Origin of the sequence: Exiguobacterium sp. s89, assembly GCF_018617735.1 — a bacterium.
In the GTDB taxonomy this organism is placed as follows: domain Bacteria; phylum Bacillota; class Bacilli; order Exiguobacteriales; family Exiguobacteriaceae; genus Exiguobacterium; species Exiguobacterium marinum.
Map to the genome: position 1 here is coordinate 1 of NZ_JACSKS010000002.1, position 111,149 is coordinate 111,149.

Annotated in this window: 126 protein-coding genes, 8 tRNA genes, 3 pseudogenes and 2 riboswitches (1 of these 139 running past the window's edge); of the genes and pseudogenes, 98 read left to right on the plus strand and 39 right to left on the minus strand. The window is 47.6% G+C overall.

The window, feature by feature from the left end:
• Positions 1-14: 14 nt before the first annotated feature.
• The 25 genes and pseudogenes from KNO96_RS05895 to KNO96_RS06015 all read left to right on the plus strand — a co-directional run bounded on the left by KNO96_RS05895 (position 15) and on the right by KNO96_RS06015 (position 16,864).
• Positions 15-89, plus strand: a tRNA-Asn gene (locus KNO96_RS05895).
• Between the two features lie 5 nt (positions 90-94).
• Positions 95-169: transfer RNA gene (locus KNO96_RS05900), tRNA-Glu, on the plus strand.
• 4 nt (positions 170-173) lie between these two features.
• Positions 174-249 (plus strand) — tRNA-Val (locus KNO96_RS05905).
• Positions 250-280: 31 nt separating this feature from the next.
• Positions 281-353: transfer RNA gene (locus KNO96_RS05910), tRNA-Thr, on the plus strand.
• Positions 354-359: 6 nt separating this feature from the next.
• A tRNA-Tyr gene (locus KNO96_RS05915) sits at positions 360-443 on the plus strand.
• A gap of 5 nt (positions 444-448) precedes the next feature.
• A tRNA-Lys gene (locus KNO96_RS05920) sits at positions 449-524 on the plus strand.
• Between the two features lie 6 nt (positions 525-530).
• Positions 531-605 (plus strand) — tRNA-Gly (locus KNO96_RS05925).
• A 17-nt stretch (positions 606-622) separates the two neighbouring features.
• A tRNA-Ala gene (locus KNO96_RS05930) sits at positions 623-698 on the plus strand.
• A 281-nt stretch (positions 699-979) separates the two neighbouring features.
• Positions 980-1,231, plus strand: a pseudogene (locus tag KNO96_RS05935) (zinc ribbon domain-containing protein); the annotation flags it as partial.
• 153 nt (positions 1,232-1,384) lie between these two features.
• Positions 1,385-2,287, plus strand: a complete 903-nt coding sequence (gene rocF / locus KNO96_RS05940; RefSeq protein ID WP_214702893.1) for an arginase — start codon at positions 1,385-1,387, stop codon at positions 2,285-2,287.
• Positions 2,288-2,417: 130 nt separating this feature from the next.
• Complete coding sequence (gene sigW / locus KNO96_RS05945) at positions 2,418-2,993, plus strand: RNA polymerase sigma factor SigW (RefSeq protein WP_012727640.1); 576 nt, start codon at positions 2,418-2,420, stop codon at positions 2,991-2,993.
• On the plus strand, positions 2,990-3,625 hold the full coding sequence (locus tag KNO96_RS05950) for a hypothetical protein (RefSeq protein ID WP_214702896.1): 636 nt from the start codon (positions 2,990-2,992) through the stop codon (positions 3,623-3,625). Before sigW ends, KNO96_RS05950 begins: the two co-directional genes overlap by 4 nt.
• Positions 3,626-3,751: 126 nt before the next feature.
• The gene (gene cdaA, locus KNO96_RS05955; protein WP_026824856.1) at positions 3,752-4,612 is read left to right on the plus strand and encodes a diadenylate cyclase CdaA; all 861 of its coding nucleotides are present in this window, start codon (positions 3,752-3,754) and stop codon (positions 4,610-4,612) included.
• Positions 4,613-5,893, plus strand: coding sequence for a CdaR family protein (locus KNO96_RS05960; protein ID WP_214702904.1), 1,281 nt, complete (start codon positions 4,613-4,615; stop codon positions 5,891-5,893).
• A 36-nt stretch (positions 5,894-5,929) separates the two neighbouring features.
• Positions 5,930-7,288, plus strand: coding sequence for a phosphoglucosamine mutase (glmM, locus tag KNO96_RS05965; RefSeq protein WP_214700454.1), 1,359 nt, complete (start codon positions 5,930-5,932; stop codon positions 7,286-7,288).
• A 359-nt stretch (positions 7,289-7,647) separates the two neighbouring features.
• Positions 7,648-9,444 carry a glutamine--fructose-6-phosphate transaminase (isomerizing) gene (gene glmS / locus KNO96_RS05970; RefSeq protein ID WP_214702906.1) on the plus strand — a complete coding sequence of 599 codons (1,797 nt, stop codon included), beginning with the start codon at positions 7,648-7,650 and terminating at the stop codon, positions 9,442-9,444.
• Positions 9,445-9,583: 139 nt separating this feature from the next.
• Complete coding sequence (locus tag KNO96_RS05975) at positions 9,584-10,147, plus strand: YdhK family protein (protein WP_214702908.1); 564 nt, start codon at positions 9,584-9,586, stop codon at positions 10,145-10,147.
• Positions 10,148-10,262: 115 nt separating this feature from the next.
• Complete coding sequence (locus tag KNO96_RS05980) at positions 10,263-10,742, plus strand: DUF2975 domain-containing protein (RefSeq protein ID WP_214702911.1); 480 nt, start codon at positions 10,263-10,265, stop codon at positions 10,740-10,742.
• Between the two features lie 10 nt (positions 10,743-10,752).
• Positions 10,753-10,971, plus strand: coding sequence for a helix-turn-helix domain-containing protein (locus KNO96_RS05985; RefSeq protein ID WP_214702913.1), 219 nt, complete (start codon positions 10,753-10,755; stop codon positions 10,969-10,971).
• A 245-nt stretch (positions 10,972-11,216) separates the two neighbouring features.
• The gene (locus tag KNO96_RS05990; protein WP_353047594.1) at positions 11,217-11,738 is read left to right on the plus strand and encodes a DUF975 family protein; all 522 of its coding nucleotides are present in this window, start codon (positions 11,217-11,219) and stop codon (positions 11,736-11,738) included.
• Positions 11,739-11,807: 69 nt separating this feature from the next.
• Complete coding sequence (locus KNO96_RS05995) at positions 11,808-12,764, plus strand: NAD(P)/FAD-dependent oxidoreductase (protein ID WP_214702920.1); 957 nt, start codon at positions 11,808-11,810, stop codon at positions 12,762-12,764.
• Positions 12,765-12,783: 19 nt separating this feature from the next.
• Positions 12,784-13,290 carry a GNAT family N-acetyltransferase gene (locus KNO96_RS06000; RefSeq protein WP_214702922.1) on the plus strand — a complete coding sequence of 169 codons (507 nt, stop codon included), beginning with the start codon at positions 12,784-12,786 and terminating at the stop codon, positions 13,288-13,290.
• Positions 13,291-13,374: 84 nt separating this feature from the next.
• Positions 13,375-13,818, plus strand: a complete 444-nt coding sequence (locus KNO96_RS06005; RefSeq protein ID WP_078147853.1) for a MarR family winged helix-turn-helix transcriptional regulator — start codon at positions 13,375-13,377, stop codon at positions 13,816-13,818.
• A 3-nt stretch (positions 13,819-13,821) separates the two neighbouring features.
• Positions 13,822-16,476 carry an MMPL family transporter gene (locus KNO96_RS06010; protein ID WP_214702924.1) on the plus strand — a complete coding sequence of 885 codons (2,655 nt, stop codon included), beginning with the start codon at positions 13,822-13,824 and terminating at the stop codon, positions 16,474-16,476.
• A 103-nt stretch (positions 16,477-16,579) separates the two neighbouring features.
• The gene (locus KNO96_RS06015; RefSeq protein WP_214702926.1) at positions 16,580-16,864 is read left to right on the plus strand and encodes a putative quinol monooxygenase; all 285 of its coding nucleotides are present in this window, start codon (positions 16,580-16,582) and stop codon (positions 16,862-16,864) included.
• 104 nt (positions 16,865-16,968) lie between these two features.
• Here the strand turns inward: KNO96_RS06015 and KNO96_RS06020 are convergent, their stop codons facing one another.
• Together KNO96_RS06020 and KNO96_RS06025 are read right to left on the minus strand one after the other, a co-directional pair.
• Positions 16,969-18,786 (minus strand): LTA synthase family protein, encoded by a 1,818-nt coding sequence (locus KNO96_RS06020; RefSeq protein ID WP_214702927.1) that lies wholly within the window; start codon positions 18,784-18,786, stop codon positions 16,969-16,971.
• An 88-nt stretch (positions 18,787-18,874) separates the two neighbouring features.
• Positions 18,875-19,273: a VOC family protein gene (locus tag KNO96_RS06025; RefSeq protein ID WP_214702929.1), complete on the minus strand. Its 399-nt coding sequence runs from the start codon at positions 19,271-19,273 to the stop codon at positions 18,875-18,877.
• Between the two features lie 210 nt (positions 19,274-19,483).
• Here KNO96_RS06025 and KNO96_RS06030 point away from each other — a divergent pair, with 210 nt between their 5' ends.
• Complete coding sequence (locus tag KNO96_RS06030) at positions 19,484-19,960, plus strand: GNAT family N-acetyltransferase (protein ID WP_214702931.1); 477 nt, start codon at positions 19,484-19,486, stop codon at positions 19,958-19,960.
• Here KNO96_RS06030 and KNO96_RS06035 read toward each other — a convergent pair.
• From KNO96_RS06035 to KNO96_RS06050, 4 genes are all read right to left on the minus strand, one after another.
• Positions 19,955-20,218 (minus strand): hypothetical protein, encoded by a 264-nt coding sequence (locus KNO96_RS06035; protein WP_214700446.1) that lies wholly within the window; start codon positions 20,216-20,218, stop codon positions 19,955-19,957. The genes KNO96_RS06030 and KNO96_RS06035 overlap by 6 nt on opposite strands.
• A gap of 60 nt (positions 20,219-20,278) precedes the next feature.
• The gene (gene thiW, locus KNO96_RS06040; protein WP_214702938.1) at positions 20,279-20,764 is read right to left on the minus strand and encodes an energy coupling factor transporter S component ThiW; all 486 of its coding nucleotides are present in this window, start codon (positions 20,762-20,764) and stop codon (positions 20,279-20,281) included.
• Between the two features lie 66 nt (positions 20,765-20,830).
• A riboswitch (TPP riboswitch) is annotated at positions 20,831-20,930 on the minus strand.
• A gap of 45 nt (positions 20,931-20,975) precedes the next feature.
• Positions 20,976-21,716 (minus strand): hypothetical protein, encoded by a 741-nt coding sequence (locus KNO96_RS06045; protein WP_214702940.1) that lies wholly within the window; start codon positions 21,714-21,716, stop codon positions 20,976-20,978.
• A gap of 73 nt (positions 21,717-21,789) precedes the next feature.
• Complete coding sequence (locus KNO96_RS06050; protein WP_214702942.1) at positions 21,790-22,482, minus strand: hypothetical protein; 693 nt, start codon at positions 22,480-22,482, stop codon at positions 21,790-21,792.
• Positions 22,483-22,575: 93 nt separating this feature from the next.
• Between KNO96_RS06050 and KNO96_RS06055 the strand changes: the two genes are divergently transcribed.
• From KNO96_RS06055 to KNO96_RS06110, 12 genes are all read left to right on the plus strand, one after another.
• Positions 22,576-23,496 (plus strand): AAA family ATPase, encoded by a 921-nt coding sequence (locus tag KNO96_RS06055; protein WP_214702944.1) that lies wholly within the window; start codon positions 22,576-22,578, stop codon positions 23,494-23,496.
• Between the two features lie 2 nt (positions 23,497-23,498).
• Positions 23,499-24,551: a DUF58 domain-containing protein gene (locus KNO96_RS06060; protein WP_214702946.1), complete on the plus strand. Its 1,053-nt coding sequence runs from the start codon at positions 23,499-23,501 to the stop codon at positions 24,549-24,551.
• A 64-nt stretch (positions 24,552-24,615) separates the two neighbouring features.
• Positions 24,616-25,155, plus strand: a complete 540-nt coding sequence (locus tag KNO96_RS06065; RefSeq protein WP_214702948.1) for a ribonuclease FAU-1 family protein — start codon at positions 24,616-24,618, stop codon at positions 25,153-25,155.
• Between the two features lie 49 nt (positions 25,156-25,204).
• The gene (locus KNO96_RS06070) at positions 25,205-26,335 is read left to right on the plus strand and encodes a tetratricopeptide repeat protein (RefSeq protein WP_214702950.1); all 1,131 of its coding nucleotides are present in this window, start codon (positions 25,205-25,207) and stop codon (positions 26,333-26,335) included.
• 11 nt (positions 26,336-26,346) lie between these two features.
• Positions 26,347-26,778, plus strand: coding sequence for a GNAT family N-acetyltransferase (locus KNO96_RS06075; RefSeq protein ID WP_214702952.1), 432 nt, complete (start codon positions 26,347-26,349; stop codon positions 26,776-26,778).
• Between the two features lie 131 nt (positions 26,779-26,909).
• Positions 26,910-27,353 carry a MarR family winged helix-turn-helix transcriptional regulator gene (locus KNO96_RS06080; RefSeq protein WP_031421914.1) on the plus strand — a complete coding sequence of 148 codons (444 nt, stop codon included), beginning with the start codon at positions 26,910-26,912 and terminating at the stop codon, positions 27,351-27,353.
• Between the two features lie 27 nt (positions 27,354-27,380).
• Entirely contained in the window at positions 27,381-28,373 is a 993-nt protein-coding gene (locus KNO96_RS06085; protein ID WP_214702954.1) for a ring-cleaving dioxygenase, read from the plus strand.
• Positions 28,370-28,999, plus strand: a complete 630-nt coding sequence (locus tag KNO96_RS06090; protein ID WP_371742775.1) for an NADPH-dependent FMN reductase — start codon at positions 28,370-28,372, stop codon at positions 28,997-28,999. Before KNO96_RS06085 ends, KNO96_RS06090 begins: the two co-directional genes overlap by 4 nt.
• A 90-nt stretch (positions 29,000-29,089) precedes the next feature.
• On the plus strand, positions 29,090-29,569 hold the full coding sequence (locus KNO96_RS06095) for a hypothetical protein (RefSeq protein WP_034770800.1): 480 nt from the start codon (positions 29,090-29,092) through the stop codon (positions 29,567-29,569).
• Positions 29,570-29,609: 40 nt separating this feature from the next.
• Positions 29,610-30,677, plus strand: coding sequence for a saccharopine dehydrogenase family protein (locus KNO96_RS06100; RefSeq protein WP_214702956.1), 1,068 nt, complete (start codon positions 29,610-29,612; stop codon positions 30,675-30,677).
• Complete coding sequence (locus KNO96_RS06105) at positions 30,674-31,171, plus strand: NUDIX hydrolase (RefSeq protein ID WP_026824879.1); 498 nt, start codon at positions 30,674-30,676, stop codon at positions 31,169-31,171. The genes KNO96_RS06100 and KNO96_RS06105 overlap by 4 nt, the downstream gene beginning before the upstream one ends.
• A 41-nt stretch (positions 31,172-31,212) precedes the next feature.
• A complete protein-coding gene (locus KNO96_RS06110) occupies positions 31,213-32,007 on the plus strand; it encodes a GNAT family N-acetyltransferase (RefSeq protein WP_214700426.1) in 795 nt (264 codons plus the stop codon).
• Between the two features lie 35 nt (positions 32,008-32,042).
• Here the strand turns inward: KNO96_RS06110 and KNO96_RS06115 are convergent, their stop codons facing one another.
• Both KNO96_RS06115 and KNO96_RS06120 read right to left on the minus strand, forming a co-directional pair.
• Entirely contained in the window at positions 32,043-32,828 is a 786-nt protein-coding gene (locus KNO96_RS06115) for an SDR family oxidoreductase (protein ID WP_026824881.1), read from the minus strand.
• Positions 32,829-32,900: 72 nt separating this feature from the next.
• The gene (locus KNO96_RS06120) at positions 32,901-33,212 is read right to left on the minus strand and encodes a hypothetical protein (RefSeq protein ID WP_026824882.1); all 312 of its coding nucleotides are present in this window, start codon (positions 33,210-33,212) and stop codon (positions 32,901-32,903) included.
• A 141-nt stretch (positions 33,213-33,353) separates the two neighbouring features.
• Here KNO96_RS06120 and KNO96_RS06125 point away from each other — a divergent pair, with 141 nt between their 5' ends.
• The 3 genes and pseudogenes from KNO96_RS06125 to KNO96_RS14460 all read left to right on the plus strand — a co-directional run.
• Positions 33,354-33,662 (plus strand): hypothetical protein, encoded by a 309-nt coding sequence (locus KNO96_RS06125; RefSeq protein ID WP_026824883.1) that lies wholly within the window; start codon positions 33,354-33,356, stop codon positions 33,660-33,662.
• A 67-nt stretch (positions 33,663-33,729) separates the two neighbouring features.
• Positions 33,730-34,734 carry a S66 family peptidase gene (locus tag KNO96_RS06130; RefSeq protein WP_214702958.1) on the plus strand — a complete coding sequence of 335 codons (1,005 nt, stop codon included), beginning with the start codon at positions 33,730-33,732 and terminating at the stop codon, positions 34,732-34,734.
• A 122-nt stretch (positions 34,735-34,856) separates the two neighbouring features.
• Positions 34,857-35,156: pseudogene (locus tag KNO96_RS14460) on the plus strand (NUDIX hydrolase); the annotation flags it as partial.
• A gap of 76 nt (positions 35,157-35,232) precedes the next feature.
• Here KNO96_RS14460 and KNO96_RS06135 read toward each other — a convergent pair.
• Together KNO96_RS06135 and KNO96_RS06140 are read right to left on the minus strand one after the other, a co-directional pair.
• A complete protein-coding gene (locus KNO96_RS06135) occupies positions 35,233-35,454 on the minus strand; it encodes a helix-turn-helix domain-containing protein (RefSeq protein ID WP_251126695.1) in 222 nt (73 codons plus the stop codon).
• An 88-nt stretch (positions 35,455-35,542) separates the two neighbouring features.
• The gene (locus KNO96_RS06140; protein ID WP_214702968.1) at positions 35,543-36,007 is read right to left on the minus strand and encodes a GNAT family N-acetyltransferase; all 465 of its coding nucleotides are present in this window, start codon (positions 36,005-36,007) and stop codon (positions 35,543-35,545) included.
• A gap of 50 nt (positions 36,008-36,057) precedes the next feature.
• Between KNO96_RS06140 and KNO96_RS06145 the strand changes: the two genes are divergently transcribed.
• The 3 genes from KNO96_RS06145 to KNO96_RS06155 all read left to right on the plus strand — a co-directional run bounded on the left by KNO96_RS06145 (position 36,058) and on the right by KNO96_RS06155 (position 38,179).
• Positions 36,058-36,849 carry a GNAT family N-acetyltransferase gene (locus KNO96_RS06145; RefSeq protein ID WP_214702970.1) on the plus strand — a complete coding sequence of 264 codons (792 nt, stop codon included), beginning with the start codon at positions 36,058-36,060 and terminating at the stop codon, positions 36,847-36,849.
• Positions 36,846-37,031, plus strand: a complete 186-nt coding sequence (locus KNO96_RS06150) for a hypothetical protein (RefSeq protein WP_152538865.1) — start codon at positions 36,846-36,848, stop codon at positions 37,029-37,031. The genes KNO96_RS06145 and KNO96_RS06150 overlap by 4 nt, the downstream gene beginning before the upstream one ends.
• A 164-nt stretch (positions 37,032-37,195) precedes the next feature.
• On the plus strand, positions 37,196-38,179 hold the full coding sequence (locus KNO96_RS06155) for a M23 family metallopeptidase (protein WP_214702972.1): 984 nt from the start codon (positions 37,196-37,198) through the stop codon (positions 38,177-38,179).
• A 44-nt stretch (positions 38,180-38,223) separates the two neighbouring features.
• Here KNO96_RS06155 and KNO96_RS06160 read toward each other — a convergent pair whose 3' ends face one another.
• A complete protein-coding gene (locus tag KNO96_RS06160) occupies positions 38,224-38,769 on the minus strand; it encodes a TraR/DksA C4-type zinc finger protein (protein ID WP_026824887.1) in 546 nt (181 codons plus the stop codon).
• A gap of 154 nt (positions 38,770-38,923) precedes the next feature.
• Here KNO96_RS06160 and KNO96_RS06165 point away from each other — a divergent pair, with 154 nt between their 5' ends.
• From KNO96_RS06165 to KNO96_RS06180, 4 genes are read left to right on the plus strand one after another with little or no spacing between them, the layout of a single operon-like run.
• Complete coding sequence (locus KNO96_RS06165) at positions 38,924-39,448, plus strand: GrpB family protein (RefSeq protein WP_214702978.1); 525 nt, start codon at positions 38,924-38,926, stop codon at positions 39,446-39,448.
• A gap of 57 nt (positions 39,449-39,505) precedes the next feature.
• A complete protein-coding gene (locus KNO96_RS06170) occupies positions 39,506-39,805 on the plus strand; it encodes a hypothetical protein (protein WP_026824889.1) in 300 nt (99 codons plus the stop codon).
• Positions 39,805-40,278: a GNAT family N-acetyltransferase gene (locus KNO96_RS06175; protein ID WP_214702980.1), complete on the plus strand. Its 474-nt coding sequence runs from the start codon at positions 39,805-39,807 to the stop codon at positions 40,276-40,278. Before KNO96_RS06170 ends, KNO96_RS06175 begins: the two co-directional genes overlap by 1 nt.
• A gap of 4 nt (positions 40,279-40,282) precedes the next feature.
• Positions 40,283-40,585 (plus strand): hypothetical protein, encoded by a 303-nt coding sequence (locus tag KNO96_RS06180; RefSeq protein ID WP_214702982.1) that lies wholly within the window; start codon positions 40,283-40,285, stop codon positions 40,583-40,585.
• 39 nt (positions 40,586-40,624) lie between these two features.
• Here the strand turns inward: KNO96_RS06180 and KNO96_RS06185 are convergent, their stop codons facing one another.
• The 3 genes from KNO96_RS06185 to KNO96_RS06195 form a co-directional block, all read right to left on the minus strand.
• Positions 40,625-41,482 (minus strand): pirin family protein, encoded by an 858-nt coding sequence (locus KNO96_RS06185; protein WP_214702984.1) that lies wholly within the window; start codon positions 41,480-41,482, stop codon positions 40,625-40,627.
• Between the two features lie 105 nt (positions 41,483-41,587).
• Positions 41,588-42,853 carry a hypothetical protein gene (locus tag KNO96_RS06190; RefSeq protein ID WP_214702986.1) on the minus strand — a complete coding sequence of 422 codons (1,266 nt, stop codon included), beginning with the start codon at positions 42,851-42,853 and terminating at the stop codon, positions 41,588-41,590.
• Positions 42,854-43,139: 286 nt separating this feature from the next.
• Positions 43,140-44,036 carry an aldo/keto reductase gene (locus tag KNO96_RS06195; protein ID WP_026824893.1) on the minus strand — a complete coding sequence of 299 codons (897 nt, stop codon included), beginning with the start codon at positions 44,034-44,036 and terminating at the stop codon, positions 43,140-43,142.
• A gap of 146 nt (positions 44,037-44,182) precedes the next feature.
• On the opposite strand from KNO96_RS06195, the gene KNO96_RS06200 reads away from it, so the two are divergent.
• The 6 genes from KNO96_RS06200 (at position 44,183) to KNO96_RS06225 (ending at position 46,991) form a co-directional block, all read left to right on the plus strand.
• Complete coding sequence (locus KNO96_RS06200) at positions 44,183-44,794, plus strand: protein kinase family protein (RefSeq protein WP_214702988.1); 612 nt, start codon at positions 44,183-44,185, stop codon at positions 44,792-44,794.
• Positions 44,795-44,875: 81 nt separating this feature from the next.
• Positions 44,876-45,205 carry a four-helix bundle copper-binding protein gene (locus KNO96_RS06205; RefSeq protein ID WP_026824895.1) on the plus strand — a complete coding sequence of 110 codons (330 nt, stop codon included), beginning with the start codon at positions 44,876-44,878 and terminating at the stop codon, positions 45,203-45,205.
• Between the two features lie 92 nt (positions 45,206-45,297).
• A complete protein-coding gene (locus KNO96_RS06210) occupies positions 45,298-45,810 on the plus strand; it encodes a GNAT family N-acetyltransferase (protein ID WP_026824896.1) in 513 nt (170 codons plus the stop codon).
• Between the two features lie 66 nt (positions 45,811-45,876).
• On the plus strand, positions 45,877-46,215 hold the full coding sequence (locus KNO96_RS06215; RefSeq protein WP_214702989.1) for a zinc ribbon domain-containing protein YjdM: 339 nt from the start codon (positions 45,877-45,879) through the stop codon (positions 46,213-46,215).
• A gap of 285 nt (positions 46,216-46,500) precedes the next feature.
• Positions 46,501-46,719 carry a hypothetical protein gene (locus KNO96_RS06220; protein WP_214702990.1) on the plus strand — a complete coding sequence of 73 codons (219 nt, stop codon included), beginning with the start codon at positions 46,501-46,503 and terminating at the stop codon, positions 46,717-46,719.
• 89 nt (positions 46,720-46,808) lie between these two features.
• Positions 46,809-46,991 carry a DUF6440 family protein gene (locus KNO96_RS06225; RefSeq protein WP_026824899.1) on the plus strand — a complete coding sequence of 61 codons (183 nt, stop codon included), beginning with the start codon at positions 46,809-46,811 and terminating at the stop codon, positions 46,989-46,991.
• Positions 46,992-47,057: 66 nt separating this feature from the next.
• Here KNO96_RS06225 and KNO96_RS06230 read toward each other — a convergent pair whose 3' ends face one another.
• Positions 47,058-48,515, minus strand: coding sequence for an aldehyde dehydrogenase family protein (locus KNO96_RS06230; protein ID WP_214702991.1), 1,458 nt, complete (start codon positions 48,513-48,515; stop codon positions 47,058-47,060).
• 168 nt (positions 48,516-48,683) lie between these two features.
• Here KNO96_RS06230 and KNO96_RS06235 point away from each other — a divergent pair, with 168 nt between their 5' ends.
• From KNO96_RS06235 to KNO96_RS06245, 3 genes are all read left to right on the plus strand, one after another.
• Positions 48,684-49,037 (plus strand): PadR family transcriptional regulator, encoded by a 354-nt coding sequence (locus KNO96_RS06235; RefSeq protein WP_026824901.1) that lies wholly within the window; start codon positions 48,684-48,686, stop codon positions 49,035-49,037.
• Positions 49,012-49,767, plus strand: coding sequence for a DUF1129 family protein (locus KNO96_RS06240; protein WP_214702992.1), 756 nt, complete (start codon positions 49,012-49,014; stop codon positions 49,765-49,767). The genes KNO96_RS06235 and KNO96_RS06240 overlap by 26 nt, the downstream gene beginning before the upstream one ends.
• Positions 49,768-49,888: 121 nt before the next feature.
• Entirely contained in the window at positions 49,889-50,566 is a 678-nt protein-coding gene (locus KNO96_RS06245; RefSeq protein ID WP_214702994.1) for a YjjG family noncanonical pyrimidine nucleotidase, read from the plus strand.
• A gap of 2 nt (positions 50,567-50,568) precedes the next feature.
• Here the strand turns inward: KNO96_RS06245 and KNO96_RS06250 are convergent, their stop codons facing one another.
• Positions 50,569-51,018, minus strand: a complete 450-nt coding sequence (locus tag KNO96_RS06250) for an NUDIX hydrolase (RefSeq protein WP_214702996.1) — start codon at positions 51,016-51,018, stop codon at positions 50,569-50,571.
• Positions 51,019-51,073: 55 nt separating this feature from the next.
• Here KNO96_RS06250 and KNO96_RS06255 point away from each other — a divergent pair, with 55 nt between their 5' ends.
• From KNO96_RS06255 to KNO96_RS06265, 3 genes are read left to right on the plus strand one after another with little or no spacing between them, the layout of a single operon-like run.
• Positions 51,074-51,676: a pentapeptide repeat-containing protein gene (locus KNO96_RS06255; RefSeq protein WP_214702998.1), complete on the plus strand. Its 603-nt coding sequence runs from the start codon at positions 51,074-51,076 to the stop codon at positions 51,674-51,676.
• A complete protein-coding gene (locus KNO96_RS06260) occupies positions 51,673-52,500 on the plus strand; it encodes an aminoglycoside 6-adenylyltransferase (protein ID WP_214702999.1) in 828 nt (275 codons plus the stop codon). Before KNO96_RS06255 ends, KNO96_RS06260 begins: the two co-directional genes overlap by 4 nt.
• Before the next feature lie 50 nt (positions 52,501-52,550).
• Complete coding sequence (locus KNO96_RS06265; protein WP_012727577.1) at positions 52,551-52,703, plus strand: hypothetical protein; 153 nt, start codon at positions 52,551-52,553, stop codon at positions 52,701-52,703.
• A gap of 7 nt (positions 52,704-52,710) precedes the next feature.
• On the opposite strand, the gene KNO96_RS06270 is transcribed toward KNO96_RS06265, so the two are convergent.
• Positions 52,711-53,106 (minus strand): ion channel, encoded by a 396-nt coding sequence (locus KNO96_RS06270; RefSeq protein WP_214703001.1) that lies wholly within the window; start codon positions 53,104-53,106, stop codon positions 52,711-52,713.
• A gap of 136 nt (positions 53,107-53,242) precedes the next feature.
• Positions 53,243-53,347, plus strand: a riboswitch (TPP riboswitch).
• Between the two features lie 87 nt (positions 53,348-53,434).
• Between KNO96_RS06270 and tenA the strand changes: the two genes are divergently transcribed.
• The 8 genes and pseudogenes from tenA to KNO96_RS14465 form a co-directional block, all read left to right on the plus strand.
• Positions 53,435-54,109: a thiaminase II gene (tenA, locus tag KNO96_RS06275; RefSeq protein WP_026824908.1), complete on the plus strand. Its 675-nt coding sequence runs from the start codon at positions 53,435-53,437 to the stop codon at positions 54,107-54,109.
• The gene (gene thiM, locus KNO96_RS06280) at positions 54,106-54,894 is read left to right on the plus strand and encodes a hydroxyethylthiazole kinase (RefSeq protein WP_214703003.1); all 789 of its coding nucleotides are present in this window, start codon (positions 54,106-54,108) and stop codon (positions 54,892-54,894) included. Before tenA ends, thiM begins: the two co-directional genes overlap by 4 nt.
• Positions 54,894-55,733 (plus strand): bifunctional hydroxymethylpyrimidine kinase/phosphomethylpyrimidine kinase, encoded by an 840-nt coding sequence (thiD, locus tag KNO96_RS06285; RefSeq protein WP_214703005.1) that lies wholly within the window; start codon positions 54,894-54,896, stop codon positions 55,731-55,733. Before thiM ends, thiD begins: the two co-directional genes overlap by 1 nt.
• Positions 55,702-56,343: a thiamine phosphate synthase gene (thiE, locus tag KNO96_RS06290; protein WP_214703007.1), complete on the plus strand. Its 642-nt coding sequence runs from the start codon at positions 55,702-55,704 to the stop codon at positions 56,341-56,343. Before thiD ends, thiE begins: the two co-directional genes overlap by 32 nt.
• A 25-nt stretch (positions 56,344-56,368) precedes the next feature.
• Complete coding sequence (locus KNO96_RS06295) at positions 56,369-57,007, plus strand: SDR family oxidoreductase (RefSeq protein WP_214703009.1); 639 nt, start codon at positions 56,369-56,371, stop codon at positions 57,005-57,007.
• Positions 57,008-57,118: 111 nt separating this feature from the next.
• On the plus strand, positions 57,119-58,684 hold the full coding sequence (locus tag KNO96_RS06300) for a diguanylate cyclase domain-containing protein (RefSeq protein ID WP_214703019.1): 1,566 nt from the start codon (positions 57,119-57,121) through the stop codon (positions 58,682-58,684).
• A gap of 42 nt (positions 58,685-58,726) precedes the next feature.
• Complete coding sequence (locus KNO96_RS06305) at positions 58,727-59,176, plus strand: OsmC family protein (RefSeq protein WP_026824913.1); 450 nt, start codon at positions 58,727-58,729, stop codon at positions 59,174-59,176.
• A gap of 196 nt (positions 59,177-59,372) precedes the next feature.
• Positions 59,373-59,438: pseudogene (locus KNO96_RS14465) on the plus strand (RNA-guided endonuclease TnpB family protein); the annotation flags it as partial.
• Positions 59,439-59,445: 7 nt separating this feature from the next.
• On the opposite strand, the gene KNO96_RS06310 reads toward KNO96_RS14465, so the two are convergent.
• On the minus strand, positions 59,446-59,892 hold the full coding sequence (locus tag KNO96_RS06310) for a DUF4385 domain-containing protein (RefSeq protein ID WP_214703021.1): 447 nt from the start codon (positions 59,890-59,892) through the stop codon (positions 59,446-59,448).
• A 74-nt stretch (positions 59,893-59,966) separates the two neighbouring features.
• Between KNO96_RS06310 and KNO96_RS06315 the strand changes: the two genes are divergently transcribed.
• The 8 genes from KNO96_RS06315 to tnpB all read left to right on the plus strand — a co-directional run bounded on the left by KNO96_RS06315 (position 59,967) and on the right by tnpB (position 67,665).
• The gene (locus KNO96_RS06315) at positions 59,967-60,509 is read left to right on the plus strand and encodes a GNAT family N-acetyltransferase (RefSeq protein ID WP_214703028.1); all 543 of its coding nucleotides are present in this window, start codon (positions 59,967-59,969) and stop codon (positions 60,507-60,509) included.
• A gap of 107 nt (positions 60,510-60,616) precedes the next feature.
• Positions 60,617-61,594 carry a LacI family DNA-binding transcriptional regulator gene (locus tag KNO96_RS06320; RefSeq protein ID WP_214703030.1) on the plus strand — a complete coding sequence of 326 codons (978 nt, stop codon included), beginning with the start codon at positions 60,617-60,619 and terminating at the stop codon, positions 61,592-61,594.
• Between the two features lie 3 nt (positions 61,595-61,597).
• A complete protein-coding gene (rbsK, locus tag KNO96_RS06325) occupies positions 61,598-62,482 on the plus strand; it encodes a ribokinase (protein ID WP_214703041.1) in 885 nt (294 codons plus the stop codon).
• Positions 62,482-62,871: a D-ribose pyranase gene (gene rbsD, locus KNO96_RS06330; RefSeq protein ID WP_026824919.1), complete on the plus strand. Its 390-nt coding sequence runs from the start codon at positions 62,482-62,484 to the stop codon at positions 62,869-62,871. The genes rbsK and rbsD overlap by 1 nt, the downstream gene beginning before the upstream one ends.
• Positions 62,872-62,882: 11 nt before the next feature.
• Positions 62,883-64,361 carry a sugar ABC transporter ATP-binding protein gene (locus KNO96_RS06335; protein WP_214703043.1) on the plus strand — a complete coding sequence of 493 codons (1,479 nt, stop codon included), beginning with the start codon at positions 62,883-62,885 and terminating at the stop codon, positions 64,359-64,361.
• 1 nt (position 64,362) lies between these two features.
• Positions 64,363-65,328, plus strand: coding sequence for an ABC transporter permease subunit (locus KNO96_RS06340; protein ID WP_084483555.1), 966 nt, complete (start codon positions 64,363-64,365; stop codon positions 65,326-65,328).
• Between the two features lie 22 nt (positions 65,329-65,350).
• Complete coding sequence (gene rbsB, locus KNO96_RS06345) at positions 65,351-66,262, plus strand: ribose ABC transporter substrate-binding protein RbsB (RefSeq protein ID WP_214703050.1); 912 nt, start codon at positions 65,351-65,353, stop codon at positions 66,260-66,262.
• Between the two features lie 314 nt (positions 66,263-66,576).
• Positions 66,577-67,665 (plus strand): IS200/IS605 family element RNA-guided endonuclease TnpB, encoded by a 1,089-nt coding sequence (gene tnpB / locus KNO96_RS06350; protein ID WP_214703052.1) that lies wholly within the window; start codon positions 66,577-66,579, stop codon positions 67,663-67,665.
• 513 nt (positions 67,666-68,178) lie between these two features.
• Here the strand turns inward: tnpB and kynB are convergent.
• The 4 genes from kynB to KNO96_RS06375 form a co-directional block, all read right to left on the minus strand.
• The gene (kynB, locus tag KNO96_RS06360; protein WP_214703055.1) at positions 68,179-68,802 is read right to left on the minus strand and encodes an arylformamidase; all 624 of its coding nucleotides are present in this window, start codon (positions 68,800-68,802) and stop codon (positions 68,179-68,181) included.
• Between the two features lie 15 nt (positions 68,803-68,817).
• A complete protein-coding gene (gene kynA / locus KNO96_RS06365) occupies positions 68,818-69,657 on the minus strand; it encodes a tryptophan 2,3-dioxygenase (RefSeq protein ID WP_214703058.1) in 840 nt (279 codons plus the stop codon).
• A gap of 12 nt (positions 69,658-69,669) precedes the next feature.
• On the minus strand, positions 69,670-70,944 hold the full coding sequence (kynU, locus tag KNO96_RS06370; RefSeq protein ID WP_214703059.1) for a kynureninase: 1,275 nt from the start codon (positions 70,942-70,944) through the stop codon (positions 69,670-69,672).
• A gap of 138 nt (positions 70,945-71,082) precedes the next feature.
• A complete protein-coding gene (locus tag KNO96_RS06375) occupies positions 71,083-72,597 on the minus strand; it encodes a BCCT family transporter (RefSeq protein ID WP_214703061.1) in 1,515 nt (504 codons plus the stop codon).
• A 134-nt stretch (positions 72,598-72,731) separates the two neighbouring features.
• Between KNO96_RS06375 and KNO96_RS06380 the strand changes: the two genes are divergently transcribed.
• Together KNO96_RS06380 and KNO96_RS06385 are read left to right on the plus strand one after the other, a co-directional pair.
• Positions 72,732-73,580 (plus strand): Cof-type HAD-IIB family hydrolase, encoded by an 849-nt coding sequence (locus KNO96_RS06380; RefSeq protein WP_214703063.1) that lies wholly within the window; start codon positions 72,732-72,734, stop codon positions 73,578-73,580.
• 567 nt (positions 73,581-74,147) lie between these two features.
• Positions 74,148-74,312: a hypothetical protein gene (locus tag KNO96_RS06385; RefSeq protein ID WP_026824932.1), complete on the plus strand. Its 165-nt coding sequence runs from the start codon at positions 74,148-74,150 to the stop codon at positions 74,310-74,312.
• A gap of 17 nt (positions 74,313-74,329) precedes the next feature.
• Here the strand turns inward: KNO96_RS06385 and abc-f are convergent, their stop codons facing one another.
• A complete protein-coding gene (abc-f, locus tag KNO96_RS06390; protein WP_214703073.1) occupies positions 74,330-76,174 on the minus strand; it encodes a ribosomal protection-like ABC-F family protein in 1,845 nt (614 codons plus the stop codon).
• A 338-nt stretch (positions 76,175-76,512) separates the two neighbouring features.
• On the opposite strand from abc-f, the gene KNO96_RS06395 reads away from it, so the two are divergent.
• A complete protein-coding gene (locus KNO96_RS06395) occupies positions 76,513-76,839 on the plus strand; it encodes a DMT family transporter (RefSeq protein ID WP_251125113.1) in 327 nt (108 codons plus the stop codon).
• Positions 76,840-76,950: 111 nt separating this feature from the next.
• On the opposite strand, the gene KNO96_RS06400 is transcribed toward KNO96_RS06395, so the two are convergent.
• The 4 genes from KNO96_RS06400 to KNO96_RS06415 all read right to left on the minus strand — a co-directional run bounded on the left by KNO96_RS06400 (position 76,951) and on the right by KNO96_RS06415 (position 79,405).
• Complete coding sequence (locus KNO96_RS06400; protein ID WP_214703074.1) at positions 76,951-77,142, minus strand: hypothetical protein; 192 nt, start codon at positions 77,140-77,142, stop codon at positions 76,951-76,953.
• Positions 77,143-77,157: 15 nt separating this feature from the next.
• On the minus strand, positions 77,158-78,063 hold the full coding sequence (locus tag KNO96_RS06405) for a Gfo/Idh/MocA family protein (protein WP_214703075.1): 906 nt from the start codon (positions 78,061-78,063) through the stop codon (positions 77,158-77,160).
• Between the two features lie 62 nt (positions 78,064-78,125).
• A complete protein-coding gene (locus tag KNO96_RS06410; RefSeq protein ID WP_214703076.1) occupies positions 78,126-78,848 on the minus strand; it encodes an anti-sigma factor in 723 nt (240 codons plus the stop codon).
• A complete protein-coding gene (locus KNO96_RS06415) occupies positions 78,845-79,405 on the minus strand; it encodes an RNA polymerase sigma factor (RefSeq protein ID WP_214703077.1) in 561 nt (186 codons plus the stop codon). The genes KNO96_RS06410 and KNO96_RS06415 overlap by 4 nt, the downstream gene beginning before the upstream one ends.
• Positions 79,406-79,803: 398 nt before the next feature.
• Here KNO96_RS06415 and KNO96_RS06420 point away from each other — a divergent pair, with 398 nt between their 5' ends.
• Entirely contained in the window at positions 79,804-80,604 is an 801-nt protein-coding gene (locus KNO96_RS06420; protein WP_214703078.1) for an HAD family hydrolase, read from the plus strand.
• Here the strand turns inward: KNO96_RS06420 and KNO96_RS06425 are convergent.
• On the minus strand, positions 80,550-80,855 hold the full coding sequence (locus KNO96_RS06425) for an RNA polymerase sigma factor (protein WP_214703079.1): 306 nt from the start codon (positions 80,853-80,855) through the stop codon (positions 80,550-80,552). The two genes, KNO96_RS06420 and KNO96_RS06425, sit on opposite strands and share 55 nt — an antisense overlap.
• 146 nt (positions 80,856-81,001) lie before the next feature.
• Entirely contained in the window at positions 81,002-81,217 is a 216-nt protein-coding gene (locus KNO96_RS06430; protein ID WP_084483559.1) for a zinc ribbon domain-containing protein, read from the minus strand.
• A gap of 247 nt (positions 81,218-81,464) precedes the next feature.
• On the opposite strand from KNO96_RS06430, the gene KNO96_RS06435 reads away from it, so the two are divergent.
• Together KNO96_RS06435 and KNO96_RS06440 are read left to right on the plus strand one after the other, a co-directional pair.
• Positions 81,465-82,922 (plus strand): UDP-N-acetylmuramoyl-L-alanyl-D-glutamate--2,6-diaminopimelate ligase, encoded by a 1,458-nt coding sequence (locus KNO96_RS06435; RefSeq protein ID WP_214703080.1) that lies wholly within the window; start codon positions 81,465-81,467, stop codon positions 82,920-82,922.
• Positions 82,923-83,018: 96 nt separating this feature from the next.
• Positions 83,019-83,363, plus strand: coding sequence for a YflT domain-containing protein (locus KNO96_RS06440; RefSeq protein WP_214700369.1), 345 nt, complete (start codon positions 83,019-83,021; stop codon positions 83,361-83,363).
• Between the two features lie 72 nt (positions 83,364-83,435).
• Here KNO96_RS06440 and KNO96_RS06445 read toward each other — a convergent pair whose 3' ends face one another.
• Positions 83,436-84,428, minus strand: coding sequence for an MDR family oxidoreductase (locus KNO96_RS06445; RefSeq protein WP_214703081.1), 993 nt, complete (start codon positions 84,426-84,428; stop codon positions 83,436-83,438).
• Positions 84,429-84,571: 143 nt separating this feature from the next.
• Between KNO96_RS06445 and KNO96_RS06450 the strand changes: the two genes are divergently transcribed.
• Positions 84,572-84,994: a hypothetical protein gene (locus tag KNO96_RS06450; RefSeq protein ID WP_051545936.1), complete on the plus strand. Its 423-nt coding sequence runs from the start codon at positions 84,572-84,574 to the stop codon at positions 84,992-84,994.
• 18 nt (positions 84,995-85,012) lie between these two features.
• Here KNO96_RS06450 and KNO96_RS06455 read toward each other — a convergent pair whose 3' ends face one another.
• The 4 genes from KNO96_RS06455 to KNO96_RS06470 all read right to left on the minus strand — a co-directional run bounded on the left by KNO96_RS06455 (position 85,013) and on the right by KNO96_RS06470 (position 87,417).
• Complete coding sequence (locus KNO96_RS06455; RefSeq protein ID WP_026824943.1) at positions 85,013-85,222, minus strand: hypothetical protein; 210 nt, start codon at positions 85,220-85,222, stop codon at positions 85,013-85,015.
• Positions 85,223-85,304: 82 nt separating this feature from the next.
• Positions 85,305-86,012: an SDR family NAD(P)-dependent oxidoreductase gene (locus tag KNO96_RS06460; protein WP_026824944.1), complete on the minus strand. Its 708-nt coding sequence runs from the start codon at positions 86,010-86,012 to the stop codon at positions 85,305-85,307.
• 11 nt (positions 86,013-86,023) lie between these two features.
• On the minus strand, positions 86,024-86,404 hold the full coding sequence (locus KNO96_RS06465) for a GNAT family N-acetyltransferase (RefSeq protein ID WP_214703082.1): 381 nt from the start codon (positions 86,402-86,404) through the stop codon (positions 86,024-86,026).
• Positions 86,401-87,417: a serine hydrolase domain-containing protein gene (locus KNO96_RS06470; RefSeq protein WP_214703083.1), complete on the minus strand. Its 1,017-nt coding sequence runs from the start codon at positions 87,415-87,417 to the stop codon at positions 86,401-86,403. The genes KNO96_RS06465 and KNO96_RS06470 overlap by 4 nt, the downstream gene beginning before the upstream one ends.
• 173 nt (positions 87,418-87,590) lie before the next feature.
• On the opposite strand from KNO96_RS06470, the gene KNO96_RS06475 reads away from it, so the two are divergent.
• Positions 87,591-88,490, plus strand: coding sequence for a GGDEF domain-containing protein (locus KNO96_RS06475; RefSeq protein ID WP_214703084.1), 900 nt, complete (start codon positions 87,591-87,593; stop codon positions 88,488-88,490).
• An 18-nt stretch (positions 88,491-88,508) separates the two neighbouring features.
• Here KNO96_RS06475 and KNO96_RS06480 read toward each other — a convergent pair whose 3' ends face one another.
• Together KNO96_RS06480 and mgtE are read right to left on the minus strand one after the other, a co-directional pair.
• Complete coding sequence (locus tag KNO96_RS06480) at positions 88,509-90,287, minus strand: solute:sodium symporter family transporter (protein ID WP_214700361.1); 1,779 nt, start codon at positions 90,285-90,287, stop codon at positions 88,509-88,511.
• A 115-nt stretch (positions 90,288-90,402) separates the two neighbouring features.
• Positions 90,403-91,761, minus strand: coding sequence for a magnesium transporter (gene mgtE / locus KNO96_RS06485; RefSeq protein ID WP_214703085.1), 1,359 nt, complete (start codon positions 91,759-91,761; stop codon positions 90,403-90,405).
• Between the two features lie 320 nt (positions 91,762-92,081).
• Here mgtE and arcA point away from each other — a divergent pair, with 320 nt between their 5' ends.
• The 8 genes from arcA to cydC all read left to right on the plus strand — a co-directional run bounded on the left by arcA (position 92,082) and on the right by cydC (position 103,739).
• A complete protein-coding gene (arcA, locus tag KNO96_RS06490) occupies positions 92,082-93,311 on the plus strand; it encodes an arginine deiminase (protein WP_214703503.1) in 1,230 nt (409 codons plus the stop codon).
• 21 nt (positions 93,312-93,332) lie between these two features.
• Positions 93,333-94,361: an ornithine carbamoyltransferase gene (gene argF, locus KNO96_RS06495; protein WP_026824950.1), complete on the plus strand. Its 1,029-nt coding sequence runs from the start codon at positions 93,333-93,335 to the stop codon at positions 94,359-94,361.
• A 57-nt stretch (positions 94,362-94,418) separates the two neighbouring features.
• A complete protein-coding gene (arcD, locus tag KNO96_RS06500; protein WP_034770817.1) occupies positions 94,419-95,894 on the plus strand; it encodes an arginine-ornithine antiporter in 1,476 nt (491 codons plus the stop codon).
• 15 nt (positions 95,895-95,909) lie between these two features.
• Positions 95,910-96,872, plus strand: a complete 963-nt coding sequence (arcC, locus tag KNO96_RS06505; RefSeq protein WP_214703086.1) for a carbamate kinase — start codon at positions 95,910-95,912, stop codon at positions 96,870-96,872.
• 161 nt (positions 96,873-97,033) lie between these two features.
• The gene (locus tag KNO96_RS06510) at positions 97,034-99,376 is read left to right on the plus strand and encodes a glycoside hydrolase family 31 protein (protein WP_214703087.1); all 2,343 of its coding nucleotides are present in this window, start codon (positions 97,034-97,036) and stop codon (positions 99,374-99,376) included.
• A 115-nt stretch (positions 99,377-99,491) separates the two neighbouring features.
• Positions 99,492-100,181 carry a Crp/Fnr family transcriptional regulator gene (locus KNO96_RS06515; protein WP_026824954.1) on the plus strand — a complete coding sequence of 230 codons (690 nt, stop codon included), beginning with the start codon at positions 99,492-99,494 and terminating at the stop codon, positions 100,179-100,181.
• Positions 100,182-100,302: 121 nt separating this feature from the next.
• Entirely contained in the window at positions 100,303-102,027 is a 1,725-nt protein-coding gene (cydD, locus tag KNO96_RS06520) for a thiol reductant ABC exporter subunit CydD (RefSeq protein ID WP_214703088.1), read from the plus strand.
• Positions 102,024-103,739 (plus strand): thiol reductant ABC exporter subunit CydC, encoded by a 1,716-nt coding sequence (gene cydC, locus KNO96_RS06525; RefSeq protein ID WP_214703089.1) that lies wholly within the window; start codon positions 102,024-102,026, stop codon positions 103,737-103,739. Before cydD ends, cydC begins: the two co-directional genes overlap by 4 nt.
• Before the next feature lie 262 nt (positions 103,740-104,001).
• On the opposite strand, the gene KNO96_RS06530 is transcribed toward cydC, so the two are convergent.
• Positions 104,002-104,526, minus strand: a complete 525-nt coding sequence (locus KNO96_RS06530) for a hypothetical protein (RefSeq protein ID WP_214703090.1) — start codon at positions 104,524-104,526, stop codon at positions 104,002-104,004.
• Positions 104,527-104,654: 128 nt separating this feature from the next.
• Positions 104,655-105,731, minus strand: coding sequence for a diguanylate cyclase (locus KNO96_RS06535; RefSeq protein WP_214703091.1), 1,077 nt, complete (start codon positions 105,729-105,731; stop codon positions 104,655-104,657).
• Between the two features lie 224 nt (positions 105,732-105,955).
• Between KNO96_RS06535 and KNO96_RS06540 the strand changes: the two genes are divergently transcribed.
• From KNO96_RS06540 to KNO96_RS06565, 6 genes are all read left to right on the plus strand, one after another.
• Positions 105,956-106,138, plus strand: a complete 183-nt coding sequence (locus KNO96_RS06540; protein ID WP_026824959.1) for a hypothetical protein — start codon at positions 105,956-105,958, stop codon at positions 106,136-106,138.
• An 82-nt stretch (positions 106,139-106,220) separates the two neighbouring features.
• Positions 106,221-107,171 (plus strand): peptide-methionine (S)-S-oxide reductase MsrA, encoded by a 951-nt coding sequence (msrA, locus tag KNO96_RS06545; protein ID WP_214703092.1) that lies wholly within the window; start codon positions 106,221-106,223, stop codon positions 107,169-107,171.
• A gap of 13 nt (positions 107,172-107,184) precedes the next feature.
• Positions 107,185-108,471 (plus strand): DUF2252 domain-containing protein, encoded by a 1,287-nt coding sequence (locus KNO96_RS06550; protein WP_026824961.1) that lies wholly within the window; start codon positions 107,185-107,187, stop codon positions 108,469-108,471.
• A 62-nt stretch (positions 108,472-108,533) separates the two neighbouring features.
• A complete protein-coding gene (locus KNO96_RS06555) occupies positions 108,534-108,812 on the plus strand; it encodes a DUF5327 family protein (RefSeq protein WP_026824962.1) in 279 nt (92 codons plus the stop codon).
• A gap of 106 nt (positions 108,813-108,918) precedes the next feature.
• Positions 108,919-109,284, plus strand: a complete 366-nt coding sequence (locus tag KNO96_RS06560) for a rhodanese-like domain-containing protein (RefSeq protein WP_034770819.1) — start codon at positions 108,919-108,921, stop codon at positions 109,282-109,284.
• 113 nt (positions 109,285-109,397) lie between these two features.
• Positions 109,398-110,030 (plus strand): HAD family hydrolase, encoded by a 633-nt coding sequence (locus tag KNO96_RS06565; protein ID WP_214703093.1) that lies wholly within the window; start codon positions 109,398-109,400, stop codon positions 110,028-110,030.
• 45 nt (positions 110,031-110,075) lie between these two features.
• Here the strand turns inward: KNO96_RS06565 and KNO96_RS06570 are convergent, their stop codons facing one another.
• Positions 110,076-111,149 carry the 3' portion of an NAD-dependent succinate-semialdehyde dehydrogenase gene (locus KNO96_RS06570; RefSeq protein ID WP_214703094.1) on the minus strand. Its footprint extends 339 nt past the window's final position, so 1,074 of the gene's 1,413 nt are visible here — the last part of the coding sequence; its start codon lies beyond the right edge, outside the window; its stop codon occupies positions 110,076-110,078.

The following is a 111,149-nucleotide window of genomic DNA, read 5'->3' on the forward strand; positions in this document are numbered from 1 at the left end:
CCAGGCAAGATCGTTCCGCAATAGCTCAGTGGTAGAGCAACCGGCTGTTAACCGGTAGGTCGTAGGTTCAAATCCTACTTGCGGAGCCAATTTAGGCCCGTTGGTCAAGCGGTTAAGACACCGCCCTTTCACGGCGGTAACACGGGTTCGAATCCCGTACGGGTCACCAATATGGAGGATTAGCTCAGCTGGGAGAGCACCTGCCTTACAAGCAGGGGGTCGGCGGTTCGATCCCGTCATCCTCCACCATCTTTATTTATTAATTCAAACCTATATATATGCCGGTGTAGCTCAGTTGGTAGAGCATCTGACTTGTAATCAGAGGGTCGAGGGTTCGAATCCTTTCGCCGGCACTCCTCGGGGGGGTAGCGAAGTGGCTAAACGCGGCGGACTGTAAATCCGCTCCTTCGGGTTCGGCGGTTCGAATCCGCCCCCCCCCACCAGGTTTGAGCCATTAGCTCAGTTGGTAGAGCATCTGACTTTTAATCAGAGGGTCGCAGGTTCGAGCCCTGCATGGCTCACCATTTTTTGCGGAAGTAGTTCAGTGGTAGAATACGACCTTGCCAAGGTCGGGGTCGCGGGTTCGAATCCCGTCTTCCGCTCCATATTCTTACCCATTCATGGGGCCTTAGCTCAGCTGGGAGAGCGCCTGCCTTGCACGCAGGAGGTCAGCGGTTCGATCCCGCTAGGCTCCACCATATGTTTTTTTCTTAAGTTATTGATGACTTAAGTTTTTTTTTGCTTAAAACCATGAACCATTCACTTGAGAGTACAGAGAAAGGCAGCCTGCCACCATTCAGGCTGCCTTTTTGCATGTTTATTCATAATAGTGCCGAGTTGAACCAAATGAATGATAGCGTTTACAATTTAACTAAACCAGGCGAGAATTCTCCCTCCTCTAAGCGTCTTCGGGCGTAGCCCAGTGTAGGTGCGGGATGAATCGCCCGGTCCAAAAGTCTTCTCTCCCTATGACAGATTTAAGGTAGCGAAGTCCATCGGGGACGTCAGCTGGTATGAGTTCGTCCGGCAGTTGGAATACAAATATACCTTCTACGGACGGACGCTCATCAAGGCGGATCAATGGTACGCATCGACGCAGATCTGTTCTTCTTGTGGCGTCAAAGGCGAGAAGAAGACGATGGATGTTCGTGAATGGACGTGTACTCATTGTGGTGTTCATCATGATCGAGACATCAACGCAAGCATCAATCTGTTGATGTTGGCAAACTAAAACGAATTCCTTCAGGGTGGGAACCACCCGACGAGCTTGGTAAATAATCGTGGCTAATAAAAGTACGATCTTCCCAAGAAGCTCCCACTTCAATTTGCGAAGTAAATAAGTGGCGAGTAGTTCACCTATCAAGCGTATAAAGGGGGAATGGCGATGCAATGGTCATATATTCATGTACCACTTCGTTATGGTCAGGGGAAACTCGGGGTCGATCAAGGACCGATGAAGTTGAACGAACTAGGGATGGAAAAACTTCTTCCTAAAGGGGCGGTGAACCAAACGATTCGTGTGTTACCGGAATCTGAAATTCGTGAAAATGAAGAACATTTGAAGCGGGTAGATGGTGTATTGCACACTGTTACGGAATTGGCAGAAGTGATAGATAGCGAAATTAGAGCGAATCGATTCCCATTGATCGTTGGGGGCGATCATAGTATGGCAATCGGCACACTCGCAGGACTAGCAAAAACGGGACCATTTGGTGTCATTTGGGTAGATGCCCACGCTGACTTGAATACGGGGGATACCTCACCATCTGGTAATATTCATGGAATGCCACTTGCTGCAGCTATGGGGATGGGGGATATACGTCTGACAGAAGTAGGTGGGCGTGATTCGAAGTTATCGCCAAATCATTTGGTGTATATTGCCCTTCGTGATATCGATGAAGGAGAAATAAACGAAATCAATCGACTCGGTATAAAAGTCATTACCGTAGAAGAAGTTCGTACGCGTGGGGTCGATGTGATCATGCAAGAGGCGCTCAGCTATCTTCGTGAACGAGTAGACCGTTTTTATATCAGTTTTGATATGGACAGTCTCGATGCGTCACTCGTTCCGGGTACAGGAACACCGGTTGATGGTGGTCTAACAGAAGTCGAGGCCAAAGCGATTTTAAAAGAAGCGATGCAGGCAGAAGATTTGATTGCCGTAGAGCTCGTCGAATTGAATCCGGCATTAGACCGGGACGACATGACGGCTCAATTGGCCTACCGTCTGTGTGAAACGATTATAAAATCTAAAGAAAACCTGTTATTGGAAGGCGAAACCGTCTGATTTCCTTACAGTTTCCAAACCCGTTTGCTACAATGGGGGTGGAAACTTTTTTTACTTTAATGAAACTAATTCAACTGGTGAGACGTATATAGAAATGACCGCATGTGTTGCGGAGAGGGGAAGTGGATTGATGGAACGGCTGACCACCCGTTTGGTTGACGAATTGAGGGCGGGGAATCACGATTCGTTTGCCGAGCTGGTAGAACTATACAAGGATGGCGTCTTTGCAATCGCCTATAAAATTTTGTATGATCGTGGCGAAGCGGAAGACGCTGCCCAAGAAGCATTCATACGTGCATATACACGAATTGATACGTATGATGCGCAATACAAGTTCAAAACATGGCTCTATCGAATTACGACGAACGTTGCCATCGATCGATTGAGGAAACGGAAACCGGAGTATTCAATGGATGCAGAAATTGCGGGTACAGACGGTTTGACTTATCAAGACCACTTAGCTGATGAAGCACCTCAACCCGATGCCCAAGTGGTTCATCGCGAAATTCGAAGTGAGATGCATGAAGCCATCAAACAACTTCCGGACAAATACCGCATTCCCTTATTATTAAAATATGTGGATGATTTGTCGCTAAAAGAAATTAGTGTGATGATTGACATGCCGGTCGCAACAGTTAAAACAAGGATCTTCCGGGGAAGAGAAATGTTAAAAACAATCTTTCAAAATAGGGAGGGGTTCAATTGACTCCTGAAGAAAAAGTACAACAATATTTGGAAGATGGCGTTTTGCCCGAAGAATCTGACGAATTGCGTCAATTGTTAGAAGACGATGAATTATATGAGTCTTATCTACAATATGAACGAATCGACGCAGAACTGAAAGCATTGCCTCGTCCAAAGTTATCAGCGGATTTTACGACCCGTGTGATGGCCGCTATACCTGAAACACCGGTGCAAAAAGGGCCTGACACGGTTGTGTCGTTATCCAAACCTGTGCGCAAAGAGCGTAAGCCACATTCAAAACAAATGATTTGGTTACAGCGCCACCCAGGTTTGATTGCCGCAGTCCTATTCTTTAGTTTGATGTCTAGTGCGACACTTGGATTATGGAGTAGTGCTTCGGAGACGATGACGTATACAAAAGTACCAGGTGTCGTCGTATCAGAGAATGAAGTGATTGTGCCAGCGGGTGTTACTGTCGAGAAAGACATTACCGTCCAAGGTGGCGATTTACGGATTGAAGGTACCGTCCAAGGTGACGCGACAGCTGTCAATGGTCGTGCGTATTTAGCAAGTGCCGGGCAAGTGACAGGTGAACTTGAACAAATCGATCAGATGTTCGAGTGGATCTGGTATTCGATGAAACAACTTTTCTAAAGACGCTTCCGGCGTCTTTTTTCGTTTCAATCTCGTTTCGTTTTGGTGTGACGCAATGCGTATATACAAAAATGATGATATAATGGAATTTGCACGATTTAGCTAGGTAGTTGAGGAGGGGAGCATTTGCCGCTACTTGAACAAGTATCATATTTCTCATTTTTAAATCTTTCAGAAAACGTACATTGGTACGATTATTTGAACGATGTTTTAGATATCGTCGTCGTCACGTATGTCATTTATAAGTTAATGATGATTGTACGTGGGACAAAAGCAGTCCAGTTAATTAAAGGGATCTCCATCATTCTAGTCAGTTGGTTCTTGAGTGGTTTCTTCGGGTTGAAGACGCTCCAGTTCTTGCTAAATCAGGTGATCACATACGGTCTTCTCGGAATTATCATCATCTTCCAGCCTGAATTGAGACGTGGTCTTGAGCACCTCGGTCGGACGAGCAACTTATTCGGGCGTACAGGAACAAGTGATGAAGAGCAACAACGCCAAATGATTGAAGCCATCGTCAGTTCTGCGCAATATATGTCAAAGCGGCGGATTGGTGCGTTGATTGCGATTGAACGAGATACGGGATTAAACGAGTATGTGGAGACGGGCATTCGTATGGATTCGCATATTACTTCCCAATTAATTATTAACTTATTCATTCCAAACACACCACTCCATGATGGTGCGATGATTATTCAAGATGGAAAGATTGCGGCAGCAGCCTGCTATTTGCCGCTCTCGGAAAGTCCACACATCGATAAGGCCCTCGGGACACGACATCGGGCAGCCATTGGGGTCAGTGAAGTGACAGATAGCGTCACTCTCACCGTGTCAGAAGAAACAGGAGCTGTCTCTCTCGCGATCGCAGGACGCTTATATCGAGAGTTAGATGAAGAAGCGCTTCGTAATAAATTAATTCAAGAACTCGTCATCGAAGAAAAAGAGGCGACCCTCTCGTTCTTCGGCAAAAAAGGAGGGGATAAGTAAGTGATTGATCAGTGGTTACAACATAAGTGGTTTCTCCGCTTCATCGCACTTGCTTTAGCCGTCCTTTTATACTTAATGGTCGCTGAGACCAGTTCCTCGAACAACGCTTCTAGCGCTTTGCCGATTGTTGGACAAAGTTCCATGACGCTCGATGTACCGGTCGAAGTATTTTTTGATGAGGTGCAGTATGTCGCATACAACGTGCCTGAGGAGATGGGTGTTGAGCTTCAAGGTCCCTCAAGTAGTTTAACGATGACCAAACTGGTGAAAGATTATCAAGTGTTTGTCGATTTGACCAACCTTGGAACCGGATTTCATCGCGTCCCAGTCGAGGCACGAGGTTTCGGTGGAGACGTCAATGTCAAATTGGATCGAGAGACAGTTGAAATTTACATTGATCGGAAGCAAACGATTGAAGTTCCGGTGTCTGTGAACCTGTTGAATAAAGATCAATTACCGGAAGGGAAAGTGGCTGGCGATGTTGAAATCGAACCGTCGACTATCAAAGTCACAGGCGGTGCGAGTCGCATTCAAAATGTCAAAGAAATCACGTTAAATGTGGATGTCTCGAATCAAAATCAGACATTCACTCGTGAGATTCCACCGACAATTTTAGATGCGAACGGGAATCCGTTGAATGTGTCGGTCGACCCGAATATCATCAATGTGACTGTCCCGATTTACAATGAGAGTGTGATGATTCCGATTGAGGTCGTCACGAGCGGAGAAGTGTCGGACGACTTCAGGTTAGTAGATACATTACTAGGTGAAACAGAAGTTCGTGTCTTTGGATCAAAAGAGGTGCTCGATAAACTCGATCGAGTCGAGACAGAGCCGATTGAACTGGATGATTTGAAGAAGTCTGAGAAAGTAAATGTTACTCTCCGTCTCCCTGAAGGGGCCACGTCACTCGACAAAAGAGAAGTAGAAGTTCAAGTGCTGATTCGTCCGAGTGATGAGACGAAAGATGACACGAGCGAATTGACAGAGCGGATTCGGATGACTGTTCCAGTGAACGTACGGGGGTACGACCGAACCAATTATACGATTCAAACGCAAGATGTGGTCAGTGTCACTCTGTCCGGAAAGCGGTCCCTTCTCGAGACCATTTCATCGAACAGTGTTAACGTGACATTGGATTTGACAGGATTACCAGGTGGGACACACGCGGTAGATGTCGATTACGAAGTACCAAAAGGCGTGACGGTTGTCTCGCCGAAGACGATTGATGTTCAACTGACGAGCGTCGATGAAGAAACAGAAACATCTTCCATTCAATAAAGATGTTCAATCATACAAAAGTGAGGATTTAATCTAATGGGTAAATATTTTGGAACAGACGGAGTTCGCGGTGTCGCGAACTCTGAGTTAACTGCGGAATTAGCATATCGTTTAGGCCGTGCTGGTGGCTATGTGTTGTCGAAACATTTGCCAGAAGGCGAACAACCAAAAGTATTGATTGGTCGTGACACACGCATCTCAGGACATATGCTTGAAGGTGCATTGATTGCCGGACTTCTCTCAATCGGTGCAGAAGTGATGCGTCTTGGTGTCATCTCAACACCTGGAGTTGCGTACTTAACAAAATCGCTAGATGCGACAGCCGGTGTCATGATTTCGGCATCGCACAACCCGGTAGCCGACAACGGAATCAAATTCTTCGGTAGCGATGGTTTTAAATTAGATGATGCGACTGAGCAAGAAATCGAAGATATTTTAGACGCTACGGAAGATACGCTCCCACGACCGACTGGGAAAGATCTCGGTTTCGTGTCGGACTATTATGAAGGGGCACAAAAATACCTTCAAATGTTGAAACAAACCGTTGAAGAAGACTTCGATGGCCTTCACATTGCGCTCGACTGTGCACATGGGGCAACGAGTGGGCTCGCAGCACGTCTCTTCGCTGACCTTGAAGCGAACGTATCCACAATCGGAAACTCGCCGAACGGTCTAAACATCAATGAAGGTGTCGGCTCGACACATCCTGAGCACTTGGCTGAGTTCGTCCGTGAAAAAGGAGCGGACATGGGCCTTGCCTTTGATGGTGACGGGGACCGTTTGATTGCGATTGACGAGAACGGTGAAATCGTCGATGGAGACAAAATTATGTATATTTGCGGGAAATACTTGAGTGAAAAAGGGCGTCTCAAAGACAACACGATTGTCGCGACGGTCATGAGTAACCTCGGGTTCCATAAAGCTGTTGAAGAAGCGGGCATGACAGCGCTCCAGACAGCAGTCGGTGACCGTTATGTCGTTGAAGAGATGAAAAAACACCAGTACACACTCGGTGGCGAACAATCGGGTCACTTGATTTTCCTCGATCACTCGACAACAGGTGACGGGATGTTATCGGGCGTCCAGTTGGCAGAAATCGTGAAATCGACGGGCCGCAAACTCTCTGAATTGGCGGCTGAGATGCCTGTTTATCCGCAAAAACTCGTAAATATTCGTGTGACGAATAAAAACGATGCGATGAACGGAGAGCGTGTCTTGGCAACGATTCAAGAAGCGGAAGCAGAAATGGGCGGAAACGGTCGAATTCTCGTCCGTGCATCGGGAACAGAGCCTCTCGTTCGTGTGATGGCGGAAGCACCGACAGCGGAAGAATGCGACCGTTACGTTGAACGAATCGCGCAAGTTGTTCGCGAAGATTACGGTTTAGAAGGATAAAATTCTCAAAAGCGGGAATAACACAAGGGAATCCAACATTGGATTCCCTTTTTGTTTCCGTTTTGTCATCGAGAAAACAGCGGATTTTCTTGACGAATGGGGGTGTGATTTGTACTATTAAGAGCGTGACCTTGGAAACGGAAGGACACAAGAGTACGAACAAGCGCCAGAACTCTGCGGAGTTGACGAGGTTGGAGGTTATCGAGATTTCGGCGGATGCCTCCTCGTCGCCTGTCACGACGAGAAGCATACTTTTAAAACGCCCGGGTGACCGGACGGACAAAGAAGTGTGTGTTGACAGCTCTTAGAAAAAGCCCGTTTCCTTTTTCGAGAAATCGAAGAATAGAGGAGATTTATTTATGTGTGGAATTGTAGGAATGATTGGGAATACCGGAGCGAAGGAAGTCCTTCTCAAAGGTCTTGAAAAACTCGAGTACCGTGGTTATGACTCGGCAGGTCTAGCGTTGATGCATGATAATGTCAACGTTCACAAAGAAGTCGGTCGCATTGCTGCGCTACGCGAAATCATCCCAGCAGAAGTAGACGGCACGATTGGAATCGGCCACACACGTTGGGCGACACACGGGGTACCGAGTGTACCGAACGCCCACCCGCACCAGAGCACGACAGGACGCTTCACGCTCGTGCATAACGGCGTAATCGAGAATGACGAGCTCATCAAGAAGACGCTTGATGTCCCGTTCCTCTCAGAAACAGACACGGAAGTCATCGTCTTGCTCATGGAGAAACACTTCGTCGAGCTCGGCGATGTCGAGGCGGCGTTCCGCAAGACGCTCTCGAACCTCCACGGCTCATACGCGATCGCGATGATCGACTCAGAGGACAAAGAGCGCCTCTATATCGGGAAGAACAAGTCACCACTTCTCGTCGGACTCGGTGACGGCACATTCAACGTCGTCGCATCGGACGCGATGGCGATGCTCCAGGTGACAGACCAGTACCTCGAGCTCCACGACGGCGAGATTGTCATCCTCACACGCTCGACGGCGACGATCAAGACGCTCGACGGCGACGTGCTCGAACGCAAACCATATACGGCCGAAATCGATGCGTCAGACATCGAGAAGGGCACGTACGCGCACTACATGTTGAAGGAGATGGACGAGCAACCGGCCGTCATCCGTAATATCATCCAGCATTACCAGAACGAGAACGGTGACATCGAACTCACGGAAGGCGTGCGCGAGCTCGTCTCGGAAGCAGACCGTGTCTATATCGTCGCGTGCGGTACGAGTTACCACGCTGGTCTTGTCGGGAAGCAATTGATCGAGCGCGTTGCAGGTGTACCGACTGAAGTACACGTCGCCTCAGAATTCGGTTACAACATGCCACTTTTGACAGAAAAGCCACTCTTCCTCTTCATCTCACAATCAGGTGAGACAGCGGACAGCCGTGCCGTCCTCGTCGAAGTGAAAAAGCTTGGCCATAAAGCGCTCACGTTGACAAACGTAGCAGGATCGACACTCTCGCGTGAAGCGAACGAGACGATGCTCCTCCATGCAGGACCAGAAATCGCGGTCGCGTCGACGAAAGCATACACGGCTCAGATTGCCGTCCTCGCGATTCTCGCATACGACATCGCTCGTGCGAACGGGAAGAAACTTCCGTTTGATCTCATGCAGGAACTCGCACTCGTTGCAACGACAATGGACTCGATCATGGCACAAAAAGAAATCTTTGAAGAGCTTGCAGATAAGTTCTTGAAAGAGTCACGTAACGCGTTCTTCCTCGGACGTGGATTGGATTCATATGTCGGTCTCGAAGGCGCATTGAAGCTGAAAGAGATCTCATATATCCAAGCAGAAGGATACCCAGGTGGGGAACTGAAGCACGGTCCGATCGCCTTGATTGAAGACGGGACACCGGTCATCACGCTCGTGTCTCAACCGAACACACACCTCAACATCCGTGGAAACATCAAGGAAGTTGTGGCGCGTGGTGCGATCGCATGTACGATTTCAATGGAAGGAATGGAGCATGAGAACGACGCATTCGTTCTTCCACGTGTTGAACCGCTTCTCACGCCACTCGTGACGGTTCTTCCGCTTCAACTCATCTCGTACTATGCGGCACTTGCCCGCGACTGTGATGTCGACAAGCCACGTAACTTGGCGAAGTCTGTAACAGTTGAATAATGTTCAAGACCAAAATTTTTCGGGATTTTGGTCTTTTTTGTTGCAATGCGTTAACAAATCATCGTAATACTCTCAAAAACGTCTGTCCATTCTTAGGAATGGGTACACTCAACGTGAGTATGAATAAAGGAGAGATTCGATGAAACAGAAAAAATGGATGATGGGCTTAGGTACCATCGTACTCGCTACATCATTAGCCGCTTGTGGGGATACGACAGATGATCCCTCGATGGAGATGTCAGAAGAACAAAGCATGGACCATTCGGGGATGGATCACTCGGGGTCTGGAGAAGTTCCAGACGGGCTGATGGAAGCCAGTGATCCGACGTATCCAGTCGGATCAACCGCGATGATGACAGCGGATCACATGCCAGGGATGGAAGGCGTGGAGGCGACGATTGTCGGTGCATATGATACGACGGTCTACGCCGTCAGCTATACACCGACTACAGGTGGTGACCCGGTAGAAGATCATAAATGGGTGATTCACGAAGAACTGGATAATCCGGACGAGGCGCCTTTGTCTGAAGGGGATGAGGTCGTATTGGCTGCCGACCATATGGAAGGAATGGACGGCGCAGAAGCGACTATCGATACAGTGGAAGAGACGACCGTTTACATGGTTGATTACACGACTGAAGACGGAGAAGAGGTCACAAATCATAAATGGGTGACCGAAAGTGAATTAGAAGCAATGAAATGAATGCAGTAGACCTCGAGTACATCTCGTGGTCTATTTTTTTCGATAAATATTTATTGATAAACGATAAATCATAGCATATGATATAGAAAATAAAACTAAATGAGGTGTTTGGCAGATGAAACGGGAAACCATCTTTTTGAAACTAGCAGTGATTGTCTTGTCGCTCCCGATTCTTGCGGCCTGTATCTTTTTACTGCCGTTTCTTTGGCGAGACGCAATCGAGAGCGGGGGATGGATTGCGAATTCGATGCGTCCGATTGTCATCGGGATGTATGTGGCGGCAGTTCCCTATTTTATGGCTTTGTTCCAGACGTTTATCTTACTAGGATTGATTGACCGGAACGAGGCATTCTCCTATGAAGCGGTGAAGGTACTTCGGGTAATCAAGTATTGTGCATTGACCATCACGGTTATCTATACGGCGTTGCTTCCCTTCTTCTATTGGTTCGCTGAGCGTGACGACTCGCCAGGATTTTTAGTCATCGGATTCGTCTTCGTCTTCGCCGCATTTGTCATTGCGGTTTTCGCTGAGTTGTTACAGAAACTATTGAAGCGCGCCATCGACATGAAACAAGAAATCGATTTGACGATATGAGGTGAGAGAAATGGCGATGATTGTGAATCTGGATGTGATGTTGGCGAAACGGAAAATGAGTGTGACGGAACTGTCGGAACGAGTCGGGATCACGATGGCGAACTTATCGATATTGAAAAACGGAAAGGCCAAAGCGATTCGTTTCTCGACACTTGAAGCGATTTGCGAAGCACTCGACTGTCAGCCGGGAGACATATTGGAATATCGAGCGGTCGAACGAGCAGAGTGAATCTCTGCTTTTTATATGAATTTGAAACGTGTGCTTACTATGCTCCGTATATAAAAGTATCAGTCAGGGGGAGATGTAGAATGATTCAAACATGGACAGAACGGACACATGAGGCCTTGTAAGGAAAAACGGGGAAACTCATCGGTTGGTCTTTTGCAATGGCGATTTTAGTAGAAGTGTGGCTTATGATAGATCCGACGTATTACGGAATCTAACACAGTTCTACTATTCTTATGATGATCGGTGTGGTTGGACTCATCCTATATGTGATGTCTCTTCCAATGTATATCGGATACAGCTGGATCATTTTAGATACGGTGCGAAATAAGAAATTGCATTTTCAAGATGTATTTAAACCGTTTCGGAAGAATTACCGCTTAAATTTGGCCACATTCCTACTCATGGTTCTCTTCCAACTATTGTGGGGGCTGCTTCTAATCGTTCCAGGAATCATAAAGTACTTTTCTTACGCATTCACTTTCTTTATATTGCGAGATGAGCCTCATTTGTCCCCAACAGAAGCAATTACAAAATCTCGTGGGATGATGCGTGGACAGAAATGGGAAGCATTTAAATTGATCCTGCCAATGATTCCGGTCTTTTTGACGGGTTTCACGTTGAGTATTGTTTTCAAATTACCGATTTTGTCATCCTGGTCGCTGTTAGTTGCGACTTCCCTTGTTCGTCCGTTAGTAGTTGCACGCTTCGCTGTCATGTATGAAGATACGCGTCGGGTGTACGACGAACAATGGAACAAGCCAGCCTGAAGCATATCGAACAGAGGGGGAATTGAATGAACGTGCTACAATCTTCATGAAGAGAAAGGGGAATGCGGAATGAAGATTGGGATCATCGGGGCCGGTCTGAGCGGAATCATCGCAGCGCGTGAACTCGTGCGTCAAGGTCATGTCGTCGAACTGATTGAAAAGAGTCGAAGCGTCGGGGGACGCTTGGCGACACGTCGAATCGGTGATGGACGAGCCGACCATGGAGCGGTATATTTCACGGTGCGTGGAGAAGAGCTCGAACGAGAGGTACAGTCGTGGATGAATGCAAACTGGGTGCGGGTCTGGTATGCCGACCCTTATCCACGTTATGTCGCGATTAATGGGATGAATGCCCTCGCTAAGCATTTAGCTGAAGATTTGACCGTACAGTTGAATGAACGAGTGGAGAACGTTCAAGTGGAAGAAGACGGAACCGTCACAGTCAAGACAGACGTGACGACGCGTTCATATGATCGAGTCGTGATGACGGCACCGCTTCCACAGTCATTCGAACTACTAGGGAGTTTGGTCGTCCAGATCAAGCCCGCGCTACTTCGTCTCGTATATTCGCCGACGTTCGTGGGTCTTTTTGAATGTGCCGGTGATGTACAGATTGGAGCAGACGGTATTCTCGATCAAGAACTGGTACCTGGTGTATTAAAAATCGTCGATAATCGCCAAAAAGGAATCTCTGCGACACCACTCGTAAGTGTCTATATGGAAGAGGCGTGGAGTGAGGCGTGGTATGAGCGACCGGAAGCAGAGACACTTGCTGAAATAGAGCGGTTAGTGCGTGAAGAAGTCGGAGACCTCGGTATCCAATCACGGCAGTTAAAACGTTGGCGTTACGCGCAAGCGAAAGATGTATGGCATGAGCCGTTTTATCAAGTAAGCCATCATCCCATCTATTTAGCAGGGGACGTCTTCCTTGAAGCTGATGATCCATCCGGACGAACGCGATTCGAAAGTGCCTATCTGTCTGGGTTACGTGTGGCAGAAGCGGTGCAAGAATCAATAGAAGGTTGAAAATCAAGGAGACTTCGATATGAACTCGATTAAGTTAAAATCGTTAAGTATTGACGATCAATCAGCTCTTCACTTATTTGAATGTGAAAACCGTTCCTACTTCGAACGCTCTGTCCCTAGTCGAGGAGATACATACTACGAACCGCAGGGATTCCGTCATGCGTTAGACCGTCTTTTAACCGAGCAAATTGAAGGTACAGGGCGCTATTATGTGATTTGGCATAATGACACGATCATAGGGCGTATGAATGTGCATTCGATTAGAGATGGAGTCGGTGAGGTGGGTTATCGAATTGGGGAAGATTATAGTGGTCGTGGATACGCTACTTCTGCACTCCAACAACTGCTCGCATGCCATCTCCCGGAATATGTCGAACTGATTGCCGAGACGCTAATCGATCACCACGCATCACAATGTGTATTGATGCGCGCTGGTTTTACACGTAACAATCAAGTACGACAGGTTGAATGGGAAGGGCAGACTTTATCATTTTATACGTTTGTATATAGATTTATGAACCGATAGGGCACTCCTTATCGGTCTTTTTATTTGACGCCATTTAGTTTAGGGCATAAACTATAACCATCTAGTTTAGGGGGTAAACTAAAAATGAAAGCATTGATGCGCGAAGCGGTGCAGTTGTTTGAAGAAGTGATGTTCCATGGGACGGAACATGTCATCGAAGCGATGGAGGGAGACGTATGGCGCGAGTATTCGCGTGAACAGCTCCAACTGTTGAAGTTACTCGATCAGTTTGGACCAACTCCGGCTGGGCAATTGGCGCAAAAACAAGGTGTCCATAAAAGTGCGGTCTCGAATCGTCTGAAAAAGTTGGTCGAAAAAGGACTCGTCACGAGTCGACGAGGACAAGATCAACGGGAACGATTGATTGAATTGACCCCAGAAGGGAAACGGCTCGTCGAAGAAGTGGACGGTGCCGTCTATCGATATGTGGAATCCCTCATCGATGGAGAAGTAGACGAAATTGAAATCGAGCAGTTTGTTCGGACGTTCCGAAAAATAAAGCAATTGCTCCGAATCGGGGAGGAATAACACATGCATAAAATCATTCAATGGCGCTGGGGAATTTTCATTTCCCTCATCGTATTGACGACAGCATTATTTGTCGCAGCACCGAACTTAACGAAACAAGCAGAAGAGGCAGGGAGCTTCCAACTTGCGGACGACATGGACTCACAACGCGCACAAGCGATTTTAGATGAAGCCGGGAAGAGTGACAAGACCATTTCCCTCGTCTATGAGTTCGAATCAATCGGTGAGACGGAGCGAACAGATGTCGCGCGTGTCATCGAAGAACTTAAACAAAATGAAACGGTCGTGACAGATGTTCTCGATCCGTTCGAAAACGAGGAGACAGAGGCACAGCTTGTCTCAGAAGACGGACGCATCGTTCTCGTCCCAATCACGGTAGAAGGTACGACGGAAGAAATCAATGCGTTTGCTGATGATGTCCGTGAAAACGTGCTCCCGCAAGAGGAGACAGTATATATCACCGGGGAAGAAATCATTAACAATGATGTGAACTTAAGTGCACAGGAAGGATTGAAAAAGACAGAAATCATCACGGTCGTGTTGATTTTTGGATTACTTCTTCTCGTCTTCCGTTCCATCGTGACCCCGTTTATCCCGCTTATCGCGGTCGGCTTCACGTACCTATTAAGTCAATCCTTTGTCGCGTTCTTTGTGGATTGGTTTGGGTTCCCGGTATCCAACTACACACAAATCTTCCTTGTCGCCATCTTGTTCGGGATTGGGACAGACTATTGTATTCTACTTCTTAGCCGTTACAAAGAGGAGCTGAGTGAGGGGCGTGCCATCGAAGACGCCATCGTCAATACGTACAAGACGGCAGGACGGACGGTCTTGATTAGTGGGCTCGCGGTATTCGTCGGTTTCGCTGCCATCGGATTTGCTGATTTTCCAATCTTCAAATCAGCGGTCGCCGTCGCAGTTGGGATTGCGGTGTTGCTGCTGATTCTCTTCACGGTCGTCCCGTTCTTTATGGCGACGCTCAAACAGCGACTGTTTTGGCCATCGAAAAAGGCAGGCGAACATCACGACAGCAAGCTCTGGGCTATCTTGAGTCGATTGTCAGTCAATCGCCCGTTCGTATCGATTTTGGTCGTCGGGTTGATTACAGTACCTGTCTTATTCACATATGACGATGCCCGTTCGTTCAATACCGTCGATGAGATTGGAGACGGGTACGATTCGGTTCGTGGACTGAATTTGATTTCTGAAGGGTTTGGTCAAGGGGAATCTCTTCCGGTACAAGTCATTTTGAAACAAGATCAAGCCATTACAGAATCAGAAGTCCCATACATTGAAATGTTCGCAAGCGAACTTGAAAAAGTTGATGGGGTGAGCGGTGTCCGTGCGCTCACACGTCCGACTGGTGAAGTCATCGACGATTTTTATGTCGACACACAACTCGGTGAAGTCAGCGATGGCTTGTCCGAAGCGCAGACGGGTCTCGGTGATGTCCAAACTGGATTAGATGAGATTGAGCAAGGATTGAACGCGATCGTCGAGCAATTGCCAAGTGGTTCAACCAATGCTGGAGCACCGCTTGCGGAAGCGGCAGCGGGGCTGAATCAGTTGAATGGTCAACTTGGTCTCATTGGACAAGGATTGACAGCGACTCAAAACATCCCGGCCGCAGTCGGGCAGCTCGGTCAAGTGTCAGCAGGGCTCACACAAATCGAGTCAGGAATCAACGAAGCAGCGTCTGCATTGAATGCACAAGGTTCTCAGGTTGGTGAACTCAGCACCGGATTGGGACAACTTGCCACAGGCGTTGGCGAAGCGAACGACGGGCTAGGGCAAATTGAGTCTGGTCTCGGCGAAGCCGTTTCGTTCTTACAACAGTTGAGTGAAGCAGATGCGCTTCGGGAGACAGGCGTATATCTTCCGGAAGGGACACTCACATCGGATGAATTCTCACCTGCCGTCGAACGCTATGTCTTCGATGAAGGAATGGCGACTCAACTCGAGGTCGTCTTGGAGATGGACCCGTATTCGCCAGAAGCGATTGATACCGTCGAGACAATCAAAGAGACGATGAATCGTGCCGTGACGGGAACACCGTATGCGGATGCGACCATCGGATATGCCGGTATCTCGAGCATCAATAGCGATTTAAATGAAACATCGACGAATGATTTCAATCGAACGGTAGCGATCATGCTGGTGACATTGTTCATCGTCTTGACAGCACTGTTCCGCTCGATGATCATGCCACTCTATATGATTGCTTCGCTTCTCTTGACGTACTATACGTCGGCGGCGATCACAGAGCTGATCTTTGTAGAAGGACTCGGCTATGACGGGATCAGCTGGGCCGTTCCGTTCTTTGGCTTCGTCATGTTGATTGCCCTTGGGATTGACTACTCCATCTTCCTGTTAGATCGATTCCGGGAAGAGACGATCAATGGGAAGGCGGTCCGTGAGGCGCTCATCTATTCGATGACGAAGATGGGTACCGTCATTATGACTGCCGCGGTCATCCTCGCCGGGACGTTCGGTGCGATGATTCCGTCAGGTGTGCTCAGTCTCGTCCAGATTGCAACGATTGTCATCACCGGGTTATTACTATACGGCTTGATTGTGTTACCACTTTTAATTCCAGCCATTACGATTTCGTTTGGCGATGGTGTCTGGTGGCCATTCCGGTCAAAGAAAAAGTCATAAGCAGAAACGGATGTCTCGTATGATGAGATATCCGTTTTTTGGGATAGATTGCGGTAGATTCGGGAACAGAAAGTCAGGTCCATTATCTAAGGAGGAGTACTGTATGGAAATCGTCATTACCGCAATCTTGAAAGCCCATCCCGGAAAAGAAGAGGCGTTACGTGATGCGTTGTACCGTGTGATTCCACCGTCACGAGCGGAAGAAGGGTGTCTCGCGTACGTTCTTCACGAGGCAATTGATGCGCCAGGTACGTTTGTCTTCTATGAAAAGTACGAGGATGAAAATGCACTCAATCACCATATCCATTCGTCGCACTATCAGGCGTATCGTGATGAAGCCGGAGAGCTTCTCGCTGTACGTGAGGTCTATCGGCTACATGAAGTCTGATTCTGATTGTGTGTGGAATTGAACTGGTCGTACAAGCGTGTCTATCAAGTTGCGTAGCACTTAGGAAAGAAGCCTCTCGAGACATATCTCGGGAGGCTTTTCGATTACGGATTGATTTGTGAGAGGGCATCTTTCTCGATGATGGTATCCGAGAGACGGAGCTGGTTGGTCGCGCGGTCGATATATGGGCTGCATCGATCAAAGACGACCGGTTCTTCTGTCTCGACGGAATAGCACGTGCCATTCCCTGCTCGTTCGGTCAAGTCTGGTTCGTAATAAATATCTTCGTATCGGAAGGCACCCGTCCGAAAGACGGTCAGATTCGGCGTATCATTCAATAAGGAGTCGCCGAGCATATACGCTGGGGAGAGTCCAAGCAAATCGAGAATCGTCGGCGCGATATCAATTTGTCCACCGCTCGCCTCCATGACTTCTCCTGTCGTCAATCCGGGTGGTTTGATGAAGAGAGGGACAGCACGGTCGAGTTGAAACGCGTCAACCGCCGAGTCCACTTCTTCGATGGTAGCCATTTCTTCTCCAGGTGCCGTCAGACCGCTATCGTGGTCACCATATATGACGAGAAGCGTCTCATCCCACAGCCCATCTTGTTTCAATCGTTCGATGAACTGACCGACTGCGGCATCGACGAAATGAACGGTATGATAGTAGTTTTCGAGAAGGGGGTCATCGATATCAGATAGGTCCAACCGCTTCTCGTCTTCCGGGATATCGTACGGTGTATGACTCGTTAAAGCGACTAAAAATGCGTAAAATGGTTCATCCAACTCTTCCATAAATCCAACCGACGTATTTAAGAATTCCTGGTCGTTGAGTGCCATCCCGATGATTCCTTGATCGGGATAGTCTTTGTCGCTAAAGAAATGATTGAACCCGATGTTGTCGTAAAAATCATCCCGATTCCAAAAGTCTTTACGGAATGAGTGCATGGCTGCTGTATCATAGCCCGCCTCGTTCAATGATTGAGAGAGTGCGCTGAACTTATTTCCCGGGAAACGCGTGTAGACGGAACCAGATTTGACAGGATAGAGTGACGTGTTGACGATGAACTCTGCATCGGACGTCCGTCCCTCATGTGTCTGATGATACACGTTCGGGAAGTAAAGCAGGTCACGTCGCAATCGGTTCAAATTCGGGGTCAGTTCCTGTCCATCGATCTGTTGATCGATGACGGATGTTTGGAATGATTCGAGTTGTAAGACGATGACGTTCGTATCCTGACTCGGGGCACTTAATTCCTGATAAGAAAGTGCTCGGATTTGAGAACGCTCCTCGTCTGTCAAGGCTTCGTTCCAGCCCATGGCACGTTCGACGCCTCGAGCGACATCCATCGCGTGATAGCCCCAAAATCCAAGATGGTAGTATTCACGCATATTCGAGATCGGGTCGTCTGCAATCCATTTTTCCCCACGCTGATAACTGAGCGTGAGCGGGATCGTGAAAAGAAGAAATCCAAGTGTGAAGCCGGCAATCGCTAACCGTCTTCCGTTCCACTTCACTTCACGGACAGGATGACGTTTCATATAACGCAAAATCAAACCGTAGATGATGAGGTCGATAAAGAAGAACGCATCGATTGGGCGGATGAGCGTCAAAAAGCCACCCCCGACATCTCCCATCTGCCCGATATCGGATAGTAAAGCGACGGATAATAAGTCTTCAAAATAGCGATAGTACCAGACGTCTGAGACGAGCAGGGTACTATGCAGGAACAGAGAAACGTATAAAATCCATCGGCGGATCGGATAAGACACGGCAAGTGCCCAACTCGTCAGGAGCAAAATCGTCGCCAAGTTGATGAGAAAGAACGAAAAGTCGAACGCCGTCGCGGTCAACCAGCTAAAAAAGAAGAGCTTTGCCAGGGAGAGTGACAAGTAGCTCCAATAATCGAGATATTTGATCATGAACAACACATCCTTTTCATATCCATTCCCGATGAAACGAGTGCGGGAAACGTGAAGATGTGTCCAACAAACAAGAGGCACGTCGACCTCAGTTGATCAGAAACGTATCGCGCAGTTCAATGATGGTTCCTTCTGGTGCTTTCAGTTTACTTAAATGACCGTCGACGACGAAATAGATGTTGCCACCGTGCTTCGGTAAAAACGTGACGCCGAGTTGTTCGAGTCGTGCGACTTCCGCTTTGAGGTCATCCACATAGATCGCAAAATGGACGGGACCGGCCATATGTTTCGAATAATCTTGTAACGTTTCATTCGTTTTAGCAGTCTGGAGCTCGATATAAAAATCACCGAGCTTGAGCCAACTGTTGAAGTCACGCGTATGGAAGTTTCGCGACTCTTGGACGAGTTCAAAACCGAGTGCTTCGTAAAATGTCTTGGACGCAAGATAGTCAGGCGTTTGGATACAGATATGATGGATTTGTTTCATTAGGATGATTCCTCTCATTCAATTTTGATGAAGTGTACGATATGGCCTAGTCAAATACTAAGCGGATGAAGCTATGATGTGAAAAAGACGACAACTTCCCATTTATTTTAGTGTACCGAACGCGTGCTTTTGAAGATACGGGGTAAGAAACTTTTTACGGAAGAAATCGTATGGAAGAGAGAAAAGGATAGAAACCAATGAGGTGAAAGCATGAAAGGAAATGAAATCACGATTCAACCGATTGATGCAGTCAATCGAGATGCGGTCATCGCTCTGACAGTGGACGAGAAACAATCCCGATTCATCGAGACAAATGCCGAGTCGCTTCAAGAGATGGCTGAGGATACGAAATATAATTGGCAGAGCTATGCATTTTATGACGGTGAGCGACCGGTTGGCTTCATGATGGTCGGAGCAGAAAACCAGACAGAACGGTATGTGTGGCTCGATCGTTTCATGATGGATCAAAACGAACAGGGGAAAGGTGTTGGAACGAAGTGCCTACGCATGGCGGTGGACTGGATTCAGACAAAATATGATGTCGATGATATCATCCTGAGCCTCCATCAAGAGAATGAAGCTGCGAAACGATTTTATGCGAAGAACGGCTTTGTCGACAGCGGCTTAATTGATGAATGGAATGGTGAAGCGATTTGGGTCTATCATACAAAAAACCGACCGTCATGAGTCGGTCGGATTCTCGGCTGGACTTGTTGTTTTTGTAGCATTCATGCCCATCGAAAAGAGAACGATAGCTGCAAAGAAGAATAGGGTAACGAACCAGTTTTGGAGAAACGGATCGACAAACGTCGGTTTTTCCAACCAACTCCCGGTTGAGATTTCGGCGTACCAACGTATGTAGAGTGCGATGCGTTCGAGTGTGTATAAGAGTCCGGACAAAAACAACAACATACCACCCGCTACAAGTTGATTGAAACGAGACATAAAACCCCTCCTCTATAGATGTTGTCTATAGTTTACCATTTCCATCCAATTGAGGGGCTTTTATTTGAGTATACTCGGTCGCAACTGTTTGACGCGTGACAAGACGAGCCAACCGAGAAGCGCGCCGGTCAAACTAGAGGCCAGGAACGCCGGGACGAAGAAGAAAGCACCGAACGTCGAGCCCATTAACAGTTTCGCGTACGGGACGGCAATCAACGAAGCGATAACCCCAGTCCCGATGATTTCTCCGAGAGCGGCAGCATAGAAGCGGTTCGTGCGAACGAAGAAAATGCCGGCAAGAAACGCGCCAATCATGCCACCGGGGAACGCGAGCAGTGACCCTGTGCCGGTCATGACGCGAATGAGTCCGGTCACGAATGCGACGAGGACGGCTCCGATTGGGCCGATGGTGACTGCGGCAATCACGTTCACCATATGCTGAATCGGATAAGCGCGGGCGACACCTGTGGGAATCGAGATGAACATCGAGCCGACGACGGCGATGGCGACGAGCATCGCCATCCAAGTGAGTTGTTGAATACGCATGAATAATCTCCTTTCAAAATAAAAACGCCACGTTTCCAGACGGAAAAATGGCGTGGATATACAGAGACGTATCCCAAGCCACTTCCCTACGCTGGTATGAGCCAGATCAGGTTCAAAGGGTCCGGCACAATGCCGTCTCAGCCCGAAGGCTCCCCTAGTGGTCGTTTATTGATTTGAGTATAGCATAGCTAAAATCGGAAAATGGGCGAAATTATCCCTCATTCTTGGCTAACAGATCCTCATAGTCCTTCTCGTTCCAAAAGAGCGGTGAGATGGATTCGGGACCTTTTAATATTTCTCCATCCTGGTCGTATACGATGGCATATCCGCTCGCGACATCGAATACGAACAAGTCGGCAGTGACTTCGGTCACGCCGTTCCCGGCGATGATCACGTCATCGATTGGGTCCCGGGCCAGTTCGACGCCCGCTTCATCGAGTTCGACGAGGAGGGCTGACGTGTAGGCATGGCGGTCATAGACCGTTTGGAATTCATCCTGCGTGAGGACGACATCGGTAGGTGGAGCACTTGTACCGAATTTACGATTTTCAATCTCTTCGACGTATTGAAGGAAGGATTCCTCCTGCCAGAATAGCGGAGCGACCGACTCAGATCCATTGATCACCGTTCCGTCCTGATTATCGAAAATGGTAGCATACGTCCCGTCATCGAGCTTGAATGGGTAAATATCCGCATACGTATGCTCGAGGCCGTTTCCGGCGATGATGACGCGTTCGAACGTCTCGCGAAACGGTTTGATTCCTTGTTGTTCAAGGGCAGTAAGGAGCGGTTTCGTTTGTTCATATTGGTCATAGACGTCTTTAAAGTCCTCACGTGTCCATTCTGTGATGGGTTCATCCGGTGATTCGATTGGAATCGGATTGTCTGCCACTGTATCCGTACAACCTGTGAGTAAAAGTGCACTTAATCCGAACATCGCCCATCGTCTCATGATTTCATCCCCTCAACTTACATTTTCCACCATTTTATCATTCATGACGAAAAAGCAGAACCTGTGCACATTCTCACTCGGGGTGAGGACGTGTCGCATAGTGATCGAGTGTGTTCTTGAAGTGAAGTATATCGTCTTCAGAAATCGTCACACCTGAGGAGGTGCCGTAGCGAACCGCATGATAAACAGATGGGTTCATCGGTAAATCGATGCGTTGGAACCACTCTTGCAATGTCTCATGAGCACGCAATCGTTTGACTGGTACGAGAGATTGGTTGAATGTGATCAATACATCGCGAATCGGGACGTTCGTGAACGCTGTGAGCGTCGAAATGGACGAAGCGTTCTGGTTCTGCACATCTTGTGGGTACAAGTCTGTGCTTGAATCAGCATGATCTCGTGCGCGCGACAAACGTTGCTTCCGTTTTCGATAGATATAAAAGGACAGACAACCGAGCGCAATCAAAGCAACGAAAAACCCGAGATTTCGTCGTGTTGATTCTCCAGAGCCCGTGATTCTCTCAAAAAAGTTATGTTTCCCTTTTTGAGGATCCAATTCAAATGGGTAATCTGCTTTGGATTCACCAATTAAAATTCCATCGTCCTCATCCGATAGGAGATCAGTCGGAAGACTATGACTTTCCTCGACCGGTATCGTTTCCGGGTTATAGAGCCACTCGAATACACTCGTCGTGATCACCATTATCGTGAACGTCCCGAGGAGTGTGGTGGCAATCATGAGAAGAAATTTGTTCGTCCAGCGCAAGAGGGTACCTCCTTTTGAATTTTCAGACTATTTGTTGTTTATCTTACCATAAAAAGGTAAAGTTTGATTAAGACAAAAAATGGAGGTCGTCATATGGGCATGGAGCAGGTTATCAAACAGTTGAACGAGGTGTATTTAGGAAAAGAGGATGTCGTACGGCTCTGTTGTACGGCGTTACTCGCGGAAGGACACATTTTGTTAGTGGATGTACCCGGTACGGGAAAAACGTTACTTGCCAAGACGATTGCAGCTAGCTTCGACGGAGCGTTTTCTCGGATTCAGTTCACGGCCGACTTGTTACCGTCTGACGTGATTGGCGCAGATTACTTCAACATGCAGACGCAGACGTTCGACCATCGACAAGGACCGATCTTTGCGAATATCATCTTGATCGATGAAATCAACCGAGCGGTTCCACGGACGCAGTCCGCCTTGCTCGAGGCGATGGAAGAACGACAAGTCTCCATCGGGGGAGAGACGTATCCGATGCCGAAACCGTTTTTCGTCATCGCGACGCAAAACCCAATCGAATCGGCCGGGACGTTCCCGTTACCGGATGCCCAGCTCGACCGCTTCTTGATTTCGATTCCGGTCGGTTACCCTGATGTCGCCGAAGAGCGGGAGCTCCTCTTACAAGTCATGCGGCAAACACGGAAAACCGTGGAGGCAGTCGCGACGTTAGACGAGTTGCGCCGAGCGCAAGATGAAGTGAAGCAAGTATCGATTCAAGATGATGTCCTCGATTATTTGCTCGGACTCGTCCATGCGACACGGGAACACCCATCCGTCGAGGTCGGTGTCAGTCCACGCGGAGCCATCGCGCTCATGCGAGCGTCTCAAAGTTATGCCTATCTGAACGATCGATTGTACGTCATTCCGGAAGATGTAAAAGCCGTGGCACCTTATGTCTTGGCCCATCGCCTGACGTTGACGCTTGAAGGAGGCATCAAATCGACGAAACAGGACATCATCCGCTACATCTTAGATACCGTTTCTGTGCCGGTCGAGGGTTGATGATGACATTCTCGACACATAACGCCCTACAGAAACAATGGATTCCGGTCTATGGATTCGCTGGGGTGATTCTCGTATTCGTCCCGTACATGGAAATTGTCGGATATGCCCTTTGTTTACTTGCGGGCATCGTCTGGTTCTTCGAACGGACGCGGAAACAGTTAGAGCGAGCCCTTCGTCTTCATATACATACACACGAGTCTCTTCTCTTCGTTGGGGATGAGACGGAAGTGCAACTGATTTTAGATGGAAGTGAAACCCTCGAACGACTCGGGCTTCCGGTTCATGTTCGACTGAAATCCAATACAGCGCTCAGCTTCCCAGCCCACGACCGGTCCCCCAATAGTTTGGATATGACGTTACGGACAGATCAGGCTCGTCACATGCTTCACATTCAAGCCGAATTCCGAGGTCCTGCTTACATCGAGGAGTGCGTACTTGCTGTGACGCTCCCGTTTCATCTCGGGACGTATCTTCTTGAGTGCCCTATTGAGAAGAGTTGGACGGTATTACCGTCACTCACGCTACACCCACCCGTCGGCACGAAGCGCTTGGCGCTCGGTGACCGACCTTTGACCGCATCACCCCTTCGAAATCCACTTCAGGTTCTAGGGTCGAAGCCGTATGAAGGGGAACCTGTCAAAGAGATTGACTGGGTTGCGACGGCGAAACTAGGACGTGTCCAGTCGAAAGTTTTTCAAAAGACGTCGCTCGACACGTTCACATTCGCAGTGGACTTGAGTGGTCCGTCTGGCTACACGTTGCATCACGACTTCGAGTCGATTATCAGCCAAGTCGCATATGTGACGACCCGACTCTTAAAAGAAGAGTGTAAAGTCGAACTGTTCATCAATCGCTTCAATGGTGAAGGGAAGATGGAGCATGTCCTCCTGCAGGAAGGGGGACGTGGATCACGCCTCATCCTCATGATGCTGGCCGACCTTCATCCCGGGAATCGTTTCATCTCGACAGATGCGTTCGTTCGTATGGTCGAGCGGAAACGCTTGAAGCAAAGTCATCTCGTCTGGTTCAATCAGCATAACCTGTATGACTAACAAGGGATTTCCCTTCTTCTGGCGAACTGTATCATACAGAGATGACGGAAAGGGAGAGATTCATATGCCAAAACGAAAGTATGCGAATCGACGAGACTGGGAACGGATTTTAAAGAACCGTTACGCACAAGTTCGAGTTCAGACGGAACAATTTTCCGGAGTGGTCGCCTTGTTCCAAATCGATGAGGTCCGAGCACCTCAATATAAAATGCATAAAGGCGAAGAATTCATTGTGGCGGATGCCGGGTTTAGTTGGCTCCAATATTTCCCGGACAATGAACCGTTCGGTGTGACAGCTATGATCAATCCGGAAGGCGAGATCGTGCAATGGTATATCGACCTCGTCGACGGAATCGGTGAAGAAAATGGGATTCCATACATGGACGATTTATTGCTCGATATTCTTGTGTTTCCGAACGGAGACATCGTCAAAAAAGATGAGGATGAGTTCGAAGCGGCGACTGAGAGTGGCGAGCTGACGCCTGAACAAGTCGAGCGGGGATGGCGTGAGTTCGAAGCGACGCTCGAACGGATCGAACGCGGAGACTTCGTCTACTTTGATTTAGCAAAAGACCATTATACACAGTTGAAACAAAAACTATGAGCGAATTCACTCTCTCTGCTACAGTAAGAGCGTAGGAGGGGGAGTTTTTATGAGAAAAATTGAAATCGAGACGTGGGCACGACGTAAGCACTTCGAGTTTTTCAAAGCGTTTGATGCGCCACATTTCAACGTGACGGCGAACGTGGATGTGACAAATCTCTATACATATGCCAAGGCGAGCGATCAATCGTTCTTCAAACTCTTTTTATACGGTGCGGTGAGAGCGGCGAACGCGATTCCGGAATTACGCTATCGGATCCGTGGTGAAGAGGTTGTCGAACACGAGGTGGTCCACCCCTCGTTCACGGTCATGTTAGACGAGGATGTCTTCAACTTTTGTGCGGCCACGTTCAATGAGGATTTACCGACATTCTTACAGGAAGTGACGACGCGGATGGAGCAAGCTGGTGATGAAGTCGTGGTCGGGGACGAAGAGCCCGACGACTTACTGTATATCACGAGCGTCCCGTGGGTCACGTTCACGAGCATCATGCACCCGACGCATCAGCAACAACATGACAGCGTGCCGCGCATCGCTTGGGGCAAGTTCGAACGCCAAGGCGAGCGTCTGGTCATGCCGTTATCCGTCCAAGCCCATCACGCACTCGTCGATGGGGTACATATCGGTAAGTATTATGAAATGTTACAAGCGTGGTTAGACGAAGATTTCGCACAGGAGGTGACCGACGTGACAGAAGAAGATGAGTTTGATCGAGCCGTCCGTCTCCGTGAGGAGGGACAACTTGAGCAGGCGAAGCAACTGTTCCTGTCGCTCTTACGGAAAGATGAGAAAAATCCGAGACTACATGCATACTGCGCGTGGTGCTATGACTCGCTCGGGGAAGAGCGTCAAGCGGTCCCGCATTATGAACGAGCCATCCGACTCGGGTTGACGGGGGAAGAGTTGGCGGAATCATATCTCGGACTCGGCAGTACGTATCGGGCACTCGGACGATACACGGAAGCGGAACAGTTATTTGAGGAGGCAATTGAGCAATTCCCGAATTACGGGGCGCTCAAGGTATTTCAAGCGATGACCCATTACAACGTCGGTCGCCATGAAGAAGCGACGGGAACATTACTTGAGCTGCTTGCAAGTCCGAAAGCGGACGAGAGCATCGCGCGGTACCGCCGTGCCATCGCATTTTATGCAAGAAACTTAAATGAGACATATGACTAAAGGAGAATGACATGATTTCACTACGTCCGATCGATGCACAAAATTGGTATACATGCTGTCAATTGGCATTAAGTGAACAACAACAGTCGTATATGGAGCCGAATGCGATTTCGTTACTTCAAGCGATGTACGAACCGACGCTACGCCCGCGCGCAATTTATGAGGACGAGACGATGGTCGGTTTCCTCATGTACAATACAGAGCTTGAAGAGTTGGATGCATGGTGGATTTACCGAATCATGATCGACCATGCTCATCAAGGCAAAGGGATTGGTCGACAGGCGACAGAGCTGATGCTTGAAGAAATCGGCGAGGGGAAACCGATTGTCGTCGGCTATCACCCCGAGAACGAGGCAGCGCATCACTTATATGAAAGCCTAGGATTCGTTGATGAGGGCCATCGATTCGGTCGTGAAATGGCTGTAATTCGGCGAGGGGAATGAGACGGGAACAACCCGTCTCATTTTTTTGAATCAAATCGATTGACGGGAAAATCTTCGCATGATATATTTATCTCGAATTAAAGATATTTGAATTTAAGTTAATGGCTCTCTTGGACAAAGGAGGGAGACAGATGGAACCATCTGATGCATTAAAAACAATTACTGTGCTGTTACGTGCCTCTCAGTCGTTACAAGACCTGGTGAAGCAGGAAGTGGCGTCTTACGGATTGAACGCGACCGAGTTCGCCGTACTCGAGTTTTTATATCATAAAGGAGATCAACCGATTCAAGTCATCGGGAAGAAAATTCTCCTCTCGAGCGGAAGTATGACGTACGTCGTGGACCGGTTAGAAGAAAAAGGGTATCTCATTCGTAAGGCTTGTCCGAGCGATCGTCGCATCACATACGCGGCGCTGACGGATGACGGAGAGCGCTTGATGCAAGATATTTTCCCTAAGCATACGGAGCATATGAACGCCGTGTTTGAAGGGATGCAATTAAACGAAACGATTGAACAGTTGAAACAAATAGGAAAGCGGGCAGAAGCCGCAAAAAATTTTAATCATGTATCTTGAAATCAAGATATAAAAGGAGAGAGAATGATGAATCATGTTAAAGGAATTCACCACGTCACAGCAATCACGAGTAGTGCCGAAAAAAACTACGATTTCTTCACTCACGTGTTAGGCATGCGTTTAGTGAAAAAAACGGTCAACCAAGACGACATTCAAACGTATCACTTATTTTTTGCAGACGATAAAGGGAATGCCGGGACAGACATGACCTTCTTCGACTTCCCAGGTATCCCGAAAGGCAAGCATGGGACAAATGAGATCGCGAAGACATCATTCCGCGTGCCGAATGATGAAGCGTTGACGTATTGGCTCCGTCGCTTCGACCGTCTCGGTGTCGAGCACGAGGGGATTCAGGAACAGTTCGGGAAAAAGACGCTCTCGTTTATCGACTTTGATGAGCAGGCGTATCAACTCATCTCAGATGAGTTCAACGAAGGTATCGCGTCGGGCGAGCCGTGGCAAAACGGTCCGATTCCGCTTGAATACGCCATCACGGGACTCGGTCCCATCTTTATTCGGATCGCCGACATCACGTATTTCAAACAAGTGATGGAGCAAGTGATGCTGTTCAAAGAGATTGGACGAGAAGACGATGTCTATCTCTTTGAAGGAGGTGAAGGTGGAAACGGAGCGCAAGTGATTGTCATTCATGACGACACATCTCCGCAAGCACGTCAAGGATTCGGTACCGTGCACCACGTCGCATTCCGTGTCGAGAATCGTAGCGTCCTCGATGAATGGACAGCACGTCTCCAACAGTTCGGTTTGCCGACTTCTGGCTATGTCGACCGCTTCTTCTTTGAATCGTCTTATGCGCGTGTCGCGCCGCAAATTTTGTTTGAATGGGCGACAGACGGACCAGGATTTATGGGGGATGAGCCGTATGAGACAGTTGGTGAGAAATTGTCACTCCCGCCATTCCTCGAAGCGAAACGTTCGCAAATCGAGGCGATGGTACGACCAATCGATACGGTCAGAAGCACGAAAACATTTGAGAAAGAATATGAGGGCATGAAATGAGTTTCTTAAATCGCTTGTTTGGAAAATCAGATGCATCACAACATAACCAAGGAGGAACTACTATGTTAAACATCGGAATCGTACTCGGATCAACTCGTGAAGGTCGCGTCAGTCCACAAGTCGGGGAATGGGTGAAAGAACTCGCCGACAAACGTGGCGATGCCAACTATGAAGTCATCGACATCGCAGATTATAACTTACCGCTCCTCGGTGAAGCGGGTCAAGACGCATCAGGCGCAGCGACCTGGTCGGAGAAAATTGCGCAAATGGACGGATTCATCTTCATCGTCCAAGAATACAACCATTCCATCTCAGCATCTCTTAAAAACGCACTCGACTACTTACGCGTCGAATGGAACAACAAAGCAGCCGGAATCGTCTCATACGGTTCTGTCGGTGGAGCGCGGGCAACAGAACATCTACGGGGTGTTTTGAGTGAATTGTCAATCGCTCACGTCCGTGTCCATCCTGCCCTCTCACTCTTCACAGACTTCGAGAACGGCACGCATTTCGCTCCGAAAGACGTTCAAGCACAATCGGTCAACGATATGATCGACCAACTCCTTCCATGGACGGAAGCGATGCAATCGGTCCGTACGAAAGCGGGAGAAGTTGCAAACAATTAACAAATCGCGAAGCCAGCCTAAATTTAGGCTGGTTTTTGTGCGTTTTCAGAACAGGTCGTGTAAAGTTGGAAGGGATTAGGGGGAACGTAGATGTGGAATCGAAAAATCATCGTTGCATCGATCACCTCGCCCATCTATGCGATTCTGTTAGCGTGCGGGGTCACCATGACGGGTGTACGAGAAAATGGAGGAATGAGTGATGTACTGAGTGGCTTCCTTCTGATGACGGTTGCCTATGTAGCGGTCAGTTTTCCAATCATGTTGACCTATGGTGTCGTGACCTCATGGTGCAGTGACTGGTTGGCGAATCGATTCGGTTCGAAACGATCAAGGTGGTTCACCTCGTTCGCTTTACATATACTATTCGGACTCGTCTTGTCATGGCTCAGTCTTCTCGCGACTATTCTGTTTTTCCTCATCGATCGTCGACTGATTAATCGGATGGACGTGATGAAACGAGCTGCAGTGAAAAGTCTGCTCATCCCAATCGGATATTTGCTTATTGTAACGGGAAGTGTGTATATCATCGATGTCATCCAAGATTTTTTCGTTCGATTCAACTTATTTTAGGGAAACGAACAAGGACAAACTTACATAAGGAGGAGTAAAAATGAGATGGATGATTTATGGGGCGAATGGATATACGGGTGAGCTGGTTGCCCGACAAGCCGTTCGTGACGGAATGCGTCCGGTTCTTGCCGGTCGGAATGGGCGTTCGATTCATCGACTCGGAGACGAACTCGGTTGCGAGACATCGATTTTTGCATTAAGTCGTGAAGCCGCAATCGAGGCGCTTCACGATGTAGATTTAGTCCTTCATTGTGCAGGTCCTTTCACGGATACGAGTCAAGTCATGATTGAAGCATGTTTGGAGACGGGCACGCATTACTTGGATATTACCGGGGAAATTGACGTGTTTGAATACGTCCATTCTAAACAACGGGCGGCTCAGGCGAAGGAAAGTGGCATCATTTTATGTTCGGGCGTTGGATTTGATGTCATTCCGACTGACTGTGTGGCGCGAAAGTTAAAGGAACTATTGCCGGATGCGACATCACTCGCTCTCGGCTTTTCGGCGGCAGGTGGCATTTCACCAGGAACGATGAAAACAGCCGTCCGTGGGCTTGGGTCGAGCAGTATGGAGCGTGTGAACGGAAAGTTATCACCATTTCCGATTGGGGCAAAGCGCAGAACGATTGATTTCGGACGTGGAAGCCGCACCGCGATTGCGATTCCTTGGGGAGACGTTTCGACCGCCTACTATACGACGGACATCCCGAATATTACGACGTGGGTGCCGGTGCCGACAGCGGCTGCCTATGTTGCGCGTACTTTGTCATGGTTCAGCCCGATTCTTGGAAAAGACGCCGTCCAAAAGCGATTGCTCCGATATGTCGACGAGAACGTATCTGGACCGGACGAGGCTGAACGTGAAAAATCATCGACCTACGTATGGGGCGAAGCGACAAATGCAGAAGGACGAAAGATTGTCGTCCGAATTCAAACGGCGAGTACGTATGCTTTCACCGTGTATGGGGCGCTCGCCGTCGTCAAACGATTACTCGGTCCCGGTCGAATGCTTGCCGGGAGTTTTACACCGGCCATGTTGTTCGGCTCTCAATTCCTCGAAGAAATTCAAGGATCGTCATCGTTTGTGGTTGATGAGATTCGTCCATGAGCCGGGAAACGTGGGATTTACTAGACGAAAATCGGCAACCGCTCGGACGAACCCATTTTCGAGGTGACGACTTGGAACCGAACACGTTCCATACGGTCATCGAGGTGTTCACATTTGATCCGGATGGCAAACTGTTACTCTCTAGGCGTCATCCTGATAAGAAATATCCTCTTCTTTGGGAAGGGACAGGCGGTTCGATTTTAGCGGGAGAGATGAGTCGCGAAGGGGCGGTCCGTGAACTTCAAGAAGAATTGGGACTATGTGTCTTGCCTGAACAGCTTCGTTTCGTGACGACGATCAAGCGCGAGACGTACTTCTTAGATTTGTATGTATACACGAGCGAGCGGTCGATTGATTTGAGACAACTCTCTTTACAAATCGATGAAGTGGTCGATGTGAGATTAGAGGAGTGGGACACCGTGCTCGATTCTGTTGAACTCGTACCTACTGTCAAAGAACGATTGATCCGGTTCGGTCACTTGATTCGAACGTGATATGCTACACTCAACATGGAAGAAACAAGGGAGGGAACAGAGTGAAACGTTTAGAATTGGCACGACGCATCGAAGGTATAAAAGCGGAGGGGACGTCTGCTTATATTCGACACCGCAAACAAACCCCTCCCTATGAAGGTGCGGAACTGCACGTTGAAGGTAAAGGGCACGTATTCAAAATGGGGAATATGAGCTTTGCAGTCGGATTCGGACTCAACCGACCGACAAGCTTCTATGACCTGCATCAGATGGAAAAGTGGGTGCGCGGGAAAAATGTGTCTCGCCTACATATCGAAGTTTGTCCATTAGCGGATGATTCCTTACTGCGCTTACTGCAAGAACGCAATTATACGCTCGATCACTTTTTAGACGTCTGGACGTTAGATGTAACGAAATATGACGGACCATCTTCTTCGAATCAAGTCGAAAAGGTACAGGATGAGACGCTCAATGAATGGGCAACCGCGATTGCGGCCGGATTTGCAGAATCTGGAACGATTCTTCAAGAGACAGTCGATACGGCCAAAGGGTTTTATGCGTTACCGAGTAACCACGCCTATCTCGTCCGAGAAGAGGACACTGTCGTAGCGGGTGGGATCCTAGCGACGCAAGACGGAATCGGAGAACTGTTTCTGACGAGCACCGTACCGACTTACCGACAAAAAGGATACCAGACGCAACTCATTTTGGAACGAATCGCCGAGGCGAAAGCGATTGGATGTGACGTCCTGACCGTAACGACGAAAGTCGATTCGGCCTCCGGACGTAATATGGAACGGCTCGGATTTCAGCCATTCTACCAAAAAGCGGTCATGAAAAGTCCAATCCTCAAATAATCAGCTCACCTCATGCGAGGTGAGCTGATTTTGAGTTACAAGAGGGATTCTGCACCGTCGACATACACTTCAGAACCGGTGACATGGCTCGACATGTTGCTCGCGAAAAACAAGACAACGTCAGCGACCTGTTTCGCGGAACCGGATTTTCCGGCAAGGGGTTGATTCCCAAGTGGATACTCGATGGGGATCACGACTTCTTCAAGCAACGCATCGTCCCGATTAGTCGAATCGTCGATATTCGTATCGATCGCCCCTGGACAAATCGAATTCACGCGAATTCCGAATTGTGCGAGCTCGGCAGCTGCCATTTTCGCAAAGCCGGTCTGTCCTGCTTTCGTTGTCGCATAGCCGCTGAAACCAAAATTTTTAAAGTAGCGATTGCCGTTAATCGAAGAGGTGATAATGATACTCCCCCCATTCTCTTTCAAATGAGGAATCGCATGTTTGACGGTCAAAAACGTTCCCGTCAGGTTCGTCTCTACAACACCGTTCCAATCTTCTATAGATAGATGTTCAATCGGTGTGATGGTCCCGTTTCGTCCGGCGTTCGCGAAGACGATGTCGATTCGACCAAATCGCTCAATCGTCCGTTCATACGCTTCTTTCATTGCTGCTTCATCCGAAACATCCGCGCTAATGCCGATGGCCCGTTCTTCTCCGACGAGACTAGCGAGACGCATCGTATCTTCTTCATTCAGGTCAAGAATGGCGACTTTTGCACCCGCTTGAATGAAACGGATGACAGCGGCACGTCCAATTCCAGAGGCCGCTCCGGTGACAAGCGCTACTTTTCCAGATAGTAATTTATTTGAAATCAACCTAATCACTCCTTTTTATGACTCCTTCTCATATTCCACAGTTCTAGAAAAGTTACGCTTCATTTCAGAAAATCATGGCGACGTGACTTCAATCGTACGCGCGATGTTCAAGTCGGACTCAGTGGGAATGACTTCGATCGTGACGAGCTGACCGCTTTGTAAGTCTTGTACGCTATTGACGATACCCGTCACTTCTGTTTGGTCATTGATCAAAATCACACGCAAGCTGATTTCTTCTGAGGACTCAGATTCAATCAATAGCTGAGGAATATCGACTCGCTCAATCTGTCCTTCGACAACATTGTCATTCCACGTACTCATCCAATAAACGACGATTAAAAAAAGGCCGAGAAAGACTAGGGCAAAGGTTAATCGTGAACTCATATCAACCCACTCCTTCATTGTCCCGTTTCGCATCTTGTCTAATTTACCTTTACCCGGAAATTCTCTCATTACTTGAAAAAATAGTAGGAATCATAAGAAAAATAGGGAATAGAAAGAAAAACGAAAGGCGAGGTGCGGCGAATGTGGATGACGGTTGCGGCGCTAGGATTGGTTGCTTGTGTATGGATTACGTTTGGTTGGTTTACAATCGGTAATGCAAAGCGACGAGTATGGGGAGGTCTTCTTTCACTCAGTATGACTTGTCTGTTCGCGCCGATTTTACTGGTGAAAATGGGAGAACAGTATGGGTTCGTTGGCGTTCAAGTGGGATTGACCACACTATTTGGCTTATTCGCAGGTGCATTTTTCTTTGTGGCGCTCGGGTGGACTGGACGACCAGCGAAAGTTCGAAAAGTGAGAACGTTATCGGAAGACCCTGATTTATTTTGAATCGTAATCTACCACTCCTGCGGTATAATACGTCATAACGATGTTACAAGGGATTGGAGTGGGGATCATGATTACACCGCAAATGTTGCAATTCGGGGATACGATAGGAATCATTACGCCTTCTTTTCCGGCACCTGTTCAATTTGAGGAGCGCTATCAACGTGGCGTCGAACAGCTCAAGCGGATGGGATTCAAGGTGAAAGAGGGCACGTGTACATATAGAACAGAAGGATATCGGTCATCGTCCATTCGGAGTCGCGCGGACGAACTGAATGCATTGTTACATGACCCTGAAGTGAAGGCGATTATCAGTACGATTGGAGGAACGAATTCAAACTCATTGCTACCGTATATCGATTATGAGCAATTGCGACGTCAACCTAAAATCATCATGGGCTATAGTGATGTGACGGCAATCTTGATGGCGTGTTATGCCCAAACGGAAGTCGTCACATTCTACGGTCCGGCAATCGTCCCTTCTTTCGGTGAATACGGTGGGATGTTCGAGGCGGGGGAGCAATATGTCAAAGATATTCTCTGCTTAGAACGAAACGCTCCGTTTCAGTTACATATCCCTGATAAATGGACCGAAGAGATGCTCGATTGGTCGACGCAACAACGCGTCAAGACGTTCCAACCGAATGAAGGATGGATATCACTTAGGGATGGGAAGGCACAGGGGACGTTGATTGGCGGGAATTTGAACACGATGTCCGGGTTCTTCAAATCGGATTACTTTCCTGATTTGAAAGGAGCGATTCTATTCCTAGAAGACTCGTTCAAGACCATGGCTGAAGAAGAACGTTCGCTCAGCATGCTAAAGCTGGCTGGCGTATTTGATGAAATTTCGGGATTGATCATCGGGAAGCATGAGCATTTTCAAGATCAATCAGCCCCCTTCTCATTCAACGACTTGTTGCTTGAAGTCATCGGAGAAAAAGATTTTCCGATTCTGACGAATGTTGATATCGGACACACGTTTCCGTCTCACGTTTTCCCAATCGGCATTCAGGCCGAGTTGGATGCGACGAATGGAACGATTCGATTTTTAGAAGATGGGGTGTCTGAATGAAGGAGCACCTCACCATTTTTGACGAGAATCACCGGAAAATAGGGGAGAAGGAGCGAGGACAGGTTCATCTTGATGGGGATTGGCATGAGACGTTCCACTGTTGGTTTTAGAAACAAGACCTCATCTACCTTCAGCGAAGAAGCATGGAGAAACAGGATTTTCCCGGGAAATATGATATCACTGCGGCGGGACATCTCACTGCAGACGAGACGATTGTAGATGGCGTTCGTGAAATTGAAGAAGAGCTTGGACTGTCGTTGACGTTTGAACAGCTTGCTTTTATGGGAGTTTTTGAAGACACGATTGAACTAGACGGGTTTGTCGATCGCGAATTTACACATACGTATTGCTATCTCTATCAAGGTGAGCCGATTCATTTTGACGACGGGGAAGTGATGGATATCGTAGCTGTACACAGGAACGAGCTTTTGGCGCTTACAGAAGGAAGATTGCGAACGATTGAAGGGAACTCCCTAATGACAAATCATCTTGTTCAAATCACGCAAACCGATTTAGCCCCGCCTCGATGCGGATCGTGCCATGCTGGTTGTTCGTCGCCGGTTTCCGTCTCGTTCTGGTCCCCGCTTTCGCCTCCTCGCGGATGGCGATGCGGTCCTCGAGCAGCTTGTTGTAGATGAACCGGGCGCAACCAATCGTCCGGACCAGGAACTCGGCCTGTGCAGGCGTCGGGTGGAGCCTGTATGTGTAGCCTTTCAGCATGTCCGTCCCTCCTCCCTCCAGCAGATCGTGATGTGTCCTCCTCATCCGATACCCGCGGAGGGGGAGGGAGAATTCTCGCCTACTTTTGTTAAATCGTTAAGGAAAGAATACGTTGTTCGCCGATCGGCCCACCGATTCGACGTCCGGTATCAATCCATCCGTTTGTCGTATAGAGTGAAAAAGCGGCCTCGTTTTTCAAGTTGACCGACAAGACGACTTCACGAACATGTGGGAAGTGTTGTTGCACGAATGTCGGGAGTTCTCGGAGCGCCGCTTTAGCGTAACCTTTGCCTTGCTCCTCATAATTGATGGAAAAAGCGGAGAACAGTAAGGCGTTTAGTTCGTTCGTGTAGGAAGCGACGCGTTCATTGTCATGTAATAAAAACATACCGATCGGCTTCGCCTCGACGACGATAATTGGATGAACGCCATCAGGTAATGAATGATCCATGTCTTTTGGAAGAGTCGTGTACTTCTCTTGGTCCGTTGGTAAATCAAATGTATCAAGGATTGATTGGTGCGACTCATTTCGGTGTTCGAGTGTGATTTTCATGAGAAGTCTCCTTCGGTCGTTATTCATTTCTTTCAGAAAAGAGGAGTTATATGTCTACACAATTTACATATCGCCAAAATCCGCCACTGCAAGATATATATCGCGCGTTTATGACTGGTTTTTCTGATTATATCATTCCGTTCCAATTCGACGAGCAGACGTTTGAAGACGTCTTTCTCGTAAGAGACCAAAATCAGCCGTCTCGTTCAATCGTCGCTTATGACGGAGAAGAGCCGATTGGCGTCGTATTGAGTGGGATTGCACATCTTGATTCAGGATGGCAGACGCGTTGTGGCGGTCTTGCGATCGCCCCACACGTCCGGAAATTAGGAGTTGCGACCGAGTTGATGCAACGATTTGAAGAGAACGCAAAAGGCACTCGGTTGCTCGAAGTGATTCAAGGGAACGATGCGGCGTTGTCGCTTTATCATCAACTTGGATACAAGACGACACGTGAAATTTATTACTTTCAAGCGGTACCACTTGTAACGACCGCTCAGATGACTTCGGAACCGATTCAAACGCTGTTCGACCGACTATATCCGACAGCTCAGCATGTTCCGATTTGGCAATGCGATGTGCGTGTGACCCAACAGGAGGCGGAACTTGTGAAAGTGGTAGAAGATCAACAAGAAGGTTTTTTGTTATACCGCAATCATGTATTGCTCGATGTTTTTGGTCACGCCGAGGATGCGGAATGGTTGTTGCGGGCGGCTGCGAGCCGATCGCCACTTCATATCACCTTGACGTCGGACCGTCCTGAATGGATTGAAGCAGCACAACGATTAGGATTTGTTCAAGACGAGATAGCACAATTTGAAATGGTGAAGAATGCCTTATGAAGCGACTAATAGTGATTTGCATCATTGGGTTGATCGGTGGGAACACGTTAACTTTAATTGCGTTGACCACGAACATCCCCAAACATATGTCACAGCTCTTCATGTTGGGTGGCATGGGTGTCACCGTTCTTTCAATCGTTGGGGTCGTCCTTACAAAATATTATACGAGGAAACGTGGGTGAAACGATTGTGAAGCGGTCGTTATGGTTTTCACATCATTCTGTTATCTATGAAACGAAAATGAAAAACTTCATATATTGAAATGTTTAACCTCCTAGTGGTATATTCGCACATGTAGCTTTTTTAAAATTTATGAATGTATCAATTTGGAGGGTTTATTATATATATGTGGAAACAACTCATCATGACGGCAGGTGCCGGTGTTCTCTTATTCCAAGGACAAACCGTATCCGCTAACGACATATCCCCGCAAGACCTTGTTCATACGGAAGAATCCTTGCAACAAACGAAACAGCAAGTAAAAGATACGAAACAATCCATTCAAGCCATTCAAACAAAATTGAAGCAAGTCGACCATAAAGCGGAAGCGTTGCGAGACGAGATTGAAGGCACTTCTATAGAGTTAGAAAAAGTGGAAGAAGACCTTGTTCCGACAAAACGATCACTCTTTTCAAAAGTCGTCTCTTCTGTCCTACCGAGTGCGAAAGCGGAAGCCGCCGATGCAGAGGAAGCGCATCATGTACTCGTTAAAAAGAAAGAGCAAGTAAACGAAACGTTGAAACAGTTAAAAGAAGAACAACTACAGATTGAAGCGACCCGTCAAGATGTGAAGACATCATATGACGAGAAGTCAAAACAATATAAGCAGCAAACGAATCAGTTAAGCAATTTGAAGAAGCAGTACGAAGCGATGGCTCCTGATCGGTTCTTAATGCCGGCAGAAGGACGCCTCTCTCAAGGATTCGGTGCGGCGAGCGGACAGTTCGGATACACATTCCACAACGGTCTCGATATTGCCGCTAAAACAGGCACACCGATTTACGCCGCAGAAGCTGGAACAGTCACAAAAGTTAGCTCAAGTGGACCTTATGGAAACCATATTCAAATTGAGCATAACGTAGACGGTCAAAAATGGACGACGGTCTATGCCCATATGCACAAAGTCGATGTGAAAAAGGGGCAGACGGTGCGCCAAGGTGAACCGATTGGTCAACTCGGAAACACGGGCAACTCGTCAGGTTCACACTTACATTTTGAAATTCATAAAGGGGACTACAATTTCTCGGCCACTTCAGCTGGAAATGCCGTCAATCCGATGAAAGTGGCAGAACGCCTCGGTGGTGCCTCTCCAGTGAAAGCAACGTTTTAAGCAGACAGATGCCCTGAACCTCTCGATTGAGGTCAGGGCATCTTTTATTGTTCGCGTGTCGGATCGTGATTGCCTTCACTATCGGCAATCGTATCCGAGCTTCCATAATCTTCAACTTGTGAGAAGGCATCCGTTTTTTGACCGGGTTCATCCGTTCCGTCTAGTTCCTTACGACGGGCCGTCTCATTCGGGTTCAACACGTCTTCTTCGACTGGTCGATCAAGTTCATGTTCGTGCTCTTCTTCTTCCTGTGCACGAGCGTGCTCGATACATAGCGTAGCTTCCGGGATGACTTCAAGACGGTCTAGTTCAATGTCTTTCCCGCATACTTCACATTTTCCATACGTTCCATTTTGAATGGCGAGTAAAGCCTTGTCGACATCGCTTAAGAACTCCTCATCAAGTTCGTTGAGTGCTTGGTCGCGTTCACGCAAAAAGAGTTCTTCGCCCGAGTCAGCAGGATGATTATCGTAATGGGAGAGCTCTCCTTCATCATATGTCTCTTCCCGGTTATCCATATATCCTTCTGTCTTTGCTTTTTCTTTCAACAGTCGTTTTTTAAACGTTTCGATTTGTTCTTCGGTCAACATATCCATTCACTCTCCAGTTCTCAAGTCATTAATATAGGGTTTCCCATTTTATTTGTGTACAAACCTTTTGAAGTGGAATCCGTCGTGTCGAGCGATGTTTAGAAAGGGTATGATGACAATAGAGAGTATTTATTTTAGTGAGGAGGAACGAATCATGAGAAAAGTCGAAGTGGTGAAGTACAGTCCGGAATGGAAGCGGAAATTTGAAGAAGAGGCGGGAAAGTTGCGTCGACTATTCGAAGAGGAACTCGTTTCGATTCATCATATCGGAAGCACATCGGTCGAAGGGTTAGCAGCGAAACCAATCATTGACATGATGCCGGTCGTACGGGACATTGAACGAGTCGATGCGTATATGGAGCGGATGGAAGCGCTCGGTTATCGAGGACTCGGTGAATACGGTATTCCGAAGCGGCGTTATTTCCGTAAAGGGGAAGAAGAGAGAACGGTTCACGTGCATGTGTTTGAAGAGGGGAATCCGGATGTCATCAGACACCTCGCCTTTCGAGATTACTTACGTACCTTTCCTGACGTGCGAGATGACTATGGTGCATTGAAACTTCAACTCGCAGCGCAGCACCCAGAAGATATGGAGGGGTACATTCAAGGGAAGCATAATTGGATTATCGAGACGGAACGGCTAGCGACACAGTGGTATAAAGAAAATCATGGGGTTTGAAACCTTTTTATGGGAATGGTCGTATAATACATCAAACCTTAAAGGGGGAGATGTCGTATGAAAAGATTTCTCGGGAAATGTGTGGAATACTCTTTGGCTGCACTTATATTCACAGGGCTGTTCATTCTTCTCCGCATGATTGCCGGAGATACAGACAAAGGGTATATGATGACGCTACTCGGTACATTTTTTATCGTGTTACCTATTTCGCTCCTCGTGGGTTACTTTTTGGCACGTCCGCTTCAACGTCGCCTAGGAGGGAAAGGGACTCAAGCTTCGAATGACCATACGTTGCGAGGAATTGAAAAACCGCACGGTGTGAACGAAGATCGAAATTCTTCAAACTATACCGGATGATGGAGATCACATTTATCCCTACGACCGATGCACGTCTCATCGCACGGTTGAATCGTTCCATTCATGAGCATCATTTCCGGATGAACCCAGAATTCTTTGCGGAGTATGAGGAAGAGAAGATGTATGAAGCCTTTTTAACACTGATTGGAAGACACGGCCATCACTATATGGTGATGCAGCTTGAAGCAACTCCAATCGGTTACATATGGTTCGAGGAGAAAGTGAGTGAAGCGAATGCTTTTCGTCAAGCTGTCCGAACCGTGTATGTTCATCACATCAGTATCGACACAACGTATCAACGGAATGGTTATGGTCGACGTGTGATGGAATGGATGGAGCAATGGGCGCTTGACCACCGATTCAAATCGATTGAACTAGACTACTGGATGAGCAATACGGATGCTGCTTCGTTTTATGGCGAAATCGGGTTTATCCCGAAACGTCAGATTGTCATGAAAAAATTGGAGGAATAACATGATGGAGCTACTTACAATTGGATTAGGAATTCTCGGAGTACTGTCGTTAGGTTGGTTCTTTTATAGTTACTGGCTCGGATATAAAGGTGGCAATATCGTCATGACCCTTGATGAACACTATACAAAGCTAGAAGAGTACGTACCTGCTATCTTGTCGAAACTATACGAAGATGGAAAGGCCGCTCACTATCTTGGCGACCGTAAGTTTGAGGTGGAAGGCAAGCGTTACGTTCTCGTCGAGCGTACTGTACCAATCGGAAATGTTCCGACACAACAGACGGTGTTACAACCGGATCGATCATAACCAGTAAAGGGAGCTCTCATGTCGAGAAGCTCCCTTTGTTTATTTCACTGCTGGGGGACCGAATGCTCCGCTATGATAATCACGGAAGGCTTGACGGATTTCTTCTTCCGTATTCATCACGAATGGACCGTGCGCAATATAATCTTCCCGAATCGGTTTTCCGGAATAGACGAGCACCCGTGTGCGTGTCGTGGCCTTCAGTCGAAATGTGCTCTTCGCTTCAGATGTTTCATCAAACGTCAGTGTCGCCACATCAGTTTTATGGAGCGGGGTTCTAGAAGATCCAACTTCAATCGAACCAGCGAGTACGTACATAAAGCTGTTATGGTTCGCAGGCAGGATGTGTTCGTATTCGCTGCCTTCTTTCAACAATATTTCGGTCATCGTAATTGGAACGAGACTGTCCATCGGTCCCTTTACTCCCGCGATTTCACCAGAATAGACACGTAGCTGTCCACCGTCGAAGGAAACAACGGGTGCGTCTTCGACGTATACGTTCTGATAGGAAGTCGTTGTCGTTTTTAACGACTTCGGCAAATTTAACCAAAGCTGCAACGTATGGATCAAATCATCTTCGACCGCTTCTTCAGCGTGTCTAGCAGCCCACCCGGCGTTCATATATTGAACATCACCGGCGTCTAAAATCGAATGTCCGCCATGATTATCAATATGTTCTAGGCGACCATCGATGACATATGTGATTGTCTGAAATCCGCGATGGGGGTGGTCAGAAAACGTTCCACGTTTGAACCAGTCCTCTGCCATCAAAATAAATGGATCGAATGCCTCTTTTTGTTCAGGTGGTAATACCCATCCTTGTTGCACATGGGGATATCCGTTTTGTCGATAGGAGACACGCCAATGACGGTTCACGTCACGTATAAATGGATTTGTCACAAAGATTCACTCCTTTCCCTTTCTATCTTCCCAAAAAATGTGTCTCATTGTACTATATTTGCCTCATGAATATGCAAAAAGACAGACGTATTCGTAACTGTCGGATTAAGTGTTTTGTTCAAACAGGTTATACCACTTGATGGCATCCTCACGTAGTAGCTTAAAATGGGCGCCTGTCTCTGAATTGGTCACGTACACATCTGCACCATCATAGCTAACATCAAACGTTTGGGCGCATATCCCTTGAAATAGGGTCACATAAGGTGTGGAAGCGGTCTTGCCTGCATAGGCGGTCGCGTTGGCTCGTTTGATGGCGCGGAAAATAAATTTCATTTCATCTTGACCGACATGCTGGAGGAATGGGGCGTCTTTTGATTCAGTTCCGATAAGTGCCAAATCATGGAAAATGACATGACGTTGACTACTTAATTTATTATGAATCTTTTCGTCCAATTCTTTTCCATATAGTAATTTAGGTTCATGATACGTAAGTGAAACGTTTTGGCGCTGAGCTGTTCCTTCATTCATAAATGTAAAGCTATAGAGTGGATAGCGGTGGCCGGGTACAAGAACTGTGGGAAGTTGTGAGGCCATCTTCGCACCAAACATCTGTGACATATGAGCTTGTTTCGGTCGTAATACTTCCTGATAGTCATTTTGGTCATGACTTGTATAAATCGCATATTGTAACGTATCGTCAGATTTTTCGGTCCCGAGTCCGAATGACAAATAAGGTTGACGTGATGATTGAATTGGAATTGTCAGGTGTTCTTCGCCATCTGAAGATTCAAACGTCAGTTCGAACTCACCATTGAATGGCATGGTGAGGTGGAAAAGGGTGTGTTCGATGCCTTTTCGCTCTGGATAGGGCTCATTACCTATCGGATTTTTCATCTCTTGTGCAAAATGCGCATATTCGTGAGGTTCGGCAAACCGAATTTTAGCAACATCAGGATAAGCATCAGCTGCATATTGAACATCATTTAAACTCTCAGGCATCTTATCAATTTTTGTAACATACGTGAGGGCGTCTAATTGACATTGAACATATGATTTATTTTCGACAGTGAAAAAAGTAGCTGTCGGAAAAGCGGATAAGGAAGTGACATCAGTCAATGGTTGGGTTAATGTGACCGTCCCGAGCCAATGTCTTTTGCCACTTGGAATCGTTGGCGTCGCGTTGTCTGGTTGACACAATTCGATAATGGTTGCGCGATCGGATTCTGGAATTTCGATTTGTTGTCCATTTGGTAACAAGGCACGTCCTTGATAATATTCAGGAGCGGGTTGGAGACGGAGTGCGCGTTCTTCCTCGCATCCGAATAAAAAAATCAGGATAACGAGGGTACTGAAAATCAGGTACTTTTTCACATCGGTACTCTCCTTCAATGAATCACTTTCACCATTCTAGCACCATTTTTTTGTGACTTTAGTCTTAGGAAAATTAAAGTGTTATTTCGAAAAAAAAACAAAAAACCCGTCCAACTTGAACTGGACGGGGGATAAAACCAATTATGTCTTAATTTTACTTTTTCACTTTTTTCTCATGTCGGTTTTTGACGAAAAAACGTTGATATCATGAGATATTGAAAAAAGTCGATATTTCATCTAAATGATCACTTTCTAATTGTATGGAATTTATTTGATGAAGTTTCCTTCAATCAACATCTCGACCGCGTGCCGCCTTCAAAATTTCAAACCATTCTTCACGTGTGAGGTCGATTTGAAGAGCATCGACACCTGTCTGAACACGCTCGATTTTTCCTGATCCGATGATCGGCATGATGTTCGCCGGATGTTTGATAAGCCATGCATACACGATTGAGTCAATCCCGCTCGCGTTATGACGTGAACGAATGTCTTCAAGTTTTTCACGAAGTGGCGCATACTGTTCATCTTTGAAGAGCTGACCTCCGGCTAGTGGACTCCAGGCCATGAGTGGCATCCGTTTTTCATGACAAAGGTCAACGGATCCATCCTCGAAGTGCTTCAATTGCATCGGAGACAGTTCAAGTTGATTTGTCACGAGTTGGAACGGCAAACGTGATTGGAGCAAGTTCTGTGTGGCTGGTACATGGTTGGATACACCAAACTCGCGTACTTTACCGCTATCGCGTAACGTGATGAACGCCTCAGCGACTTCATCCGGATTCATCAACGGGTCTGGACGGTGGATGAGTAGCGTATCGATATAATCAATGGCGAGTTCTTTCAACGACCGTTCCGCTTGCGCGATGATATGTTCTTTAGTCGTATCGTAATAGTTGAGCGTTTGACCCGGATTGAATGATCCTGTCAATTTGATGCCCGTTTTTGTAACAATCTCCATTTGGTCACGGAGTTCAGGTTTGAGTTTTAACGCTTCCCCAAACAACCCTTCGCATGTATAACCCCCATAAATGTCAGCATGGTCAAAAGTTGTGATGCCGAGTTCGATACATTGTTCGATGAATGTAAGGCGTTCCTGCGGGGTCATATCCCAATCAGCGAGACGCCACATTCCGTGAACGACACGTGAAAATGATAGTTCCTCTGTTAAAGCGATGCGTTGCATAATAACTCCTCCTTAGTTTTCACTCGCCATTCATTATACGTCTTTAGAGAAAGAACGTCACTTGGCGATCATTCAAGCGGATTTTAGAGTCAAATGAGCTTGAATAAGCTATGATAATAATGAGAAACAGAAAAGAGGCGTGACAGATGAGTAACTATGAACAATATGCGGACGTCACCTTCGATCGGATAGGCGACTCGTTTCAGGTGATGGCGATGCACCCAGAGCTTCATTTACATGGGATTGGAAGAAGTGCGGCCGTGCTTCGTTTAAAGGAAAAGGATCGTGTCATTAAAGTGTTCTTCCCAGGTTACGAACAAATCGCAACCGAAGAAGCGGCCATCTATGAAAAACTAAAGGGACTTCCTTACTTTCCGAAGTGCTATGAGTCCGGTGCGTCATATATAGTGATGGATTACATCGAAGGAAAGACGCTATTTGAGTGTCTGACGGAGGGGATTTGGATTGATTCGACTTACATCAGTGCAGTGGACGAATCACTTCGTCAAGCGAGGCTACTCGGATTGACCCCATCGGACGTTCATTTGAGAAATATTATTTTGACCCCGAACGGACAAATTTTTTTAATCGATTTGGCACGATTCAGACAAGGCCAGCAAATCGATCATCAGTGGGAAGATTTGAAACGGATGTATCGTCTTTATCGCTTTCGTTTCATGCCGAAACAATATGATGCGACGTTTCTCAATCGAATTGCGTGCTTATATCGCAAGTTCGTGAACGATCCGGATTCTTGAAGCGGGTCGTTTTTCTTTTGTCGATTAGGGAAGAAGAGTAACGTGTCAAGAGCTTAAGGAGAAGAGAAAGGGGAATGATGTATGGCTCATCGAATTTATGCGAATGAACTCGAAATGCTCCATGAATGTGTGGAGACATGCAACTATTGTCTAGAATCTTGTTTAGAGGAAAAAGATGTACAGATGATGGTCGATTGTATTCGACTCGACCGAGAATGTGCTGCTGCCTGTTCCTTTCTTGCTGAGGCGATGACGCGTGATTCGGCATTTGTTCCGGAACTTGCTCGAGCTTGTGCAATCATCTGTAAAGCATGTGCACAAGAGTGCGAGAAACATAAGCATGCACATTGTCAGGAATGCGCGCGAGTCTGTACAGAATGTGCCTCGATGTGTGACCGCTTGGCCGCATGACCGAAGTGACCGGTTTGATTAACCGGTCACTTTTTTCGTGTCTTTTGAAGATGAGATTCGTATAATGAAAAAAACGAAGAGGTGGTGTGGGGATGATTCGCAACTGTCGCCGAGATGATCTTCAAATGATTTTACATATTTATAATGACGCAATTGTGAACAGTACAGCCGTCTATCATTATGAACCGGTGACGCTCGAGAATCGAGTGGCCTGGTATGAGGAAAAGAAAGTGCAAGACTGTCCGGTCATCGTATGGGTAGAGGATGATGTCGTCATGGGATTTGCGACGTTTGGACCGTTCCGTCCATGGCCGGCATACCATTACACGGTCGAACATTCCGTGTATGTGCATCCCGGTTATCGCGGGAAAGGAATCGGTAACAAGCTCTTAAAAGAAATCATCCGTATCGCCGAAACGAGAGGGATGAAGACGGTCATTGGGGGAATTGACGCGTCGAACGTGACGAGTATTCGTGCTCATGAAAAAGTTGGATTTGTTCATTCCGGTACGATTCGAAAGGCCGGATATAAGTTCGGAAAATGGCTTGATTTATCGTTTTATCAACTTGATTTAGAAGGCCCTGCATCGCCTACAGAAGAATGAACGGTCTAGAAAGACTGAACCACCATACGATATACTGGAACGAGTGAATCGAATGGAGGAAACATTATGACTGAGTACCCAAGTTGCCCAAAATGCCAATCATCTTATGTATACGAGGATGGTCCATTGCTCGTATGCCCGGAATGTGCCTATGAATGGTCACCGAGCGAGGCGGTAGAAGCAGAAGCGGCGTCCCAAATCAAAGATGCGAACGGAAACCCGCTTCAAGACGGAGACACCGTCACCGTGATCAAGGATTTGAAAGTGAAAGGGACCTCGCTTGTCGTCAAACAAGGGACGAGAGTGAAGGGGATTCGACTCGTAGAAGGTGACCATGATATCGACTGTAAAATCGAGGGACTGGGCGCGATGAAACTGAAGTCGGAGTTCGTGAAGAAAATCTAACTTAAAGATTTAGACTGTCGACGAATTGGGGCGTGAAATGCGACCTGGTTCGTCTTTTTTGTAAAGTATGGCCTATGATAATATGTAAGCGTATTTAAAATATGGAGGAGGGAGAACATGTCTTTGAAGAAAATGATTACCTTCTTCAGTGTGATCCCGTTATTTATTTTAATGGGATGTGGTCAACAAGATCGGGAGCTAGTTGTTGGAAATTATACTGATGAATAAACGATTGTGTACTCTGAAAATAGGATGACGGATGACGATGAAATTGAGGAATTTAAAATGTTTATTGAAACGAGTTCAATCACAAATGAACGTCCAGAAGGGCTTCCTCAATATGTAGTGACCATCAATAATCCGGCTGAATCGACAATGGAATTGATGGTGAACTTTTGGATAACTGACAGCGACGAGTTCGTTTTTTCAAAAGGTATGGAAAGTAGTGAGTATTTCAAAGTTGATGAAGAACACATCAAGGATGTAAATGAGCTCTTAGAATGATTCAAATGGTTAAAAATGGTATATGTTCCGTGTGGATATGAGATGATTGTGAAGGCATTCTAAATTGAAAAAGAGGAAGAAGGTATGTCGTGGGACAACGATTTGTATTGAAGTCGAAACAGCATATGAGTGGTGGGATCATTAAGATTGTCATGGATCGCTATACGGGCGTTCATTACATAATGACTAGTGGATTAGGATTGAGTGGGATGACACCTCTCCTAGATGAACATGGAAAAGTCGTGATTGAAAAGCCCCAATCGACTTCGTGAGATCATTGAATGAAGAATCAACACAAAAACCAGGCCGACAAGCCTGGTTTTTTCGTATTGACTGTATTAAGAAAAGAACGGTTTATACTCGCGACGTTCATGCATGATGGACACCCATTGAAGCGTCGTGAACTCTTCGAGTACCCATTCGCCGTTGAAGCGTCCGAGACCAGAGTTTTTCTCGCCCCCGAACGGCATGTGCGGTTCATCGTTGACCGACTGGTCGTTGACGTGAATCATACCGGTTTCGACTTTTCGTGCAAAATTGGTCGCACGGTAAACCGAGCCGTGGACGGCACCGCTCAATCCATATGGTAATTCGTTCGAGAGACGTAACGCCTCTTCGTCATCTTTAAACGAAAGGATGACCGCGACCGGACCGAAGATTTCATTTTTCGCGAGCGGCATGTCATTCGTTACACCACTGAGGACGGTCGGTTCGAGGACGTTGCCGTCCGCTGTCCCGCCAGTATGGACGTTCGCACCGGCATCGACCGTTTTTTCAATCTGTTCTAAAATGCGATCGATTTGGTCATGATCGATGAGCGGACCGACTTGCGTGTCTTTTTCGTTCGGGTCACCCGCTTTCAACTGTTTAACGCGCTCAACGTAACGATCCACGAACTCATCGTGAATCGATTCAGCGACGAGGATTCGGTTCGTCGACATACAGATTTGTCCTTGGTGGAAGAACTTGCTGTAGACGGCTGATTCGACGGCACGGTCGAGGTCGGCATCATCGAGCACGACGAACACGTTATTTCCACCGAGCTCAAGTGCTGTTTTCTTCAGCAGACGACCTGCCTTCTCCGCAATTCCTTGCCCGACCTCGGTCGAACCTGTGAACGAGATGAGACGTGGGATCGGATGTTCGACAATCGCATCGCCGATTTCAGATCCTCGTCCGACGACGACATTGAGCACACCTTTCGGGAGACCGGCTTCTTCGAAGAGGGATGCGAATAGGAGACCACCTGTGACCGGTGTCGCTGTAGCCGGTTTGACGACGACCGTATTTCCGGTCGCAAGAGCCGTCACAATCGAGCGGACAGCCAAATGGAGCGGGAAGTTCCACGGGCTGATGATGCCGATGACCCCGAGTGGTTTACGATATACTCGGTTTTCTTTATTCGGGACGATTGAAGGTTTGATGAGCCCGTCCATACGGAATGGGAACGTCGCGGCTTCTTTGATGATGGCCATCGATGCGGCGAATTCACTTTCCGCTTTGATACGTGTACTCCCAGACTCTTTCACGAGCCAGTCAACGATTAGGTCTTTATTGTCCATCGTCAGCTGGGCAAACTTCTCAATCAACTCACGGCGTGCCTGGGGAACCATGTCAGCCCAGTCCGTTTGAGACGCTTTCGCTGCTTCATAAGCACGATTCAAGTCATCTTCATCCGCTGAACGAATCGAGAAGAGAGTCTCGTTCGAGAATGGGTTGACGTTGTCGATCGACTTTTCACTTGATCCGCTTACCCACTCACCATTGATGTACATGTTCGTAAAATCTGTATGCATATTTGAACACTCCTTTATTTTTTCTTCACCATAAGAAGTATTCACTTGTTTTAGAAAAATAAACATCCAAAAGTGTAACTAACTTGTTTTACAAAGTAGTTGTAAATGGGGTTAGTTTCCATTACTATTATGTATAACAAGATAGTTGATTGAAAGTGAGGTTACGCCATGGCAATGAGTCAAATGTTAAAAGGTCTGCTTGAAGGGTGTCTATTAGCCATTATTGGTAAAGGTGAGACATACGGTTACGAGATGTCTGAAAAGTTACAGGCGTATGGATTTACAATGGTGAGCGAAGGAAGTATTTACCCCGTTCTGCTACGGATGAAAAAAGAAGGATGGGTCGAGACGGTTCAAAAAGAACTTCCATCCGGAGGCCCAAAGCGGAAGTACTACATTTTAACGGAAGTGGGTCAACAAGAATTACTAGCCTTTAAACAACGTTGGATAGAAGTTTCAAGCGGTGTCGACCGCGTACTCAGGGAGGAGAATAAAGATGGAACTTTCAAAGAAAAGTCGTGATTTTTTAGATGATTTATCGGTATACCTCATGTCGAGCGGGAAGTCCGAGACTGAGGTGAAAGATATTGTCTTTGAGTTAAAGGATCACTTGTTAGAAGCGGAGCAAGCAGGGAAGGATGTGGACGATGTCATTGGACAAAGTCCGAAATCCTACATGCAGTATATTGGTCATGAGATGGCATTCGACATGAATGAATTTATCAAAGTCATTGTGATGATGATTTCAAACCTGTTCGCATACATTATTATTGGCAATTTCATTGAAGGTGAGATGACGTTCTCAACAATCCAAATGATTGGTTTCCCACTTGTAGCAATCCTTTTCTTATTAGCTGCTTCACAAGCTTTCCGTACTATGGCGGTTCGCTCGAAGGAAAGCAAATTCAAAAACGGTGTAACCTATGTCGTGCTTGCTGCGATTCCAATGTTATCATTTCTTGGTTTGATGGTGCTTGATATCTTCATTGAAACTCCGACGGTTGTTTTCGGTCCGGTCGGTCAACTTGTATTGTTCGGAATTGGTGTAATTACATTACTCATCGTCTCTGTATGGACAAAAACATGGATTAATCTAATCATTCCGATTCTTTTATTTGGACCGCAATATGCGTTTGCTCGCACGAGTTTACCACTTGAGCAACAATTGATTTTTTCGATGTTGATTTTTTTCATCGGAATGGCAATTTTCTTTCTTGTCTGGGCCAAGAAAAATAAAGAGAATCAAGTCTGATGTTTTAGCCATCCGGTTCATCGTCAAGAAAAGATAAAGGGGGATTACGTTTATCCCCCTTTTTTTGATGTTCGTTTCTACTTCCTGTACAGTTAGACGAAGAGAGGGGTTAGAAAGAACCATGAAACGTTATGAAGCCATTTTATTTGATATTGATGACACGCTATTAGACTTTAAACAAAGTGAGCACGTCGCCTTGGAGCAATTGCTCGCATCCTACAATGTCCGGATGACGGATGAGGTGAAGTCGCGCTATGTCGACATCAACACGGCCCTGTGGCGCGCATTTGAACGTGGGGAAGTAGACCGCGAGGAAGTACTCGTCGGTCGTCACACGAAACTATTCGATTCGCTCGGTCTTACGGTTGATGGACCATATGTCGAACAGCAGTATCGTGACTATTTACATGCAGGCGTACACATGATCGATGGTGCGTTAGAAATTGTACAAACGCTGAGCGTTGACTATCCGCTCTATATCGTCACAAACGGCGTGACGGTGACTCAATTCAAACGGTTAGAGTCATCGGGACTATTGCCGTACTTCCAAGACGTCTTCGTATCGGATGCGACCGGCTCGCAAAAACCGATGAAGCCGTTCTTTGACTATGTCTTCGACCGAATTCCAAATGTAACGCCAGAGAAAGGCTTAATCATCGGCGACTCGGTCACGGCAGATATCGCCGGTGGGCGGATGTATGGTCTAGATACGTGCTGGTTCAATCCGAAAGAAGTGGCCGCGACGATGGAGTCGACGTATGAGATTCGACATTTACATGAGTTGAAATCGCTTCTCTAAGTTCAAGACGGGTTTAGTGAATGAACTGGCAAACGGTTCGGGAGTTGACCCAATACTTCTGGATAGAGCGTGACGTCTTGGAGACGGTCAAGCTTTTGCCAACGATAAATCAGGTGATCTCTTTCAGGTCCGTAAAAATCGCCGTCTTGGAGCGGGAGGTCACCATCTACATAAAAGTACAGTCCAATCTCATGAAACGGTTGGTCGTTGTACGTAAATAAATTCTCGTGCACGAAAGCGAACGAGGTATCGGTCACATGCATGTTCAACTCTTCATGAAGCTCGCGTGCGAGCGCGGTTGCGGCTTCTTCACCGAGCGTCACGCGACCTCCGGGTAATGCCCAAAAGTCATCCCGGACGTTTCGGTGAATCAATAAATGGTCGTCTTTTACAAAAATACCGGCAACGCGGTAATTGAAGACGCCGTGTTCAGTCGGAAATACGATGTCCATCTATATCACTTCCAATCTTTGTAATCTGTTCTAGTATACCTGAAGGAGAGATCATATGTTTCAACCACATACGCAATATCGAGACGAAGATTTCCGTGACGTGACACTCCGAGACGAAGAACTGTCACACGTCACGTTCGAGAACTGTCGCTTCACATACGTCGATGCAACAGAACTACAAACGGAGCGCTGTCAGTTCATCAATTGTGACTTCACGGATTCGAAATGGAACGCGTCCCGTCATGTCAGCAGTTCATTTTTGAACTGTCAGTTTCATGGTGCCAACTTGTTCACGAGTGAGTTTGAACAATGTAAAATGACCGGGTCATCTTTTGAAGAAAGTCAGTTTGAAGGCGTTCTTGTAAAAGAGGGGGACTGGTCGTTCGTCAATCTTCGTCACGTGTCGCTCAAAAAGATGGATTGGTCCCATGTACGTTTAATTGAGGCGGACCTGTACGGAACTGACTTGACCGAGACGGTTTGGTATCAGGCGGACTTGTCCCGGGCGACACTTCAACATGCGGTGTGTCGTGGTGCCGACTTCAGAGGAGCACTCGTCGATGGGGTTGATTTTTCGAACGTGACGTTACAGCAAACAAAATTAGACGCGATGCAGGCGATCCAAGTCGCGCGCTCATTGGGGGCGATTGTAGAATGAAGCCGGAACAAATCATTGAACAGCTGGTTGCGTTCGCAACAGAACGTGAATACATCCGAACGGTCGTCTTGAACGGCTCGCTCGTCAATCCGAACATCCGACCAGACCCGTATCAGGATGTCGATCTTGCCTTTTACGTAGAAGATGTAAGAGCGGTTGCGGCCGATCGCTCATGGATCGACATGTTTGGAGAGGTCTTGATTATGCAGACACCTGAGACGTCTGATCCCGAACGACATGTAACGTTTTTAGTGCAATATGTAGACGGACACCGTATTGATTTGACGATTCGGTGTGTTGATCAACTTGAAGCGATGCTCGAAGCCGACTCGCTCAGTCAAATCATCTTTGACCGAGATGATCATCCAGATGTGACGCCGTCAGACACATCGTATCGTGTGAAACATCCGTCTGCTGACGAGTATGCGGCTTGTTGGAATGAGTTTTGGTGGGTGTCGCTCTATGTCGTCAAAGGAATCAAGCGGCATCAAGTGCTATATGCGCTCGACCACCTCGACATCATGCGGAATATGCTCCGTCAGATGATGGAATGGAACATCGGTTATGCGACAGATTTCTCGGTGAATCTTGGGAAGTCAGGGGACGGGATGCGCGACCATTTACCGGAAGAGTTATGGGAGATGCTCGGGGCGACGTATGCCTCGGCTGAACTGAGCGCCATTGAGGACACGCATGACCGATTACAATCACTCTTTTTCTTTTGCGCGCAACGCGTCGCCGAACAAGGCCATTTCGTATTTCAGGAGGAAGAAGCGAGACGCGTCCGTGCTGCATGTGCAACACTTCGACATTCGAACGATTAATGACGGCGAGAGCCGGGAAACGCTCCTTATAGAGAAAGGAGCGTTTTTTCATGAATCCATATACGACATTTATTGCCCTTTTAGTCGGAAGTCTCGTCCTCTTTGTCGGCATTCGTTTAAAGAAATGGCCAATCATTTTGGTTGCGATGCTTCCTCTTGGTCTCGTCGCGTTCAATATGTTTTTGCTCATCACCGGACGCTAGAAAATCTTCACTCGTCTTTCTGATACATCGATTTGATGAAGAAGGCACTCGGTAATAAAATACCGATTGCGCCTTCGATGATAGCGAATAATCGGGTCAATCCGATTGGCAACAAATCACCAAAGCCAATCGATAGTAGGGTGACCCCGCTGAAGTACAGGAGGTTTTCCCAAGTCGGTTCAACAGCATTCATGGATTCGAGGGAGGTCACAAGAATGACTGAATCGCGAGATAGCGCATAATAAATCAACGTGAACCCTAACATGACACCAAATAGGCTGACGAATAACTGAGCGAACAACCTCCCATCAAATCCTGTCTGTTTATACGTTTGACGTTTGAAAAACCAAAACACGTTCAAGCTGATGAAGAGTAATGCAATCGTCAATAAAATCGTATTCATTCTGTCCACATCCTTTTCTTATCAATGTGCTTCCTTACCCATTCCCGAAGCGAAGAATGAAAAACGGGATCGGAAAAGGTTTGCAATTGATGAAAAAATTGATAGAATGTGGTCGAAGACGACTGAATTTCATAATGTTTGCCACTAGGGGAGTCGCGTTACGCGGCTGAGATGGACATGGTCCAGACCCTTTGAACCTGATCTAGTTCACGCTAGCGTAGGGAAGTGGGCGAAACGACTCATATGGCTTCACCTAGATATGACTGTTCGAGACGCCGCTTCCGTTATGGGAGGCGGCGTCTTTTATCTGTTATAAGGGGGAGTTCATATGAAATTTACAGATCACTTACGTCAGGAAGCAGATGGATTGTTTGAAGCAAGCTTTCATCACCCGTTTGTCCGTTCACTCGGAGAAGGAACGCTCGATGAGAAGAAGTTCAGACATTACGTCATGCAAGACTCTTATTATTTGAATCAGTTTTCGAAAGTGCAGGCGAAGGGGGCGACGCTCGCACCGACGATGGAACTATCAAGCCGTTTTTTAACACATGCCTTACACACGATTGAGGCGGAACTCTCACTTCATCGAGAGTTCTTTACGATGCTCGACGTAACGGATGTCGAATTGGCGACATTCGAGCCGGCTCCGACCGCTTATGCGTATGCGCTCCATATGCAACAGGCAGGACCGACACTCGGGGACGTGCTCGCGTCGATCCTTCCGTGCTACTGGGTGTATTACGAGATTGGCGAACGTCTTAAAGACAAGCGTCCTGATCATCCGATTTATTCGGCCTGGATTGCGACGTATGGCTCAGAGTGGTTCCGCGAATTGGTGGAAGAACAAATCGATCGATTAGATGAGCTCGCAGGACAAGCGACAGAAGAAGAGCGTGTGCGTTATACGAAACTGTTCTTGAAGAGTTGCTATTACGAAGTCGCTTTTTGGGAAATGGCTTGGACACTTGAGTCGTGGACATTGTCACAGGAGGTCAACCAATGAGACATGAGATTTGGAGTGAGATTCGGAAGCAGGCACCGCTCATTCACAACATCACGAACACAGTCGTGGCGAATTTTTCGGCGAATGGACTGCTCGCCATCGGTGCCTCTCCCGTCATGGCGGATGCAATCGAAGAAGTGGCAGAGATGACATTTATAAGTGATGCGCTCGTGTTAAATATCGGGACACTTAGTACGATGACCGAAGCCACGATGATTCGTGCAGGGCAGGCGGCGAACGAGGCAGGATGCCCCATTGTACTCGACCCGGTCGGAGTCGGGGCGACGTCATTCCGACGAGATGTGGTCGAACGTATTTTGCGTCACGTGCGTGTCACGGCCATTCGAGGAAATGCAGGAGAAATCGCGACGTTGATTGGTGTCGATTGGGCAGCTCGTGGTGTCGATGTTGGAGACGGTGCATGCGAACCGCGACAATTGGCGCTTGAAGCAGCGAAACGATACGGATGTGTCGTGGCCGTGACTGGAAAAGAAGATATGGTCAGCGACGGGAACGTCGTCATGGAAATACACGGCGGGACGAAACGCATGACTGAGACGACCGGTACGGGATGTTTACTCAGTGCAGTGGTCGGAGCTTGTCTAGCAGTCGAAAAGAACGCCCTTAAAGCGACGGTGACCGCCATGTCAGGCTATACTTATTCCGGTGAGCTAGCGAGTGAGCGAGCAGAAGGACCGGGAGACTTTCCGATTCACTTTTTAAATGCCCTCCATCAATTGACGCAACATACAATTCCGACGAATCGAATCGAGGTGTCGACATGATGAAACCTCAAGTTTTGACAATTGCAGGATCTGATTCAGGCGGAGGAGCCGGCATTCAAGCCGATCTCAAAACGTTTCAAGAGCTCGGCGTATTCGGGACGAGCGTGCTGACTGCAATCACAGCCCAGAACACACTAGGGGTACATGGAATTGAGGCTATTTCCACGGAAATGATTACCCGACAAATCGATGCGGTAGCTGATGATTTTAGCATCACCGCTTGTAAAACCGGAATGTTGGTGGACGCTGAACGAATTGAAGCGGTGGCGAAGGCGCTCGAACGATATCGTTTCGAACATGTTGTCGTCGATCCTGTCATGGTAGCGAAAGGGGGCGCCTCTTTGTTGCAAGTTAGTGCGGTCGAAGCACTTCGCACGAAGCTGTTGCCACAGGCGACCATCGTGACCCCGAATATTCCAGAGGCAGAAGTGTTGGCGGGGATGGAGATTCGGACCGAGGCAGACCGGATGAAGGCAGCGCAGGTGATTCGAGCCATTGGCGTCGATATCGTGATTATCAAAGGCGGACATTCGAATGATGTAGAAGCCGTTGACTTAATCGTGACCGAGTCTGAAGCGTTCCGCGTAAAAGCACCTCGAATCCAAACGAAAGATACGCACGGGACGGGATGTACGTTCTCTGCCGCATTGACAGCTGAACTAGCGTATGGGAAGACACTACGTCAAGCGGTCGTTGACGCAAAACGATTCATTCATCAGGCGATTGCACATGGATTATTGATTGGGAACGGGCATGGACCGACCAATCATTGGGGACATCGTTTAGCGAAAGAAGAGGTGATTACCGTTGACGTTCTGTACGAAACAAGCGCTCGCTAAGCAGCTTCGCCTTTACTTTGTGTGTGGAACGACGGACGCATCCGATTTGGTGACGACCGTCAAAACGGCACTTCGATGTGGTGTGACATGTTTTCAATTTCGCGAAAAAGGTAAAGATGCATTGTATGGAGATGAAAAAGAAGCGATGGCAAGGACGCTCCAACATGAATGTCGAGAAGCAAAGGTCCCGTTCATCATCAACGACGATGTTGAATTGGCGCTCGCGATTGACGCGGATGGCATCCACGTCGGACAAGATGACTTACCTGCCAAACAAGTTCGAGAACGGCTAGGACCTGATAAATGGTTAGGGGTGTCGGTCCATACGATGGAGGAAGTCAGTGCAGCTCTTCCGTTCGCAGATTATGTCGGCATCGGTCCGATTCATGAGACGCGAAGTAAACTGGATGCAGGGATTGTGCGTGGCACGGAACTGATTCAACAAGTTCGTCGACACTATCCACTGCTGCCGATTGTGGGGATTGGGGGCATTCGTCCCGATCATGTCCCTGCTATTATTGATGACGGGGCAGACGGTGTTGCCGTCATCTCCGCCATCGCTTCTGCACCGGATGTAGCAGAAGCTACCCGGCGTTTCGCTTGTCTCTGAATTCAATTTTTGAGGAGGAAGACAGATGAACGTATTTGTTATCGGTGCAAACGGCCAGATTGGCCATCAATTGGTAGAAAAGTTACACAATGAAGGGAAGCATCACGTCACAGCGATGGTTCGTAAAGAAGAGCAGCTCGATGACTTCAAGTCAAAAGGATACAACGCTGTACTTGGCGACCTCGAAGGTTCAGTAGCGGACTTGGAAAAGGCAATCGACGGGATGGACGTCATCGTGTTCGCGGCTGGTTCTGGTGGAAGCACTGGAGCAGACAAAACCCTTTTAATTGACCTAGATGGTGCAGCGAAGAGTATCGAAGCAGCACAAGCGAACGGGAACATCAAACACTTCGTCATGCTCAGTGCCTTAAAAGCAGAGGATCGCTCAGCTTGGCCAGATTCGATGAAGCCGTACTACGTAGCGAAGCATCATGCCGATCGCTTACTCGAACAGAGTGGACTCACATACACGATTGTTCGTCCGGGCGCATTGACAGATGATGCGGGAACGGGAAAAGTGAACACGCAATTCGAGGGAAGTGGAGAGATTCCACGCGAAGACGTGGCATCATTCTTGGTGCATGTCCTCCATAACCATGCAAATGCGCAGAACAAAGCGATTGATTTGATTAAAGGGGATACCCCAATCGAAGAAACGTTATAATGTGTCGAATGAAGAACGGGATGTGGCTCATCCCGTTTTTTGTCGCGTTAAAGAGGGAAAAGTCAGCAGAATAGCGAAATGAAGAATTATGAATAGGTGAGGAGGTTCCGCATGACCGAGATGTTCATTTATCTGGCGGTCTATTTGTTGCCGTCATTTTTACTCGGCTTTTTAGCACTCGATGTCTTTCAACGAAATCCGAATAAAGTCGAGCATCGTTTGCTGAGCCTGTTTGTGTTTGGCTATTCGATGCTTTTCTTAGCGGAATTCGTTCGCCATCTTTCTCCGATTGAATATAGTCCGGCACTCATTGCCTATTGGTTTGGGAATGCCGGCATCTTGATCTTTATCTTCTCCATTCATTTCATATTGAACATTACGGGTATCGGTGCGAAGGCGCCACGTTGGCTGTATCCATGGGTTGTCTACTTGCCATTGATTCCAATCGTGTTGACGTACGTGCAGAGAGAAAATATTACGAACAGTCAACGGTTCGAACAGGTCGGAATTTGGATTTATCCTGAGTTCAATTCATCCTATTTGGTTACCTTAACTGTCGGGAATATTTTTCACACCCTGATTATCTTTCTTATTTTTTATGCGTTACGACGAACAGAACGTAGGGAACATCAGCGGGTATTACGGATGTTATTTTGGACGGCATTAGTCATATTGGTGTGGGACATCGTGTTCGGTTATTTTCAATTCCGTGGATTTATTCCACCGTACTCTTATATGTATGGAGGGCTCGTTTGGGCGGTGGCGCTCGTCATCGCGATGAATCGTTTAGACTTCTTAACCTCTTATGTTAAACGATATGGGACACTCTATAATTTAAATCCATCCGCTATCTTGTTGATTGACCCGGATGGTAGGGTGGAAAGTGCGAATCCGGCTGCGCGAACATTGTTTCATACGGTCCGCGTCGTGAATGAACGGTTTGTCGATTTGTTGCCAGAAAAGAAAAAAGCAGAGTGGATGGAACACTACACCAAACACTTTCGGACACGTAAAAAGTTTATAGAGTTCGAAACGAAAATTATGACGAAGTCTGGACAAGAACGGTACGTCGTTATCGATGGGGACTTTGTCGATATCGATCGAACGATTCATGGGATGATCATCATTCGGGACGTCCATTCGTTCAAAGAGGCCGAGCAGACGATCCGCTTTTTCGCCTACCATGATCCACTTACGAAATTGGCTAATCGCCGTGCGTTTTATGAACAAGCAGACCATGCGCTCCTGAGTGCCTCGCGACTATCTTTGCTGGTCATCGATTTGGACGGTTTCAAAGCGGTCAACGATACGTATGGCCATCAAATCGGTGATCATTTCTTAACACATTTAGGTGGACTGTTGGAAGCTTCGGCACGAGACGTCGGCTTGGCATCCCGTGTCGGAGGAGATGAGTTCTATATTTATTTAGTCGATTTAACAGATTCTGAAGTGCTTGCATTTATTCACGAACTTCAGCTGACGTTAAATCAGAACCCGTACCAAACGTCGGATGTGACGATTCCAATCCGGGCGAGTATCGGAGTCAGTCATGCCCCGGACCAAGGAATTGATTTAGATACATTGATTCATAAAGCAGACCAGGCGATGTACCAAATCAAACAAGACGGCAAAAATGATTATGCGGTTTATGATGAGGCGTTACATGGTCCAACATAACGGGAACATAGAAATGGTTAATCATTGAGAGGAGGATGGAACATGTCAGAAAGACCGTTAGTGACGATGCGCGCCGAAGGAGAGGCTGGAGGCGTCAAGACGACTGTGCGTGTAGGAGAACACACCCCTTTTATCGTAGATGAGCCGGAGCGACTCGGTGGAACGAATATGGGGCCGAACCCACTCGAATATCTTCTCGGAGCATTATCGTCTTGTACGACCGTCATGATTGCTTATGTCGCCCAGGACATGAGCTTTGAGTATGAAGGGGTCGAGTTCGTGACGGAAGGGACACTCGATCCACGAGGGTTCCAAGGGATGGAAGGTGTGCGCACTTACTTCGAGTCGGTTCATATGAAAATCGTACTCGACACGACCGAATCGGATGAGCGGATTGCGGAATTACGGAAAGGCGTCGAAGCACGATGTCCAATCCACAATCTCATGCATACGGCTGATGTCGCGATGACGGCAGAATGGGTTCGAAAATAAAGATGGGGGAAACCTCATCTTTTTTTACATAGTAAACCGAGCAAAAGAGCACGGAGGGGAGACGAATGCATCACCAAGCAATGACACGTGAATGGGCAAGTCGAATTCAAGAATGGACCTACGTAGCTCCTTATGACTTTTATAATCAAACTCCCTCTGAAGAAGGAATTGAGGAGATGATGACGTATCAGGCGATTATGGACGGACACTCATCAAGGCAGATCAATGGTACGCATCAACGCAAATTTGTTCCGCTTGTGGCGAGTAGTTCACCCGTACTGTTTTTGATGTGCCTTTTTACGTCGTAAATAATCGTCATCGGCACGGAGCTGATCCCAATACGTTTTGAAGATACGAGCGGACTCTGCCTTCTCCTCATCGATTTGACGCTCATGAATGTCACCGTCTTCTTTATATTTACGACCGCCTTTATAATTGGCATAGCGCCGGGCCCGTGTATAGCCCATTTGGATGAACTTTCGGGCCATATCCATCCCGACGAAATCATCGTTTGCGCGATACGCTTCAAACAATTCCATGATTTCTTCAGCGGATTGCTTGGCGATCTTTGGCGTCTTGAATCGCCAATGGGGCAAAATCTCACTTTTATACGGTTCGACGAGTAGTACCCCTTGTTCACCACGACCGACTCGGTACAGTTCGGGTTGTTGTCGGAAGTCGATTTCATCAAAGTTTAAATCATAATCAAATGGCATCGTTATACCTCCTCGCCTAACGTTTCCCATTAGGTCGGTGGAGGAAACAACTCAAAGTAAAAGGACGGGTTGATATGATCACTCTAGAGACAGAACGATTGATGTTACGAGCGTTCACGTTAGAAGACGCAGAAGATATGTATCATTACGCAAAAGATGAGCGTGTCGGACCGATGGCGGGTTGGGCACCCCATGAATCGATTGACGAAACGAGGGACGTTATTCAACTGTTTATCGAGGAAGCCGATGTATGGGCCATCGTCTTGAAAGAGACCGGGCAAGTGATCGGCAGCATCGGACTACATGATCGAAGACCGGATCCGTCGATTCAACATGATGCACAACGTGAGATCGGCTATGTGCTCAGTCCAGATCATTGGGGGAATAGTTACGTGCCGGAAGCCGTTCAGGCGATGATTCGATTCGGATTCGAAGAGTTAAAGCTAGAGCGGATTTGGTGCGGCTATTTCAGCTTCAATGATCAATCGCGACGCGTCGTTGAGAAATGTGGGTTCACTTATGCGTTCACGAAAACGCAAGAATTGACCCGACTCGATGGGCGAACGGTAGATTGCCTCGTCTATGTACAACTAAACCCTGTTTCAATCACACACTGAGAATGAGTTCAGTGTGTTTTTTCATGAAATCATAAAAAAACCCTTGATATGTAACCGGTTACACATTAAGATGGTTTTGTAAGCGTTTCCAGAACGGAGGATGTCAAATGGCGACCATCAAGCAAGTGGCAAAACACGCAAACGTCTCGGTGGCGACAGTGTCACGCGTCATGAACAAAAGCGGATATGTGAGCGAAGAGGCGAAAGAAGCGGTTGAAAAGGCGATTGCGGAATTGAACTACGCACCAAATCGAGTCGCGCGTTCACTCTATAAAAAATCGTCTAATTTGATTGGGCTCATCATGCCAGACATCACGAACCCGTTCTTTCCACAGTTGGCTCGGGCGATTGAGGACGTTGCAAATCAGCACGGGTATCAAGTCGTCTTATGTAACACGGACGAACAACTTGAAAAAGAACAGACGTATTTGATTGCCCTGCAGACGATGCACGTCGATGGCTTGATTATCACGACGAACCATTCACACAATCCGAATTACGAAACGTTAGATTTACCCATGGTCGCACTTGACCGAATCGTGAAAGCGGGCATCGATGCGGTTATATCTGACGGATATGAGGGTGGGAAGTTGGCGGCCGACACGTTGCTAGAACGTGGTGCGACAAGACTGGCACATATTGCCGGTCCGGATCATTTAAAGACAGTCAAACGTCGGACGGAAGGATTCGTCGAAGCGGCAGGAGACAGGCTTGTCGGAATGACCGAATCGACTTTCACGTTTAAAGATGCTTTGAAAGCATCCCAACAACTATTCGACCATTCCTGGCCGTTCGATGGGATCTTCGCAGCGAACGATGTGATTGCGGCCGCTGTGTTGCAGGAAGCCGTCCGTCGGAACATTCGTGTCCCGGAAGAACTGCAGGTCATCGGGTATGACGGAATCGAGCTAGGTGAGATGACGTCTCCACCACTGACGACCATCGTGCAACCCATCTATGAGATGGGACGAGTCGCGACCGAACGATTACTGGACTTGATTGAGAAGAAAGACACGCGACCGAAAGAGATGCTATTACCGGTCACGTTACTTGAAAGACAAACGACAAAGCGGAAGGAGAGATAAAGAATGAAACGCATTGTTGTCATTGGCAGTATATCGATGGACCTCGTCGTCACGTCCGACAAACGTCCAAGAGCAGGGGAAACGGTCATCGGTGAGTCGTTCCGTACCGTTCCAGGGGGGAAAGGTGCGAACCAGGCAGTCGCTGCCTCCAAGTTAGGCGGCGCTGTAAAGATGGTCGGCTGTGTCGGAAGTGACCCATTCGGACAACAGGTTGTGGAAAACTTCAAACAGCACAACGTCGATGTCACGCACGTTCGCATTATACCAGATGAAGTGACCGGTACAGCTCACATCGTATTGGCAGAAGAGGATAATTCGATTGTCGTCGTCCAATCGGCGAACAAGAAGGTCGTCTTCACGGAGGATGAACTGAATCAACTTCTCGATGAGCAGTCGTTCGTACTCTTACAGCTCGAGATTCCGATTGAAACGGTCAAACAAGTGACGTCTTATTGTCAGTCAAAAGGGATTCCAGTGTTACTCAATCCGGCACCGTCTCAACCGCTTCCGCCAGAAGTGGTTGAACAAGTCACTTATCTGACACCGAACGAACATGAGTGCCGTGACTTATTTAACGGAATGTCCGTGGATGACGTTCTCGAACGCTATCCGAACAAGCTACTTGTCACGGAAGGCGTCCATGGCGTTCGATTCCACGATGGGAAACAGGTGCGACACGTACCCGCCATTCGAGCGAACGTCGTCGATACGACAGGAGCCGGGGATACGTTCAACGGGGCACTTGCTGTCGCACTTGGTGAACAGGGTGAACTAGAGGCAGCTGTTCGATTTGCTGTGGTCGCGTCAGGAATGAGTGTCGAAGGTTTTGGTGCACAAGGCGGTATGCCGACACGGCAAGATGTACAACAACGATTGGAGCGCGTGTGATGAAAAAACAAGGAATTTTGAATAGTCATTTAGCTAAAATCTTTGCTGACCTCGGACATACGGATCGAGTCGTCATCGCGGATTGCGGGTTGCCGATTCCGGACGGTGTGAAGCGTGTCGATCTCAGTCTTCGCATCGGGGAACCTTCTTTTTTAGACGTACTAGATGCCGTTGACTCTGATATGGTCGTGGAGCGCATTACAATTGCCGAGGAAATTCTCACACACAACCCGACGATTGCGGATTCACTGAAAGAACGGTACACGAGCATCGACATGTGTTCGCATGAAGACTTTAAACGAGAAGTCGCAAAAGCAAAAGTCGTCATTCGAACTGGGGAAGCGACACCTTACGCCAACGTTATCTTACACGCCGGGGTCATTTTTTAAGGGGGGATTCGATGCATATTCAGTTGAAAGGCATCCATAAGTCGTTCGGGCCAGTCTCCGTCTTAAAAGGAGTCGATTTTGAACTGTTACCTGGAGAGATTCATGCGCTCATGGGTGAGAACGGTGCCGGGAAATCGACGTTGATGAAAGTGATGACCGGTCTTCACGCTCAAGATGAAGGAGAGATCCTGATCGATGAGAAGAGACGGCAATTCAAGCACCCAAAAGAAGCGGAGCAAGAAGGCATCGCCTTCATTCATCAAGAACTCAATATCTTACCTGAGATGACGGTGACGGAGAACCTGTTTCTCGGTCGAGAACTGACGGGGCCGTTTGGGACAATCAAACAGCAAGAGATGGCGAGGCGGGCTCGGGAGTATTTAGCAGAATTGAATGTCTTCATGGACGTCAATGAAGTGGCACGCAATTTATCTGTCGGTCAGCAACAGATGATTGAGATTGCGAAGGCGCTCATGACGGACGCGAAAGTCATCGTCATGGATGAACCGACAGCTGCCTTGACGGACCGCGAAATTCAGGCACTCTTCGCCGTATCACGGGCATTACGGGACCAGGGAGTATCCATCACCTACATCTCCCACCGGATGGAAGAAATTTTTGACTTGTGTGACCGTATTACCGTACTTCGGGACGGACAGTCCATCTCAACACGTATGATTCAAGACACTTCCTTTGAGGAAACCGTACGCGACATGGTCGGACGTGAAATCGGTGAACGGTATCCGACGCGCACTGCGACGCTCGGGGACATCGTGCTCGAAGTAAATGATTTAATAGGTAACCGGTTCCACAATGTATCGTTCAACGTTCGCGCAGGAGAAATCATCGGATTCTCAGGGTTGATGGGAGCGGGACGGACCGAGGTGATGCGTGCCCTATTCGGGGCAGACACTCATAAAGGGGGAGTCATTAAACTGAACGGGAAGCCGATTCGCATCAAAACTCCGGCAGACGCCATCAAACATGGCATCGCCTTTTTAACGGAAGACCGAAAAGGCGAAGGCTTGCTTCTCGACTTCTCGCTCCGAGAAAATCTGTCACTCCCGACACTCGACAAGCGGACGAAAGGGTCCGTCATCTCGAAACATCAAGAAGCGACGTTCGCGGAGACGTACTTGCAAAAACTGCGGGTCAAGCACCATTCGATGGAACAAAAAGTGAAATCGTTATCTGGAGGAAATCAACAAAAAATCGTGCTCGGCAAATGGTTGGGCGTAGAGCCGGATGTCTTGATTTTGGATGAACCAACCCGTGGCGTCGATGTCGGCGCCAAGAAAGAAATTTATAACATCATGAGCGATCTCGCGGAATCAGGTGTTGCCATCATCATGGTCTCTTCTGATTTACCGGAAGTGCTCGGGATGAGTGACCGCATCGTCGTCATGAGGGAAGGTGTTATCACTGGTACGCTCACGAAACAAGAGGCGACGCAAGAAAAAGTTATGACGTATGCGACAGGAGGGCAATGATATGGAATTGAAAGCAACGACCGCACTGAAGCGCCCGGGTCGACTCGGATGGGGACAAAAGTTAGGTCCATTGTTTGGTCTACTCGTCATCGTCGTCGTAGTGACGGCGCTCGAACCAGGATTTTTATCATTAAATAACATCTTTAACGTACTTCGACAAGTGTCCATCAATGCCTTGATTGCCTTCGGGATGACGTTTGTCATCTTGACAGGTGGAATTGACTTATCGGTCGGATCGATTTTAGCTCTCTCGTCCGCATTGGTAGCGGGTATGATGGTGGATGGTCAACATGCCGTTATGGCCGTTGCGCTCGGTTTGATTGCAGGTGCTCTTCTCGGTGCCTTTAACGGTACGGTCATCACGTACGGGAAAGTGGCGCCGTTTATCGCGACATTAGCCACGATGACGATTTACCGTGGATTGACGCTCGTCTATACGGACGGTCGACCAATCACGGGTCTCGGAGATTCCGGTTGGTTCGAGATGCTCGGGCGCGGCTATTTCTGGATTATTCCAGTGCCGGCATTGACGATGCTCCTCGCATTTGGTGTCCTTTATTTTATCTTGAAAAAAACGACATTCGGTCGTCATACGTATGCGATTGGTGGAAATGAAGAAGCAGCTAAATTGATGGGAATTGGCGTCAATAAAGTCAAAATCATGATTTACTCGCTATCCGGGATGCTTGCAGCACTCGCCGGTATCATTTTGACATCGCGCCTCAACTCCGCACAACCGACGGCTGGGACGTCGTATGAACTCGATGCCATCGCGGCTGTCGTTCTCGGGGGAACGAGTCTTGCGGGTGGGCGAGGCTGGATTGTCGGAACGTTGATTGGGGCACTCATCATCGGAACGTTAAACAACGGATTGAACCTTCTCGGCGTGTCATCTTTCTTCCAACTCGTCGTAAAAGGTGCAGTTATATTGTTTGCAGTATTACTTGATCGTCGACAAAACGCGTAACACGCGAAAGGGGAAACGGAACATGAAAAAATGGACAGCTTGGCTACTCGCACTGACAATGGTACTAATGGCAGCTTGCTCGACTGAACAACCAGGATCAAACTCTGAGACGGAAACGAAAGATGGGGATTATGAAATCGGCTTATCCATCTCGACATTGAACAACCCGTTCTTCGTCGCATTGAAAGAAGGGGCAGAAGAGCAGGCAAAAGAGATGGATGCGACTTTGACTGTAGCGGACGCACAAAACGATGCTGCGAAGCAAGTGAATGACGTTGAAGACATGATTCAAAAGGGAATGGACTTGATCCTCATCAACCCGACGGATTCAGAAGCGGTCGGTGCGGCAGTACAGGCAGCGAACGATGCAGGCATTCCCGTCATCACGGTAGACCGTAACGCTGAAACAGGTGACGTCGTCGCACACGTGGCATCAGATAACGTTGCAGGCGGCCAATTGGCAGGTGACTACATGGTTGAACTCGTAGGTGAAGGTCAAAAAGTCGTCGAGCTCGAAGGGATTCCTGGGGCATCTGCGACACGTGACCGTGGTCAAGGGTTCAACGAAGCAATCGATGGGAAACTCGAGGTAGTCGCGAAACAATCTGCGAACTTTGACCGTGCGGAAGGATTGACGGTCATGGAGAATATTTTACAAGACAACAAAGATATCGTCGCTGTATTCGCACATAACGACGAGATGGCACTCGGTGCCGTACAAGCGCTTGATGCGGCTGGTATGAGTGATGTCAAAGTCATCGGATTCGATGCGACAGACGATGCAGTCAATGCAGTCGAAGAGGGAACAATGGCAGCGACCGTCGCGCAAAAACCGACTGAGATTGGAAAGTTGGGCGTAGAAGCTGCAATCAATCATCTGAAAGGTGAAACAGTGGAGGAAAACATTCCGGTCGAACTCGAATTAATCAAATAAGTAAGAAGAAACCTCACGATGCCTTGATTTCGGGTAGAGCTCGTGAGGTCATTTTTATTTATATGGGGAAATGAGAAATTGTGTATCGTTGTTCATAGGTTTTAACTAAATCAGGCGAGAATTCTCCCTCCTCTAAGCGTCTCGGGGCGAAGTCCGGCGTAGGTGGGAGATGAATCGCCCGGTCCAAACGTCTTTCCCCCCTGTGACAGATATGACGAACAAAAGTTCGTTATTCCGTCAGATTCTCCCTCCCCTTCCACGGGTATCGGACGAGGAGGATATATCATAATCTTCTGTAGGGAGGAGGGACAGACATGCTGAAAGGCTACAAATATAGGCTCCACCCGACGCCTGCACAGGCCAAGTTTCTCATCAAGACGATCGGCTGCGCCCGGTTCATCTACAACAAGCTACTTGAGGACCGCATCGCCATCCGCGAGGAGGCGAAAGCGGGAAGCGGAATGAGACGGAAACCGGCGACACCCGCCTCCTACAAGCCCCTCTTCCCGTTCCTCGCCGAGGCGGACAGCCTCGCGCTCGCGAACGCGAAGCTGAACCTCGACACCGCGTTCGCGAAGTTCTTCGCCGGGACGGGCGGCTTCCCGGTGTTCAAATCGAGACGGCGGTCGCGCGCCTCCTACACGACGAACAACCAGCACGGCACGATCCGCATCGAGAACGGCAAGGTGAGACTTCCTAAAATCGGCTTCGTGAAGTTCGAACAACATCGTCCGTTCGAGGGCGTCATCCGGTCGGCGACGGTCTCGATGACGAGGACGGGCAAGTTCTTCATCTCCATCCTCGTCAATCAAGATGAGGAAAAGTGGATCCCAGCCAAGAACAAGGTCGGGATTGATCTTGGCCTGGAGCACTTCGCCGTCATGACGAACGACGCGATGGTCTCGGAGAAGATTGACAACCCCCGACTCCTCCGGAAGTCCGAAGCGAAGGTCAAGAAGGCGCAACGGGCGCTGTCGCGAAAGAAGATCGGAAGCAAGAATCGTGAAAAAGCCAAGTTACTTTTGGCTAAGAAACACGAAAAGATTGCCAACCAACGCAAGGACTTCCTTCACAAGCTGTCGAGACGGATCGTTGACGAGAACCAAGTCATCGTCGTGGAGACATTGACATCGAAGGACATGATGAAGAACCACAAGGTCGCCAAATCGATTGCAGATGTCAGTTGGTACGAGTTCGTCCGGCAACTCGAATACAAATCAAACTTCTGTGGACGGACGCTTATCAAGGCAGATCAATGGTTCGCATCGACCCAGATTTGTTCCATTTGCGGAGCAAAAGGCGAGAAGAAGACGATGGATGTCCGTGAATGGACGTGTGCCTGTGGCGCGCACCATGACCGTGACATCAATGCGAGCCTCAACCTATTGATGTTGGCCGACTGACAACCATTCAGGGCAGGGACTGCCCGACGAGCTTGGTAAACAACCGTGGCTGGTAAGAGCACGGTCTTCCCAAGAAGCTCCCACTTCAAGTTGTGAAGCAAATAAGTGGCGAGTAGTTCACATAGCTTGCCCCGAGAACGATAGTGGGAAATGTATCACGACGAGTTGGTTCGGAAATGATATTAGTATCTGTACCAACTTGATGAATGACACAGTCCTTTTGCTGAACATTTGTGATAATGAAAGTGTAGTGTCTAAATCTTGTATTTTTAGTTGACTGTAAACTCTTTCAAGCATTGATTGTTTCATTCCATTTCTGTTAGGAAATAAACGAATGAATTGCTTGGCATTCGAATTGTTCGGAAGTGGCCATAGTCTTTTTCCATCACCGCCAGATAATAATAGAATCTTCATCGAATGTCCTCTCTTCAAATAGAGTTTCTCATCTATTTCGCCAAACGTCGGACTATCCCTGTCTAATCAAAAAAGAGACAGCCGGTTCCGGCTATCTCTTTACAATATAGGGCGAAGCAATGCGCGAACGGGGCTTCCATCCCCTTCGACGATTGGGAGAGGGACGGCATTCAAATCGTAATCTCCCGGTAAGATATTGTCTAAAACGAGTCCTTCTAGGATATGCACACCATTTCGTGCTAACGCGTGATGGCCGCTCATCTCTTTACTGTCAATCGCATCAACGGACGGTAAGTCGAGTCCGATCAAGAAGATTCCGAGTTCTCCGAGACGATCGGCAAGAGAGGGTGTCAGTTCAGGGATTGTCTCGGGAAAGACGTGCTTATCGGGCCAACCATCCGTTTTTAAGATGAGGCGTTCGACCCCAGTCAAATCGTGACCATCCAAATCAGATGCTTCAATCTTTGCCTTATGCGGTAGATGAATCACACGGGCTGGACCGATATATACGGACGGATCGAGGTCAATCACGCGCTTCCCGTGGTCGTCAAAGTGGAACGGTGCATCGATGTGGGTCCCGAGATGTAAACTCAATGTCATCTTCCCGACATTGACGGAACCACTCTCTGCCATTGGCCACGCGATTTCATATGAAAATTTTGTATCTCCCGGCCATGTCGTAACATCGGCATGAAGTGGCTGTGATACATCAATCCAAGTCATTTCGTTCAGCTCCTCTTATAGTGATGTCCGGACCGTCCAAAGCTCTGGGAAGAAACGGTGGTCGAGCACGCGACGCAAGTAGTTCACGCCAGACGAGCCGCCTGTCCCCATCTTCTGTCCGATGATGCGTTCCACGGTACTCATGTGGTTAAAGCGCCACATCTGTTGCTGACTCCCGATATCGAGTAGCTTTTCACCGAGCTCATATAAGTCCCAATACGTATCGACGTCTCGATAGACTTCGACCCATGCCTTCTCGACACTTTCATTCCATTCCCAATCCTGGGTGACATCACGTTCGAGCACGCTCGCATCAATCGATAGACCCCGACGATGCATTTCGCGGACCGTCACATCATAAATGCTAGGAGCCTGTAGCGAGCCTTCGAGCAATGGATACAATTTTTTATCGTGTGCGTAAACACTGAGCGTCCGTGCGTTTTTGAAGCCGAGTGCGAATTCGATCTGTCGGTTTTGGTAAGACTGAAAACCAGAGGACGAGCCGAGTTGATCTCGGAACTCTAAATACTCGGCCGGTGTCAACGTCGCGAGGACGCCCCATGACTGGATGAGTTGCTGCTGAATCTTCGAGACGCGGGCGAGCATCTTGAACGAACGCTCGAGCTCGCCGTTCGTGATGGCCGTCGTGGCTGCTGTCAATTCATGCAAGATGAGCTTCATCCACAACTCGCTCGTCTGGTGGATGATGATGAACAGCATCTCATCGTGATGGTCGGAAAGGCGATGCTGACTCGATAAAATCGGGTCGAGCAGGAGATAGTCCCCGTACGACATGTCTTTTGAAAAGTCCGTTTGAATCGATTTTTCCACTTTATGTTCCGTGCGTTCACTCATGACAGTTCCCCCTTATGCGACCACTTCACGGACGTTCTCAAACGCCTCATATTCTTTGTCATCCATGATTTTTTTCAATGTCACAATCACGTCATACACATCGGTGAACGTGTTGTACAGTGCGACGGGTGCGAGACGAATGATGTTCGGTGCCCGGAAATCTGGGATGATGCGATGCTCTTTCAACGCTTTACAGATGCGTGCCGCCTCTGGGTGTTCGAGGCTCAAATGGGCACCGCGTTGACGTGTGTCCGTTGGGCTGCCGATGAAGAATCCGTGTGGTGCGAGCATCTCTTCGATCAAATCCATCATATACGTCGTGAGCGCGAGTGATTTTTGGCGAATCGCTTCCATTCCGACCTCATTAAACATCTCGAGGGCGCCAAGTTGTGGAGCGAGACTCATGACGTGTGGCGTCCCGATTTGGAATGCACCCGCATGTTCGGCCGGTGTCATCGTGTGATCCATATCGAACTGTTTATCTTTGCGCGAACCGAACCATCCGGCCAGTCCCGGTGTCGTGCCGAAGTGACGTTCATGAACGAACAAGCCACCGACCGTTCCCGGACCTCCGTTCAAATGCTTATAGTTGCACCAGTAAGCGAAGTCGACACCCCAGTCGTGGAAGTCATGAGGGATGGCGCCGACGGAGTGACAGGCATCGAAGCCGATCAAAATTCCACGCTCGTGTGCCGCTTTCGTTAGACGAGGCATATCTAAAATTTGACCACTCCGATACAGGACGGTCGGTAACACGATGAGCGCAATCTCGTCGGTCATCGCAGCAATCAAATCGTCTTCGACTAAGAATCGCCCGTCCGGACTGTCGACTTGAACGAGGTGCTCCACAGGATCGAGCCCGCGCAATTCGAGCTGACTCTTCAGAGCGTAAATATCAGACGGGAACGTGAGGGCGTCTGCTAAAATCTTTGTTCGTTTGCCTTCTGGTTTGAAGAAAGAAGCGACGAGTTGATGCAAGTTCACCGTCGTCGAACCGGTCACCATCACTTCTTCCGCCTTTCCACCGATGAGCGGCGCGTTCAGTGCGGCCAACTCTTCGGACAAGTTGAACCAAGGATGACGACCAGACATCCAACCGTCAATCCCGAGTTCTTTCCAATCCGCAAGCGACTCAAGAAGTGTTCGCTCGGCTCGTTTCGATAAGAGACCGAGTGAATTTCCATCCATATAAATCCCGTCTTCCGGTAAATAAAATTCTTCCCGGTACGATGCGAGCGGGTCTTGTTTGTCTAGTTGTTGTGCGTAAGCACGTGTGAAATCGTTCATCTCCCCATATTCCCCCTTTAAAGCTTGTACGTTGTCAAAATCGTAGCAATCGGACATAAGGAAGTCAACAAACAACAAGGTGTCGGCGAGTCAAACTAAAAACGCTCAAGCGTGATCTTGAGCGTTTAGGAGTGTAGCTTATTTTATTTTTCGTACATTCTCTTGTCGGAGTAGCTTGAATAGTGTGAAGGCCATCAATAACAGGATGATGGTGAAGGGCAAGGCGGAAATCAACGACGCAGTTTGAAGTCCTTCTAAGCCACTCGCAATCAATAAGACGGCAGCGATTCCTCCTAACAGAATCCCCCAGGCGATTCGAACGGGAAGGGGTGGATTCAAACTTCCGTTCGTCGTCATACTGCTAATGATATATGTGGCAGAGTCTGCCGACGTGATTAAAAAAGTCAAAATTAGCAGGATGGATAACACCGACAGGATGAGGCTGAACGGGAGCTCGGCAAACGTCACAAACAATGCGCTCGTCACATCCGCATCGACGGCTTGCGCGATTGAAGTACCTTCAAACAAATCTAGATGTAAAGCGGTACCCCCAAACACGGCAATCCAAAGGAGCGCGATGAAAGGCGGAACGATTAGGACACCGACCACGAATTCGCGAATCGTCCGTCCCCGAGAAACACGTGCCACGAACGCCCCGACAAATGGTGACCAAGCGATGGCCCATGCCCAGTAAAAGATGGTCCAATCTCGGACCCACGTTCCTTGCTGATACGGTTGCAGACGAAGGCTATAGCGAATGAAGTTTTGTAAGTAATCACCTAGACCGAGCGTAAGTGTCTCTAGAATGAAGATGGTCGGACCGGCAAAAAAGACGAAGACCATCAACACAAGCGCTGTACCTAAGTTAATGTTACTCAGCCATTTGATGCCACGATCGAGTCCGGTCGTCGTCGAGGTTAAAAAGAGGGCGGTCAAGACGACGATGATTGCGACTTGCATCCAAGCGGTATTTGGGAGTCCGAACACACTGTTCAGTCCACCATTGATTTGAAGAACACCTAAACCAAGTGATGTTGCGACTCCCATGACGGTAGCGATGACCGCTAAAATATCGATGGTCTGATTTAAAGGTTGTTTATACGGACGCTCTTTAATAAGGGGAGAGAGGCTGGTGGAGATGAGTCCATCTGCATTTCGTCGGAACTGGAAATAAGCGATAATCAGCCCGACAATTGCGAACACAGACCATTGGCTGACACCCCAATGGAAAAACGAATACGCCATCGCGAGGCGGGCGCCTTCAACAGTCAATGCCTCTGTATCCGCGTACGGCGGCGTGAAAAAGTGACTCATCGGTTCGGCAACACCCCAAAAGACGAGACCAACTCCAAATCCGGCAGAAAATAGCATGCCAATCCAGGTGAAGAAAGGATATTGAGGGCGGTCGTCATCTTTACCGAGACGGATTTTTCCGTATTTACTAAAGGCCAAAAAGATTAAAAAGAGCACAAACAAGAAAACAGCAAGTAAGTAGAACCAACCGAACGAGCGAGTCGTAAAGTTGAAAATAGATCCTGCAATCGAGGAAAATACGGTTGGCGCAATGGCTCCGAATAAAACGAGTAAGGCGATTAAACTTGCTGAAATATAAAACACCCGGTTCAAACGTGGTTTTTGTGTAGAATCCTTCATGTTGTCTCCTTTCGGTATAATTATTATTTAGGACTAGTAATCGATTCCCTATTCTCTACATTGCAAACAGGATATATAATCCATCGTGTTTTGAATACTTGATTCGGGAAAAGAAATAAAGAGGAGGGGATATGATGAAATTGATTGCGATTGACTTAGATGGAACGTTGCTATCGCGTACGGGTGTGATAACAAATGCAAACCGGGACACGATTCGTCGTCGACAAGAGGACGGTGACATCGTAGCGATTTGTTCAGGGCGCTCGATTCATGATATCGAAGAGTTATTGAAGCGTAGTGATCTCGTCTGTCCAATTCTGTCTGGAAACGGAGCAATCGGCTTTTATGAGGACAAGCGAATTTATTATCACGCCATGGACCAATTCGTCGTTAACGGACTGTGGGAGATTGCCAAGGAGCATGACGCGTACGTCGAATTTTATACGAATGCAGGTGTAAAAGTCCTTCAGTCAGGCAGTGACTTGTTAAAACGAGAACTTGATGAAGTATTACCTCACGATCAATCGTTCACGCGCGAATGGGCGGAGCGTGAGATTGAAATCCAAAATGAGCAATTCGGTCTGACGTATATGGATTCGATGGAAGACATCGACTTTGCGCAAGATGAAGTGTATAAGGTGTTTGTCTATTCGTTCGATCGCCAAAAGTTACATCGCTTGCGTAAAATCTATGAGCCACGGGATGATATTTTGATTACGACAGCAGGATGGACGAAGATTGAGATTGGTCATCCTCATGCGAGTAAGGGTGAGGCGCTAAAACAATTAGCTGATCATTATCAGGTTTCGATGCGTGATGTCGTCGCTATCGGAGACAATTTGAACGATGTATCGATGTTTGAAGTAGCCGAAACAAGAATTGCGATGGGAAATGCGGTAGACCCGTTAAAAGATTTGAGTACGCATATCACAAAGGACGTGGAAGAAGATGGGGTCGCCTACGCGCTGACACATTATGTATAAAATGATTATGGAGAAATCGTGAACGAGGATTGAAGGATGCTAAAAACGGATATTGTATACATGTAACCATTCACTTTCTGAAATGAGTCGGGGAACAGGGGGCATATTTGTCACCTGTAGCTGATGGCAGAAAGAGGGTGGGAAAGTCCATGTAAACGTGAATCGTGTATTCCAAACGATGATGCGTCGGCCTCTGTTTGCTATCGAAGCAAACATACCAGACATACTGTTTGTATAAGGAATCCCACATGATCCGCGTCATAGGTGGACAACATAGGTACCAAGTCCTGTTGTGCCCATTCAATCAAAGCGTCTACGAGTCACTTGTTCGATTTCTTTCTTTAGGATGTGAAAACAACTGGTGAACCAATGGACAATGCATCGATTCGAATGATGCGTCACGCTGACTTGGACATCTCTAGTCGAACCAAATCATAGATGGGACGGTCAATCGAGTAGAAACTTGGTTGGATGAAAGTCCGGGGACTAGAGAATCGAGAAAAGCGCCGAGTATGGGCGCTTTTCTTGTGGTATTCTATTGAGTGAATGCAGGGATGGAGGGATCTCATGCCAAAGTTATATTGGTTCGGGACGTTCTTTAGTGGCATGATTCTTTTGACCACGGGAACGATGGAAGGTCTTTACCGTCTGTTACCGATTGGATTGATGGCTATCGCGGTCATCGGCTATTTCATACAGACTCGATTCGAGCAAAAGAAGCGGCGCCCTTAATCGGGTGCCGCTTCTTTTTAAAAGGATTCGAGTAAACGTGTCATCACGTCATCGATCTCTTGCTGCAACGCATCGACTTGACGTTGGAGTGCCATTAACTCATCGAGGTCATCCAATTCATTCATCTGTTGAAGCAATGCTTGATTTTCTGCTTCTAATTGTGTCAAATGGGCTTCCTCATCCACCGTAGACGAAGCGGTTTTTGTCTGCTTTATCGATTTCGATGGTTTTGCGTGCTCCGTTTTAGGTTGCTCGCTTGAGTCGTGTTCGCGTTTTTCGAGGGCATAGGCGACGCTGCCTTCAAAACGTGTCATCGTCCCGTCAAGCCAATACGTCACCGGAAATAATTTATTCAGAAAGTAGCGATCGTGTGATACGGTGACGACCGTTCCAGGAAAACGTTCTAACGCCTCTTCAAGTGCTTCTCTCGATTCGATATCCAAATGGTTCGTCGGTTCATCTAAGACGAGGACATTGATTTCTTCATGGACGAGGATGGCGAGCATGAGTCGCATCTTCTCCCCGCCGCTCAAGTTCGACACGGGTTTAAACACACTCGCCCCGTAAAATAAGAATTGGGCGAGAAGGTGACGTGCTTTTCCTTCATCGACTGCAATGCGGTCCCGGAACGCCTCCATTAATCGATGGGATTCATCGAACGTGATGTGTTGTGATAGATAACCGATTTTCGCTTGGTCGGCTCGACGGACGGTACCGATTTGCGGTGCGACTTGACCGAGCAACAGCTTTAAAAGAGAAGACTTTCCGCTTCCGTTCGGTCCGACGATGGCGACGCGCTCCCCGTGGCCTGTGTAAAAATTCACACCTTCGAAAAGCGGTCGGTCGTAACGGAGTGTCGCATCCGTCACCTCAAAGACGTCGCGTCCGGTTCGTCCGTTCGTCGTGAAATGGATGTTCGGTTGATCGGCTTCGAGTTGTGGTTTCTTGATTCGTTCAATTCGTTCGAGTGCCTTTTCCATCGATTTGGCGCGACGATAAAACTTTTCATTCGGTGGATTGCCTTCGTTGGCCCATTGCCGTAACTGCCGAATCGTTTCTTTCATCTTTTTAATCTTCTTTTGCTGCTCGGTATAGGCATGGAACTGGTCGAGCAGCTGTTTTTCTTTTTGTGCGACAAAATCGGTATAGTTTCCGGGATAACTCGTCAATTCACCGTCTTCACACTCGACGATGCGCGTGGCAATCGCATCCAAGAAAACCCGATCATGGGAAACGATGAGGAGCGCTGAGGCGTAATCCTGTAAATAGGACTCGAGCCACGTCATCGCCTCTAAATCCAAATGGTTCGTCGGTTCATCTAAGATGAGCAACTCTGGTTCTTGTAGGAGAGCTAAGGCGAGTCCGATTTTTGTTCGTTCACCACCGCTAAGCGTATCGAACGGTTGATCCACAAATGAGGTCAATTTTAGTCCATCAATCATTGCGCTGATTTTTGACTCGTAGACATATCCACCCGCATGCTCGAATTGTGCTTGGATGGCACCGTATGATTCGAGAAGACGTTCGAGCTGTTCCGACGTTGCCATCTCTTGCTCGAGACGAGCCATCTTTTCGCTTAAGCGAATCACTTCCTCAAAAGCAGTGTACAGGACGTCACGGCCACTGCGTTCGGGATAGTCAGGAAGCTGGACCAAATAGCCGATGGAGAGTCGTTGCCGACGGTAAATCGTCCCGGCGTCATGTTCTTCAGAGCCTACAATGATGCGTAACAGTGTCGTTTTGCCGCTTCCGTTTCGACCGATGAGTCCGACTCGTTCGTTTTCATTCATAAATAAATTAGTATCTGTGAGAACGGCGTGCCCACCGTATTGTTTTTGAATGTGTTGAAGATCGATTAACATAATAGGTTCCTCCTAAGGTTAGGGCCTATCAAAAAAACCGAGCGCAAAGAAGCGCTCGATTTAGAGAGAGAGGCGCTTTGTCGTATATTCAGCAATGTCTAAAAAAGGACAGACGGGTCCCTTGATTAAGCGACATCGTGAAAAATCGCACGCAAAATGTACAAATGTTCAGTTGTCCAATACGTACGGCCGACAAATTTCACCTTTCTCCCTCCTTTCCATTCAATCTATACCTTGATTGTAAGCGTTTTTCATATGGCTGACAATGTAAGTGAAGGAAATTGAAGCGATGACGTCTCATATAGTCGTCATTGAGGAGGCGAGGAAATGAGGAAAGAATGGCTAGGAGCACTCAGTTTGACCCTTGCGGTGATTATATGGGGCGGGATTCGGTTCGACGGACGGATTGGAAATGGAACGGACTCGTCGATGTCATTGGATACGTTGCTTCGATTTCATTTCAATTTATCGGAACGAAGCTATCGAATGCACATACCGGGTCGTTTGTAACCGCAGCGACTCCTGATTTCGTGGTCTTATTTGCCCGAATCCTGTTGAAGGAACGACTGACTCCTGTCAAAAATGGAGCGCTCGGATTGGCAACGGTAGGTGTTCTCATTGTCGTCGGTTGGGAAGGGAAAGGGACATTTTCGTACTCGTTCTAGCCGCTGTGACGTGGTCGACGCTTACGGAACGACGGCAACAACTGAAGATTTCAGAACGTCATCTGTAACGATAAAGCGGTCGCCCTCATTTTAGAGAGTGACCGCTTTTGATTAAAATCCATGATGGTCGAGCTTGTCTTGTTCGCGCTTCATTTCGAGTTCGAGACGCTGGATGGCGAGTTTTTCTTCTTCAATCTTCAGGCGACGTTCTTCGACACGTGCTTCTTTCGTTTTAATGATCGTATTGGCACCGACCGACGAAACGACAATCACCATGACCATAATATAAAAAAAGAAATCCATGTGTAATCCTCCTTTTTATGTGAATAAGTTCGTGACAAGACGTTGCGTCTCAAGGGCGACACGACCGTCTGTTAAAATCTCTGTATCATCGATAAGTGCAGAAACGAAATGATCAATCGCGCCTTGAAAACCTCGCTGGGTGAGCATTGACTCCCATGAACCAAACGTTTCGATTTCATGCCGTCCTCCCTTGAAGCGGTGCAGTGTGACCATCTCATCAACGGACAATCGTTCTCCATCGCGAATGATGGAGACATGCTCGTGATTCGCACCTGCAGAGCGATGCATGGACGTCGTATGCATCCCGTGCTCATCTTGCCAGACGTGGCGCGCGAAATGGAGCTCAAGCTTGTCGTTTACTTCGATTTGACCCGAGACGAGTCGTAATTCGTTGCCGGCAAGGAAACGTAACGTATCTACGACGTGTAAATAATCGTCAAGCAAGGTGAAGGTCACATCTCGAGGTCCGATTCCACTCTCCCGATGTTTCACTACATCAATCATGTGGGGCTGACATTCCTGTTGTAGGCGTATATACATCGGGGCAAAGCGTCGATTGAACCCGACCATCAACTTGCGCTCGAGACGTTCGGCTTGTTCGACGAGACGTTCCCCCTCTTCTAAGGTTGACGCGAGCGGTTTATCGACGTATACATCAACGCCGTGATTTAGTAAAAACGACACGACTTCATAATGGGTTTCAGTCGAACTATGTACGAATGCCGCATCGATGGACGAGGCGAGGTCACTCAACGTCTCGAACGGAGCCATCCGAAATGTTTGGCAAATTCTTTCCCGCTTGGATGTGTTTGGAGAAAAGGCTCCAACTAGGTCAATCAGTGGATGGTTCGCAAGGATCGGTAAATACGCTTTTTGAGCGATGTTTCCGAGTCCGACAATGCCGACTTTAGGTTTTCGCATCACGATCACTCCTTTGGTACATCATAACAAAAACCGGACAACTCATGTGTCCGGTTGATGAATTATAGGCTGGCGATTAAGACGATTTCACCTTGCGGGGTCTCGTTGCCACGGTTCGGTTCTTTCGTGACGGCGACGGTGTCCCAATCGACGTCGACTTCGCTTGAGTCGAGCGTATAGATGACGGTTCCATTGCCCTTGTCGTCTGTGACGAAAGCGCCTGTTGGAATCGGGGCATTATCTTTTAACAGCCATACCTGATATACCTCATTGTCGTCGAGTGAGGATAAGCCGTTCGTTTGGACAATCAATTGAGTTGTACCATCTTGCTCTGCAAGATAAGCAGTCCCTTCGGATTCACCCTCAAGTGGAATCGTTTCGGTCAATGCGATGCCAGGTGAATCGGGTTGATTGGTGAGCAGATATCCGTTTCCGATCAAAGAGAGAAGCAGTGCCGCTGCCAAAGCGACTATTCCCCAAACAGGCGCTTTTTTCCGTTCACGTCTCTGTTTAAAAGGTGTCACAGGTGGAACAGCAGCAGGTGACACGGTTGATGTTATAGGCTCATTGTCTTCTTCGAATACACGATCGAGGACGCGCGCTTTCATACCTCGCGGTGGTTCAATCGGAGTAGACAAGAACGCGACGCCACCGACAAGTGCTTCGAGTTGTTCGAGCTCTTCTTGACAGTCTTTACAAGATGCAAGGTGTTGTTCAAATTTTGCTCGTTCATCTTCCGATAGATGTTGGTTGAAATAGTCAATCAATTGGTCGCATGCGTTCATTGTTCTACCTCCTTTCCGATGAATTCATGGGATAACTGTTTCCTCAGTTGCTTCAGCGCCAGTCGAACCCTTCCTTTCACTGTACCAAGCGGGATGCCGCACGCATCAGCGATTTTTTGCTGACTTAGCCCTTGGAAGTACATGAGCCGAACGACTTGCTGCTGTTCGGCCGGTAATGTCGCCATGGCCGTCTCGATTTGGGCACGTTCTTCTTGCCACTCTGCTTCTTTCTCAACGGATGGTGACTCAGAAGGGATGGCCTCAGCATATGATTCGTCGAGCTGTAAATCGGGTTTACGCTTACGAATCAAATCAATGGCCACGTGACGACTCATCGTGAAGAGCCAAGAACGAAACTTTCCTTTTGATTCATCGTAGACTCCGCCGCCACGCCAAAGTTTGATAAACACTTCCTGCATGGCTTCTTCGGCCAAATCACGGTCCTTTGTCAGCTGTAAGACAAAAGCGTATAAAATTCGTTCATATCGATCGTACAATATTTCGAGCGCTTCTTTGTCCTTTTGCCTGACACGCTCATATAATTCTAAGTCAGTCATAACATACTCCTTTGCGCAGAAGGGATATCCCTTGTATTGATCTAACGTATAAAACGAAAAAATAGATGCCTATTTTATGTGACTATTTATTGAACATGTAGATGACTGGGTCGGAAGTTTTTTATAAATGAACAAACGTAATTTCTCTGAGATGATATAGGTGATGATACTCAACAAGATCGCTGTCATCAGCATCAATCCGATGGCAACTGGGGTAGAGGTTATGGTTGTCCAAAAAAAATAAGATCGAATACCAAAGAGAAAAGCAAAGACGATAATCAATCCTGTAATCATGCTACTCACTTGGCAATATAATTGTAAAATGCGTTGAATCATAAGATACCTCCTCTGTTTCATTGTACTATACAGGAAAGAGGAAACGATAAGGAGACGATAGAATGAAACGATTTACGAATGAAGGACATATTCTCGTTTGCTTTGATTTTGACGAGACCTATTTCCCGCACGCGTGTTCATCTGCTCAATTGACATCTGTTCGTCAGCTCGAAGACTTTTTGGAACGGCATTCGACCCAACTGTCGACGATGTGGGTAACGGGAAGTTCTCTCGAATCGATACAGGAAAAAACGAAGCAGGCGAACCTTCGTTTTTGGCCACATCGCATCGCCTCGAGTCTCGGGACGGAATTGTATCGAATTGATGCGGACGAAACGTTTTCAATAGAGCAGGCATATCAAAACTCATTCCCGAATGATTTTGCTTCTCGCGTCGAGCGCATCGTGTCAAAAATTGTACAGATGCGAATTGAATTAGAAGAGCAACCGGGTAATGGGACGAGTCCTTGGATTCGTAGTTATTACGTCCGTGACCAAATCGGGTCCTGGAGAGAGTCGCTTCGTATGCTAGCCGATGAAGAGGGAATTGCCGTCAATATCAGTCAATGCAATCCGAATGCAGGTGACCCGGCGGATGCGTTTGATATTGATTTTTATCCGATATATGCCGGGAAAGAATCGAGTATTGAATATGTATGCACAACTTCTTCCTTCGTACGAGAAGATGCTTATGCTTTCGGTGACAGTGGAAATGACCTTGGCATGTTAGCACATGTAGGGAATGGATATTTGTTGAAAAATGCAACAGCACAAGCAAAACAAGCTTATTCTAAAGTGACAAAAAAAACTTATGCTGATGGCATTTTAGAAGTGTTAGAATCCAATGTTTCATCTTTCATTTGATGAATGATTTGTTCTAAGGAACGAGTGAGAGTTGAACGAATCGCTTCCGCACGTGTATTGAAATCGAGGCGTTGTTGCCAGATGCGGCAAAATAACTCAGTCAAAGTTTCTTCCGCCGTTGCCGGATGGTTGCTAAGATGAAGCGCGTAGCGATAGAGTAGGTTTTCATAGCGTGAATACAAATGTTCTAAGGCTTGTCGATTTTTTAGACGAATTTGATCGACTAGGCGTTCATCAAGTGTAGGAAGCATATGCAATTCCTTTCATATAGAATGAGTGTCTCAACTGTAAACGATAAAAGGACTTTACTTTGATAAAGTACCCTTTCTCTTCTTTCACTAATTTGAGGTCATTCAAACAAAAGAACAGGGAAAATGGCAGTTGAATATGCAATGACTTAAAACGTGTGATAACAATGCGGACAAGTCTGCGCATCACCTGGAGCACGTTTAAATGACGTTTTACATTTTGGGCAAGTGACCCTCTCGCTCTGTTGATTGAATAAACTGCCACGATTGAATAGGATGTTGCGAAGATTCGGTAGTGCGAGTGCGGCAAAAATCATTGCACCGAATAAAAAGACCGCTAAAATCAGTAACAATACATAGCTCATTGTCTTTGTTCCTCTCTTGTTCCATTTCTTTTATCATAATAGAAACTTGCTCGAACGAACAGCTTGTGAATATAAAAAGGAAGAGCCTAGCACTTGAATGAAGTGTCTAGGTTTTTTTCGTGAAGTGATTGTTTTTCATTGAAAAAGGGAAGTAATATATTTGTCATCTCAATTGCCGTTTAAATCTAGTACCATGACGATAAGGTTAATCAACCTAGCGACACCCATGAGAAAGGACGTACACAGCATGAGAACGAAACGTTTATCCGCCATTTTAATAAATGAGATGGATGACATTTTTGATCCATGGGTGACCGGAGTCGAAACGGATTCCAGAAAGGTCAGTTCAGGGAACGTCTTTATTTGCATTCGCGGCTACACGGTTGACGGACACAAGTTTGCAGAAGACGCCGTGGTCAATGGTGCGAGTGCGGTCATCTCAGAATATCCACTCGATCTCGACGTACCGAATGTGGTTGTTGCTGATACGAAGCAGACGGCAGGAGCGGTTGCGAGTGCTTTTTATGACCACCCCTCTCATCGAATGCGCATATATGGTGTGACGGGAACGAATGGAAAAACAACAACAGCGACGTTGACATATGATTTATTGCGTCTCTCAGGACAACGTGCCGGAATCGTTAGTACGATAGGTGCGCACTTTCATCATCAGACGATTGAAACGGCCAATACGACCCCAGAAGCTGTCGTCTTGCATCGCATTTTAGCGGATATGGTTGATGCGGACGTCACGGATTGTGTACTCGAAGTATCATCGCATGCATTGATGGAAGGTCGCGTGGCTGGAATTCATTTTCATGCGGCCGCGTTTACGAATTTGACGCATGATCATTTAGATTATCATCGGTCGATGGATGAGTATGCCCGAGCGAAAGCGCGATTGTTTGAACAGGTAGAAGTGACGAACGGTGAGGCAATCGTGTTAAACGCAGAAGACTCGGCTAGTCATGTCATGGCTGAGTTTGCGCCGACACGTCAAGCTATTATGTATAGTACAAAAGAGGAGATAGATGCCGACATTCAAGTCATTTGGCGTGAAGAGACGGTACTCGTCAGTATGAAGGATTTCAAACTCGAAGTGCCCGTTCGATTCATGGGGGCGTTCAATGCAGCGAACTTAGCAGCGGCCATTGGACTCGTTTCGACTTCTGATATGGCGCTGCGGACCATTGTTTCAAATGTTCCAGGACTTACCTTGCCAAAAGGGCGTTTGGAACGTTTAGCTACAGAGGATGCTGAGATTTATATTGACTATGCCCATACACCAGACGGTCTAGAGAAATGTTTGTCTACATTGCAACAAGACAACCGTGATCTCGTCGTCGTCTTAAGTGCAGCAGGAGATCGGGACCCGACGAAGCGCCAAGATATGGGACGCATCGCAAGTCAGTATTCAAACGAAGTGATTGTCACCGTGCATGATGTTCGTATGGAAAATCCAAAACACATCATTCGCGATTTAGTCAAAGGGATTCAGCCGAATGCGAACTATGTGACGTTTGAAGCGAGGAAAGATGCACTTCGTCACGCAGTGATGCAAGCGTTAGAAGGGAAGCGCGTCGTTGTCGTCGGTAAAGGGCATGATCACATCGAACGAATCGGCCGCCAGTCGATTCCTTTCAACGAATCAGATATTTTATTAGAAGAATTGAAAAAGCGAAAAGGGCAGGAACCTGCCGTTTAACAAAACGATGACAAACGTCATCGTTTTTTAATGTGTGAAGAACGGTAAGGAAGGCAATCACTAGTAATGTAGTAGAATTGAAGGAGGAGAATAGACATGTCAGTTTTGTACAAAGAATTTACAAACGATGAAGAAGTCGTTACCGCCATTCAATCGATGAAATCAAATGGGGTGGATGAATCCAACATCTACGTCATTACACATGACGATGACCGAAGCAAACGCGTTGCGGACAATGCTGATGCGAACACCGTCTCGGCAAGTGACGTCGGTTTGGGGACAGCCGCCAAAAACGTGTTCCGTAAAAAAGGGGACGAACTTCGTGCACAGTTTCAAGAACTTGGCTTTTCGAAAGAAGAGTCAGAACGACTAGAAGAGAAATTAGACAAAGGGAAAGTGCTCGTCGTCGTGAAAGATGCACCGGCCGGATTTACCATCTGATTCCACTACCATTGAGAATAGAGAGAAAAGAGGCTGAATCGACACGATCGATTCAGCCTCTTTTTTGTTCGATTAACGAAGGCGGACGACGGTGCGACCGCTCAACTCTCCTCGCATCATCGCTTCGGCGTGACGTGGGACATCGTGTAGCGGAATCTCATGAATCATGTCGTTCAACATTTTCGTGTCGATGAGTTCTTCAAGACGTTCCCATGCGTTCATACGGCGTGCCATTGGTTGCATGACTGAATCGATTCCAATTAGTTTCACCCCTCGTAAGATGAACGGGTAAACGCTCGTCGGCAAATCGGTTCCTCCCACGAGACCACATGCGGCAACAGCACCTTCATACCTGATTTGACTCAAGATATTAGCGAGTGTATTTCCGCCAACTGAATCGATGGCGGCATCAAAACGCTGTTTGGCGAGTGGACGAACAGATCCTTCTAATTCGCTACGATTGATGATGGTCTCGACACCAAGTGAACGCAAGTAAGGTGAATCTGTTTTACCAGTCGAGGCGACGACGTGATAGCCAAGACGGCGAAGTAACGTAATGGCGAAACTCCCGACACCACCTGTCGCCCCCGTGACGAGTACCTCTTCCCCAGGACGGACACCGGCGTGCTCGAGTGCATCAATCGATAACATCGCCGTCAGCCCTGGTGTCCCGATAGCGATGGCATCGCGCATAGTCATCCCCTTCGGTAATTTGACGAGCCAGTTTCCCGGGACTTGGGCATATTGACTGAAACCACCGAAGTGACGTTCGCCAATTCCAAAACCAGTGGCGATGACTTCATCTCCGACTTTAATGTCGAGATGGTCCGATTCGACTACTTTCCCGACGAATTCACATCCAGGGATGAATGGGTAATGGTTCACGATTTTACCTGAATCCGTTAATCCGAGTGCGTCTTTATAGTTCAACGCAGAATAGTGGACTTCGACTAAGACGTTCCCATCTTCTTCTTTTGGGAGCACGTCGGATTTGACATCTTTTACTTCGGCATGAAGGTGGTTATCCTGTTGGTCGAGCACGAGTGCTTGGAATGATTCATTCATCTGTGTAACCTCTTTTCCTTTGGATATCTTCACTCTACCTATCTTTCCCGTGCGAAATAAAATATATGCACGATTCTTTAGGGGGAATCGGGTAGAGAGTGGTACAATAAAGAAGATTCAAATTGCGTAAGGAGGAATGTAGTATGCGGCACGATGACTATGAGTTTGATGATGTAGAAGTAGAAGAAGGCGAATTGTTTAACGTATACGATATTCTCCCACCAGACGGGACGATCCTAGAGATGGCGACCGCTGAAGAAATGGTTCGGGCAGCCGAGTTAGAAGCGAAACATCATGCGCTTCAACGGCTCCAGGATTCAAACTTCCAGTTATCGGGTGTTTCGTTCAAAGAACTCCTGACAGAATTTGAACAGTATGAGCAAGAATCGATGGAATTCTGGACAGGGGTCTATAACCGGTTACGCATTCCTTGGGCGTGGACGATTCGCATCGACGTGGCCAATGGCCCAATTCACGTTGTGAACGATCGCGATATCTTTATCGACGAAGACGACTTCGAAGAATACGATGTCGATGATTTATTAGATGAATACGAAGAAGATTGAATCAAAAACGTCTTTCCCTCATTCAGATGGGAAAGACGTTTTTTTGTCGTGAAGCAAGTCATGACGAATACGACTTAATTCGGTTGCTCCGAATAATAACCCGACGCTGCATAAAATAGAAACCCCGCTTACCATCGCTCCAACGATTGCGGTATCCCCAATCATTGTGAACGACATCGCTAAGCTGAACAGACCAAATAGCAGTAATCCTCCGGCAATTGTTTTCATACGCTCCACCCTTTCACGTGTCTATGCATGTAGTGTAGACGGTTTAACTAGAGAGGGGTGGCTCTATTTTTAACCTGGTAAATTATTTAATTAAGTCATAAATCGAATAGGTTTTGCCGTTCTCAAGAGAGCGGTCAATCAATTGTTCTGCGAAAACGCGAGCAACCGTCTCCGGAGATCGGAGTCGCCCTTCCGTCTCGTATGAACGGAATTGTTCAAGGTCGGCGAATGCGTCTTCTGAAGAAGAACGAATTTCGGTCTGCATCGATGTATCCATCACACCTGGATTGAATAGAGCTGCGCAATGCGGTGTTCCTTCCAGTTCTAGTGCTAACGTATTCGTAAAATGGTCGAGGGCTGCTTTCGTGCCACAGTAAGCGCTCCAGCCTGAAATCGGACGTTTAGCGGCGCCAGACGTCACATGAATTAACTCAGTCGGCTTATCGAAAGCGAGGACCGCATTCGCCAATAGCATCGGCGCAAGCAAATTGGCATGGACATGAGCGGTCACTTTATCACCATCTAATTGTCCGACGCGATGAATCGGTTCGATCCATGCTGCATTTTGAACAAGAAGGATTGAATCAGCCGTTTCTAGCAGCGGAGTGATTTCTTCGATGGCTGAATTGATTCCAGAGACGTTTGAAAGGTCGACTGACAGCTGTTGATACGTAACCTCTTCTGCCTGTGAACGCGAGAGACCGACAACTTCATAACCTCGAGATTGGAGTTCTTGGGAGATGGCACGGCCGAGACCACGCGATGCACCCGTGACGAGAGCAAGTTTCATATACATTCCTCCTATTCGTGAATGGTTTTCCGAAAACCATAAAACGGTCGGAACCGTAACTTTTCGTAATATGTGTGAGAGAGTTGATTCGCCAACAGTTCGATGCGCGTTGTTGGGTGTAGTGCATGGATATGTTGGAGCAACTGTTCGCCGAGCCCACGTGCGGGAGCGACCAATAATTCGCAGACGAACAAGGTGACTGTCGTATCGGTCAATCCACGCAAATAAGCGACAATCTCCCCGTTCTCAGACTCCATGACATAGGTGACGTTTGATTGTTTCCATGCCTCACGGGTCAGTTCATTCCGCTCGACGAGTTGGGTCCAACCTTCATCACGATTGAGTTGCTGGATGTGTTCAAAATCTGACGAGACATATGCACGAATGTTCATTCAATCCGCTCTCCAATCTGTGCTTCAATTTGTTTCATCACGTCAAACGAACCATCTGATTGATTTGAACAAACAACCGAGATGGTAGCGGTTTTCGGGTAGTATCCAGAATGGAAACTGACGCCGGGATCATACCCCATCACATGATACTTATAAATCTCTTCCGTCGCATGACGTTGAATCCAAACACCGTATCCATAACACTCGCCACGGTCATTGACGGTCACATGCGGAGTGAGGAGGACGGACGTTGAAGACGAGTCAAGAAGACGATGTGAGAAAAGAGCTTCCCAAAACCGGCCCATATCTTGAACGGTGACATATGCGCCACCATCTGCGCTGCCCTTGATTGGAATCGCATATTGGTTTGTGCGCCACGTGCCGTTCGAGTGGTCGATATAACCGAGCGCCGTCTGGGCAGGTAAGGCATCAAGCGAGAAGTATCCGGAATCAATCATACCGGCAGGCTGAAAAATCGATTGTTCGATATAGTCGGTGAAAGATTGCCCGGTCACGTCTTCCACAATCAACCCTAACAGGATATACCCCGCATTGTTGTAGGAGAATCGAGACCCCGGTTCATCTTTCATGAATTTTTGTTGAAATAGTGGTAAAAAATCACGTAACTGTTGAAGACGATACATCGGAACATCGCGCCATAATGCTTCGAAATCATCAGAGATGGACTCATCAAAATAGTCAGGGATACCCGACGTATGAGTCAACAGTTGATGAATGGTGACTTGTGGCAATATGTTTGGTAAGTCGAATGTTTGAAACGAATCAAGTGAAGTGGAAAAAGACAGTTGACCTTGTTCGACCAACTGACAAATGGCGATTGCCGTAAACAACTTACAGCCAGAAGCAATCCCGAATCGTGTCGTCACTTCATTTTGAATCTGTTCTGAGCGGTTGGCGTAGCCGAAAGAGTGATGAATGGATTCTGTCGGACTCGTGACAGAATAGACACCAGAAAATGTTTCGTTCAACGATAGATGCGTGAAATTTTGCAAAGGAACCTCCAAGTGTTGAGTCGTTTTGTATAGTTCGACTATAGCACGAGTATCAAATCCTCTTATGAATTTACTCAATATTCAAAAAAACATTTACCAAATAACAGGAATTGATACAGGTGTCTGACTTCGAACGTGGTACGATATTGGCGAATAGAGAGGAAGTGAATTCAATGACGCTATTCTTTTGGGGGATACTCGTTGGATTTTTGATCGCATTGTGGCTATATAAACGTCAACAGCCATACTCACAGACTCTTTCGTTTATGCATTTCGGGAATCAAACGAAAGATGTCATTTATATTTTTGAAACGAAACCCGCATGGCGCTTTCGCTACATCAGCCCTTCACTAGATTTGTATCTTGGGGAAGGGACCGTCATGCAGAGTTACTCCGACGCACGGGAATGTTTTCGCAGAATCCATCCGGACGATCGGCGACTGTTGCTCGATAAAGTGGCGGGACGCGTCAACTATGAAGAAGCGATTCTTCAACGATGGCGCACGAATGACGGTTCTTACGTGTGGTTCGAGGAATACACGACCCCAATCTATGAAAATGGAGAAATCGTAGCGGTTCAAGGTGTGATTCGAAACATCGAAGCAGCCATGACGGAGCGTGAACGTCTGCTGTATGAAAGTCGCCACGATAGTTTGACCGGCGTCTTCAATCGTCGGGCGTTTGAAGAGACGATTGATCAAGATGGAAAAGCGTGTGACGTCGGAATCATCGTGCTAGATGTGAACGATTTAAAAATCGTGAACGACGAAGAAGGGCATTCTGCTGGTGACCGTTTGTTAAAACGGGTCGGTATGATTCTTCAGGAAATTGAATCATCCGTTTACCGTTTAGGAGGAGATGAGTTCGTCTTGTTTCTTGAGATGATGCCTGAAGACGCATGTGAACGAATGGTTTGCCAAATTGAAGCGGCTTGTCAAAAAGAATCGATTTCCGTTGCAATCGGATTGGCTTGGGCATCTCATCCGGCATCAATCGAAGGACTTTGGCAACGTGCGGATGATGCGATGTATGAACAGAAGCGACAACAAAAAACAGACCTTCTTGACGTTTAGTTCAAGAAGGTCTGTTTTTTAGCTGCTGGCTTCTTCTATCTCAGCCGGTTCTTCACTTAGCTTGTTCAAATAGCGTTCATAACGAGAATTTCCGTATCGGTAAGAAGCCCAAACGAGAATCGTAGTCAGGATAACGAGTCCAATCGTCAACGGGGCGAACCATCCTGACACAATCCCGTCTGCATATGCGAGACCAACCGGTGAGAAAACGAGATAGACGAATACCATTGAAGCGACAAGCAAAATAGATGTCGACAATGCGTGACGCCACGGTTTGACGCGACCGAGTTCGATTCGAATTGGATTCGCTTGAAGCATTGGTCGTACACGCGCAAATACGAGCATGATTCCCGTCTCGATGACGAAGAGGATTCCGTAAATGTGGATGAAGTTGATGCCGATTTCAACACCGAACCATTGCTTCGTTCCCCACACGAGGAAATAGTAAGCGATGACGTGGAAAAAGACGACGGTCTTCGCGGCGATTGGAGGAACACGTTTAACGAGCATCCCGATTAAAACGATGACGAGAATCGGGATATTGAAGAAGCCGGTGAAGCGACGGATCAAGTCCCACAAGCCGTCTGGCGCATACATGAGGTTCGGGGCGACAAAGAAAGAAACAAGTGCTACGAACGTCCCGAACCATTTACTGACGCGAATCAAATCTTGGTCAGAGGCATCCGGTTTAAATTTTGGTTTATAAATATCGAGGACAAAGAGCGTCGCAATACTATTCAAGAGCGAGTTAAACGAGCTGAATACGGCTCCAAGCAAGACGGCAAGGAAAAAGCCCATGAGCCACATTGGCAACAGCTCGGCAATCAAGCTCGGATAAGCAAGATCGACCTTTTCGATGTTTGTTCCGTACAGATGAAATGCAATGACGCCAGGTAGCAGCATGAAGATTGGAACAAGTAACTTCAGATACCCGGTAAAAAGTACTCCTTTTTGACCTTCAGCCAAGTTTTTTGCGCCAAGCGCTCGTTGAATGACATATTGATTGAGTGCCCAGTAGAACAAGTTCGCAAAAATCATTCCTGTGAATATGGAGAGAAAAGGTACCGAATCATTGGCTGAACCAATCGCGTTCAACTTTTCAGGATTCGTCGTGACAATCGTCTTCATTCCGTCTAATAAATTTCCGTCACCTAACGCGAGAAAACCGAGCGTCGGGACGAGGAAACCAATGATGATGAGACCGATCCCGTTCAACGTATCGGATACAGCGACCGCTCGAAGTCCTCCAAAAATAGCATAGATGCCTCCGATGATGCCGATGAACCAAATGACTAACCAAAGGGACTGTTCAAAGCTGACACCGAGCAGAGTAGGTACATCGAACAGTTGGAGAACTGCCAATCCACCGGAATATAGCATAGATGGAATTGTCACGCACATATAGCCTAATAAAAACAAGAGCACGGTTAATCGACGGACATCCTCGTCGTAGCGCTGACTTAAAAATTCAGGTATTGTCGAAATTCCGATGCCGAGAAATCGTGGTAACAAAAAGAGCGCCATGATGATGGCGGCGATTCCAGCTGTGACTTCCCATGCCATCGCAGACATGTTGCCGGCAAAGGATTGACCATTCAAGCCAATTAATTGTTCTGCTGACAGGTTGGTCAAGAGGAGCGATCCCGCGATGAAGACGCCTGTCAGTCCACGACCGGCCAAAAAGTAATCATCGGCACTTTCGACTTTTCCTTTCGTCATTCGATATGAGACGTAGGCGACGAGCCCCATGAACAAGGCGCCGGTCACGAGTATGTAGAGTACTTGTTGAAACGTCATAGAATCCCCTCAATCTTTACTTTTGTTTATATGTATTTGTAAGGGATACCCGAACGAGTTGGAAATTAGTCATCTAGTTTTGACGAAATCAAAAAAACGCTCGAGGAATCGAGCGTTATAAAAACTGAAGCATAGATGTCGCGACCGTGAAATAGATGATGAGCCCTAGATTGTCCATCAACGTCGTAATGAATGGTCCAGATGCGACAGCGGGATCTAATTTCAATCGGTTAATCAGAAGTGGAACGATTGTACCAATCATCGTGGCGACACTGAGCGCGGCGAAAATCGAAATCCCAACAATAAAGCCGATGAGCATGTTGCCATATAGAAGAGTGATGACGCCGAAAATGACAATCATACAAGCGATTCCTAACAGGATGCCGGTCCCGAACTCGCGTCGAATCATCTTCATGACGTTCTTACGATTAATCGTACCGAGCGCAATCGACCGAACAGCGACGACAAGCGACTGGGTAGCCGCGTTCCCGGCGGATCCCATGACAAGTGGCATGAAGACGGCAAGTAACACGATCGTCTCGAGCGTATCTTCAAAGCTGCCGATTGTCGAGGCGGTAATCATGCCAAGAAACATGAGACTGACAATCCACGGGGCGCGTTTTTTTGCTGCCTCAAACGGACTCATGTTGATATCAGAAGACCCTTTCGCCGCGGATAGTTCTTCAAAGTCTTCCGTCGTTTCACGCTCGATGACGTCTAACACATCATCTACCGTGATGATGCCGAGTAGTTTCTGGTGGTCGTCGATGACCGGGAGTGCCAACAAATCATACTTCTGTACGATACGGGCCAAGTGTTCCTGATCTGTCATGACGTTTGCCGAGATGACACGAAAACCCATGATATCCTCAATTTTTGCATCGAGCGGCGCAACAATCAAATCTCGTAATGAGACGACGCCAACAAGTTGATGCGTGTGGTCGACGACGTATAAATAATAAATCGTCTCGGCGTCAGGTCCGAGTTCACGTAACTCTGCAAGTGTCTGTCCGACCGTCTTGTCGGCTTGGAGAACGACAAACTCAGTCGTCATAATAGAACCAGCCGTCTCTTCCGGATATTGCATCAACTCTCTTACTTCTTGCTCCTCGATATCATCCATCTGTTCAAAGAGCGTATCCATGAATGAATCGGGTAGCTCATGCATCAAATCGGCTGCGTTATCTGAATACATCTTATTTAAGATACGAACAGCATACGGTTGGGGTGTTTCTTGGATGAACATGCACTGTTCATCTAACGTCAACTTTTCGAATAAGTCGGTGAATACTTCGGGGGAAATGGCCCGATACACAAATGTACGTTCATTCTGGTCGAGTTCGATAAAAAGGTCGGCTTGTTCACCAGGGTGAAGGGAGAGGAATAAATCCCGAAAGTCGATTGGGTCTCCCTTCTGAATCAATACACGAAACTCTGCTTGATGTTGCTTTTGTTCCATTTCTTCTATTCTCATGTCGTCACATCCTGATCTCTAACATTTTTTAGACTATTTTTCTTTGAATAATTTTTTTTTAACATTTTTAGAGCGATTATATACATCATCCATACATCATATTCCCCATTGCCATAACAATGATTTTTTATGCTTTGTTTGTTCATTCACGAATGTGAAGATTTATTCATACATATGTGGAATCAATAACAGGTGAAGTGCCGGATTAGACATTCACAAATTTGGTAAAGTGATAAGGTAAGGGTAGTTAAACACCCGAATCACAAGGAGGAAGCGAGATGATCTCAATGACAAATCAACCGATTTCACAAGATACGACGCTGAAACATCCGATTCATGTGTATTCAGAAATTGGAGAATTAAAAACAGTATTACTGAAAAGGCCAGGTCGAGAATTAGAAAATCTCACACCGGAATATTTAGAGCGACTCTTGTTCGATGATATTCCCCATTTGCCAGTCATTCAAAAAGAGCACGACTATTTTGCGAGTGCGCTCCAAAATCGTGGTGTGGAAGTTCTCTATCTTGAAAAACTAATGACTGAGACGCTATCGCTCCCTGGTGTGCGCGAAAAGTTTGTCGCGGATATCTTATCCGAGTCTAAATCAAATATCAACGGCTCTTACGAAACATTAAAAGAGTATTTACTGGATTTTGATAACGAAATGCTGATTGAAACGGTGATGGCCGGTATCCGGAAATCAGAAATCAAGCCGGAAAAACGCCGCCACTTGCACGAAATGATTGAAGATACGTACCCCTTCTTTTTAGATCCAATGCCAAACCTCTATTTCACACGAGATCCTGCCGCAGCGATCGGACATGGACTTTCTATTAACCGAATGAAAGAGCCGGCACGTCGCCGTGAATCACTCTTCACGCAGTATATTATGCGCTATCACCCACGCTTTGCGAAACATGATGTTCCGATTTGGTCGGACCGCGACTATCGATTTGCGATGGAAGGCGGAGACGAACTCGTCTTGTCGAAAGAAGTTGTCGCTATCGGAATCTCTGAACGTACGACCGCACAAGGAATTGAACGTGTCGCCCTCAACTTACTCAAGCATGGAGACAGCTTCAAAAAAGTAATCGCCATCGAAATTCCAAAATCACGTGCGTTTATGCACTTAGATACCGTCTTTACAATGGTCGATCATGATAAGTTCACCATCCATCCGTTCATCCAAGGTCCGGAAGGCAAAATGAATATTTTTGAACTTTCCTTAAATGCAGAAGGTGAACTTCAAATCGCACAACACACTGATTTGTTAAAAGTATTAAAAGACGTCCTCGGATTACAGGAAGTAACCTTGATTCCTTGTGGGGGAGGCGACCCGATTGCGGCAGCACGTGAACAGTGGAACGATGGGTCAAACACGCTCGCGATTGCTCCAGGTGTCGTGGTCACATACGACCGAAACTACGTCTCAAATGAACTGCTCCGTAAAGAAGGCGTTGAAGTGATCGAAATCATGTCGAGTGAACTATCACGTGGACGTGGAGGTCCACGTTGCATGAGTTGTCCAATTATTCGACAAGACATCTAAATTTGATAAGGAGGAAGCAGTATGTCTACAACGTTCAATTTTGATTTGAAAGGTCGTCACTTTTTATCACTAAACGAATTTTCTGGTGAAGAAATCAATTATTTGATCGATTTGTCTGCTGCATTCAAGCGTCAAAAAAAACAAGGTATCCCACATCGGATATGTGAAGGTAAAAATATCGCCCTTCTCTTTGAAAAACCATCAACTCGGACACGGTGTGCCTTCACCGTCGCCGCAATTGACTTAGGGATGCATCCGGAATATTTAGGCAAGAACGACATCCAGTTCGGGAAGAAAGAATCAGTACGTGATACGGCCATTGTTCTCGGTCGTATGTTTGACGGGATTCAGTTTCGCGGGTTTGCCCATGAGACGGTCAAGGGTCTTGCTAAAGATGCGGGTGTACCTGTTTGGAACGGTTTGACCGATCTTTATCATCCGACACAAATCTTAGCTGACTTTTTGACAGTGAAAGAGCAAAAAGGAGAATTGGCCGGAATCAAGTTTGTGTATGTCGGTGACGGACGAAATAACATGGGCAACACTCTCTTGATCGGCGGCGCAAAAGTAGGGATGGATATGCGTATTTGCGCACCGAAATCACTTTGGCCGTCTGACGAAATTGTCGATTATGCCAAATCAGTCGCAGCTGAAACAGGTGCTGTGATTACTTTAACGGAGAGTATCGAGGAAGCGATGGATCACGCGGACGTCGTCTATACGGATGTATGGGTGTCGATGGGCGAGGAAGCGGCCTTCGCTGAACGGATTGAGCTGTTACGACCGTATCAAGTGAACATGGATATGCTTCAGACGAGTGGCAATCCAGATATCATGTTCTTGCATTGTCTTCCGGCATTCCACGACTTAGAAACAGAAGTTGGTCGGGCGATTCATGAACAGTATGGATTGACGGAGATGGAAGTGACAGATGAGGTGTTCCGGAGTCGTCACTCGTTCGTATTTGATGAAGCTGAAAACCGAATGCATACGATCAAGGCGGTCATGGCAGCAACGCTCACAGAGACACGCGAATGGCTTGAACGTTGACGGACGGTGAGGGGAAATCCCCCTCCCGTTTCATAATAAGCGAAAGGGATGAGTAGAATGTCTACGAAAGTGGAGCATGACTCAGGTGGTTCGGCTGGAGTACATCCTGACAAGCAAGATAAGCGGTTAGGTCTTGGAGCGTTGACGGCACTTGTCGTCGGATCGATGATTGGCGGTGGTGCCTTTAACCTGGCAGCAGATTTGGCTCGAGGTGCGAACGCGGGTGCCATTTTGATCGGGTGGGTTATCACCGGAATCGGGATTATTGCGCTTGGTCTCAGTTTTCAAAATTTGACGAATCGTCGTCCTGACTTGGATGGCGGTGTTTACAGCTATGCACGAGCCGGATTCGGATCATTCGTCGGATTTAACTCGGCATGGGGATATTGGTTATCTGCTTGGCTCGGCAACGTGGCGTATGCCACACTGCTGTTCAGTTCGGTCGGTTATTTCTTCCCGATTTTTGAAGGCGGGCAAAACATTGCCTCGATTGTCGGAGCTTCAATTATGTTGTGGCTTGTGCATACGCTCATCTTGCGAGGGGTGCATGAGGCGTCGATGATTAATATTGTTACGACGATCGCCAAGCTCGTTCCGATTTTTGCATTCATTACGATTAGCTTGTTCTTCTTCAATCTCGAAAACTTCACCTTCGATTTTTGGGGACAAGGCGGCTTCTCATGGGGAAGCGTCCGCGACCAGGTCGTCTCAACGATGCTTGTGACTTTATGGGTATTCATCGGTGTCGAGGGGGCTGTCGTCCTTTCCGGTCGTGCTCGAAAACGTTCCGATGTCGGGAAAGCAACCGTGATTGGGTTACTCGGAACGCTCGTCATCTATTTACTTGTTTCCGTCATGTCACTTGGGCTCATGACGCCCGAAAACGTGGCGAATGCCTCGCAACCGGCGATGGCTTATCTGCTAGAGTCTGCAGTCGGGCCGTGGGGAGCCATGCTCATCAACGGAGGGCTAGTTATCTCTGTACTAGGAGCGTGGCTTGGGTGGACCCTTTTAGCGGCTGAAATCCCATTCGTCGCTGCGAAAGACGGTGTCTTCCCGAAATGGTTCACGAAAGAGAACAAAAATCAGGCTCCAGTCAACGCACTTTGGTTGACGAATGGATTGATCCAACTTTTCCTCTTCACGTTCTTGATTTCAGATGCAGCGTATAACTTTGCCTTCTCACTCGCTTCAAGTGCTATTTTGATCCCGTACGTGTTCTCAGCATTTTACCAAGTAAAAGTATCGAAAAATAGAATTGGCTACAGTGCAGGTGAGCGGAGAATGCGCGATTTGACGATTGGTTTGGTCGCGTCCATTTACGGACTGTGGCTCATCTATGCCGCAGGAATTGACTATTTGCTTCTCACAACACTTTTATATGCACCGGGCACTCTTCTCTACATGAAAGCGCAGCGTGAAAATGGAATTAAATCACTCACGAAAATAGAGTGGATGGTCGCTGGGGTTTTGACCGCACTTGCCATCTTCGCAGTCATTCGCATACTATCGGGTAATATCTCAGTCATCTGATCGGGGGGTATAGATATGAAAAAGAAACGTGTGGTCATCGCCTTGGGTGGTAATGCGATTCAACAAGGGAAAGATGCTACAGCTGAAGCACAGATGCGAGCGGTGGAGGCAACAGCGGAATCTCTTGCCTCACTCATCGCAGAAGGAGTCGACGTCATCATCACGCATGGGAACGGTCCGCAAGTCGGGAATCTGATGTTGCAACAAGCTGCCTCAGATAGTCCAGCAACGCCAGCGATGCCCCTTGACGTTTGTGGAGCGATGACGCAAGGGATGATTGGATATTGGTTTGAAAATGCATTGACGAAAGCGCTACGTGCACGTGGCCTTGAACGCGAAGTGGCCTCTCTCGTCACGCGTAGTGTTGTCGACCCAAACGATAGTGCGTTCCACCATCCGACTAAACCAATCGGTCCGTTCTATACAGAGGAAGAGGCACTTCACCTTGAACGAACGACAGGATACGTGTTTAAAGAGGATGCAGGACGAGGGTATCGCCGGGTCGTTCCGAGTCCGGTACCGATGAAAATCGCTGAACACACGGTCATTCGAACACTCGTCGAATCAGGTCACATCGTCGTCGCTTCCGGTGGCGGTGGCATTCCCGTCATGGAGACGCCTGAAGGATATGTCGGCATCGAGGCGGTTATTGATAAAGATTTCGCCGCTGCGAAACTAGCCGATCTCGTCAATGCAGACGTGCTTCTCATCCTGACTGCGGTCGAACATGTATATGTCAACTTTGGGAAGCCGAGTGAGATGGCGCTCCAAGAGGCGTCGAAGGAACAAATAGAAACATACATCGCGGAAGGACAGTTCGCTCCGGGTAGCATGTTGCCAAAAGTAAGAGCGGCCCTGCAGTTCGCGGAGTCGGGTACGAACCGGGTCGCCATTATCACCTCGCTCGATCAAGCATTAGCGGCCATATATGGGGATGCCGGTACGCGTGTCCGCTTGGCCCCTTCTCTTCAACAATAAGAATGTGTCGCAAACGTGAAACGTTTGCGACTTTTTGTTTTCTGTCCAGATTCAAGGGGAAGGAAAGTTGTATGCCAAAAATGAGATTGCTATCATATTTAGTGTAAACGTTTGCACTTATTTCAGGAAGGAAGTGACGGAGAGCGGAAACGCTCGTATGTATGCGCCTATTTGAAGAAAATCATGTGTATCAGTCATGGATGAAACCAAAAGCAAAAAGAGAGGCGATCGTGCAGGGAAGCTGCTATCGCTTTACCGTGTTGACGAGTCAGTTGATTCGAATGGAGTACGCGGAAGACGGTGTCTTTGAAGACCGCGCCACCCAAGTTGCGTGGAATCGGGAATTTGATGTGCCAAATTTCCGAGTGGTTGAAGATGAGACGGAACTTCAAATCATCACGGAACATATTCATTTATATTATACGAAAGGTCCGTTCGCGCCGAATACGCTCTATGTGGACGTGAAAGGGAATTTTAGTACGTATTATAGCCGCTACATGTTCAACGGTCCGGAACGGACACTCAAAGGAACGGCGCGGACGCTCGACCATGTGGACGGGGCGACAGAATTAGAGGAAGGGATTCTTTCGAAACAAGGGTATGCGATCATTGACGATTCATCCTCTTTTTTGATGACGGAAGATCGATTCGTCGAACCGAGACGAAAAGGAATTCATGACATCTATTACTTTGGATACGGACATAATTATAAACAAGCACTTCAAGACTTTTACACGTTGACGGGTCCGACGCCGATGCTTCCTCGTAAAGCTCTCGGGAACTGGTGGAGTCGCTACTGGCGGTATGACGAACAAGAGTATAAGGCGCTGATGCGTCGCTTTAAATCAGAAGACATACCGTTTTCAGTCAGTGTTATCGACATGGACTGGCATGTGACAGACATTCCTGAAGAGTACGGGAGTGGTTGGACGGGGTATTCCTGGAATAAAAACCTCTTCCCTGAACCGAAGCGTTTCCTCAAATGGTTAAAAGACGAAGGGATGATGGTGACGCTGAATCTGCATCCCGCGGACGGGGTACGTGCGTTTGAAGACAACTACGCGGCGATGGCTGAAGCGATGGGGATCGATCCGGCATCGGAAGACCGAATCCCGTTTGATTTTTCAGACAAGCGATTCATTCAAGCGTACTTCGAACAGATGCATCATCCGCATGAAGCGGACGGCGTTGACTTTTGGTGGATTGACTGGCAGCAGGGTTCGACGTCGAAGATGGAAGGGCTAGATCCTTTATGGATGCTAAATCATTACCATGCGGTCGATATTGCCCGTGACGGCAAGCGGCCGCTCATTTTCTCTCGTTATTCAGGCCCGGGAAGTCACCGTTATCCGGTCGGATTCTCGGGAGACACAATCATCTCGTGGGCCTCGCTCGCCTTCCAGCCGTATTTTACCGCAACGGCGACGAACATTGGATACGGTTGGTGGAGTCATGACATTGGTGGGCATCATCGTGGTAAAAAAGATGATGAGCTCGCCGCACGATGGGTCGCGTATGGGGTGTTCAGTCCAATCATGCGTCTACACTCAACGTTCAGCACGTTTAACGGCAAAGAACCTTGGCGTTTCGGTATAGAAGCCGAACAGTCGATGAAGCGATTCTTACGACTACGCCACCAACTCATCCCGTATTTGTATACGATGAACTATCGTAATCATGCGGATGCCTTACCGCTCGTGTTACCGATGTATATCGAGCATCCTGACGACGAAGCGGCTTATCAGGTGGCGAACCAATTTTATTTTGGAAGTGAACTCGTCGTCTCCCCGATCGTCACGCCGATGGACCGAAAACTCCACGTCGCCGCGGCGAATGTGTGGTTACCTAAGGGAGAGTGGTTCGATTTCTTCACAGGACACCGCTATGAAGGAGATAAAACGATTCGTGTGTTCCGTGGACTCAATCAACAACCGGTCTTCGCCAAAGCGGGTGCTATCGTTCCATTGATGCCACACGAGCCGCACGGAAACGATACGGGGAATCCGAGCGCATTAGAGGTGCTCGTCTTCCCAGGTGCTTCAAATACATTTACGATGTATGAGGACGACGGAGAAAGTAGGGATTATGAAACAGGGGCGTCGCTCGAAACGACGTTCACGCTCGATTGGGAAGCACGTACGCTACACATCGAGATGTCGGGCGACCTGACTCTCGTTCCGCCGAAACGGACGTTGACGATTCTTGTCCGCGGTGTTGTCGGTGATGGTGATTATGATGCAGAGACACAGACGTTACACATTCCATTCGGTGAATTAAAGAAAGAACAGACCGTGACACTTCCGGTCGATGTGACGCAGAACGCACATCGACTCGACCGTCTCTATCGGTTTTTAGACCGCGCGGAAATTGCCTACGACTTGAAAGATCGCCTGTATCAGATGGCCACAACGAAGACCCGTCTCGAAGCATGGTTGTTTGATCTTCATGCGTTAGAACTCGATCGAGATTTGCAGGACGCGCTACTTGAACTTATGTTGGACTAAAAGGGGGGCAACCCCTTTTTGTCATGTCAGAAAAATGTTGGATTTTGAAAGCGTTTTCAATTGTATATCATCTATAATGAAAGCAAGAGATCTGATTGGAAATGAGGAGATACACATGCGACATAGATGGACTATCGATGATTTACGACAGTTAACGCTTTTTGCGACATGTTCAAGTCGGACGCTTGAACAGCTCATCCCGCACGTCTATTGTAGGACTTATCGGAAAGGGCAACTGTTATTCATGGAAGGTGACCCACGGGAGCGTGTGTATTTTTTGATGAGTGGTTACATTAGGCTCGAACGAATGAATGAGAATGCGACACATCATTACGCCGACTATGTAAAACCGAAACAGTTCTTTCCTTACAACGGTTTGTTCACGGGGGAAGACTATCGCCATACTGCCGAGGCAATGACGGATATTGAAGTCATCTATATTCCGACGGACCGTTTCGAGCGGTTCGTGTCCACACAGTCGAGTATGTTGCTTTATATCATTGGGCAGATGAACCGTATTCTTGATTTACATGAGCGGCGTGTCCAAGAGATTATCACACCGAGTGCAAAAGAGCGCGTCTTGAATACGCTCCATTTTTTGATTGAAGATTTGGGGGAGCCCGACGAACAGGGCGTGCGTGTCCGATGTCCCTTCACCGCGGTTGAACTTTCTCGTTTGTCCGGCACGTCCCGCGAGACGGTCTCAACGATTTTAGCCAAACTTCGTAAAGAAGATGTGCTTCGTATCGATGCCCACCAACTCGTCATCGGGCATCCTGAATATTTTGAGCAAGATATCGATTGACGCCACTCAGATGAGGGCGTCTTTTACATACTCAAACGAGCGGAGCATTCGCTTCAAACCGTGGCATATTGTATAATTAGTGATGAATCTCACAAAGAATTGAACTGTAAATAGAGAAAGGATGAATGCAGTGAAACGACTGCAAGCCCTTGCGTTCGCCGAAAGAAGCCATATCAGCGGACTCGTATTATCTTCGGTCATGATTGGACTCTCCATTTTGGCACAAGCGTATTTAATCGTCGACATTGTCGACCGAATCTTCTTAAAAGATGAATCATTCGAAGCTGTCATCCCGGCATTGCTTTGGCTCGTTGTTGCACTGTTAGTACGGGCGCTTTTCGGTTATGTATCTGGCCGAATCGGTGCGAGCCTATCCGAGAAGGCGAAACAGACGTTACGTCTTCAATTGTTGGATCGCTATGCCACGAGTCCGGTCGAATCGTCCTTGACCGGTCAGTCTGGTAAGAAGGTCAGTGTGTTCATGGACGCCGTTGACGAGGTGGACGCTTACTTCAGTCAATACTGGCCACAAGTCATCCAGACATCGATCATCCCGCTCCTCATTTTGGTCGTCGTTTTTAGCCAACACTGGATTTCGGGTGTCATCATGATGGTGACGGCACCGTTCATCCCGCTGTTTTTCATCATCATCGGGATCGCGACTCAGAAAAAATCAGAGGAACAGATGGAAAAGATGAATCAATTTTCCGGAAAGTTCTTGGATGTTCTGCAAGGATTGACGACGCTGAAACTTTATAACCGTACCGAACAGGAAGCAATTGCAATCGAGAAGAGCAGCCTCGATTTTCGGGATGCGACAATGATTGTGTTGAAGACAGCATTCTTGTCCGGTCTCATGCTCGAATTTATCTCCATGCTCAGCACCGGGGTTGTGGCACTAGAAGTCGCACTACAGATGGTCGTTTGGGAGAATCTCACGTTCTTCTCAGGCTTTTTAATCTTGGTGTTGGCACCGGAGTATTACTTGGCCATTAAAGATTTAGGCAGCGCCTTCCATACGGGTCGAGGCAGTATGGGCGCGGCGGATCGAATCTTTGAGGTGCTAGACGCCCCGGATGATCGTACTCAATGGGGAACGAAGTCGCTTGATTCACGGACACCAGACCTTGAACTCGAGGACATATCGTTCGAATATGCAGGCGGGCGCTTTGCGCTTCAGCCGTTGAGTGGTCGCATTTCATCCGGTACCCACCTCGCTTTAGTCGGTGCGAGCGGATCTGGGAAGACGACGGTGCTCAACGTCATCTCCGGACTCCTGCAAGTGAAGTCGGGACGCGTCCTCGTGGACGGCGAACCACTTCATACGTTTGGTGAGTCTGCCTGGTATGGAAACATTGCGTATATCTCTCAAAACCCGTATCTATTTGCGGGGACACTCGCCGACAATATTTCTTTAGGTGAGGCGGCCGATGAGCGGGAATTACAAGAAGCAGTCGAGGCAGCTGGATTATCTGAGGTGATTGCACACTTGCCGAACGGGATCTGGACGGAGCTTGGGGAAGGTGGATTTGGGTTATCCGGCGGTGAAAGACAGCGTCTGGCACTCGCTCGAGCCTTCTTTAAACGACCAGGGATCTTACTGTTTGATGAACCGACGACCGGTCTCGATTTGAAAACAGAGCGAATCGTCAGACGTTCCATCGATGAGCTTTCCAAAGATGCAACGTTGATCACGGTGGCACATCGCCTGCATACAATCAAAGAGGCGGATACGATTTGGTTTATGGATGACGGGAAGCGAATCGCAGAAGGGACTCATGAAGCATTGCTCGCTGTCCCAGAGTATGCGGAACTATTTGCGCTTCAGAAAGGGGTGAGTCGATGAACTCGCTTTGGACAATCACAAAATGGATGATGCGCGAGAAAAAAGATATTCTTCTCTCTATCTTCTTTGGATACGCAGCCGGATTAGCGGCGGTCGCCTTGTTTGCGGCAAGTGGATACCTCGTCTCGCGGGCAGGACTCGTCCCGCCCCTATATGCGCTCATGGTACCCGTCGTTTTGATTAAACTGTTCGGGGTCATTCGAGCAGGAAGTCGTTACCGAGAGCGCCTTGCTTCACACCGAGCGACATTTACGATTTTGAGTGAGCTACGCGTTCGGTTTTATCGACAACTTGAACCACTCGTTCCGTCTATTTTCGCAAAATATCGGAGCGGGGATTTACTTTCGCGCGTCGTCGGAGATGTTGAGAGTCTTCAAAACTACTTTCTCCGTGTATTTTATCCGCCAATCATACTCGTGCTCGTCTTCTTAAGTACAATCTTTTTTATCACTTTCTTCTCATTTTCGGTCAGTCTATGGATTTTACTCGGTGTACTCGTCACCGGCTTCTTGATTCCGCTCGGATTTGCTCGGATTCGCGCTCGTCATGATGAGACGATTCGTTCGTTACGTGGGGATGTGTCGATTCAATTGACAGAGATGCTGTACGGGCACCGGGATTTGAAACTTCATCACCAACTCGATCGCACGAAACAAGCTGTCTACACGCGTAGTGAACGTTACATGGAGGCGGAGCGGAAAGACGCGACGAATCAATTTTTTAATTCGTCGCTCGTCGTCGCAGCCTCGTTACTCGTCTCATGGGGTGTATTGGCAATTGGTGCGTATCAGGTGGTAAACGGAGACTTGAACGGTTTATTCTTGGCAATGCTCATCATGATGTCGCTCACTGCGTTTGAGAATACGACACCGATGGCTGTGTTCCCAGGACACTTTGCAGACAGTAAGCAAGCAGCCGATCGTTTGTTTGAAGTGACAGAACCGAGTGAAGCGATTGAGGCGTTTGAAGCGAAACGACAGGACGTGACTTTCGCTGCTTCCCCGTCGATTTCCTTCAAAGAGGTTCGCTATCGTTATCCAGATACGTCTCGAGATGTGATTGATGAGGTGACGTTACACATCCCGAGCGGTTCGAAGACGGTCATCGTCGGACCGAGTGGATCCGGGAAATCAACGTTGCTTCAACTATTGTTAGCATTCGTTCGAACGGAAAAAGGTGCGATAAGATTGGATGACAAAAACCTGAACGACGTCAAACAGACAGCCATTTGGCGTCATGCGAGCGTCGTCTTGCAAGACAATCATTTCTTTTACGGCACCGTACGAGAAAACCTGGCGTTAGCCGGTGACTTCACAGATGAAGAGATGAACGTAGCGCTTGAGCGCGTCCGTTTGGCATTCTTGCTAGACGAACCGGTCCTTGAAAAAGGGGCAAACTTGTCAGGTGGAGAACGCCAACGTCTAGCCATCGCACGGGCACTTCTCAAAAACGGGCTACTCTGGTTGCTCGATGAACCGACATCGGCACTCGATGCAGGAACGGAGGCCCATGTCTTTTCTGAACTGTTACAGCAAGCGGGAGCAGGCACACTCATCCTCGTCAGTCACCGTTTGACGGGTCTAGAGACGTTTGATCAAATCATCGTCATGGAAGCTGGACGGATTGTCGAGGTCGGTTCATACGAGGAGCTGATGACGAAACGTGGCATGTTCTATGAATTGAAACAAATCGAGCAAGAAGTGTTCGCATAATGAAAAGACGAGCAGCCCCGTCGATGGGCTGCTCGTCTTGTTTTTGGCAAATATGGGTGCAACAAATGGGGGTTGTCGCAATGCTTTCAAAAAGAGTGTCGTGGAGGGGAATCCACGTGACGTGATGTGTTTGGGGAACGTGCACGTCAAGCTTGTGGGAAGCTACAACTAGAGTATAGTTGATAACGATTCTCATTGTCAATAAAAAATGCAGAAAAAAAGTCCCACACATGGAAACATGTATGGGAAATCAATCATCTGTTCAGTTCGAGGCGACGCCTTTTTGAACCGTGAACCGAATTAGACTGAACAAGTATCTCGTGTAGAAGAGCGCGAACGCATAGAATAGCGCGATGAACGGTGATTGAAGATCAATCCCGGGAATGTTCATTAAAAACTCTAATACGAGAATGGATAATAAGAACACGTAGAGAGAGGCATCTAGATAGAGTGGCATGAGACGACCACGCTGATGCCAAAATGTACGAATGAGTGGTGCCACTGTCATCCCGACGATTCGTTCAGCAAAGCCGATACTGAGCACAGCGATGATGAAAGACGAAACGGTGTTGAATGCCACTAACTCGGAGAACACAAATCCTGAAATCAATAAGAGTGGACCTATGACGATCATCATCGAAAGCGACGTACGGAAGAAAATCCATAGGTTTTGTTGAATCGAACGAAATCCCCCGAGCGTTGATTGTTGAAGTGTCTTGCCACGTTTATAGTCAATCGCGAACGAGCCGATAAACATAATTCCAAACAAAGATAACAAAATTGACATGAACGATGTTTCCCCTTTTCTGAATAAATCATGATGTACCAATCTGAACCAAAGTCTAGCCTAGTGTAACGATTCATTTCGAGAAAGTAAAGCGAGAAAATATGTTCATGTGTGAAGCGTTCGACACATTAAGAAGCAAGGATGAAACGATTTCGACCAGACTCTTTTGCGTGATATAATGCTTCATCCGCATGTTTCAACACGCTATCGATTTCAATATCATTTGAATGGCAGGCGCCGAGCGAAACGGTAATGTGTAGCGTACCAGCGCTCGTCTCGAACGGGAACGTTGAAACCTTTTCCCGAATAGATTCAGCAAGCCGTGACACTTCTTCTCGATTGGCGTGAGGCATGACGATTAAAAATTCTTCGCCGCCGAAGCGACCGACTAAATGCCGCTCATTGCTTTCGTTGACGAGGAGCATGCCGAGTTCGCGCAAGACATCATCGCCGACGTCGTGACCGTACGTATCATTCACGCGTTTGAAGTGATCAATATCAACCAAGATTAACGCATACTCTTCTGCCTCGACGGTCAAGTTGGCCATGGCTTCGTTCAAGAGCCTGCGGTTGGCAATTCCGGTGAGTGCGTCCGTGCGTGCTAGTTGTTGTTGATGCTGAACGTTCTCGAAATGCCGACGCAATTCGAGCAGCAGTCGATAGGCGACACAAGCTCCGCCATAAGACATTAGTGTATATACAATCAAAACAGGATAGAATAAATTAAGTGGCAACGCAGCGTAAATTGCCGACCCAAAGATAGCGATGCTGATTGTTATAAAAATAAGTAGTGTCGGACGCGTATTATCCATCCGCTTTCTAAGAATACTGGTAGATGCGACGAGAAGTACCATTGTCGCAACGGCGAGATAAAGCCCGAACATGGAACCGTCTGTCAATAAAACGATAAAAAACCGACCTGTTAATAAAATAATGCCAGCGACAGCACCGCTTACCCAACCGCCAAATAGTACACCGAGCATGATTGGAATAGCGCGTAAATCAATGAGCACACCTTCGAGTGGTAACGCATTACCTAATAGGAGTAAAGCGATCAGTCCAGTTTGCACCCCGAGTAAGACTCTCCCCTTCAAAGGAGATTGTGGTGTTAAGCGAGGCCGATTGCGAAACGGCAAAAAGGAAATTGTGAAGAGCGTAAACAAGATACACAGGTTGATGAAGAACGCATTAATAATTGTGAGCATCGAAGCTCCCCCTTATGCTGCATGGAAATATTTAGTTATAGTATATAGTATCCTATTGGAAATAGATAAGAATAATATACGGACTAAAAAGTCAGTCTCTTCAGGGTTATTCAAGAAAATATCACTAAACTCCTTGTTCATACGAAGAGATATTCCTCATCTTTTAGAACTTTCGTTATCGAAAATCGAAAGTTTGGTATGATAAGAGAAAAGGAGGACTGTCCGTGCGTTACTGGGATCATTTTAAACGAGCGTTTATTCCGATTGCGCTCATTTTGATTGGATTAGCGATCTTTTATACTTTATCGGCCAGAGATAATATTGTGTTGACGCTTTTAGGGGCTGCGATTGTAGGAGTCATTTTATTTTTAGTGATGCGTCATGTGAATCAGGTCGAAGAAGACTGAAACGAGAACACATTTTGTGGTTCTCGTTTTTTGTTGTCTAGCGACGTTTTTGGGTACACTACAAAGTAAGGAGGGATTTATCATGGCAATAGCTACATTTGCGGGAGGCTGTTTCTGGTGTATGGTCAAACCGTTTCATAAATATGAGGGAGTCGAACGTGTCATCTCGGGATATACGGGTGGACATGTGGATAATCCGACGTATCAACAGGTCTGTTCGGAAACAACAGGACACTTAGAGGCGATTGAGATTACGTTCGACCCCGAAATCATCTCTTACGAGGAGTTGCTTCGCATCTATTGGCGTCAAATCGACCCAACAGATGGTGGGGGACAATTCAATGATCGCGGCGAATCGTACCGTCCGGCAATCTTCTATCATTCAGAGGAACAACAAGACGCAGCTGTGCGCTCGAAGCAAGAAGTGGAAGACTCGGGACGATTTGATCGTCCGATCGAAGTCGACATCCGTCCGGCGAAAACGTTCTGGGAAGCGGAAGACTATCATCAAGATTATTATAAAAAGAATCCGTTCCGCTACGAGATGTATCGTGTCGGTTCGGGGCGTGCGAAATTCATCAAAGAAGCTTGGAGCGATCGGAAACTTCAGCAGACACTCCGTGAACGCTTGACACCGATGCAATATAAAGTCACACAAGAAAACGGAACAGAGCCGCCGTTTAAAAACGAATACTGGGACGAAGAGCGTGAAGGATTGTACGTAGACATCGTTGATGGGACACCACTGTTCACATCTCACGATAAGTTCCAGTCAAACTGTGGATGGCCGAGCTTCTCACGTCCGATCGAAGAGAAACGAGTCGACTTGAACATGGACACGACGCACCACATGGTACGGACAGAAGTCCGTTCAAAACAAGGTGATAGTCACCTCGGTCACGTCTTTGATGACGGACCGAAAGAACTTGGCGGTTTACGGTATTGCATCAACTCGGCCGCTCTCCGATTCATTCCTGTAGAAGAGCTTGAAGAAGCTGGGTACGGGGAATATAAACACTTATTCAACAAGTGAAGGGGAGAGTCGTATGTTCACAGCCGTCAAACAACAAATTCGAAGCGAGACGATCGGAACCGTCCTTGATTTTTATGACCAGTCGATTCGGCATCTATCTGAAACGGCGAGACAAGAAAAGTATGACAAGATGAGTTCGAGCCCGTTTTCGTTTTTTCGAGGGAGCTCCCACTTGTTCTATTACGACTTTGCAAAAGTTCCGATCGCATTTGATACCGGCCCTGATTACCCAACGTTTATTCAAGGAGACTTACACTTTGAGAATTTCGGTGTATTTGAAGACGGTGCCGGTACAATCATTTATGACGTAAACGACTTTGACGAGGCGTACATCGGTTCCTATCTGTTTGATTTGTTGCGGATGGCGGTTTCTGTCGATTTATTTGCGGCTGAATCCGGATTTGATGGTCAAGCGGCAATTCGAGCGTTTGCCGAGTCATATGCGGGAGCGATTGAAAAACATGCGAAAGGTCAAAGTGAACACATTCAGTTTACGAAAGAGAATACGTGTAAAGCCGTCAAAAAAGTAATCAAAAAAGCGGAGAAAAAGAAAGATGATTTTATGTCCGAACGGACGGAAGTACGGGACGAAGAACGTTACTTTTCTACGAGTGAGGATTTGATTCCACTTTCATCGGACGTGCGAGAGAGAATTGTGGCCGGATGGGGAGATTATTTATCTTCTTTGTCAGATGAACATCGTCATCACGCTGATCATTATGAAATCAAAGACATCGCCATCAAGCTACAAAGCGGTACAGCTTCCATCGGTCTAGAGCGTTACTATATTTTGATTGAAGGAGCGGACAAGGAGCACGATGAGGATGTCATTTTAGAGATGAAACAGGCGCAGTCCGCCGTCCCATCTCTCTTTCTGCCGACGCACCCGCTATTTGAGAACGGATTGTCGCACGAAGGGGCGCGTGTCGTTGCCGCGCAGCGGGCAATGGTTCACAGTCGTGACCCATATCTTGGGTATTTAACGATTGATGGAAAAGAATATTATGTAAGGCAACGTTCGCCATACAAACGAAAAGTAAAGGCGAAGCATATGAAAGACGAAACGTCACTCATTGAAACGTTAAAAGTACAAGCCCAAATCACTGCGAAAATTCATGCACGGGCCGATGCGACCTCAAACGTATTAGATTATACGGCGAGTGAACGGATCACCGCGGCGATTGGTGATTCTCCATCTTTATTTATCCGCCAATTGTCGAGATGGGCTAACTTTTATGCGAATCAAGTTCGTTTTGACTATGACGCCTTTTTAAAATGGGTTGAGACAAGGAATCGTTAAGAATACTTGCGAATCGATGGTGAAATCCTGCAAAATGGTAGCGTAAAGGATGTGTACGGACTATGATTACAGAACAACAAGTCATTGCCCAGATGCGTCAGGTGATGGTACAGGTTGAATCGTCAACAGGTGAAGTACAGAAGCGTCACTTAGCAAAGCTGATGGGCTTTTGTGAACTGCTTCTAGCAGAGACGTCAGGTGTGAAGAGTGTCGACACGACACAATCGACGATACCGGCGAATGAGACGAAACCACCACTCGATCGACAGATGGCGGCTTTCCTTGGGATTCCGATGGAGGAAGACGAGCAACCCAAATCGGATTCATTGCTCGATTTTTGAACCACACGTAGCCTACGTGTGGTTTTTTCTTGATTCACATTCATTGACTTAAATACCTTAGGGGGTATAATGAGTATAAGAATTGAAATTAAATGGAGGCGTAAATATGTTGGATTTTCTTTTTGTAGCGGTCGTCATTGGACTCGTGTATTTCTGGTGGAGTCGTCGTAACAACGTCAAAACGGTTTCGACAGACGACTTGAAGCGAAGAATCGCGGAAGAGCGAAACCTTCAATTGTTAGATGTGCGTGAACCGCATGAATATCGTGGCGGACACATCAAGCAAGCGAAAAATGTCCCCCTTTCAGGATTCGGGAATGCGCAATCGAAATATCCGAAAGAAAAAGAACGTCCTGTTTACGTCATCTGTCAGAGTGGGATGCGAAGCCAACGTGCCGCAGCGATGCTCAAGAGTGCCGGATACACGGACGTCTATTCGGTAAAAGGCGGAATGAACTTTTGGCGAGGATGATTGAAGCGACTGAACAGATTCGTTCAGTCGCTTTTTTGTCACCACGTTTTCACTTTTGCATTTTCGGGGATTCTGCTACGGTAGGAAGAGAGTGAAAGAGAGGGGAACATCCAATGGCAGTTATTTTATTTGATATTGATGGCACGTTAGTAGATACAACCGAACCGATGACACAGGCGATTCATGAGGCGCTCGAGGAACTTCCGCACCTTCCAAAACCGAGTGAAGAGGCCGTCCGCTCTGGATATGGGTTGGCAGGCAACGCGTTTTGGGAACATGTCATCCCTGAAGCGACACTTGAAGAGATTCACCTCATTCGCAGGTTGCGTCACACGACGTTGGAGAAGGCAATAGAAGGACAAAATGTTTTATTTGACGGAATTCGTAACATGTTGGAGACGCTTCACGAGCAAGGCCACACGCTGACGACAGCGAGTAACTGCGGCGTTCATTACATGAACCTGATATTAGATACGCAACAGATTCGTCCATATATGACGGCACCTGAATGCTTGGAGTCTGTCGGCGGCGAAAAAAAGGCAGATATTCTGACAGCACACCGTGTCCGTCACGGTGAGGGAGACTATATCATGGTCGGGGATCGTAAGTCAGATGTAGAGGCGGCCCGCGCCCACGACTTCCCGGTCGTCTTAACAGGATTCGGGTTCGGCAATGAAGAAGAGTGGGCGCTTGCGGATCACGTAATCAAGTCGCCGAACGATTTAGTCGAATGGATCAATCGATAATAAAAGGCTTGTCGCGTGCCGACAAGCCTTTTTGAATACCTGGATTCACAATCCGAGTGAGATATATTTCACTTCTAAAAACTCCTCGATGCCGTGATGGCCACCTTCTCGTCCGAGTCCACTCTCTTTCCATCCACCGAACGGCGCTTGAGGTGTTGACGGGAGCCCGTCATTCACACCGACGATTCCGTACTCTAACGATTCCGCTAAATAGACCGCTTCATTGATGTCTTGCGTGAAGAGATAGGCAGCTAACCCGAACGGAGTATTGTTCGCCCGATTGATGACTTCATCGAGGGAATCGAATGTGGCAATCGGCGCGACCGGACCGAACGTTTCCTCATTCATGCAGAGCATGTCTTCATTCGCATAGCGGATGACCGCAGGACGAATGAATAAACCGTCTAACACTTCGCCGCCGTATACTTCACCACCACGAATTTGGGCGTCCTCGATATGTTTTTCGACCTTACTAAGGGCATCGTCATCGATGAGTGGTCCGATATCGACACCTTCCTCTAACCCATTCCCAACTTTTAAAGCTTCGACCTCTTTGATGAAACGCTCCGAGAAATCATCGACGACAGCGCGTTCGACATAAATTCGGTTGGCACAGACGCATGTCTGTCCGCCGTTGCGGAACTTGGTCGCGACTGCCTGCGGGACGGCTTTATCTAAGTCTGCCTTGGCTGTGACGATGAGCGGGGCGTGCCCACCTAGCTCGAGTGAAATTTTTTTCATCGTGTCCGCCGCATCACGCATAAGCATTTTTCCGACCTCTGTTGAGCCTGTGAATGTCAATTTTCGGACTCGTTTATCTTGTTGCCATGCTTTGACGAGGTCGGAAGCTTGTCCTGTCACCAAGTTGATGACCCCTTTTGGGAATCCTGCTTTCTCGGCTAATTTCACGAGTTCAATGGCAGTCAGTGGAGTCGCTGATGCAGGTTTTATAACGACCGTGCAGCCTGCAGCGAGTGCCGGGGCAACTTTTCGTGTGATCATGGCAGCCGGGAAGTTCCAAGGGGTGATTGCTGCGATGACCCCGACCGGTTGCTTGATGGCAAAGATGCGCTTCTTGTTCGATGAGGCAGGAATCGTCTCACCATACACACGGCGACC

What these genes read in the sequence shown, in the direction of transcription:
- rocF (WP_214702893.1), top strand. Translation starts at nt 1,385, where the DNA reads ATGCAATGGTCATATATTCATGTACCACTTCGTTATGGTCAGGGGAAA.
- sigW (WP_012727640.1), top strand. Translation starts at nt 2,418, where the DNA reads ATGGAACGGCTGACCACCCGTTTGGTTGACGAATTGAGGGCGGGGAAT.
- glmM (WP_214700454.1), top strand. Translation starts at nt 5,930, where the DNA reads ATGGGTAAATATTTTGGAACAGACGGAGTTCGCGGTGTCGCGAACTCT.
- glmS (WP_214702906.1), top strand. Translation starts at nt 7,648, where the DNA reads ATGTGTGGAATTGTAGGAATGATTGGGAATACCGGAGCGAAGGAAGTC.
- KNO96_RS05975 (WP_214702908.1), top strand. Translation starts at nt 9,584, where the DNA reads ATGAAACAGAAAAAATGGATGATGGGCTTAGGTACCATCGTACTCGCT.
- KNO96_RS05980 (WP_214702911.1), top strand. Translation starts at nt 10,263, where the DNA reads ATGAAACGGGAAACCATCTTTTTGAAACTAGCAGTGATTGTCTTGTCG.
- KNO96_RS05985 (WP_214702913.1), top strand. Translation starts at nt 10,753, where the DNA reads ATGGCGATGATTGTGAATCTGGATGTGATGTTGGCGAAACGGAAAATG.
- KNO96_RS05995 (WP_214702920.1), top strand. Translation starts at nt 11,808, where the DNA reads ATGAAGATTGGGATCATCGGGGCCGGTCTGAGCGGAATCATCGCAGCG.
- KNO96_RS06000 (WP_214702922.1), top strand. Translation starts at nt 12,784, where the DNA reads ATGAACTCGATTAAGTTAAAATCGTTAAGTATTGACGATCAATCAGCT.
- KNO96_RS06005 (WP_078147853.1), top strand. Translation starts at nt 13,375, where the DNA reads ATGAAAGCATTGATGCGCGAAGCGGTGCAGTTGTTTGAAGAAGTGATG.
- KNO96_RS06010 (WP_214702924.1), top strand. Translation starts at nt 13,822, where the DNA reads ATGCATAAAATCATTCAATGGCGCTGGGGAATTTTCATTTCCCTCATC.
- KNO96_RS06015 (WP_214702926.1), top strand. Translation starts at nt 16,580, where the DNA reads ATGGAAATCGTCATTACCGCAATCTTGAAAGCCCATCCCGGAAAAGAA.
- KNO96_RS06020 (WP_214702927.1), bottom strand. Translation starts at nt 18,786, where the DNA reads ATGATCAAATATCTCGATTATTGGAGCTACTTGTCACTCTCCCTGGCA.
- KNO96_RS06025 (WP_214702929.1), bottom strand. Translation starts at nt 19,273, where the DNA reads ATGAAACAAATCCATCATATCTGTATCCAAACGCCTGACTATCTTGCG.
- KNO96_RS06030 (WP_214702931.1), top strand. Translation starts at nt 19,484, where the DNA reads ATGAAAGGAAATGAAATCACGATTCAACCGATTGATGCAGTCAATCGA.
- KNO96_RS06035 (WP_214700446.1), bottom strand. Translation starts at nt 20,218, where the DNA reads ATGTCTCGTTTCAATCAACTTGTAGCGGGTGGTATGTTGTTGTTTTTG.
- thiW (WP_214702938.1), bottom strand. Translation starts at nt 20,764, where the DNA reads ATGCGTATTCAACAACTCACTTGGATGGCGATGCTCGTCGCCATCGCC.
- KNO96_RS06045 (WP_214702940.1), bottom strand. Translation starts at nt 21,716, where the DNA reads ATGAGACGATGGGCGATGTTCGGATTAAGTGCACTTTTACTCACAGGT.
- KNO96_RS06055 (WP_214702944.1), top strand. Translation starts at nt 22,576, where the DNA reads ATGGGCATGGAGCAGGTTATCAAACAGTTGAACGAGGTGTATTTAGGA.
- KNO96_RS06060 (WP_214702946.1), top strand. Translation starts at nt 23,499, where the DNA reads ATGACATTCTCGACACATAACGCCCTACAGAAACAATGGATTCCGGTC.
- KNO96_RS06065 (WP_214702948.1), top strand. Translation starts at nt 24,616, where the DNA reads ATGCCAAAACGAAAGTATGCGAATCGACGAGACTGGGAACGGATTTTA.
- KNO96_RS06070 (WP_214702950.1), top strand. Translation starts at nt 25,205, where the DNA reads ATGAGAAAAATTGAAATCGAGACGTGGGCACGACGTAAGCACTTCGAG.
- KNO96_RS06075 (WP_214702952.1), top strand. Translation starts at nt 26,347, where the DNA reads ATGATTTCACTACGTCCGATCGATGCACAAAATTGGTATACATGCTGT.
- KNO96_RS06080 (WP_031421914.1), top strand. Translation starts at nt 26,910, where the DNA reads ATGGAACCATCTGATGCATTAAAAACAATTACTGTGCTGTTACGTGCC.
- KNO96_RS06085 (WP_214702954.1), top strand. Translation starts at nt 27,381, where the DNA reads ATGAATCATGTTAAAGGAATTCACCACGTCACAGCAATCACGAGTAGT.
- KNO96_RS06090 (WP_371742775.1), top strand. Translation starts at nt 28,370, where the DNA reads ATGAGTTTCTTAAATCGCTTGTTTGGAAAATCAGATGCATCACAACAT.
- KNO96_RS06095 (WP_034770800.1), top strand. Translation starts at nt 29,090, where the DNA reads ATGTGGAATCGAAAAATCATCGTTGCATCGATCACCTCGCCCATCTAT.
- KNO96_RS06100 (WP_214702956.1), top strand. Translation starts at nt 29,610, where the DNA reads ATGAGATGGATGATTTATGGGGCGAATGGATATACGGGTGAGCTGGTT.
- KNO96_RS06105 (WP_026824879.1), top strand. Translation starts at nt 30,674, where the DNA reads ATGAGCCGGGAAACGTGGGATTTACTAGACGAAAATCGGCAACCGCTC.
- KNO96_RS06120 (WP_026824882.1), bottom strand. Translation starts at nt 33,212, where the DNA reads ATGAGTTCACGATTAACCTTTGCCCTAGTCTTTCTCGGCCTTTTTTTA.
- KNO96_RS06125 (WP_026824883.1), top strand. Translation starts at nt 33,354, where the DNA reads ATGTGGATGACGGTTGCGGCGCTAGGATTGGTTGCTTGTGTATGGATT.
- KNO96_RS06130 (WP_214702958.1), top strand. Translation starts at nt 33,730, where the DNA reads ATGATTACACCGCAAATGTTGCAATTCGGGGATACGATAGGAATCATT.
- KNO96_RS06135 (WP_251126695.1), bottom strand. Translation starts at nt 35,454, where the DNA reads ATGCTGAAAGGCTACACATACAGGCTCCACCCGACGCCTGCACAGGCC.
- KNO96_RS06140 (WP_214702968.1), bottom strand. Translation starts at nt 36,007, where the DNA reads ATGAAAATCACACTCGAACACCGAAATGAGTCGCACCAATCAATCCTT.
- KNO96_RS06145 (WP_214702970.1), top strand. Translation starts at nt 36,058, where the DNA reads ATGTCTACACAATTTACATATCGCCAAAATCCGCCACTGCAAGATATA.
- KNO96_RS06150 (WP_152538865.1), top strand. Translation starts at nt 36,846, where the DNA reads ATGAAGCGACTAATAGTGATTTGCATCATTGGGTTGATCGGTGGGAAC.
- KNO96_RS06155 (WP_214702972.1), top strand. Translation starts at nt 37,196, where the DNA reads ATGTGGAAACAACTCATCATGACGGCAGGTGCCGGTGTTCTCTTATTC.
- KNO96_RS06160 (WP_026824887.1), bottom strand. Translation starts at nt 38,769, where the DNA reads ATGTTGACCGAAGAACAAATCGAAACGTTTAAAAAACGACTGTTGAAA.
- KNO96_RS06165 (WP_214702978.1), top strand. Translation starts at nt 38,924, where the DNA reads ATGAGAAAAGTCGAAGTGGTGAAGTACAGTCCGGAATGGAAGCGGAAA.
- KNO96_RS06170 (WP_026824889.1), top strand. Translation starts at nt 39,506, where the DNA reads ATGAAAAGATTTCTCGGGAAATGTGTGGAATACTCTTTGGCTGCACTT.
- KNO96_RS06175 (WP_214702980.1), top strand. Translation starts at nt 39,805, where the DNA reads ATGGAGATCACATTTATCCCTACGACCGATGCACGTCTCATCGCACGG.
- KNO96_RS06180 (WP_214702982.1), top strand. Translation starts at nt 40,283, where the DNA reads ATGGAGCTACTTACAATTGGATTAGGAATTCTCGGAGTACTGTCGTTA.
- KNO96_RS06195 (WP_026824893.1), bottom strand. Translation starts at nt 44,036, where the DNA reads ATGCAACGCATCGCTTTAACAGAGGAACTATCATTTTCACGTGTCGTT.
- KNO96_RS06200 (WP_214702988.1), top strand. Translation starts at nt 44,183, where the DNA reads ATGAGTAACTATGAACAATATGCGGACGTCACCTTCGATCGGATAGGC.
- KNO96_RS06205 (WP_026824895.1), top strand. Translation starts at nt 44,876, where the DNA reads ATGGCTCATCGAATTTATGCGAATGAACTCGAAATGCTCCATGAATGT.
- KNO96_RS06210 (WP_026824896.1), top strand. Translation starts at nt 45,298, where the DNA reads ATGATTCGCAACTGTCGCCGAGATGATCTTCAAATGATTTTACATATT.
- KNO96_RS06215 (WP_214702989.1), top strand. Translation starts at nt 45,877, where the DNA reads ATGACTGAGTACCCAAGTTGCCCAAAATGCCAATCATCTTATGTATAC.
- KNO96_RS06220 (WP_214702990.1), top strand. Translation starts at nt 46,501, where the DNA reads ATGTTTATTGAAACGAGTTCAATCACAAATGAACGTCCAGAAGGGCTT.
- KNO96_RS06230 (WP_214702991.1), bottom strand. Translation starts at nt 48,515, where the DNA reads ATGCATACAGATTTTACGAACATGTACATCAATGGTGAGTGGGTAAGC.
- KNO96_RS06235 (WP_026824901.1), top strand. Translation starts at nt 48,684, where the DNA reads ATGGCAATGAGTCAAATGTTAAAAGGTCTGCTTGAAGGGTGTCTATTA.
- KNO96_RS06240 (WP_214702992.1), top strand. Translation starts at nt 49,012, where the DNA reads ATGGAACTTTCAAAGAAAAGTCGTGATTTTTTAGATGATTTATCGGTA.
- KNO96_RS06245 (WP_214702994.1), top strand. Translation starts at nt 49,889, where the DNA reads ATGAAACGTTATGAAGCCATTTTATTTGATATTGATGACACGCTATTA.
- KNO96_RS06250 (WP_214702996.1), bottom strand. Translation starts at nt 51,018, where the DNA reads ATGGACATCGTATTTCCGACTGAACACGGCGTCTTCAATTACCGCGTT.
- KNO96_RS06255 (WP_214702998.1), top strand. Translation starts at nt 51,074, where the DNA reads ATGTTTCAACCACATACGCAATATCGAGACGAAGATTTCCGTGACGTG.
- KNO96_RS06260 (WP_214702999.1), top strand. Translation starts at nt 51,673, where the DNA reads ATGAAGCCGGAACAAATCATTGAACAGCTGGTTGCGTTCGCAACAGAA.
- KNO96_RS06265 (WP_012727577.1), top strand. Translation starts at nt 52,551, where the DNA reads ATGAATCCATATACGACATTTATTGCCCTTTTAGTCGGAAGTCTCGTC.
- KNO96_RS06270 (WP_214703001.1), bottom strand. Translation starts at nt 53,106, where the DNA reads ATGAATACGATTTTATTGACGATTGCATTACTCTTCATCAGCTTGAAC.
- tenA (WP_026824908.1), top strand. Translation starts at nt 53,435, where the DNA reads ATGAAATTTACAGATCACTTACGTCAGGAAGCAGATGGATTGTTTGAA.
- thiM (WP_214703003.1), top strand. Translation starts at nt 54,106, where the DNA reads ATGAGACATGAGATTTGGAGTGAGATTCGGAAGCAGGCACCGCTCATT.
- thiD (WP_214703005.1), top strand. Translation starts at nt 54,894, where the DNA reads ATGAAACCTCAAGTTTTGACAATTGCAGGATCTGATTCAGGCGGAGGA.
- KNO96_RS06295 (WP_214703009.1), top strand. Translation starts at nt 56,369, where the DNA reads ATGAACGTATTTGTTATCGGTGCAAACGGCCAGATTGGCCATCAATTG.
- KNO96_RS06300 (WP_214703019.1), top strand. Translation starts at nt 57,119, where the DNA reads ATGACCGAGATGTTCATTTATCTGGCGGTCTATTTGTTGCCGTCATTT.
- KNO96_RS06305 (WP_026824913.1), top strand. Translation starts at nt 58,727, where the DNA reads ATGTCAGAAAGACCGTTAGTGACGATGCGCGCCGAAGGAGAGGCTGGA.
- KNO96_RS06310 (WP_214703021.1), bottom strand. Translation starts at nt 59,892, where the DNA reads ATGCCATTTGATTATGATTTAAACTTTGATGAAATCGACTTCCGACAA.
- KNO96_RS06315 (WP_214703028.1), top strand. Translation starts at nt 59,967, where the DNA reads ATGATCACTCTAGAGACAGAACGATTGATGTTACGAGCGTTCACGTTA.
- KNO96_RS06320 (WP_214703030.1), top strand. Translation starts at nt 60,617, where the DNA reads ATGGCGACCATCAAGCAAGTGGCAAAACACGCAAACGTCTCGGTGGCG.
- rbsK (WP_214703041.1), top strand. Translation starts at nt 61,598, where the DNA reads ATGAAACGCATTGTTGTCATTGGCAGTATATCGATGGACCTCGTCGTC.
- rbsD (WP_026824919.1), top strand. Translation starts at nt 62,482, where the DNA reads ATGAAAAAACAAGGAATTTTGAATAGTCATTTAGCTAAAATCTTTGCT.
- KNO96_RS06335 (WP_214703043.1), top strand. Translation starts at nt 62,883, where the DNA reads ATGCATATTCAGTTGAAAGGCATCCATAAGTCGTTCGGGCCAGTCTCC.
- KNO96_RS06340 (WP_084483555.1), top strand. Translation starts at nt 64,363, where the DNA reads ATGGAATTGAAAGCAACGACCGCACTGAAGCGCCCGGGTCGACTCGGA.
- rbsB (WP_214703050.1), top strand. Translation starts at nt 65,351, where the DNA reads ATGAAAAAATGGACAGCTTGGCTACTCGCACTGACAATGGTACTAATG.
- tnpB (WP_214703052.1), top strand. Translation starts at nt 66,577, where the DNA reads ATGCTGAAAGGCTACAAATATAGGCTCCACCCGACGCCTGCACAGGCC.
- kynB (WP_214703055.1), bottom strand. Translation starts at nt 68,802, where the DNA reads ATGACTTGGATTGATGTATCACAGCCACTTCATGCCGATGTTACGACA.
- kynA (WP_214703058.1), bottom strand. Translation starts at nt 69,657, where the DNA reads ATGAGTGAACGCACGGAACATAAAGTGGAAAAATCGATTCAAACGGAC.
- kynU (WP_214703059.1), bottom strand. Translation starts at nt 70,944, where the DNA reads ATGAACGATTTCACACGTGCTTACGCACAACAACTAGACAAACAAGAC.
- KNO96_RS06375 (WP_214703061.1), bottom strand. Translation starts at nt 72,597, where the DNA reads ATGAAGGATTCTACACAAAAACCACGTTTGAACCGGGTGTTTTATATT.
- KNO96_RS06380 (WP_214703063.1), top strand. Translation starts at nt 72,732, where the DNA reads ATGAAATTGATTGCGATTGACTTAGATGGAACGTTGCTATCGCGTACG.
- KNO96_RS06385 (WP_026824932.1), top strand. Translation starts at nt 74,148, where the DNA reads ATGCCAAAGTTATATTGGTTCGGGACGTTCTTTAGTGGCATGATTCTT.
- abc-f (WP_214703073.1), bottom strand. Translation starts at nt 76,174, where the DNA reads ATGTTAATCGATCTTCAACACATTCAAAAACAATACGGTGGGCACGCC.
- KNO96_RS06395 (WP_251125113.1), top strand. Translation starts at nt 76,513, where the DNA reads ATGGCTAGGAGCACTCAGTTTGACCCTTGCGGTGATTATATGGGGCGG.
- KNO96_RS06400 (WP_214703074.1), bottom strand. Translation starts at nt 77,142, where the DNA reads ATGGATTTCTTTTTTTATATTATGGTCATGGTGATTGTCGTTTCGTCG.
- KNO96_RS06405 (WP_214703075.1), bottom strand. Translation starts at nt 78,063, where the DNA reads ATGCGAAAACCTAAAGTCGGCATTGTCGGACTCGGAAACATCGCTCAA.
- KNO96_RS06410 (WP_214703076.1), bottom strand. Translation starts at nt 78,848, where the DNA reads ATGAACGCATGCGACCAATTGATTGACTATTTCAACCAACATCTATCG.
- KNO96_RS06415 (WP_214703077.1), bottom strand. Translation starts at nt 79,405, where the DNA reads ATGACTGACTTAGAATTATATGAGCGTGTCAGGCAAAAGGACAAAGAA.
- KNO96_RS06420 (WP_214703078.1), top strand. Translation starts at nt 79,804, where the DNA reads ATGAAACGATTTACGAATGAAGGACATATTCTCGTTTGCTTTGATTTT.
- KNO96_RS06425 (WP_214703079.1), bottom strand. Translation starts at nt 80,855, where the DNA reads ATGCTTCCTACACTTGATGAACGCCTAGTCGATCAAATTCGTCTAAAA.
- KNO96_RS06430 (WP_084483559.1), bottom strand. Translation starts at nt 81,217, where the DNA reads ATGAGCTATGTATTGTTACTGATTTTAGCGGTCTTTTTATTCGGTGCA.
- KNO96_RS06435 (WP_214703080.1), top strand. Translation starts at nt 81,465, where the DNA reads ATGAGAACGAAACGTTTATCCGCCATTTTAATAAATGAGATGGATGAC.
- KNO96_RS06440 (WP_214700369.1), top strand. Translation starts at nt 83,019, where the DNA reads ATGTCAGTTTTGTACAAAGAATTTACAAACGATGAAGAAGTCGTTACC.
- KNO96_RS06445 (WP_214703081.1), bottom strand. Translation starts at nt 84,428, where the DNA reads ATGAATGAATCATTCCAAGCACTCGTGCTCGACCAACAGGATAACCAC.
- KNO96_RS06450 (WP_051545936.1), top strand. Translation starts at nt 84,572, where the DNA reads ATGCGGCACGATGACTATGAGTTTGATGATGTAGAAGTAGAAGAAGGC.
- KNO96_RS06455 (WP_026824943.1), bottom strand. Translation starts at nt 85,222, where the DNA reads ATGAAAACAATTGCCGGAGGATTACTGCTATTTGGTCTGTTCAGCTTA.
- KNO96_RS06460 (WP_026824944.1), bottom strand. Translation starts at nt 86,012, where the DNA reads ATGAAACTTGCTCTCGTCACGGGTGCATCGCGTGGTCTCGGCCGTGCC.
- KNO96_RS06465 (WP_214703082.1), bottom strand. Translation starts at nt 86,404, where the DNA reads ATGAACATTCGTGCATATGTCTCGTCAGATTTTGAACACATCCAGCAA.
- KNO96_RS06475 (WP_214703084.1), top strand. Translation starts at nt 87,591, where the DNA reads ATGACGCTATTCTTTTGGGGGATACTCGTTGGATTTTTGATCGCATTG.
- KNO96_RS06480 (WP_214700361.1), bottom strand. Translation starts at nt 90,287, where the DNA reads ATGACGTTTCAACAAGTACTCTACATACTCGTGACCGGCGCCTTGTTC.
- mgtE (WP_214703085.1), bottom strand. Translation starts at nt 91,761, where the DNA reads ATGAGAATAGAAGAAATGGAACAAAAGCAACATCAAGCAGAGTTTCGT.
- argF (WP_026824950.1), top strand. Translation starts at nt 93,333, where the DNA reads ATGTCTACAACGTTCAATTTTGATTTGAAAGGTCGTCACTTTTTATCA.
- arcD (WP_034770817.1), top strand. Translation starts at nt 94,419, where the DNA reads ATGTCTACGAAAGTGGAGCATGACTCAGGTGGTTCGGCTGGAGTACAT.
- arcC (WP_214703086.1), top strand. Translation starts at nt 95,910, where the DNA reads ATGAAAAAGAAACGTGTGGTCATCGCCTTGGGTGGTAATGCGATTCAA.
- KNO96_RS06510 (WP_214703087.1), top strand. Translation starts at nt 97,034, where the DNA reads ATGCGCCTATTTGAAGAAAATCATGTGTATCAGTCATGGATGAAACCA.
- KNO96_RS06515 (WP_026824954.1), top strand. Translation starts at nt 99,492, where the DNA reads ATGCGACATAGATGGACTATCGATGATTTACGACAGTTAACGCTTTTT.
- cydD (WP_214703088.1), top strand. Translation starts at nt 100,303, where the DNA reads ATGAATGCAGTGAAACGACTGCAAGCCCTTGCGTTCGCCGAAAGAAGC.
- cydC (WP_214703089.1), top strand. Translation starts at nt 102,024, where the DNA reads ATGAACTCGCTTTGGACAATCACAAAATGGATGATGCGCGAGAAAAAA.
- KNO96_RS06530 (WP_214703090.1), bottom strand. Translation starts at nt 104,526, where the DNA reads ATGTCAATTTTGTTATCTTTGTTTGGAATTATGTTTATCGGCTCGTTC.
- KNO96_RS06535 (WP_214703091.1), bottom strand. Translation starts at nt 105,731, where the DNA reads ATGCTCACAATTATTAATGCGTTCTTCATCAACCTGTGTATCTTGTTT.
- msrA (WP_214703092.1), top strand. Translation starts at nt 106,221, where the DNA reads ATGGCAATAGCTACATTTGCGGGAGGCTGTTTCTGGTGTATGGTCAAA.
- KNO96_RS06550 (WP_026824961.1), top strand. Translation starts at nt 107,185, where the DNA reads ATGTTCACAGCCGTCAAACAACAAATTCGAAGCGAGACGATCGGAACC.
- KNO96_RS06555 (WP_026824962.1), top strand. Translation starts at nt 108,534, where the DNA reads ATGATTACAGAACAACAAGTCATTGCCCAGATGCGTCAGGTGATGGTA.
- KNO96_RS06560 (WP_034770819.1), top strand. Translation starts at nt 108,919, where the DNA reads ATGTTGGATTTTCTTTTTGTAGCGGTCGTCATTGGACTCGTGTATTTC.
- KNO96_RS06565 (WP_214703093.1), top strand. Translation starts at nt 109,398, where the DNA reads ATGGCAGTTATTTTATTTGATATTGATGGCACGTTAGTAGATACAACC.